General features: G+C 62.9%; 115 protein-coding genes (2 of these 115 cut by a window edge). 80 read left to right on the forward strand and 35 right to left on the reverse strand.

What is annotated here, in order from left to right; all coding sequences use genetic code 11:
* The 8 genes from ACP92_RS08175 to ACP92_RS08210 form a co-directional block, all read left to right on the forward strand.
* A protein-coding gene (locus ACP92_RS08175) for an ATP-binding cassette domain-containing protein (RefSeq protein WP_041310463.1) crosses the window boundary here: on the forward strand, positions 1–204 show its 3' end. 630 nt of this gene lie to the left of the window's left edge; the window shows 204 of its 834 coding nt (coding positions 631–834); its start codon lies off the left edge, out of view; the stop codon is at positions 202–204.
* 63 nt (positions 205–267) lie between these two features.
* Positions 268–483 carry a TOBE domain-containing protein gene (locus tag ACP92_RS08180; protein WP_006464491.1) on the forward strand — a complete coding sequence of 72 codons (216 nt, stop codon included), beginning with the start codon at positions 268–270 and terminating at the stop codon, positions 481–483.
* A 61-nt stretch (positions 484–544) separates the two neighbouring features.
* The gene (locus ACP92_RS08185) at positions 545–1,372 is read left to right on the forward strand and encodes an EAL domain-containing protein (RefSeq protein WP_013233666.1); all 828 of its coding nucleotides are present in this window, start codon (positions 545–547) and stop codon (positions 1,370–1,372) included.
* A gap of 39 nt (positions 1,373–1,411) precedes the next feature.
* Entirely contained in the window at positions 1,412–1,990 is a 579-nt protein-coding gene (locus ACP92_RS08190; protein ID WP_013233667.1) for an RBBP9/YdeN family alpha/beta hydrolase, read from the forward strand.
* Between the two features lie 163 nt (positions 1,991–2,153).
* Positions 2,154–3,044: a sulfate ABC transporter permease subunit CysT gene (gene cysT, locus ACP92_RS08195; protein ID WP_013233668.1), complete on the forward strand. Its 891-nt coding sequence runs from the start codon at positions 2,154–2,156 to the stop codon at positions 3,042–3,044.
* A 1-nt stretch (position 3,045) separates the two neighbouring features.
* Positions 3,046–3,945, forward strand: a complete 900-nt coding sequence (gene cysW, locus ACP92_RS08200; RefSeq protein WP_013233669.1) for a sulfate ABC transporter permease subunit CysW — start codon at positions 3,046–3,048, stop codon at positions 3,943–3,945.
* A gap of 9 nt (positions 3,946–3,954) precedes the next feature.
* Entirely contained in the window at positions 3,955–5,034 is a 1,080-nt protein-coding gene (locus tag ACP92_RS08205; RefSeq protein WP_013233670.1) for a sulfate/molybdate ABC transporter ATP-binding protein, read from the forward strand.
* Positions 5,031–5,966 carry a CysB family HTH-type transcriptional regulator gene (locus tag ACP92_RS08210; protein WP_013233671.1) on the forward strand — a complete coding sequence of 312 codons (936 nt, stop codon included), beginning with the start codon at positions 5,031–5,033 and terminating at the stop codon, positions 5,964–5,966. The genes ACP92_RS08205 and ACP92_RS08210 overlap by 4 nt, the downstream gene beginning before the upstream one ends.
* A 77-nt stretch (positions 5,967–6,043) precedes the next feature.
* Here the strand turns inward: ACP92_RS08210 and ACP92_RS08215 are convergent, their stop codons facing one another.
* A complete protein-coding gene (locus tag ACP92_RS08215; protein WP_041310465.1) occupies positions 6,044–6,226 on the reverse strand; it encodes a hypothetical protein in 183 nt (60 codons plus the stop codon).
* A gap of 407 nt (positions 6,227–6,633) precedes the next feature.
* Positions 6,634–7,476 (reverse strand): M15 family metallopeptidase, encoded by an 843-nt coding sequence (locus tag ACP92_RS08220; RefSeq protein WP_013233672.1) that lies wholly within the window; start codon positions 7,474–7,476, stop codon positions 6,634–6,636.
* Between the two features lie 198 nt (positions 7,477–7,674).
* Here ACP92_RS08220 and ACP92_RS08225 point away from each other — a divergent pair, with 198 nt between their 5' ends.
* A complete protein-coding gene (locus tag ACP92_RS08225) occupies positions 7,675–7,947 on the forward strand; it encodes a hypothetical protein (RefSeq protein WP_041310467.1) in 273 nt (90 codons plus the stop codon).
* Positions 7,948–8,257: 310 nt separating this feature from the next.
* On the opposite strand, the gene ACP92_RS08230 is transcribed toward ACP92_RS08225, so the two are convergent.
* Entirely contained in the window at positions 8,258–9,082 is an 825-nt protein-coding gene (locus tag ACP92_RS08230) for a phosphodiester glycosidase family protein (protein ID WP_013233674.1), read from the reverse strand.
* A 403-nt stretch (positions 9,083–9,485) separates the two neighbouring features.
* Here ACP92_RS08230 and ACP92_RS08235 point away from each other — a divergent pair, with 403 nt between their 5' ends.
* The 13 genes from ACP92_RS08235 (at position 9,486) to ACP92_RS08290 (ending at position 24,092) form a co-directional block, all read left to right on the forward strand.
* On the forward strand, positions 9,486–10,607 hold the full coding sequence (locus ACP92_RS08235; protein ID WP_013233675.1) for a branched-chain amino acid ABC transporter substrate-binding protein: 1,122 nt from the start codon (positions 9,486–9,488) through the stop codon (positions 10,605–10,607).
* A gap of 98 nt (positions 10,608–10,705) precedes the next feature.
* Positions 10,706–11,632, forward strand: a complete 927-nt coding sequence (livH, locus tag ACP92_RS08240; protein ID WP_013233676.1) for a high-affinity branched-chain amino acid ABC transporter permease LivH — start codon at positions 10,706–10,708, stop codon at positions 11,630–11,632.
* 52 nt (positions 11,633–11,684) lie between these two features.
* Positions 11,685–12,911: a high-affinity branched-chain amino acid ABC transporter permease LivM gene (locus tag ACP92_RS08245; RefSeq protein WP_013233677.1), complete on the forward strand. Its 1,227-nt coding sequence runs from the start codon at positions 11,685–11,687 to the stop codon at positions 12,909–12,911.
* Positions 12,908–13,684 carry a high-affinity branched-chain amino acid ABC transporter ATP-binding protein LivG gene (gene livG / locus ACP92_RS08250; protein ID WP_013233678.1) on the forward strand — a complete coding sequence of 259 codons (777 nt, stop codon included), beginning with the start codon at positions 12,908–12,910 and terminating at the stop codon, positions 13,682–13,684. The genes ACP92_RS08245 and livG overlap by 4 nt, the downstream gene beginning before the upstream one ends.
* On the forward strand, positions 13,684–14,388 hold the full coding sequence (locus ACP92_RS08255; protein ID WP_041310469.1) for an ABC transporter ATP-binding protein: 705 nt from the start codon (positions 13,684–13,686) through the stop codon (positions 14,386–14,388). Before livG ends, ACP92_RS08255 begins: the two co-directional genes overlap by 1 nt.
* Positions 14,389–14,615: 227 nt before the next feature.
* Positions 14,616–16,763 (forward strand): T6SS effector phospholipase Tle3 domain-containing protein, encoded by a 2,148-nt coding sequence (locus ACP92_RS08260; RefSeq protein ID WP_013233680.1) that lies wholly within the window; start codon positions 14,616–14,618, stop codon positions 16,761–16,763.
* Positions 16,760–18,253 carry a hypothetical protein gene (locus tag ACP92_RS08265; RefSeq protein WP_013233681.1) on the forward strand — a complete coding sequence of 498 codons (1,494 nt, stop codon included), beginning with the start codon at positions 16,760–16,762 and terminating at the stop codon, positions 18,251–18,253. The genes ACP92_RS08260 and ACP92_RS08265 overlap by 4 nt, the downstream gene beginning before the upstream one ends.
* Positions 18,254–18,275: 22 nt before the next feature.
* Positions 18,276–18,458 carry a hypothetical protein gene (locus tag ACP92_RS24235; protein ID WP_414091946.1) on the forward strand — a complete coding sequence of 61 codons (183 nt, stop codon included), beginning with the start codon at positions 18,276–18,278 and terminating at the stop codon, positions 18,456–18,458.
* A gap of 221 nt (positions 18,459–18,679) precedes the next feature.
* Positions 18,680–19,183, forward strand: a complete 504-nt coding sequence (locus ACP92_RS08270; protein WP_013233683.1) for a sorbitol dehydrogenase family protein — start codon at positions 18,680–18,682, stop codon at positions 19,181–19,183.
* Between the two features lie 18 nt (positions 19,184–19,201).
* Entirely contained in the window at positions 19,202–20,806 is a 1,605-nt protein-coding gene (locus ACP92_RS08275) for a GMC family oxidoreductase (protein WP_013233684.1), read from the forward strand.
* Positions 20,799–22,160: a cytochrome c gene (locus ACP92_RS08280; RefSeq protein ID WP_013233685.1), complete on the forward strand. Its 1,362-nt coding sequence runs from the start codon at positions 20,799–20,801 to the stop codon at positions 22,158–22,160. The genes ACP92_RS08275 and ACP92_RS08280 overlap by 8 nt, the downstream gene beginning before the upstream one ends.
* A 168-nt stretch (positions 22,161–22,328) precedes the next feature.
* Complete coding sequence (locus ACP92_RS08285; protein WP_013233686.1) at positions 22,329–23,168, forward strand: ABC transporter substrate-binding protein; 840 nt, start codon at positions 22,329–22,331, stop codon at positions 23,166–23,168.
* A 144-nt stretch (positions 23,169–23,312) separates the two neighbouring features.
* Complete coding sequence (locus ACP92_RS08290; protein ID WP_013233687.1) at positions 23,313–24,092, forward strand: hypothetical protein; 780 nt, start codon at positions 23,313–23,315, stop codon at positions 24,090–24,092.
* A gap of 166 nt (positions 24,093–24,258) precedes the next feature.
* Here the strand turns inward: ACP92_RS08290 and ACP92_RS08295 are convergent, their stop codons facing one another.
* Positions 24,259–24,603 (reverse strand): FlxA-like family protein, encoded by a 345-nt coding sequence (locus ACP92_RS08295; RefSeq protein ID WP_013233688.1) that lies wholly within the window; start codon positions 24,601–24,603, stop codon positions 24,259–24,261.
* A gap of 148 nt (positions 24,604–24,751) precedes the next feature.
* Positions 24,752–25,846, reverse strand: a complete 1,095-nt coding sequence (hppD, locus tag ACP92_RS08300) for a 4-hydroxyphenylpyruvate dioxygenase (protein WP_013233689.1) — start codon at positions 25,844–25,846, stop codon at positions 24,752–24,754.
* A 147-nt stretch (positions 25,847–25,993) separates the two neighbouring features.
* Here hppD and ACP92_RS08305 point away from each other — a divergent pair, with 147 nt between their 5' ends.
* The 4 genes from ACP92_RS08305 (at position 25,994) to alkB (ending at position 29,325) form a co-directional block, all read left to right on the forward strand.
* The gene (locus ACP92_RS08305; RefSeq protein WP_013233690.1) at positions 25,994–26,512 is read left to right on the forward strand and encodes an Lrp/AsnC family transcriptional regulator; all 519 of its coding nucleotides are present in this window, start codon (positions 25,994–25,996) and stop codon (positions 26,510–26,512) included.
* Positions 26,513–26,603: 91 nt separating this feature from the next.
* Positions 26,604–27,713: a bifunctional DNA-binding transcriptional regulator/O6-methylguanine-DNA methyltransferase Ada gene (gene ada, locus ACP92_RS08310; protein WP_013233691.1), complete on the forward strand. Its 1,110-nt coding sequence runs from the start codon at positions 26,604–26,606 to the stop codon at positions 27,711–27,713.
* A gap of 53 nt (positions 27,714–27,766) precedes the next feature.
* Positions 27,767–28,675, forward strand: a complete 909-nt coding sequence (locus ACP92_RS08315; RefSeq protein ID WP_013233692.1) for an alpha/beta hydrolase — start codon at positions 27,767–27,769, stop codon at positions 28,673–28,675.
* Positions 28,672–29,325: a DNA oxidative demethylase AlkB gene (gene alkB, locus ACP92_RS08320; protein WP_013233693.1), complete on the forward strand. Its 654-nt coding sequence runs from the start codon at positions 28,672–28,674 to the stop codon at positions 29,323–29,325. The genes ACP92_RS08315 and alkB overlap by 4 nt, the downstream gene beginning before the upstream one ends.
* Here alkB and ACP92_RS08325 read toward each other — a convergent pair.
* Positions 29,279–30,214 carry a DMT family transporter gene (locus ACP92_RS08325; RefSeq protein WP_156181762.1) on the reverse strand — a complete coding sequence of 312 codons (936 nt, stop codon included), beginning with the start codon at positions 30,212–30,214 and terminating at the stop codon, positions 29,279–29,281. The two genes, alkB and ACP92_RS08325, sit on opposite strands and share 47 nt — an antisense overlap.
* A gap of 114 nt (positions 30,215–30,328) precedes the next feature.
* Here ACP92_RS08325 and ACP92_RS08330 point away from each other — a divergent pair, with 114 nt between their 5' ends.
* Positions 30,329–31,150 carry an AraC family transcriptional regulator gene (locus ACP92_RS08330; protein ID WP_013233695.1) on the forward strand — a complete coding sequence of 274 codons (822 nt, stop codon included), beginning with the start codon at positions 30,329–30,331 and terminating at the stop codon, positions 31,148–31,150.
* Between the two features lie 153 nt (positions 31,151–31,303).
* The gene (locus tag ACP92_RS08335; RefSeq protein WP_013233696.1) at positions 31,304–32,956 is read left to right on the forward strand and encodes a methyl-accepting chemotaxis protein; all 1,653 of its coding nucleotides are present in this window, start codon (positions 31,304–31,306) and stop codon (positions 32,954–32,956) included.
* Positions 32,957–33,038: 82 nt separating this feature from the next.
* Here the strand turns inward: ACP92_RS08335 and ACP92_RS08340 are convergent, their stop codons facing one another.
* The gene (locus ACP92_RS08340) at positions 33,039–34,340 is read right to left on the reverse strand and encodes a D-amino acid dehydrogenase (RefSeq protein ID WP_013233697.1); all 1,302 of its coding nucleotides are present in this window, start codon (positions 34,338–34,340) and stop codon (positions 33,039–33,041) included.
* A gap of 181 nt (positions 34,341–34,521) precedes the next feature.
* On the opposite strand from ACP92_RS08340, the gene ACP92_RS08345 reads away from it, so the two are divergent.
* From ACP92_RS08345 to ACP92_RS08355, 3 genes are all read left to right on the forward strand, one after another.
* Positions 34,522–35,010, forward strand: coding sequence for an Lrp/AsnC ligand binding domain-containing protein (locus ACP92_RS08345; protein ID WP_006464533.1), 489 nt, complete (start codon positions 34,522–34,524; stop codon positions 35,008–35,010).
* Positions 35,011–35,187: 177 nt separating this feature from the next.
* Positions 35,188–37,515, forward strand: a complete 2,328-nt coding sequence (locus ACP92_RS08350; RefSeq protein WP_013233698.1) for an FdhF/YdeP family oxidoreductase — start codon at positions 35,188–35,190, stop codon at positions 37,513–37,515.
* 12 nt (positions 37,516–37,527) lie between these two features.
* Positions 37,528–37,812 carry a helix-turn-helix domain-containing protein gene (locus tag ACP92_RS08355; RefSeq protein WP_039790014.1) on the forward strand — a complete coding sequence of 95 codons (285 nt, stop codon included), beginning with the start codon at positions 37,528–37,530 and terminating at the stop codon, positions 37,810–37,812.
* 168 nt (positions 37,813–37,980) lie between these two features.
* On the opposite strand, the gene ACP92_RS08360 is transcribed toward ACP92_RS08355, so the two are convergent.
* Positions 37,981–39,423, reverse strand: coding sequence for an aminotransferase-like domain-containing protein (locus ACP92_RS08360; RefSeq protein WP_013233699.1), 1,443 nt, complete (start codon positions 39,421–39,423; stop codon positions 37,981–37,983).
* 58 nt (positions 39,424–39,481) lie between these two features.
* On the opposite strand from ACP92_RS08360, the gene ACP92_RS08365 reads away from it, so the two are divergent.
* The 3 genes from ACP92_RS08365 to ACP92_RS24240 all read left to right on the forward strand — a co-directional run bounded on the left by ACP92_RS08365 (position 39,482) and on the right by ACP92_RS24240 (position 42,751).
* Positions 39,482–40,153, forward strand: coding sequence for a glutathione S-transferase family protein (locus ACP92_RS08365; RefSeq protein ID WP_013233700.1), 672 nt, complete (start codon positions 39,482–39,484; stop codon positions 40,151–40,153).
* Between the two features lie 125 nt (positions 40,154–40,278).
* On the forward strand, positions 40,279–41,607 hold the full coding sequence (gene paeA, locus ACP92_RS08370) for a polyamine export protein PaeA (RefSeq protein WP_048348520.1): 1,329 nt from the start codon (positions 40,279–40,281) through the stop codon (positions 41,605–41,607).
* Between the two features lie 700 nt (positions 41,608–42,307).
* Positions 42,308–42,751, forward strand: coding sequence for a GAF domain-containing protein (locus tag ACP92_RS24240; protein WP_081441892.1), 444 nt, complete (start codon positions 42,308–42,310; stop codon positions 42,749–42,751).
* Between the two features lie 59 nt (positions 42,752–42,810).
* On the opposite strand, the gene ACP92_RS24050 is transcribed toward ACP92_RS24240, so the two are convergent.
* A complete protein-coding gene (locus ACP92_RS24050; RefSeq protein ID WP_049788054.1) occupies positions 42,811–43,056 on the reverse strand; it encodes a hypothetical protein in 246 nt (81 codons plus the stop codon).
* 69 nt (positions 43,057–43,125) lie between these two features.
* Between ACP92_RS24050 and ACP92_RS08380 the strand changes: the two genes are divergently transcribed.
* The 4 genes from ACP92_RS08380 to ACP92_RS08390 all read left to right on the forward strand — a co-directional run bounded on the left by ACP92_RS08380 (position 43,126) and on the right by ACP92_RS08390 (position 45,234).
* Positions 43,126–44,148, forward strand: a complete 1,023-nt coding sequence (locus ACP92_RS08380) for an aminotransferase class I/II-fold pyridoxal phosphate-dependent enzyme (RefSeq protein WP_049788055.1) — start codon at positions 43,126–43,128, stop codon at positions 44,146–44,148.
* Between the two features lie 73 nt (positions 44,149–44,221).
* Positions 44,222–44,356, forward strand: a complete 135-nt coding sequence (locus ACP92_RS25180) for a hypothetical protein (protein ID WP_276325959.1) — start codon at positions 44,222–44,224, stop codon at positions 44,354–44,356.
* 103 nt (positions 44,357–44,459) lie between these two features.
* Positions 44,460–44,864 carry a hypothetical protein gene (locus ACP92_RS08385; RefSeq protein ID WP_156181764.1) on the forward strand — a complete coding sequence of 135 codons (405 nt, stop codon included), beginning with the start codon at positions 44,460–44,462 and terminating at the stop codon, positions 44,862–44,864.
* Between the two features lie 115 nt (positions 44,865–44,979).
* Positions 44,980–45,234, forward strand: coding sequence for a hypothetical protein (locus tag ACP92_RS08390; RefSeq protein ID WP_041310479.1), 255 nt, complete (start codon positions 44,980–44,982; stop codon positions 45,232–45,234).
* Positions 45,235–45,267: 33 nt separating this feature from the next.
* On the opposite strand, the gene ACP92_RS08395 is transcribed toward ACP92_RS08390, so the two are convergent.
* The gene (locus ACP92_RS08395) at positions 45,268–45,978 is read right to left on the reverse strand and encodes a GAF domain-containing protein (protein ID WP_013233706.1); all 711 of its coding nucleotides are present in this window, start codon (positions 45,976–45,978) and stop codon (positions 45,268–45,270) included.
* Between the two features lie 122 nt (positions 45,979–46,100).
* On the opposite strand from ACP92_RS08395, the gene ACP92_RS24545 reads away from it, so the two are divergent.
* Positions 46,101–46,424 carry a hypothetical protein gene (locus ACP92_RS24545; protein ID WP_156181766.1) on the forward strand — a complete coding sequence of 108 codons (324 nt, stop codon included), beginning with the start codon at positions 46,101–46,103 and terminating at the stop codon, positions 46,422–46,424.
* A 151-nt stretch (positions 46,425–46,575) separates the two neighbouring features.
* On the opposite strand, the gene ACP92_RS08400 is transcribed toward ACP92_RS24545, so the two are convergent.
* From ACP92_RS08400 to ACP92_RS08410, 3 genes are all read right to left on the reverse strand, one after another.
* Positions 46,576–46,887 (reverse strand): hypothetical protein, encoded by a 312-nt coding sequence (locus ACP92_RS08400; protein WP_139970564.1) that lies wholly within the window; start codon positions 46,885–46,887, stop codon positions 46,576–46,578.
* 44 nt (positions 46,888–46,931) lie between these two features.
* Positions 46,932–47,294 (reverse strand): hypothetical protein, encoded by a 363-nt coding sequence (locus tag ACP92_RS24055; protein WP_013233708.1) that lies wholly within the window; start codon positions 47,292–47,294, stop codon positions 46,932–46,934.
* Positions 47,295–47,554: 260 nt separating this feature from the next.
* A complete protein-coding gene (locus tag ACP92_RS08410) occupies positions 47,555–47,959 on the reverse strand; it encodes a response regulator (protein ID WP_013233709.1) in 405 nt (134 codons plus the stop codon).
* 496 nt (positions 47,960–48,455) lie between these two features.
* Here ACP92_RS08410 and ACP92_RS08415 point away from each other — a divergent pair, with 496 nt between their 5' ends.
* The 13 genes from ACP92_RS08415 to ACP92_RS08475 all read left to right on the forward strand — a co-directional run bounded on the left by ACP92_RS08415 (position 48,456) and on the right by ACP92_RS08475 (position 65,423).
* Positions 48,456–50,387 carry a methyl-accepting chemotaxis protein gene (locus ACP92_RS08415; protein WP_013233710.1) on the forward strand — a complete coding sequence of 644 codons (1,932 nt, stop codon included), beginning with the start codon at positions 48,456–48,458 and terminating at the stop codon, positions 50,385–50,387.
* Positions 50,388–50,396: 9 nt separating this feature from the next.
* Positions 50,397–51,947, forward strand: a complete 1,551-nt coding sequence (locus ACP92_RS08420; protein ID WP_013233711.1) for a chemotaxis protein CheW — start codon at positions 50,397–50,399, stop codon at positions 51,945–51,947.
* Positions 51,948–51,972: 25 nt separating this feature from the next.
* A complete protein-coding gene (cheB, locus tag ACP92_RS08425; protein WP_013233712.1) occupies positions 51,973–53,034 on the forward strand; it encodes a chemotaxis-specific protein-glutamate methyltransferase CheB in 1,062 nt (353 codons plus the stop codon).
* An 11-nt stretch (positions 53,035–53,045) separates the two neighbouring features.
* Positions 53,046–53,663: a HEAT repeat domain-containing protein gene (locus ACP92_RS08430; RefSeq protein WP_013233713.1), complete on the forward strand. Its 618-nt coding sequence runs from the start codon at positions 53,046–53,048 to the stop codon at positions 53,661–53,663.
* Between the two features lie 7 nt (positions 53,664–53,670).
* A complete protein-coding gene (locus ACP92_RS08435; protein ID WP_013233714.1) occupies positions 53,671–54,513 on the forward strand; it encodes a CheR family methyltransferase in 843 nt (280 codons plus the stop codon).
* Positions 54,510–54,881, forward strand: coding sequence for a response regulator transcription factor (locus ACP92_RS08440; protein ID WP_013233715.1), 372 nt, complete (start codon positions 54,510–54,512; stop codon positions 54,879–54,881). The genes ACP92_RS08435 and ACP92_RS08440 overlap by 4 nt, the downstream gene beginning before the upstream one ends.
* Positions 54,882–54,946: 65 nt before the next feature.
* Positions 54,947–57,391 (forward strand): chemotaxis protein CheA, encoded by a 2,445-nt coding sequence (locus tag ACP92_RS08445; protein ID WP_338044161.1) that lies wholly within the window; start codon positions 54,947–54,949, stop codon positions 57,389–57,391.
* On the forward strand, positions 57,391–57,636 hold the full coding sequence (locus tag ACP92_RS08450; protein ID WP_041310484.1) for a hypothetical protein: 246 nt from the start codon (positions 57,391–57,393) through the stop codon (positions 57,634–57,636). The genes ACP92_RS08445 and ACP92_RS08450 overlap by 1 nt, the downstream gene beginning before the upstream one ends.
* A 131-nt stretch (positions 57,637–57,767) precedes the next feature.
* Positions 57,768–58,148, forward strand: a complete 381-nt coding sequence (locus ACP92_RS08455; RefSeq protein WP_013233717.1) for a response regulator — start codon at positions 57,768–57,770, stop codon at positions 58,146–58,148.
* Between the two features lie 87 nt (positions 58,149–58,235).
* Positions 58,236–59,372: a methyl-accepting chemotaxis protein gene (locus ACP92_RS25185; RefSeq protein ID WP_049788056.1), complete on the forward strand. Its 1,137-nt coding sequence runs from the start codon at positions 58,236–58,238 to the stop codon at positions 59,370–59,372.
* Between the two features lie 121 nt (positions 59,373–59,493).
* The gene (locus ACP92_RS08465; protein ID WP_013233719.1) at positions 59,494–61,746 is read left to right on the forward strand and encodes a putative bifunctional diguanylate cyclase/phosphodiesterase; all 2,253 of its coding nucleotides are present in this window, start codon (positions 59,494–59,496) and stop codon (positions 61,744–61,746) included.
* A 307-nt stretch (positions 61,747–62,053) separates the two neighbouring features.
* Positions 62,054–63,622: a methyl-accepting chemotaxis protein gene (locus ACP92_RS08470; RefSeq protein WP_013233720.1), complete on the forward strand. Its 1,569-nt coding sequence runs from the start codon at positions 62,054–62,056 to the stop codon at positions 63,620–63,622.
* A gap of 4 nt (positions 63,623–63,626) precedes the next feature.
* Entirely contained in the window at positions 63,627–65,423 is a 1,797-nt protein-coding gene (locus tag ACP92_RS08475) for a sensor domain-containing phosphodiesterase (RefSeq protein WP_013233721.1), read from the forward strand.
* Between the two features lie 23 nt (positions 65,424–65,446).
* Here ACP92_RS08475 and ACP92_RS08480 read toward each other — a convergent pair whose 3' ends face one another.
* Positions 65,447–66,016 (reverse strand): GAF domain-containing protein, encoded by a 570-nt coding sequence (locus ACP92_RS08480; RefSeq protein WP_231944463.1) that lies wholly within the window; start codon positions 66,014–66,016, stop codon positions 65,447–65,449.
* A gap of 648 nt (positions 66,017–66,664) precedes the next feature.
* On the opposite strand from ACP92_RS08480, the gene ACP92_RS24245 reads away from it, so the two are divergent.
* The 7 genes from ACP92_RS24245 (at position 66,665) to ACP92_RS08510 (ending at position 73,189) form a co-directional block, all read left to right on the forward strand.
* Complete coding sequence (locus ACP92_RS24245; protein ID WP_069373652.1) at positions 66,665–66,841, forward strand: DUF1289 domain-containing protein; 177 nt, start codon at positions 66,665–66,667, stop codon at positions 66,839–66,841.
* Between the two features lie 116 nt (positions 66,842–66,957).
* A complete protein-coding gene (locus ACP92_RS08485; protein ID WP_276507971.1) occupies positions 66,958–68,349 on the forward strand; it encodes an MFS transporter in 1,392 nt (463 codons plus the stop codon).
* Positions 68,350–68,408: 59 nt separating this feature from the next.
* On the forward strand, positions 68,409–69,107 hold the full coding sequence (locus tag ACP92_RS08490; RefSeq protein WP_013233724.1) for a DUF4197 domain-containing protein: 699 nt from the start codon (positions 68,409–68,411) through the stop codon (positions 69,105–69,107).
* 581 nt (positions 69,108–69,688) lie between these two features.
* Positions 69,689–70,402 carry an ABC transporter permease gene (locus ACP92_RS08495; RefSeq protein ID WP_013233725.1) on the forward strand — a complete coding sequence of 238 codons (714 nt, stop codon included), beginning with the start codon at positions 69,689–69,691 and terminating at the stop codon, positions 70,400–70,402.
* Positions 70,403–70,478: 76 nt separating this feature from the next.
* The gene (locus ACP92_RS08500) at positions 70,479–71,399 is read left to right on the forward strand and encodes a glycine betaine ABC transporter substrate-binding protein (protein WP_013233726.1); all 921 of its coding nucleotides are present in this window, start codon (positions 70,479–70,481) and stop codon (positions 71,397–71,399) included.
* Between the two features lie 9 nt (positions 71,400–71,408).
* Complete coding sequence (locus ACP92_RS08505; RefSeq protein WP_013233727.1) at positions 71,409–72,059, forward strand: ABC transporter permease; 651 nt, start codon at positions 71,409–71,411, stop codon at positions 72,057–72,059.
* On the forward strand, positions 72,056–73,189 hold the full coding sequence (locus ACP92_RS08510; RefSeq protein WP_013233728.1) for an ABC transporter ATP-binding protein: 1,134 nt from the start codon (positions 72,056–72,058) through the stop codon (positions 73,187–73,189). Before ACP92_RS08505 ends, ACP92_RS08510 begins: the two co-directional genes overlap by 4 nt.
* A 70-nt stretch (positions 73,190–73,259) precedes the next feature.
* Here the strand turns inward: ACP92_RS08510 and ACP92_RS08515 are convergent, their stop codons facing one another.
* On the reverse strand, positions 73,260–74,153 hold the full coding sequence (locus ACP92_RS08515; protein WP_013233729.1) for a LysR family transcriptional regulator: 894 nt from the start codon (positions 74,151–74,153) through the stop codon (positions 73,260–73,262).
* Between the two features lie 137 nt (positions 74,154–74,290).
* On the opposite strand from ACP92_RS08515, the gene speB reads away from it, so the two are divergent.
* On the forward strand, positions 74,291–75,244 hold the full coding sequence (gene speB, locus ACP92_RS08520) for an agmatinase (protein WP_013233730.1): 954 nt from the start codon (positions 74,291–74,293) through the stop codon (positions 75,242–75,244).
* A gap of 77 nt (positions 75,245–75,321) precedes the next feature.
* On the opposite strand, the gene ACP92_RS08525 is transcribed toward speB, so the two are convergent.
* From ACP92_RS08525 to ACP92_RS08545, 5 genes are all read right to left on the reverse strand, one after another.
* Complete coding sequence (locus tag ACP92_RS08525) at positions 75,322–75,807, reverse strand: GNAT family N-acetyltransferase (RefSeq protein ID WP_013233731.1); 486 nt, start codon at positions 75,805–75,807, stop codon at positions 75,322–75,324.
* Positions 75,808–75,837: 30 nt separating this feature from the next.
* On the reverse strand, positions 75,838–77,400 hold the full coding sequence (locus ACP92_RS08530; RefSeq protein ID WP_013233732.1) for a DEAD/DEAH box helicase: 1,563 nt from the start codon (positions 77,398–77,400) through the stop codon (positions 75,838–75,840).
* Between the two features lie 167 nt (positions 77,401–77,567).
* Entirely contained in the window at positions 77,568–78,323 is a 756-nt protein-coding gene (locus ACP92_RS08535) for an alpha/beta fold hydrolase (RefSeq protein ID WP_013233733.1), read from the reverse strand.
* A gap of 8 nt (positions 78,324–78,331) precedes the next feature.
* Positions 78,332–78,871, reverse strand: coding sequence for a VOC family protein (locus ACP92_RS08540; protein ID WP_013233734.1), 540 nt, complete (start codon positions 78,869–78,871; stop codon positions 78,332–78,334).
* Between the two features lie 99 nt (positions 78,872–78,970).
* Positions 78,971–79,768 (reverse strand): inositol monophosphatase family protein, encoded by a 798-nt coding sequence (locus tag ACP92_RS08545; protein WP_013233735.1) that lies wholly within the window; start codon positions 79,766–79,768, stop codon positions 78,971–78,973.
* 312 nt (positions 79,769–80,080) lie between these two features.
* On the opposite strand from ACP92_RS08545, the gene ACP92_RS08550 reads away from it, so the two are divergent.
* On the forward strand, positions 80,081–80,908 hold the full coding sequence (locus tag ACP92_RS08550) for an RNA methyltransferase (protein WP_013233736.1): 828 nt from the start codon (positions 80,081–80,083) through the stop codon (positions 80,906–80,908).
* A gap of 1 nt (position 80,909) precedes the next feature.
* Positions 80,910–81,632 (forward strand): pseudouridine synthase, encoded by a 723-nt coding sequence (locus ACP92_RS08555; protein WP_013233737.1) that lies wholly within the window; start codon positions 80,910–80,912, stop codon positions 81,630–81,632.
* 120 nt (positions 81,633–81,752) lie between these two features.
* Here the strand turns inward: ACP92_RS08555 and ACP92_RS25055 are convergent, their stop codons facing one another.
* From ACP92_RS25055 to ACP92_RS08575, 4 genes are all read right to left on the reverse strand, one after another.
* Positions 81,753–81,947 carry a type II toxin-antitoxin system RelE/ParE family toxin gene (locus tag ACP92_RS25055; protein WP_232284916.1) on the reverse strand — a complete coding sequence of 65 codons (195 nt, stop codon included), beginning with the start codon at positions 81,945–81,947 and terminating at the stop codon, positions 81,753–81,755.
* Between the two features lie 9 nt (positions 81,948–81,956).
* The gene (locus ACP92_RS08565; RefSeq protein ID WP_041310486.1) at positions 81,957–82,157 is read right to left on the reverse strand and encodes a hypothetical protein; all 201 of its coding nucleotides are present in this window, start codon (positions 82,155–82,157) and stop codon (positions 81,957–81,959) included.
* Between the two features lie 105 nt (positions 82,158–82,262).
* The gene (gene hslO / locus ACP92_RS08570; protein ID WP_013233738.1) at positions 82,263–83,192 is read right to left on the reverse strand and encodes an Hsp33 family molecular chaperone HslO; all 930 of its coding nucleotides are present in this window, start codon (positions 83,190–83,192) and stop codon (positions 82,263–82,265) included.
* Between the two features lie 20 nt (positions 83,193–83,212).
* Positions 83,213–83,737, reverse strand: coding sequence for a gamma carbonic anhydrase family protein (locus tag ACP92_RS08575; RefSeq protein WP_013233739.1), 525 nt, complete (start codon positions 83,735–83,737; stop codon positions 83,213–83,215).
* A 136-nt stretch (positions 83,738–83,873) separates the two neighbouring features.
* On the opposite strand from ACP92_RS08575, the gene ACP92_RS08580 reads away from it, so the two are divergent.
* Together ACP92_RS08580 and ACP92_RS08585 are read left to right on the forward strand one after the other, a co-directional pair.
* Entirely contained in the window at positions 83,874–84,719 is an 846-nt protein-coding gene (locus tag ACP92_RS08580) for a ferritin-like domain-containing protein (RefSeq protein ID WP_013233740.1), read from the forward strand.
* A gap of 118 nt (positions 84,720–84,837) precedes the next feature.
* A complete protein-coding gene (locus ACP92_RS08585; protein WP_013233741.1) occupies positions 84,838–85,185 on the forward strand; it encodes a hypothetical protein in 348 nt (115 codons plus the stop codon).
* A 114-nt stretch (positions 85,186–85,299) separates the two neighbouring features.
* Here the strand turns inward: ACP92_RS08585 and ACP92_RS08590 are convergent, their stop codons facing one another.
* From ACP92_RS08590 to ACP92_RS08610, 5 genes are all read right to left on the reverse strand, one after another.
* Positions 85,300–86,229, reverse strand: a complete 930-nt coding sequence (locus ACP92_RS08590) for an alpha/beta fold hydrolase (protein WP_041310488.1) — start codon at positions 86,227–86,229, stop codon at positions 85,300–85,302.
* A 95-nt stretch (positions 86,230–86,324) separates the two neighbouring features.
* The gene (locus ACP92_RS08595) at positions 86,325–86,831 is read right to left on the reverse strand and encodes an RDD family protein (RefSeq protein WP_013233743.1); all 507 of its coding nucleotides are present in this window, start codon (positions 86,829–86,831) and stop codon (positions 86,325–86,327) included.
* A gap of 241 nt (positions 86,832–87,072) precedes the next feature.
* Entirely contained in the window at positions 87,073–87,951 is an 879-nt protein-coding gene (locus ACP92_RS08600) for a DUF3106 domain-containing protein (RefSeq protein WP_048348523.1), read from the reverse strand.
* 4 nt (positions 87,952–87,955) lie between these two features.
* Positions 87,956–88,366, reverse strand: a complete 411-nt coding sequence (locus ACP92_RS08605; protein WP_013233745.1) for a DUF3619 family protein — start codon at positions 88,364–88,366, stop codon at positions 87,956–87,958.
* Positions 88,363–88,941 carry an RNA polymerase sigma factor gene (locus tag ACP92_RS08610; protein ID WP_013233746.1) on the reverse strand — a complete coding sequence of 193 codons (579 nt, stop codon included), beginning with the start codon at positions 88,939–88,941 and terminating at the stop codon, positions 88,363–88,365. Before ACP92_RS08610 ends, ACP92_RS08605 begins: the two co-directional genes overlap by 4 nt.
* Positions 88,942–89,487: 546 nt before the next feature.
* Between ACP92_RS08610 and ACP92_RS08615 the strand changes: the two genes are divergently transcribed.
* From ACP92_RS08615 to ACP92_RS08650, 8 genes are all read left to right on the forward strand, one after another.
* The gene (locus ACP92_RS08615) at positions 89,488–91,206 is read left to right on the forward strand and encodes an acetolactate synthase 3 catalytic subunit (RefSeq protein ID WP_013233747.1); all 1,719 of its coding nucleotides are present in this window, start codon (positions 89,488–89,490) and stop codon (positions 91,204–91,206) included.
* 1 nt (position 91,207) lies between these two features.
* A complete protein-coding gene (ilvN, locus tag ACP92_RS08620) occupies positions 91,208–91,699 on the forward strand; it encodes an acetolactate synthase small subunit (protein ID WP_008327594.1) in 492 nt (163 codons plus the stop codon).
* Positions 91,700–91,775: 76 nt separating this feature from the next.
* On the forward strand, positions 91,776–92,792 hold the full coding sequence (gene ilvC, locus ACP92_RS08625; protein ID WP_013233748.1) for a ketol-acid reductoisomerase: 1,017 nt from the start codon (positions 91,776–91,778) through the stop codon (positions 92,790–92,792).
* 224 nt (positions 92,793–93,016) lie between these two features.
* The gene (locus ACP92_RS08630) at positions 93,017–93,805 is read left to right on the forward strand and encodes an SIMPL domain-containing protein (protein ID WP_013233749.1); all 789 of its coding nucleotides are present in this window, start codon (positions 93,017–93,019) and stop codon (positions 93,803–93,805) included.
* A 121-nt stretch (positions 93,806–93,926) separates the two neighbouring features.
* On the forward strand, positions 93,927–94,457 hold the full coding sequence (locus tag ACP92_RS08635; protein WP_013233750.1) for a hypothetical protein: 531 nt from the start codon (positions 93,927–93,929) through the stop codon (positions 94,455–94,457).
* Between the two features lie 177 nt (positions 94,458–94,634).
* Positions 94,635–95,279 carry a phosphatidylserine decarboxylase gene (locus ACP92_RS08640; protein ID WP_013233751.1) on the forward strand — a complete coding sequence of 215 codons (645 nt, stop codon included), beginning with the start codon at positions 94,635–94,637 and terminating at the stop codon, positions 95,277–95,279.
* Positions 95,280–95,362: 83 nt separating this feature from the next.
* Positions 95,363–96,223, forward strand: a complete 861-nt coding sequence (pssA, locus tag ACP92_RS08645; protein WP_013233752.1) for a CDP-diacylglycerol--serine O-phosphatidyltransferase — start codon at positions 95,363–95,365, stop codon at positions 96,221–96,223.
* A gap of 167 nt (positions 96,224–96,390) precedes the next feature.
* On the forward strand, positions 96,391–96,882 hold the full coding sequence (locus ACP92_RS08650) for a hypothetical protein (RefSeq protein WP_232284917.1): 492 nt from the start codon (positions 96,391–96,393) through the stop codon (positions 96,880–96,882).
* Positions 96,883–96,936: 54 nt separating this feature from the next.
* Here ACP92_RS08650 and ACP92_RS08655 read toward each other — a convergent pair whose 3' ends face one another.
* From ACP92_RS08655 to ACP92_RS08665, 3 genes are all read right to left on the reverse strand, one after another.
* Positions 96,937–97,653, reverse strand: coding sequence for an alpha/beta fold hydrolase (locus ACP92_RS08655; protein ID WP_013233754.1), 717 nt, complete (start codon positions 97,651–97,653; stop codon positions 96,937–96,939).
* The gene (locus tag ACP92_RS08660; protein WP_013233755.1) at positions 97,653–99,161 is read right to left on the reverse strand and encodes a sensor domain-containing diguanylate cyclase; all 1,509 of its coding nucleotides are present in this window, start codon (positions 99,159–99,161) and stop codon (positions 97,653–97,655) included. Before ACP92_RS08660 ends, ACP92_RS08655 begins: the two co-directional genes overlap by 1 nt.
* A gap of 169 nt (positions 99,162–99,330) precedes the next feature.
* On the reverse strand, positions 99,331–99,699 hold the full coding sequence (locus tag ACP92_RS08665) for a hypothetical protein (RefSeq protein WP_048348524.1): 369 nt from the start codon (positions 99,697–99,699) through the stop codon (positions 99,331–99,333).
* 174 nt (positions 99,700–99,873) lie between these two features.
* On the opposite strand from ACP92_RS08665, the gene ACP92_RS08670 reads away from it, so the two are divergent.
* Together ACP92_RS08670 and ACP92_RS08675 are read left to right on the forward strand one after the other, a co-directional pair.
* A complete protein-coding gene (locus ACP92_RS08670) occupies positions 99,874–101,412 on the forward strand; it encodes an aminotransferase-like domain-containing protein (protein WP_041310490.1) in 1,539 nt (512 codons plus the stop codon).
* 202 nt (positions 101,413–101,614) lie between these two features.
* Complete coding sequence (locus ACP92_RS08675; protein WP_013233757.1) at positions 101,615–102,961, forward strand: tetratricopeptide repeat protein; 1,347 nt, start codon at positions 101,615–101,617, stop codon at positions 102,959–102,961.
* Positions 102,962–102,963: 2 nt separating this feature from the next.
* On the opposite strand, the gene ACP92_RS08680 is transcribed toward ACP92_RS08675, so the two are convergent.
* Both ACP92_RS08680 and ACP92_RS08685 read right to left on the reverse strand, forming a co-directional pair.
* Positions 102,964–103,890, reverse strand: coding sequence for a sugar kinase (locus ACP92_RS08680; RefSeq protein ID WP_013233758.1), 927 nt, complete (start codon positions 103,888–103,890; stop codon positions 102,964–102,966).
* A gap of 19 nt (positions 103,891–103,909) precedes the next feature.
* Complete coding sequence (locus ACP92_RS08685; RefSeq protein ID WP_013233759.1) at positions 103,910–105,202, reverse strand: amino acid deaminase; 1,293 nt, start codon at positions 105,200–105,202, stop codon at positions 103,910–103,912.
* 168 nt (positions 105,203–105,370) lie between these two features.
* Between ACP92_RS08685 and ACP92_RS08690 the strand changes: the two genes are divergently transcribed.
* The 4 genes from ACP92_RS08690 (at position 105,371) to ACP92_RS08705 (ending at position 109,736) form a co-directional block, all read left to right on the forward strand.
* Positions 105,371–106,255: a MurR/RpiR family transcriptional regulator gene (locus ACP92_RS08690; RefSeq protein WP_013233760.1), complete on the forward strand. Its 885-nt coding sequence runs from the start codon at positions 105,371–105,373 to the stop codon at positions 106,253–106,255.
* Position 106,256: 1 nt separating this feature from the next.
* A complete protein-coding gene (locus ACP92_RS08695) occupies positions 106,257–107,747 on the forward strand; it encodes an N-acyl-D-amino-acid deacylase family protein (RefSeq protein ID WP_013233761.1) in 1,491 nt (496 codons plus the stop codon).
* An 87-nt stretch (positions 107,748–107,834) separates the two neighbouring features.
* On the forward strand, positions 107,835–108,218 hold the full coding sequence (locus ACP92_RS08700; protein WP_006712914.1) for a RidA family protein: 384 nt from the start codon (positions 107,835–107,837) through the stop codon (positions 108,216–108,218).
* A gap of 165 nt (positions 108,219–108,383) precedes the next feature.
* Positions 108,384–109,736 carry a GntP family permease gene (locus ACP92_RS08705; RefSeq protein ID WP_013233762.1) on the forward strand — a complete coding sequence of 451 codons (1,353 nt, stop codon included), beginning with the start codon at positions 108,384–108,386 and terminating at the stop codon, positions 109,734–109,736.
* Positions 109,737–109,820: 84 nt separating this feature from the next.
* Here the strand turns inward: ACP92_RS08705 and ACP92_RS08710 are convergent, their stop codons facing one another.
* Positions 109,821–110,354: a hypothetical protein gene (locus tag ACP92_RS08710; RefSeq protein WP_013233763.1), complete on the reverse strand. Its 534-nt coding sequence runs from the start codon at positions 110,352–110,354 to the stop codon at positions 109,821–109,823.
* A 209-nt stretch (positions 110,355–110,563) separates the two neighbouring features.
* Between ACP92_RS08710 and rpsO the strand changes: the two genes are divergently transcribed.
* Together rpsO and pnp are read left to right on the forward strand one after the other, a co-directional pair.
* Positions 110,564–110,833 (forward strand): 30S ribosomal protein S15, encoded by a 270-nt coding sequence (rpsO, locus tag ACP92_RS08715; RefSeq protein WP_006712917.1) that lies wholly within the window; start codon positions 110,564–110,566, stop codon positions 110,831–110,833.
* A gap of 323 nt (positions 110,834–111,156) precedes the next feature.
* Positions 111,157–111,409 carry the start of a polyribonucleotide nucleotidyltransferase gene (gene pnp / locus ACP92_RS08720; protein WP_013233764.1) on the forward strand. It continues 1,886 nt past the right edge of the window, so the window shows 253 of its 2,139 coding nt (coding positions 1–253); its start codon is at positions 111,157–111,159; its stop codon lies off the right edge, out of view.

The raw sequence follows: 111,409 nt of genomic DNA on the forward strand, positions 1-111,409 counted from the left end.
CTGCTGATCGAAGACGGCCGCGTGGCCCTGGACCAGCGCATCGACCTGGCCCGCCCGCGCTCGCGCGGCCAGGCGCAGTTTGCGGCGCTGGAAGAAGCGATCCTGGCGCGGGTGCTAAGGCATCCGGGTAGCGAATCCGCCATCGAGGAACTGGAACCTGCGTTTGCGCCGCGTGGCGTGCAGCAGGTGCAGTGGGCCATCTGAACAACATTGATTTCAACCCCTACGGCGCGGCAAGTGCCACACCGTTTCATCAAGGAGCAGAGCATGACCATTCAAGCAATCAACGTACGCAACCAGTTCAAGGGCAAGGTCAAGGCCATCATCGAAGGTTCGGTGGTGTCCGAGGTGGATGTGGAGACCCCGGCGGGCATCGTGACCTCGGTCATCACCACCCGTTCGGTCAAGGACCTGGGCCTGACCATTGGCAGTGAAGTGGTGGCGCTGGTCAAGGCCACCGAAGTATCGATCGCCAAGCTGTGATCGCGTGGCCGTTCCGGGCGGCCAGCCTGCCCGGGCGGTATTTTTTTCAGGAGCAGGCCCGATGGCATATCAGGCACTGAACGCTTATCTGGCGCGCCTTTCCAAGGGCGCCACCACGGCCTCCCCGGTCTGGCTGGATGAGCAGGGGCGCGCCGCAGGGCGTTTCTTCAATACCTCGCTGACATCGGCCTTCCAGCCGGTGCGCAGCTTCGACGACGGCCAGGTGATCGCCTGCGAAGCCTTCGCCCGCAGCCATTCGGCCGTCGACGATGGCCTGCATCTGTGGAAGCTGCTCGACCAGGCCGCCAGTGACGACGAATCGGTAGAACTGGACCGCCTGTGCCGCATGCTGCACGCCATCAACTATTACCGCCAGGTCGGCGAGGATGCGCCCGAGCTGCACCTGTCGGTGCATGCGCGGCTGCTGGCGGCGGTCAACAATAATCACGGTGTGGCCTATCGCCGCATCCTGGCCGCGCTGGAACTGCCGCATGAGCGCATTGTGCTGCAACTGCCGGTGGTCACGCCCAACCAGCGCTGGCTGCTCAACTATGTGCTGGACAATTACCGCCGCAACGGTTTCCGCCTGGGCGTGTCAGCCAATAGTCCGCTGGAAGCGCTGGGCCTGCTGGACAAGGTCAGGCCCGATCTGATCAAGGTCGATGCGCGCGAACTGGCCGACCCTGACAGCGTGGCCTTGCTGCTGTTGCGGGCGGCGGAGCAGGGCGTGCGCATCTTCTTCAAGCGCGTCGAGAGCCGGGAGGTCTTCGGGCGGCTGCAGCAGTACGGGCAGGCGCTGGCCCAGCCTATCCATGCCCAGGGTTACCTGTGGGACGTGCCGGCGGCGCATCTGCCGGAGACTTTCCTGGCGCTCAGGGACGCGGCCTGAGGCATACTCCGTGGTTCTATCTCCAGCAGTGAGGCGCGTATGAGTCTGTCTTCCCAAACGTCTTCGGCCCCGGCGCGGCTGGCCGACTTCCGGGTACTGGTGGCGCCCGGCCTGTCCGATAGCGGCGCCGAACATTGGCAGTCGCGCTGGCAGCGCCTGTATCCGGGTTTCGAGCGGGTCCGGCAGGATGACTGGGAAAGCCCCGACCTGCCGCGCTGGTCGCAGCGTCTGGGCGAGGTGCTGGCACAGGATGGCCGGCCCACGGTGATCGTGGCGCACAGCTTCGGCTGCCTGGCCACCGTCCATCGCGCCGCCGCCTTGCAAGCCGAGGGCGGCTCGGCCTATCCCATCGTGGCCGCCTTGCTGGTGGCCCCGGCGGATCCGGTCAAGTTCGGCGTCAGCGCGGCAGTCAGGCACAAGCTGCCCTTTGCGGCCAGGGTGATCGGCAGCGACAACGATCCCTGGATGAGCGCCGAGCGCGCCCGCCACTGGGCCGAGGCCTGGGGCGCGGATTTCCGCTCGGTGGGCGCGCATGGCCATATCAATGCGGAGTCCGGTCTGGGCGACTGGACCCAGGGCCAGCAATGGCTGTTGGAGCTGCTGGACCAGATCGCCTGAATCTCGTCCGGTTGCTCCTCCTCAAGCGCAGGAAGAGCGGCATTTAGCTGGGTCTTTATGCGCTTTTCTTCTAAGGGCATGCAAAAAACTTCGTTCTCTTTATAACTATCGGGTGCGAATATCGCTCACCTATAGTCGCATTTGTAATAAAAAGAGAACGACAATGTCCGCATCCCCTGTTTCCCTTGCCGCCCCTCGGGCCGCGCCGGCAGCCGCTTCTGGCGGCAGTGGCCGGCGTGTCCTGCCAGGTTTCCGGCTGTCGCTGGGCTTCACCCTCTTCTATCTGGCGCTGATCGTCCTGATCCCGCTGTCGGCGCTGTTCCTGAAGACCTTCACATTGACCTGGGAGGGCTTCATCGAGGCCGTGACCTCGCCCCGGGTGATGGCGTCCTATCGCTTGAGTTTCGGGGCTTCCCTCATCGGCGCTTTCCTGAACGTGATCTTCGGCGGCATCGTGGCCTGGGTGCTGGTGCGCTATCGCTTTCCCGGCAAGCGCATCATTGACGCCCTGGTGGACCTGCCGTTTGCCTTGCCTACCGCCGTGGCCGGCATCGCCCTGACCACCCTCTATTCACAGAATGGCTGGCTGGGCAAGCTGCTCGCTCCGCTGGGCATCAAGGTCGCCTTTACGCCGCTAGGGGTGCTGGTGGCGCTGACCTTCATCGGCCTGCCTTTCGTGGTGCGCACCGTGCAGCCGGTGCTGGAAGAGGCCGAGCGCGAGCTCGAAGAAGCCGCTGCCAGCCTGGGCGCAAGCCGCTGGCAGACCTTCACCCGGGTGATCTTCCCCACGGTCCTGCCGGCCTTGCTGACCGGGTTTGCACTGGCGTTTGCACGCGCTTCCGGCGAATACGGCTCGGTCGTCTTCATCGCCGGCAACATGCCGATGGTGTCCGAGATCACGCCGCTGTTCATCGTGACCAAACTGGAACAGTACGACTATGCCGGCGCCACGGCCATTGCGATGGTGATGCTGCTGGTGTCCTTCGTGCTGCTGTTGACCATCAACCTGTTGCAAGCCTGGACCCGCAAGCGCGGCCAGTCGGAAAGGATCTGAGATGAGTGCTGCGCCCATTTCCGCGGCCCACCAGGCGATCGCCCGTGGCGAGCCGCCGCTGACCCCGGCGGCCACGGCCGAACCCTTCTGGGTGCGCGCGCTGCTGATCGGCATCGCGCTGGCGTTCCTGACGCTGTTCCTGTTCGTGCCGCTGGTGGCGGTGTTCTATGAAGCGCTGCGCAAGGGCTGGGATGTCTATGTGGCCTCCATCACCGAGGCCGATGCCTGGTCGGCCATCAAGCTGACCCTCATCACCGCCGCCATCGCCGTGCCGCTGAACCTGGTCTTTGGCGTAGCCGCCGCCTGGGCCATCGCCAAGTTCGAGTTCCGCGGCAAGAACCTGCTGCTGACCCTGATCGACCTGCCATTCTCGGTCTCGCCGGTGATCTCGGGGCTGATCTATGTGCTGTTGTTCGGGCTGCAGGGCTATCTCGGTCCCTGGCTGCGCGAGCATGACATCAAGATCCTGTTCGCCGTGCCGGGCATTGTGCTGGCCACCATCTTCGTGACCTTCCCCTTCGTGGCGCGCGAGCTGATCCCGCTGATGCAGTCGCAGGGCAGCGAGGAAGAAGAGGCCGCCCTGGTGCTGGGCGCGTCCGGTTGGCGTACCTTCTGGCATGTCACGCTGCCCAATATCAAGTGGGGGCTGCTGTATGGCGTGATCCTGTGCAATGCCCGCGCCATGGGCGAGTTCGGGGCGGTGTCGGTGGTCTCCGGCCACATTCGCGGCGAGACCAACACCATTCCCCTGCAGGTCGAAATCCTCTACAACGAATTCAACATCACCGGCGCCTTTGCCGTGGCCTCGCTGCTGGCCTTCCTGGCCCTGGTCACACTGGCCATCAAGAGTGTCATCGAGTGGCGGCTGCATCAGCAGCACAGCGCCAGCGAGCAAGTCTAAGGAGTCATCATGAGCATCGAAGTCCATCATATCCAGAAACGCTTTGGCAGCTTCACCGCGCTCAACGACGTGTCGCTGAATTTCCCGGCGGGCGAACTGACGGCCTTGCTGGGGCCGTCCGGCTGTGGCAAGACGACGCTCTTGCGCATCATCGCCGGTCTGGAGTCTCCCGACTCCGGCCAGGTGCTGCTCGATGGCGAGGACGCTTCGGCGCGCCATGTGCGCGAGCGCCAGGTCGGTTTCGTGTTTCAGCACTATGCCTTGTTCAAGCACATGACCGTGTTCGAGAACATCGCCTTTGGCCTGCGCGTGAAGCCGCGCAGCCAGCGTCCGTCGGAAGCGGTGATCCGCGAGAAGGTCAAGCGCCTGCTGGAGCTGGTGCAACTGGACTGGCTGGCCGACCGCTATCCGCCGCAGCTCTCGGGCGGGCAGCGCCAGCGTATCGCGCTGGCCCGTGCGCTGGCCGTGGAGCCGCGCGTGCTGCTGCTGGACGAACCCTTCGGCGCGCTCGACGCCAAGGTGCGCAAGGAACTGCGCCGCTGGCTGCGGCGCCTGCACGATGAACTGCACGTCACCAGCATCTTCGTCACCCACGACCAGGAAGAAGCCCTCGAAGTGGCCGACCAGGTGGTGTTGATGAACAAGGGCCAGGTCGAGCAGATCGGCACACCCGAGGCGGTCTACAACCATCCGGCTTCGCCCTTCGTCTACGGCTTCCTGGGCAATGTGAACCTGTTTCATGGCCGTCTGCATGAAGGGGTGCTCGACGCCGGTGGCGCGCGCTTTGAGGCGCCCGGCCACGACAATATCCGCGATGCCGCCGGGGTCGGTTTCGTGCGCCCGCATGATCTGGACGTGGAGCGCTATTCGCCGGGTGCCGAGGGCATCGTGGTGCAATTGCGCCGCGCCCACGCCATCGGTCCGCTGGCGCAACTGGAACTGGAGCGCGATGACAATGCCGAGCTGATCGAGGCGGTCATCCCCAATGAACGTTTCGCCCAATTGGGCTTGAAGAATGGCGAGACCCTGGTGGTGCGTCCGCGCCGCCTGCAGGTCTTTGCGCAACAGGAAGGAGGGCCGGCACGATGAATTTCCAGCAGCTGCGTTCCATCCGCGAGGCCGCGCGCTGCGGCTTCAACCTGACCGAAGTGGCCAATGTGCTGTTCACCTCGCAACCCGGCGTGAGCCGCCAGATCCGCGAACTGGAAGAAGAGCTGGGCGTGGAAATCTTCGAGCGCAACGGCAAGCGCCTGACCGGCCTGACCGAGCCCGGCAAGGGCATCCTGGGCATCGTCGAGCGGCTTTTGCTGGAAGCCGAGAACCTGCGTCGCGCCAGCAAGGAATACGCCGGCGAGCAGAGCGGCACGCTCTCCATTGCCACCACCCACACCCAGGCGCGCTACGTGCTGCCGCGCGTGGTGCAGGCCTTCCGCGACGCTTTCCCGCAGGTACGCATCGCCCTGCAGCAGAGCGCGCCGGAACACATCGCCGAATGGGTCATCTCGGGCAAGGCCGATATCGGTATCGCCACCGAAGGCCTGTCGCAATTCAAGGAACTGGTGTCCTTCCCCTGCTATACCTGGAGCCACGTCATCGTGGTGCCCAAAGGCCATCCTCTGCTGGGGCTGGAACAGGTCTCGCTGGAAGACCTGGGCACCTGGCCGCTGATCACCTATGACGTCGGCTTTACCGGCCGAGGCCATATCGATGAAGCCTTCCGCCAGGCCGGCATCGAACCCGACATCGTGCTCACCGCCATGGATTCGGACGTGATCCAGCAATACGTCTCGCTGGGCATGGGCGTGGGGCTGGTGGCCTCGATGGCGGTGGACCAGGGCAAGCACCAGGAGATGGTGGCCATCAATGCCTCGCACCTGTTCAAGGCCAACATCGCCCGGTTGGCGGTGCGGCGCGGCGCTTACCTGCGTGGCTATGCCTTCGATTTCATCCAGCAGTTCGCACCTGAACTCAAGCGCGCTGATATCGTCAATGCGCTCAATGAGGCCAATGCCCCGCAATAAACGCAGGAAATCGCACGCATGAAAAAGCCCGGCCACGCAACAACGTGACCGGGCTTTCTTGCCTCTGCGCCGCTCGCTCAGGCGCGGGTGGTGTTCTGGCTGGCCGGCACACCATAGTTGACGACGCCATTGCTGCCCAGGGCAGGCTGGCCAGCGGAGTTGAGCACGTCGGTGAAGCTGACCGCAGGCTTCTTGGCCGGCGTGGGCAGGTTGGTGTAGGCGTTGCTGTGATAGGTGGAAGTGACGTTGTTGATGGACATGACCATCTCCTCGGTAAAGTGTGGGCCCCCCGGGCCGGTGGCCCAGACTTGTGACTGCCAGGGGAGTATAGGTGGGAGCCTTGCCGCTGCCGCCGCCCTTAACCCGGACTTGCCTATCTTTACCAGTGTGGGATGCTAGAACCCATTTCATCAATAGGCGTGAGATGCGTTCTGCCCAGAAAGGGCGCTGGCAAGGCGCGCGACGCGTCGTGTGGCGGTGCCACACGCAAGGAGCGCAACGCGGCCAGCGCCCTTTCTGGGCAGAACCCGGAGGGAGCGGCCCGTTTGGGCGAATTGCTGCGTTACGAGTGGGTCAAGACGCCCAGTCTTGACCCAAATTCGCGCCTTGCACTTCATCCCAAACGGGACTCGCTCGCACTCACGCCTATTGATGAAATGGGTTCTAGCTACTTCTTCAGCCTGGCGGCGCATTGGTCGCGCAGGGTGGTGTCTTCGGGGGTGTCTTCGTCCTCATCACCGCCTGTTGCGCTCGCTCCACTGTGGGCGCATTGCCGGTAGGCCGTGACATAGCGCCCGAACTCGGCGCGCGCCTGGGGACGCGGCAGGCTGGCCAGGCGCTGGATGAAGGCGCGGCTGCCGATCTCGAAGTGCTGGTAGTCGATAGGTTGCTTCCAGTGGCCGCCCCAGACCAGGAAACCATGGTCATGGAACACGCTGATCACGTCCTCGGCCATGCCGCTCCTGACCGGACTGCGCTCGAGATAGGCGCTCCCCGCCGGCGGCAGGACTTCCTGGGTGGGACTGCCCGCCTGGCTGACGTAGGGATTCTGTAGCGGGTTGATGTCGATGGCTGCGCCATAGGCGTGTTTGGACCAGCCGCCGCCCCCGGTCATGGGCCGACCGTTGAAGGCCGAGGTGTTGTTGGCGGCCATGGAGCGCTGGTCATCGCCCTCGAAGGCTTCCATCGGCTGGGCGCCAGCCAGCGGGAAGGAGCGCAGCAGCAATTCCCCGAACAGCGCCTCCACCTCCGGGGCGATGGCGTCCAGCACCACCACCGCGCCGCGCCGGACGGCGCCCTCGCTGTCGTTGTAGTCGAAGCTCACCGTGGCCAGCCGCTGGCAGGGAACCGGATTGCCGGCAGTGATGACCTTGCTGCTCTTCATGCGCGCGCATTGCGCTGCTGAAACAGGGGTGATGTCGGCATGGGCCGCCTGCGCCAGGGCCAGGCTGGTCAGCAGGCCGCACAGCAGGCGGGGAAAGAGAGAAGGAAGGGCGGGGAGGGTCATCATAGCTGGCGATGATACGGGTTTTTGCGGCTGAAATCCTTGTCTTTTGTGTCAGATTGCCTGCGATGGCTGACATCAAGATGCGCCATTTTCTGACAGTGCGGGACCAGCAAAGCGGGAATAATCCGATTTGAGCAGTGTCGAATTTCGGCAACCCCATGATTTTCGGCAAATCCGATCAACAACCTTTGGAGGCAAAATATGCAGATTCGCCACACCCTCTTGGCTGCCGCCGTATTCACCGCCGTCCTCGCCGGCTGCAACAAGCGCGACGAGGCTCCTGCCACGCCTGCGGCCAACCCGCCGGCCAGCGCGCCGGCTGACTCGGCGACCACGCCGGCAGCACCGGCAAGCCCTGCCGCACCGGCTACTCCGGCGCCGGCTGATTCGGGTTCGACCGCCACCCCGGCCACCCCGACGCCGACCACTCCGGCACCGGCCAGCGGGGACACCGCCGGCGGCGAGAAGAAGTAAGCGTCCCGTCACCACAAGAACGGCAATAGCCGACCCTATCACCCGCAGTGGGAACAGCACTGCATGCGCCGCGACAGCTCCCTGTCGCGGCGTTTTCTTTTGGTGGGAAGGCGTCGCCGAATGGCGACAAGCTCTAGCGTGGCGAGCGTGAAAACGCAGGGGAAAAAGCATGCAAAAACTTTACGAACTTTTTTTGCGGGGCTTTACTCCTACAGGTGGTTGAACTGTTCCTTCAACCTCCCTCTTGATAGGGAACTTGCCCGCAGTTCTTTGCTGCGGGCTTTTTTTCGTTCATCGCGCGCGACCGGTCCTACTTGGCGCCGTGCGTCCTGACCACGGCGATCATGGCGCCAAAGGCCGGCCCCATGTTGGCTTCCAAAGTGGGATACATGCGCGAGATGCTGCCGTCCAGGTAGAGCGCATCACTGCACTTGAGCTCGTCGCGCAAGAAGGTGGCGAAGTCGAAGAAACTGATGGGGTTGCGCGCAATGGCCAGCGTGACCACGCCGGCGTGATCCAGGCACACCGCATTGCGCACCACCATGTTGACCGAGTCCGGATCGAAGCGGTGGTTGATCTTGCCCTCCACCAGCATCAGCGGACCTGACTGGGTGGCAAAGCGCGCCACCGTATTCCAGAGGCTGCCCTCGGCAGCATAGTCCGAGGTTTCCACGATGTAGGCCTGGCGGTCCCCCAGCACGAACACACCATTGGGTTGCAGATAGAAATTGCCGTAGGCGTTCTGGCGGGTGTTGAGCTTGCGCAGCTGCACGCCATTCTCGACATACAGCCCCAGCGGCTGCAATTGCTTGTCGTAGATGCCGGCATTGGTGGCGCAGACCATGTCCTGGCCCTGGCTGCGCAGATGGGCGTCGAGCCGCAGGAAATTGGCCAGCGGCACGCCGTTGGCATCCTTCCAGTACATGCGGATGGTGTCGGTGCGCGGATCGGCGCGGCAGGTACTGATGAAGACCTGGTGATACTGGTACTGTTTGACCTCGGCGGCGCGGGCCGGCAGCGGGGCGGCCAGGCACAGCGCCAGGGCGGCCGCGGCCAGGGCGGCGGGCAGGAGCGAGCGGAGAGCGGTGAGCGGGAACAAAGGCATGAAGCAGGTCTCGTGTTGCAGGAGCGCCATCGCCCCTCGGGGCAGGACGATGACAGGCGGCTATTGTAAATGGGGGCAGGCCAGGCTTGCCACCGGAACCGGCTGATCCGGCGCAAAGCCAGGCCGGCAGCGGGATTGCGGGGATTTCGCTGGGACCTGTCATGTTGCAGTGCGAAGTCAGGGGGATTTTTCAAAAATCGAGAAAACCGGCATGAAATGTGCGGGAAATCGAATTTGACAGTGCAAAAATGACGTGGCAGGTGGAATTCTCAAAAAAAAGTTGTCCTCTATGACGGTGGTGTTACACTCTGCCCCCATGTCCCGGCCGGGCCCGAAAAAAATCGGGGTCAGAGAACCGGGACCCAACGCGCGCCGGCCCTCTCCGTCGGGTTGCGGCGCTCCTTGAATCGAATACAGCCTGGAGGAAAACACGATGAAATTCGCAAGCCGTCTGACCAAGATCGCCCTGGCCGCCGCCACCTTCGCCGCCTTTGCTGGCGTGGCGCATGCCGAGACCGTCAAGATCGCGATCGCTGGCCCGATGACCGGCGCCGTCGCCCAGTACGGCGACATGGTCAAGGCCGGCGCCCTGACCGCCATCGAACAGATCAACGCTGCTGGCGGCGCCAACGGCAACAAGTTCGAAGCCGTGATGATGGACGACGCCTGCGAACCCAAGCAAGCCGTGGCCGTGGCCAACAAGATCGTCAGCCAGGGCATCAAGTACGTGATCGGTCACGTCTGCTCCGGCTCGACCATCCCGGCCTCCGACATCTATGAAAACGAAGGCGTGGTGATGATCACCCCCTCGGCCACCGCTCCGCAACTGACCGAAGCCAAGCCGCACAAGTTCATCTTCCGCACCATCGGCCGTGATGACCAGCAAGGTCCGGCCGCGGCCCGCTACGTCATCGAGAAGCTCAAGCCCAAGAAGGTGGCCGTGCTGCACGACAAGCAGTCCTACGGCCAGGGCGTGGCCAGCTCCGTGAAGGCGGCGCTGGATGCAGCCAAGGTGCCGGTGGTGGTGTTCGAAGGCATCAATGCCGGCGACAGCGACTACTCGGCCATTGTCACCAAGTTGAAGTCGCAGGGCGTGGACTTCGTCTACTTCGGCGGCTACCACCCGGAAATGGGCCTGATCATGCGCCAGGCGCGTGAGCAAGGCATCAAGGCCGTGTTCATGGGTCCGGAAGGCGTGGGCAACAAGGACATTACCGCCATCGCCGGCCCGGCCTCCGAAGGCATGCTGGTGACCCTGCCGGCCGACTTCGCCGCCGATCCGGCCAACGCTGCGCTGGTCAAGGCCTTCGCTGCCGCCAAGCGCGATCCCAACGGTCCGTTCCAGATGCCGGCCTACTCGGGCGTGAAGATCATCGCCGACGCCATCGCTGGCGCCAAGTCCACCGATCCGGAAAAGGTGGCGGCCTACATCCACGCCAACAGCTTCAAGACCCCGATCGGCAACGTCGAATACGACAAGAAGGGCGACCTGAAGTCGTTCAAGTTCGTCGTCTTCACCTGGCACAAGGACGCCAGCAAGACCGAGGCCAAGTGATTCGCACCGAATCGTTGGCATGACCGTCTGACCTGACGTCAACCACGAAATGCCCCATTGCAGTCCGGATGGGGCATTTCCACATCTGGTACCCCCTCATGAATGAATTGCTCCCTCAACTGACCCAGCAGCTCGTCAACGGGCTCTCGCTGGGCGCGATCTATGCCTTGATCGCCATCGGCTACACCATGGTCTACGGCATCATCGGCATGATCAACTTCGCCCATGGCGAGATCTACATGATCGCCTCCTACGTCGGCCTGGTGACCCTGACGGCCATCGGCGTGCAGTCGGGCTATCCCTTGCCGCTGCTGCTGGGCGGCGCGCTGATTGTCTCGGTGCTGGTCACGGGCCTGTACGGCTGGACCGTCGAGCGTGTGGCCTACCGCCCGCTGCGCGGCGGTCCGCGCCTGGTGCCGCTGATCTCGGCCATCGGCATGTCCATCTTCCTGCAGAACTATGTGCAGATCGGCCAGGGCGCACGCGACATGTCGGTGCCGGTGCTGATCTCGGGCGCGCTGGAATTCCAGATGGGCAGCGACTTCACCGTCACCATTCCCTACTCGCGCATGGTCATCGTGGGCGTGACGCTGGTGCTGATGGTGGCCTTGACGCTGTTCATCGCGCGCTCGCGCATGGGCCGCGCCTGCCGCGCCTGCGCCGAAGACATGGGCATGGCCAACCTCCTGGGCATCGATACCAACAAGGTGATTTCCTTCACCTTCGTCTTGGGCGCGATGCTGGCCGCTGTTGGCGGCGTGCTCATCGCCCTGACCATCGGCAAGCTCAATCCCTATATCGGCTTCATCGCTGGCATCAAGGCCTTTACGGCAGCGGTGCTGGGCGGGATCGGCAGCATTCCCGGCGCCATGCTGGGCGGTGTGCTGCTGGGCCTGGCCGAGACCTTCGCCGCAGGCTACCTGCCCTCGGAGTACAAGGACGTGGTGTCCTTTGGCCTCCTGGTGCTGATCCTGCTGTTCCGTCCCACGGGCTTGCTGGGCAAGCCGGACGTGGAAAAGGTCTGAGCGTGGCGGCACTGCGACGCAAGACGGACAACGAATTATTCAAGGAGGCGTGATGCCTGAGACTTTCAAGAATGCCGTGACGGCGGCCCTGGTGACTGCCGTATTGACCATCCCGCTGCTGGGCATGCAGTTGCAGCTGGAAGGTTACCGAGTGGTCCTCAATACCCACTGGACGCCGGTGCTGGTGGCGGTGCTGGCCGTGTTCCTGTTCCAGCTGGCCAAGCCGGTGCTGTCGCGTTCGAGCGCTGGCATCAAGCTGCCTGCTCTGCCGCGCATGCAGCCGCGCCAGCAGCGCGCCGCCGTGATGATCCTGTTGATGGCCGCGCTGGTGTGGCCCTTCTTCGGTTCGCGCGGCTATGTGGACGTGATGACCCTGGCGCTGATCTACGTGGTGCTGGGCCTGGGGCTGAACATCGTGGTGGGCTTTGCCGGCCTGCTGGACCTGGGCTATGTGGGCTTCTACGCCGTGGGCGCCTATACCTATGCACTGTGCAACCAGTATTTCGGCCTGACGTTCTGGGAATGCGTGCCCCTGGCTGCGGCGGCCTCGGCGCTGTTCGGCTTCCTGCTGGGTTTCCCGGTGCTGCGCCTGCGCGGCGACTACCTGGCCATCGTCACGCTGGGCTTCGGTGAAATCATCCGCCTGCTGCTCAACAACATGACCAGCATCACCGGCGGTCCCGATGGTGTGTCCGGCATTCCCAAGCCGACCGTGTTCGGGCTGGTGATGGCGCGTAATCCCGTGACCGAGGGCGGCACTACCTTCCACCAGTTGTTCGGCCTGTCCTACCAGGGCGGGCACATGGTGATCTTCCTGTACTTCCTGGCCTTGCTGATGGTGCTGTTCACCTACTTCGTCACCAGCCGCCTGCTGCGCATGCCCATGGGCCGCGCCTGGGAAGCGCTGCGCGAAGACGAGATCGCCTGCCGCTCGCTGGGCATCAACCCGACCAAGGTCAAGCTCTCCGCCTTTACGCTGGGCGCCGCCTTCGCCGGCCTGGCCGGTTCCTTCTTCGCCGCCCGCCAGGGTCTGGTGACGCCGGAATCCTTTACCTTCATCGAGTCCGCCCTGATCCTGGCCATCGTCGTGCTCGGCGGCATGGGCTCGCAGCTGGGCGTGATCCTGGCCGCCATCCTCCTGACCGTGCTGCCGGAACTGGCGCGCAGCTTTGCCGAGTACCGCATGCTCATCTTCGGTCTGGTGATGGTGCTGATGATGATGTGGCGTCCGCAAGGACTGCTCCCCGCAACCCGTCCGCACGTGGAGCTGCCGCAATGAATGCATCCGTGAAAACCATGCTGGAAGTGTCCAACCTGTCGATGCGCTTTGGCGGCCTCTTGGCCGTGGATGGCGTTTCCCTGGCCGTGCAGGAGCGCGAAGTCTTCGCCATCATCGGCCCCAACGGCGCCGGCAAGACCACCGTCTTCAACTGCATCAGCGGCTTCTACCGGCCGACCTCGGGCGAGATCATGCTCGATGGCGCCTCCATTGCCCGCCAGCCCAGCCACCAGGTGGCGCAGCAGGGCCTGGTGCGCACCTTCCAGAACATCCGCCTGTTCAAGTCCATGACCGTGGTGGAAAACCTGCTGGTGGCGCAACACCAGCAAGTCAACACCAACCTGCTGTCGGGTCTGCTGAAGACGCCGGCCTATCGCAAGTCCGAGCAAGAAGCGCTGCAGCGCGCCGCCTACTGGCTGGACCAGCTGGGCCTGACGGCGCTGGCCAACCGTGAGGCTGGCACCTTGTCGTATGGCCTGCAACGGCGCGTGGAAATCGCTCGCTGCATGATCACCAAGCCGCGCCTGTTGCTGCTGGATGAACCGGCGGCCGGCCTGAACCCGCAGGAAAAGCAGGAGCTGTCGCAACTGATCGACCGCCTGCGCCGCGAACACGGCGTGGCCGTGCTGCTGATCGAACACGACATGAGCCTCATCATGGGCATCTCCGACCGTATCCTGGTCATGGAGCATGGCAAGCCCATCGTCACCGGCACACCGGAACAGGTGCGCAGTGACGAGCGTGTGATCAAGGCCTACCTGGGAGAAGAATGATGCTGCAGTTTGACAAGGTGCATACCCACTATGGCGCCATCGAGGCGCTGCACGGCGTATCGCTGAATGTGGAGAAGGGCGAGATCGTCACGCTCATCGGCGCGAATGGCGCGGGCAAGACCACGCTGCTGATGACGCTGTGCGGCCGTCCGCGAGCCTCCAGTGGCCGGGTGATCTTCGAGGGCCAGGATATTACCCAGTTGCAGACCCACGAGATCATGCGCCGCGGCCTGGCGATTTCGCCGGAAGGCCGGCGCGTCTTTCCCAGCCTGACCGTGCTGGAAAACCTCAAGATGGGCGCCTTCTTTGCCAGCAATGAGGCCATCGAGCAGGGCATCGAGTATGTCTTCGGCCTGTTCCCGCGCCTGAAGGAACGGGCGGCCCAGCGCGCCGGCACCATGTCCGGCGGCGAGCAGCAGATGCTGGCCATCGGTCGCGCCCTGATGAGCAAGCCGCGCCTGCTGCTGCTCGATGAGCCCACCCTGGGCCTGGCTCCGCTGGTGATTGCGCAGATCTTCGACATCATCCGCACCATCCGCGAGAGCGGCGTGACGGTGTTCCTGGTCGAGCAGAACGCCAACAAGGCGCTGGGTGTGGCCGACCGTGGCTATGTGCTGGAAAACGGACATGTGGTCATGTCCGATACGGGCGCCAACCTGCTGGCTAACAGCGACGTGCGCAAGGCTTACCTCGGCCACGGCTGAGGCTGGAAATGCGAAGCTGACAGGACTCGGTAGGTAGGAGATGTAATGCCGTTCAGCTAACGCTGAACGGCATTTTTGTTTCACCGTGTGTCGTTCAAAAAGTCGAAAAACGGCGCAAGTGAGCTAGTCGCAAAGATGCAAATTGCTCCGTCTTTCTCGAAAGTCTGCTAAATCAGCGCGTCGGTTCATTGGATAGGATGTTTGGTTTTACAGCATCGCTTTTTTCCATGTCCAATCCCGCATCGATTTCTGCGACCAAGAAACCCGACCGTGTCGTCGGCGGCGGTGGTTTCACCTTGCTACCCGATCACAGCGAGGCGCGTTTCTATAAGACCTTGCCACTGCCAGGCGTGATCATCCTGGTGCATGGCGTCAATTCCGACGGCGAGTGGTACGACAGCACCGAAGAGGGGCTGTGCGAAGGACTCAACGACAGGCTGGCCAGACAGCCGGAACAGATGGCCTTCAGCGGCCCGACCTCCGGTCGCTTGATGGCGGCAAAGTACACGCCGGAATTGACCAGTGAAGGCTTCCTGGCCCCCATGCGTAGTGCTAGCAATTTCCTCGCACCGCAGCCCCATTGGTCGCCGGTGATCCGCTTCCGCTGGGGCTACAAGGCCAGTAAGAAAGACCTGCGGCTCTATGGTCCCAATGTCTGGCTCAACGAACAGGATTACTGGGGCGGCGGCCCCTTTGCCAACGGGTGTTCCGCCGTCGCCGATCTCTGGAGCGAGGGGCTCAACGATCGCCTGTTCCTCTGGCTCACGGCCCAGCATCTCAACCCGGTACCGGGACGCGACGTCTACACCTGCCCGCACCGGGCCTACTATGTCCACGCCGCCTTGCGCCTGGCGCGCCTGATCAAGTCGATTCGCGAGCGCCAGCAGGATTGCCCGGTCACCGTGATGTGCCACAGCCAGGGCAACATGGTGGGCCTGGCCGCAGCATTCCTGGCAGATCGGCTGGGTGTTCAGGCCGATAGCTACCTGCTGTGCAATCCTCCCCTGAGCCTGGTCCCGGACAACATGATGGAAAGCTGGGTCCAGCGCGGCAGCCGCGACGCCCGCGGTGCGGCAGGACGGCAGAGCAGCGCCGCACGCACCGAAACCCTCAAGAATTTTTTCACCCTGCTGCGCCAGCGTGCCGCCGCCGCCCATCCCGATGACCGTATCGACAAGGAGATGGCCAACGCCGCACCGCGTCAGGGGCAGCCTTTCACCTCTGCCGATGACCGCCAGCGCCATGGACTCAATGGCAATACCTTCGGTCGGGTGACGTTGTATTGCAATCCGCACGATCAGGTGATTTCCGCCAGTACGGTGCAAGGCATAGGCTGGCGCGGGATGAGTCAGGAGGAGATCCAGGCCACTCAGGGGGAGGGTGTGTTTGCGCAGCGGGTGTTTGCGCATGGGTATGCAGTAGGGCAGGCGCCGGGCCAATCCTATCGCTACTGGGAAGACCGCTGGAACAAGGACGCCGGCGCCGGCAAGGATGGCTTCTGGCATCCTCCGTCGCCCACCGCCCGCTATTCGATCCGCCAGGGCTTGACTTCCAATCAGGGCATCATCGGCAAGATCGCGACCGCATTAAGCACTCCGTTTCTGGCCCCGGTCGCCTTGCTCAAGGTATCAGTCAATGCCGACGCGCCCAAGCACTGGAGCATTCCTGTCAACGCTCCGGCGTTGCCAAATCCGTTCCTGCCCCGGGCCTATCGTTATGGGCAGCAAATGGACGGATTCGACGAAGGGCTCGACCCGTCCGGTAATGCCCGCGATGTCGCCAAGCGCGAGGAGCAAAAGCGGCCGGACGATCCCTATGACCAGCACTCCACGCGCACCAGCCAAGATGGCTCGGCCACTGATGCTCCCATGGGCGATGCTTCATCCGAAGCGCAATTGCGCTATGAGGACCGGGCCAGACTGCGCATGCAGGCCAGACGCACCGGGCTGGCTGACGCCGACGGCCAGGTGATCGGGGAGGACAAGCCGGATGAGGCCAGTGACAGCTACCGGCAGTGGCGCAATCAGCAGATCAGCCGGTTTCTCGTTGACGGAGTGGACCAGAACGCCACTGATCACTCCACGATCGTGACCAATCCGGAGCATGCGCGCAGGGCCGCTGCGTACGATGTGGCGGTGGGGGTATGCACGTTGAGTGAAGACGATCTCCATGAGTTGCGGGTGGAGGCTGATTGGAGGTATGTAGAGGAATCGGAGATCAACTCTTCAAATCAATATCTGGCCGAGTATTTCAAAACGGGCAGGATGAATGGCCAGCCCCTACATGAATGGATTGGAGCTGGAGAGGCCGCCAAGCCGGATACTGTGATTGATCAACGCGACTGGGCGGCGCCCGCTGTAGGGGGGGAGCCATGAAGTTCCTCGTTGCAACCCGAAGCCGTCGCGTTGCACTCTCCTTCTTCGCTGCGGCTATCGCTATGTTTCTAAACCTATTCTGGATGTATCACCTGGACCAAATTCATCCCCGCTTTTGGTCAACGGAGGAACTGATGTCAAGACTGTTGGGAATGCCCGCACTGCTCATGATCGCGGTACTGTCGCTAACTACTGCATGCTCGTGGTCCCCACTTCAGGGTGCGTCCGGCAAGAGCATGACGGGCCAGCCTGACGAGCCTGCCCGTCCCTTCAAGGCGCAAGTAGTGGGAGTGCAATGGCTCAATCCGTTGATGCGCCGAGACTATACGACGGAATGGCAATTGCTTTGGGTACTCGGGCTGGCCAAACCGAACAAGAACGATGATGAACTGAAGCGAGATCCCAAGGTGTTTTCTACAGTCCAACCGATCTCACCCATCAAGATAAATTGGAAAAGGACTGTGATGTATCCAGATGGCACGAGCGCTTTTCCCTACTATCTCGAACGCTATATGGAAAAGATCTTGCAGCCGATCGGTCGCCGCTACGCCATGCACGGAGGCTACTTCTACACGATTCAACCGCGAGACCGGAAGCGATGGCGCGAACTACACGGCATTCATATTGAATTTGCCATTCCCGAGACGCCGGTACTGCCGCCTGAACTAGCTGCCGAGATCATTCGCAAGACCATGAATGCCGAATTCGAGTTCTACGACGCAGAACTTTCCACCGGCAACATTCCCGCCGATGTAAGTATCACCACAGGCGGCGCCAGTGCCGGCTTCACGTCCCTGTCCGCCGCGCTGGACTACCTGCAGGCCAATCCGGAGAAGTCCGTCTGGGTCATGAACTGGGACTCCCCCCAGTTTCCGGATTATGGCCTGATGACGGAGAACTGCACCTTGCTGGTCCTGGCTGGTCCGCATTTCGACACGCAGCGGGAACCCCTGGCCTGGATCGCTCGTCCTGCAGTACGCCAGTTGGCCGATGGTGAAGTTCCCGAGGGGATGTCCCGCCGAGGCCATGCCTGGAATGCCGCCATCCGTTCCGCTGCCGACCAGGCCGAAGTCAAGCCCGCCGACATCGGCTACGTCATCCACGACGCCGGCCACGGCAATGACACCAGCGGCAAACGCATCGGCACGCTAGGTGAGGCGTTGACCTTGACCATGCCCGAGCTGGACTTCGTGCAGCAGACCTTCAACACGCCCAAGCTACTGGGTGACATGCGTGCGGGCACGGCGGTGACCAACCTGGCCCTGGCGATTGCCTGGAGCCACCAGAAAGGCAAGCCCGTGCTGGTGGCAGGCACTACAGAAGAAGACAAAGCGACAGCCGTAGTGGTGACGCCGCCTTCGCGTGCGCGGGTCTTCAACCCGGACAAGGACTGGTTCCGGGCGCGCGGTGAGGGTAACGCCTATCTGCCTTGGTGGGGATTGCGCAGGAAGGTGGATTGGGCAACGGTGTGGCAGGGGTTCTCGGATTAAGGTTGGAATGGGATTGTCGGCTGTGCGGTTCAGGCCCATCGGTCTTGCCCTGTGGAGCAAGCCGCGTCTACCGCCGGATGAACCAACGCTGGGTGTGGTCGACCGTGGCTATGTACTGGAAAACGGACATGTGGTCATATCCGATACGGGCGCCAACCTGCTGGCTAACAGCGACGTGCGCAAGGCTTACCTCGGCCACGGCTGAGCACAGAGGAATCTTCGGGACGCAAGTCCTGCGCCACGGCCTGGTCATGCAAGTGACCGGGCCGTGTTGTTTTCAGATGGGCTTCCAGGAAGCGCAAGCGCGGCCGCACAAGCTCTGCTGCAGATCAATGCGAAAGTGCGTAGAATGTGCGCCCATCCTGGCCCCGGCGCGACGGCGCGGTACGCTCTGCGTACCTGCGGGCCATTTTCCTGGAAGACATAATGACGCACACCTCACGCCGCCGGGTACTCAAAGTGGTGGGCCTGATGACGGGGGCAAGTGCCGCCGGCCTGTTCGGGGCCCTGCCAAGACTGGTCACCGCGCAAAACAATGCGACGACGGCCCCGCTGGATGATTTCATTCAGGTTTCCCAACAACTGACTGAACGCAAGGATCTGAGCCCCAGGCTGGGCGCGGCCTTGCTGCTGGCCCTGGGCAAGACCGAGAAAGACCTGGCCAGTCGCCTGCCAGCCCTCAAAGGGCTGCTGCAAGCCCAGCCGGCGCTGCTGCAGGCTGAGCGCCTGGCCTTTCCCGCCGAGCATGGCGACAGCGAAAAGCTGGCCCGGGTGATCCTGGGCGCCTGGTACGAGGGCGTGGTGGGCAAGGGCAAGCAAGCCCAGTATGTCACCTACCTCAATACGCTCTCCAACACCCTGGTGAGCGGCAAGCTGGTGCCGCCCAGTTTTTCCTATGGCCCCTGTGGCAGCTGGTCGCGCCAGCCCTGATTTGCGAGAGCGACATCCATGAGTAATCTCAATTCCGCCGATGTGGTGGTGATCGGCGCCGGCGTGACCGGCGCCTTGCTGGCCACGCGCCTGGCCAAGACCGGCAAGTCGGTGCTGTTGCTGGAATCCGGTCCCCGCATGGGCCGTGACCAACTGGTAGAGCGCTTCCGCAGTTCGGCCTTCAAGTCCGACTTCATGGCGCCGTATCCGTATTCGCCGCTGGCGCCGCATCCGCGCTATACCCCCGAGCCCAATGGCTACCTGCAGCAGAAGGGGCCGCACGCCTTCAATGCCCAGTACATCCGCATGTTCGGCGGCACCAGCTGGCACTGGGCGGCGCAATTGTGGCGCTACGTGCCCAATGACTTCCGCCAGCACAGCCTCTATGGCGTGGGCAAGGATTGGCCCATCAGCTATGACGACCTGGAAGATTACTACTACCAGGCCGAGGTCATCGCCGGCGTCGGCGGTTCGCCCGAGAGTGGTTCGCCGCGCAAGCATCCCTTCCCCATGGAGCGGGTGCCGGCCTCCTGGCTGCAGCAACGCGTCACGGCTCGCCTGGCGCCGGAGTTCACGGTGCTGGACGACAGCACCGGTCGCAACAGCCGCAACTATGATGGCCGCCCGGCTTGCTGCGGCAACAACAATTGCATGCCGCTGTGTCCCATCGATGCGCAATACCATGGCGGACTGGCGGCCCAGCAGGCCGAAGACAGCGGCGTGAAGGTCATCACCGAGGCCGTGGTCTATCGCCTCGAGCATGATGAGAAGGGCCGCATCGCTGCCGCCCACTACTATGACTGGAACAAGGTCAGCCATCGCATCACGGCGCAGACCTTCGTGCTGGCGGCCAACGCCATCGAAACCCCCAAGCTGCTGCTCATGTCGATCAGCGACAGGTTCCCGCAGGGCATTGCCAATGCGCGCGACAACGTCGGCCGCAACCTGTGCGACCACCCGGCCATCGGCGTGAGCTTCGATGTGGATGAAGAAATCTGGCCGGGCCGTGGCCCGGTCAGTCCCTGTTCCATCGGCCAGTTCCGCGATGGCGACTTCCGCGCCGAGCACGCGCCATTCCGCATCGATATCTCCAATGCCTCCCAGGTCGCTGCGGTGACCAAGGAAGTGGTGGCCGAGGGCTATTTCGGCAAGCGCCTGGAAGAGCAGATCCTGTTCCGCGCGGCGCGTCGCCTGAGCATCAAGAATGCGCTGGAACAACTGCCGGACCGTAACAACCGCGTCACCCTGGGCGACAAGAAGGATGAACTCGGCCTGCCCGTGCCGGCCCTGTACTGGAACGTGGACGACTACGTCATCAAGGGAACCGAGCAGACCCGCGCCTGCTACGACGCCATCGCCGCCAAGCTGGGCGCGACCAATATCAAGCACAGCAAGAGCGGGGCCTTCTCCAATCGCCAGCACATCACCGGTACGCTCTCCATGGGCCTGGACCCGGCCACCAGCGTCACCGACGCCTGGGGCCGCGCGCATGACCACGAGAACCTCTTCATGGTCGGCACTGGCGTCATGCCCACCGTGGGCACCTGCAACGTCACCCTGACGGCGATGGCGCTGGCCTTGCGCACGGCCGACAAGATCATCGAGGAGAGCCGTCATGCGTAAGCCGTTCAAGCGCCTGCTGGCCCTGGTTGCCCTGCTGGGCGCGGCGGGCATGTCCCATCTGGCTCACGCAGCCGATGAGGGACAACTGATCAAGCGCGGCGAGTACCTGGCCATTGCCGGTGACTGCGCCGCCTGCCACAGCCAGAAAGGGCGTGCGCCTTTCAGCGGCGGCCATCCGATCAGCAGTCCCTTGGGGACGATCTACAGCACCAACATCACGCCCTCCAAGACCGCAGGCATCGGCAGCTACACCCGCGACCAGTTCGCCGCCGCCCTGCGCCAGGGCGTACGCGCCGATGGCAGCCAGCTCTATCCGGCCATGCCCTATACGGCCTATGCGCGCTTGAATGACGAGGATGTCACGGCGCTCTACACCTACTTCATGCAGGGCGTGGCCGCCGTGGACCAGGCGGCGCCGGCGACGGACTTGCCGTTCCCGTTCAACATCCGTCTGTCGATGAAGGCGTGGAACTGGCTGTTCCTGGACAAGAAACCGTTTGAGCCCGATCCCTCGCAATCGGCGCAGTGGAATCGCGGTGCGTATCTGGTGCAGGGCCTGGCCCATTGCAGCACCTGCCACACGCCGCGCAACTTCCTGATGGCCGAGCAACTGGAGCGCCGTCTGCAAGGCGGCTCGCTGGGTACCTGGTATGCGCCCGACATCACGCCCGCCGCCTTGCAGGCCAAGCCGGCATGGACGCGCGAGATGCTGGCCGACTACCTGGCCAGCGGCCACGCCGCCAACGGTGCGACGGCGGCCGGCCCGATGCTGGAAGCCATCGAGATGAGTTTCTCGCGCCTGCGCCGCGAAGACCTGGAGGCGATGGCCAGCTACCTGTTGCCACCGACGGCAGCGACCGCAGCACCGGCTGTCAACAAGCCGCCCGCCGGCCTGACGCCGGTGCAGGGGGACGACACGCCGCAGGCGCTGGCCGCGCTGAGCCCGGGAGCGCGCGTCTACATGAACAATTGCGCGTCCTGCCACAACACCGCCGGCCAGGGCCTGAACGGCCTGCCGCCACTGCAGTCGCACCCGGTGTTGCGCCAGCCCAATGGTGACAATGTGGTCATGGCCATCCTGGAAGGGGTATTGCCCGAGCATGGACAGGGCATGATCGGCTTTGCCCATACGCTCAACGACGAGCAGGTGGCTGCGGTCACCAACTACCTGTTGCAGGATATCGGCGGCAGCAAGGTCAGCGTGACCACCCAGCGGGTGGCGACGCTGCGCGCTGGCGGCGCGGCCTCGCCGCTGTTGTGGCTGGCCCGCGCAGGGATGGCGCTGGCGGGCCTGCTGGTGGCGCTGCTGGCGTGGGTCTTGTGGCGTCGGCGGCGCGCGCGCAGGGTGGCCTGATGGGGTCGCCTGGCCGTCACTGAGGGAATCTTGTTGGAGAAGCCGCCCGGTGCAAACCGGGCGGTTTTTTTCTGGCTGCTGATTTGTTGTTCACCTTGGCCATTCGTGACAGTAAGGATTGTTTCGGGCTATCCTCGCCACTCGACGAGGAAAAGCATGAAAAAGCGCATGAAAAAGATTTCGCAGTACATCAAACGCATGGGCAAGGGCAGCCTCCTGGTGGCCTGTGCCGCGCTTTTCCCTGGCCTGGCCCAAGCCGATCGCCTGGCCGAGATCCAGGCACGCGGCACCCTGGTCTGCGCGACGCTGGCCAATAACGAGCCGCTCGGTTTTCCTGATCCGCAGAGTCGCCAGGTGGTCGGTTTCGACGTGGACATGTGCGCCGCCGTGGCGCGCAGGCTGGGCGTGCAGATGGAGCAGAAGAGCGTGACAGTGGAAGGACGCTTGCCGGCCCTCATCGAGGGCCAGGCCGACCTGGTCTCGGCAGCGCTGGGCTATACCCGCGAGCGTGCGCGCCAGATCGACTTCACCGCCTCGCATTACCAGAATCCGATCAAGCTGATCGTGCAATCCGACTCCGGCCTGAACCTGATCTCAGACCTGGCTGACAAGCGCATCAGCGCCAATCGCAGCTCGACCCCGGAACAGGCAGTGCGCCGTGTGCTGCCCAAGGCCATGCTGCAGACCTTTGCCGATACGCCGCAGGCTTTCCTGGCGCTGGCCCAGGGCCGCGCCGACGGCCTGGCCATTTCCATGCCTTCGGGCATCCGTTTCGTCAATGAATCGGCTGGGCGCTTCAAGTTCGTCGAGGGGGCGCTGTCATGGGAGCCGACCGCGCTGGGCGTGAAGAAGGGCGAGCGCCGGCTGCGCGACGCCGTCAATGCGGCGCTGGCCGCGCTGGAAAAGGACGGGGAAATCGACGCCCTGTGGACCAAGTGGTTTGGTCCCAAGACCAAGTTCAATATTCCCCGCGACAAGAAGCTGACGCCGATTTCGGCGTTTCGCTAGGTGCTCTGGCGGGGGGCGATCATTCCGTGACCAAGGGGCGGGAATACCGTGCGCTTCCTTTGCAGAAATAAATTCGTTCTGTTCTTTTTCTTCCTGGCGTCATTGTCTGGTTGCCGGGATCGCCTGCCAGGAAGCGCAAAGGAAATGACCGCACCTGTTGAAATCCGCGTCAATCAATCGGGCGTGGACCTGGTAAAGAAGTACCCTGATCAGTTCGAAATAACGAAGTATCCGCAAGGGATCCAATTCTATGCCGCTGACTGGGGATCCGTCCCCAATGGAAGCGTAGTGCTTGCCACCAGCGCGCATAATGTCACGCTGCCCTATATCTTGAGTGCGACAGGCAATGACGATCCCAATTTTGCCTCCGAGAACATTATCAACTGGAACATCAATGCCGGCATCACAGAAGCGGACGTGATTGCGCATGACGATGCCAGGAAAAGATTCTTTGGCCTGTTGCAATCACTGCGTAATGCCGGTTGGGTGCGCGCGATCCGCTTGAGCGAACCTCGACTCAAAGGCAAGCAGGCCCTGGACTATCGCCAGAAAGAAAATCCCATCTATAGCCTCGATCCCGACTATGTCTTGTCGCTAGAGCAATGGATGACGCTCGATACCAGGGCTACATGGAGCCTGTACTCCGATCATGCCTACCTGGATGTCAGTATCACCCGTGATCCCAGCAAGACCGACGTGACCAAGCCGGGCGCCTACTTTGTCGAATACGCATTGAAATCGGACAATGAAAAATGGCGTTCCGTGGTTGGCCCCACCAAACGCTTGCACTGGAAGACCGAGTTGCCTGCCGTGCTGCCGCAACTTGCGAAGTCGCGCCAGGCCGCAGAGGAGACGCTGAAGAAAGAGAACATCACGATCGATGAGACCTACCGTGATCCTCCGCTTCCTGATCTCAGTCTTTGATGCGCAGGGCTCGGGACCGAGGTCCCGATGATGCAAAAAGCCTTGGCAGTGAACCGTCCCCCAACAGTTGGATGCCGATTCCAACGTTGGGGTGTTTTTCGTGGGGGGCAGGGCGAGCGGAGCTTGTTGATGCGCCCCAAGCAGGCTTAAGCCAGCGCAGACCGGTTCAAACCGACGGCGCCAGCGCCACGCCATGAGCGTGATGGTGCGCGGCGTGGGCGGCCATCGATAACGCCATGCTGAGATAGTTGTCGCTGCGCCTGCGCTGCTGCGCCTGCTGCTGTTCCAGGACGAACAATTGCTGGTAGAGATTGCGGATCTGCTGCTGCAGCAACTGACGCTGCTGCTTGCCATCCTTGTTGGCGGGGAAGCGCGCCAGCGACTGCGCCTGCTGTTGCAGGATCAGGATGCGATGGCTCAGTTGCGCGATCAGTTCGGCCGGATCGGGATCCAGTGTGTCGGTGCCTGCGGCTGCCGGGACAGCGTCTTGCCTTGCCTGAGCGACGTACATGCGGACTCCAGCCCCTGACGAGGCGCTAGTGAGATGGGATTGCCTGCATGTTTTACGGCAGCCTGGGGCAAAGCTTGAGCCGCAAAAGAAAAAAGGCGGAGCCGCCTTGATGCGGGCTCCGCCTCGCCGTCCAGGTGGGCAGCGGGATTCAGATCACGCCGCGGCGCATCTGGTCCAGTTCGATGGATTCGAAGAGCGCCTTGAAATTGCCTTCGCCGAAGCCGTCATTGCCCTTGCGCTGGATGATCTCGTAGAACACCGGGCCGATCAGGTTCTGGGTAAAGATCTGCAGCAGCAGGCCCTGGCCGGCCGTGGGCGCGCCATCGATCAGGATCTTCAGTTCGCGCAGGGCGTCCAGGTCTTCGCCATGGCCGGGGATGCGGCGTTCGACCAGGTCGTAGTAGGTGGAGATGGTGTCCTGCAGCGGCACGCCACGCTCGCGCAGGGCGCGCACGGTCTGGTAGATGTCGTCAGTGCCCAGGGCGATGTGCTGGATGCCTTCACCGTTGTATTGCTTGATGAATTCTTCGATCTGCGACTTGTCGTCGGCGCTCTCGTTGATGGGAATGCGGATCTTGCCGCACGGGCTGGTCATGGCGCGCGAGCGCAGGCCGGTGACCTTGCCTTCGATGTCGAAATACTTGATCTCGCGGAAATTGAACAGGCGGGTGTAGAACGACGACCAGGTATCCATCGCGCCGCGCATGACGTTGTGGGTCAGGTGATCGATATAGGTCAGGCCCACGCCCTTGGGGTTGCGCTCCACACCGGGGAAGAACTGGAAGTCGACGTCATAGATGGAGCCATTCTCGCCATAGCGGTCCACCAGGTACAGCAGCGAACCGCCGATGCCGCGAATGGCGGGAATATTCAGTTCCATCGGCCCCAGCTTGGCCTCGACGCCTTCCGCGCCCAGTTCCAGCGCACGCTTGTAGACCTGGGCGGCATCCTTGACCCGGAAGGCCATGGCGTTCACCGAGGCGCCATGCACCTGGGCGAAGGCGGCGGCATTGCTGCCGGGTTCGCCGTTGAGGATGAAGTTGACTTGGCCTTGGCGGTACAGGGTGACGTTCTTGGAGCGGTGCCGCGCCACCGCGGTAAAGCCCATCAGTTCCAGCACGCGGGCGATGGCGGCAGGGTCGGCAGCGGTGTATTCGACGAATTCGAATCCGTCGGTGCCCATGGGATTGTCGAACAGGTCGCCGCTGGCGGCGGGGGCGAAATTGGTCTCGGTGTGGCCCATCTGTGTCTCCTCGTATCGGGTGCGGCCGGCAAGCGCGGCCTATGCGAGGAGTTTATTGCGTAAAAAGCGCAATATGTGATTGTTTTTTGCGCGATAAACTAGGTAATATGCACAAATAATTCTTAAATAAGCAAATTGGAGAGATAAATGAGCATCATCAACGTGGACCGCTATGACCTCGCGCTGCTGACCGAGCTGCAGCGCGACGGCCATATCACCAATAGCGCCCTGGGCCAGAAGGTCCACTTGTCGACCTCGCAGATCAGCCGCCGCGTGCAGCGCCTGGAAGAAGCCCACGTCATCGAACGCTACACCGCCGTGCTGGACCCGGCCGTGGTCGGCTTGGGCGTGACGGCCTTCACCACCGTGACGCTGGATCGCCAGGGCGAGACCCGCGGCGAGCTCTTCGAGAAGGCCGTCGAGACCATGCCCGAGGTGACCGAGTGCTTTTCGGTCACGGGAGAGGGCGATTATATCCTGCGCATCGTCGCCCCCGACCTGGCGGCGTTTTCCGAATTCATGATGACGCGCCTGCTGCGTCTGCCGGGCGTGACCAATGTCAAATCCAACATCACCCTCAAGAAGGTCAAGCAGTCGCATGAACTGCCGCTGGAACACGTGATGCAGCCGGTCAAGTCGCGCCAGCGCATCCGCTTCTCACAGTAGGCCGGCGCAGCGGATTCGAAAGCAAGCGGCGGAGTGCGTCCGCTTGCTGTGCGACCTAGAATCCGGACATTGCCATCGCCTTGAGCGCATCATGCCGACCTTGCCCGAGCTTCCCAACGATCCCGCCGCATCCAGCGAGCCCATCGACTCCACCGATCTTGCCCGCTGGCGCGCCGTGCAGCAGCGCGACCAGGCCGCTGACGGGCAGTTCTGGTATTCGGTGAAGACCACCGGCGTCTATTGCAGGCCTTCCTGTGGGGCGCGCACGCCCTTGCGCAAGAACGTCGCCTTCCACGCCAGCTGCGCCGCGGCCGAGGCGGCCGGATTTCGTCCCTGCCAGCGCTGCCGGCCCGACCTGCCGCCGCTGGCGCAGCGCCAGGCCGAGGCCGTGGCGCAGGCCTGCCGCCTGATCGAAGCCGCCGAGACCGCACCGGACACCGCCGCCCTGGCCGAGGCGGTGGGCCTGAGCCGCTATCACTTCCATCGGATCTTCAAGGCCCATACCGGCGTCACCCCCAAGGCCTACGCCGATGCCCATCGCGGCCAGCGCCTGCGCGCCCAGCTTGGCCAGGGCAGCAGCGTGACCGAGGCGCTCTACGAAGCCGGCTTCAATTCCAGCGGGCGCTTCTACGCCCACAGCGACGCCCAACTGGGTATGAAACCGACCGCCTACCGGCGCGGCGGCAGCGGCGAGCGCATCCGCTTCGCAGTGGCGCAGTGCTGGCTGGGAGCCTTGCTGGTGGCCGCGACCGGGCAGGGCATCTGCGCCGTCACGCTGGGCGAAGACGCCGATGTGTTGGTACGTCAGTTGCAGGACCGTTTTCCGCAGGCCGACCTGGCGCCCGGCGACGCCGACTTCGAACGCACGCTGGCGCAGGTGCTGGCGGCGCTGGAAGACCCTCGGCAAGGGGCGGCGCTGCCGCTGGACGTGCGGGGTACGGCGTTCCAGCAGCGGGTCTGGCAAGCCTTGCGCAGCATTCCGCCGGGCGTCACCTTGACCTATTCCGAACTGGCCGCGCGGCTGGGACAACCGGCGGCCGTGCGGGCCGTGGCCAATGCCTGCGCCAACAACGAGATCGCCGTGCTCATTCCCTGTCACCGCATCGTGCGCCTGGATGGCTCGCCCTCCGGCTACCGCTGGGGCATACAGCGCAAGGCCGCGCTGCTGGCGCGCGAAGCGGCAAACCGGGAGGGCGCCTGAAGCGGCGCGCAGGCGCGGCTACAATAGCTGTTCCCTCATTACCGGAGCCGCGCATGCCTGTTCCTGGCAAGGCCGCACTCGTCCTGGCTGGCGCTACCGCACTGCTGGGCAGCCTCATCGCCTGTTCGCCGCTGACGGCCATCAATGCCGTTACGCCCGCCTCGACCTACCTCAAGACCGAAGGCGTGGCCTATGCCGGCAGCGACAATGCACGCCAGCAGCTGGATATCTATCGCCCCGCCGACACGGCCAGCGCGCCGCCGCAGGGGCGGCCGGTGGTGGTGTTCTTCTATGGCGGCAGTTGGAACCAGGGCAGCCGCAAGGACTATGCCTTCGTCGGTGAAGCCTTGGCCTCCCGCGGGGTCATCGCCGTGCTGCCGGACTACCGCCTCTATCCTGAAGTCAGCTACCCCGATTTCCTCCAGGACAGCGCCCAGGCCGTGGCCTGGACCCTGCGCTCGCTGCAGGCGCTGGGCGGAGATCCGCAGCGGGTCTTCGTCATGGGACACAGCGCCGGCGCCTACAATGCCGCCATGATGGCGCTGGATGCGCGCTGGCTGGACGCCGCTGGCGCGACACCGGCGCAACTGCGCGGCTGGATAGGGCTGGCCGGCCCTTATGACTTCCTGCCCATCGAAAACCCGGATGTGAAACCGGTATTCCATTTCCCCGACTCGCCCCCCGATTCGCAGCCGGTGCGCCACGTCCAGGCCAGCGCGCCGCCAGCACTGCTGATCGCCTCGCACCAGGACAAGCTGGTCTCGGCCACCCGCAACACCGGTGGCCTGGCCGCCTTGCTGCGCCAGCACGGGGTGCCGGTGGTGGAGACCTATTTCGACAATACCTCCCACGCCTCGCTGGTGGGCAGCCTGGCGCGTCCGCTGCGGTTCATCGCCCCCACGCTGGACGAGGTCAGCCGCTTCATCGATGCGCCGCCGCCGCGCACGGCGGGGCGGTCGTGACTGGCGATCTGTTCGCCGGCCTGGAACGCACGCCCGCGGTGGAACGCATCACCGAGGGCGCGCTCTTGCTGCGCGCCTTTGTCGATGCCAGCGAGGCCGCGCAACTGATGCGGGATATCGCCACCGTGCTGGCCCAGTCGCCCCTGCGGCACATGCAGACGCCGGGCGGTTTTCGCATGTCGGTGGCCATGAGCAATTGCGGGCAGTACGGTTGGGTGACGGACCGGCGTGGCTATCGCTACCAGTCGCTGGACCCCTTGAGCGAGCGCGACTGGCCGCCCATGCCCGCGTCTTTCCTGGCCTTGGCCGGACGCGCCGCAGAGGCGGCCGGTTTTGCGGCGTTCGTGCCGGACGCCTGCCTGGTCAACCGCTATGAACCCGGCGCCAAGATGTCGCTGCACCAGGACCGCAATGAAATCGACATGACCCAGCCCATTGTCTCGGTGTCGCTGGGTTTGCCGGCCACCTTCCTGTTTGGCGGCATGGAGCGCAGCGACAAGGCGCAACGCATGCGCCTGGACAGTGGTGACGTGGTGGTCTGGGGCGGACCGGCGCGGTTGGCTTTCCATGGTGTCGATACGGTGCGGCAGGCAGAGCATCCGCTCACTGGAGCCTGCCGCTACAACCTGACTTTTCGTCGCGCGCGCTGAGCACCGCAGCGGGGCTGCCGCTGGGCCGGCGCAGCGACAGCGCCAGGCCCGCCATGATGGCGGCCGCGCCAGCCAGCATGGACGGCGGCAGCGGCTCCCGCAGCGCCCAGGCCGAAGCCAGCACGCCGAACAGCGGCGAGAGCGCATTGAGCATCATGGCCTTCACGCCCAGGCGCGCCACCACCCAGTTGAACAGCGCCACGCTGACAATGCTGACCAGCACGCCGTGATAGAGCGACTGCAGCGCCAACGCTGCCCAGGGCTTGGCAAAGGTCTCCGGGCCTTGCCATGGAAGCACCGCCAGCACCCAGCCCAGCGAGAGCACCTGGGTCATCGCCACCGCATCCAGCGGCGGCAGGCCCCAGGTCTTGTTGAGCACCAGATACCAGGCCCACATGAAGGCTGACAGCACGAACAGCAGGTCGCCGCGCCAGGCGCCCTCCGGCGCGAGCGAGCCGCCGGCCATCACGCCATGCAATCCCACCACCAGCAGGCCGCCCACCAGCAGCACTGTCCCCCACAGGGAAAAGCGCTCATCGCGGCGGAACACGAAACGACTGATCGCCATCCCGAACAGCGGCGTGAGCGCCGGATGGATCAGCGCGCCGTGCGAGGCCGGCGCGTAGTTCACCCCGCCCACCAGCACCAGGCTGAACAAGGGGCCCGAGAGCAGGAACAGCACCAGCGCGCGCGGCCAGCGCAGGCCGCAGGCCTTGGCCAGTCCGCGCCGCCAGACATAGGGCAGCATCAACAGGCCGCTGGTGAGATAGCGCACCAGGGTGGCGTCCTGGGGCGTGAGGCCGTGCTGGAAGCCGTAACGGGAAATGACGGGCTGGATGCCCCAGATCAGGGCCACGAGGATGCCGGCAAGAAGGGGAGGAGGAGGCATGGAGGTCAGGAGGGCGCAATGGAAAGACAGAACAGTAGTCCAGGTCGGGTTTGACTGACTTTCGATGCCGGGACAATAATATTCGAATTTCCGCCATCTCTTGCACCGCAGCCGATGATCACGCCTGCCGCTCATCCCGCCCGCCCTGCCGTCCTGCCCATCGATCAGGTGGATGGCATTGCGCGCCCGGTGGTCGCGGCCGGTGCGCAGTACCGACACGGCGCAGTGCAGCCCTGGCACAGCCATCGACGCGCGCAGCTGCTGTATGGCCTGAGCGGACTGATGCAGGTGATCACTGCCGATGGCGCCTGGGTAGTGCCGCCCCAGCATGCGGTGTGGATTCCCTCTGGGCGTGAGCACCAGAGCCGCATGCTGCAAGCCGTCACCACCTGCAGCGCCTTCATCGAGCCTGAACATGCGCCGCGCGTGGCGTCTTCCTGCCAGGTGCTGGCGGTGCGCCCGCTGCTGCGCGAGCTTCTCATCGAGGCCACCCGCATGGACCCCCATTACGTCCTCCACAGCCGGGAAGAAAACCTGATCCGCCTGCTGCTCGATGAAATCGGCCGCGCCGAGGAAATCCCGGCCCATGTCCCATTGCCGCCGGAGCCTCGGTTGGGCGAGCTGTGCCACCGTTTCCTGGCCGCGCCGTCGATCCGTTCGGGACCGGCCCAGTGGGCGCTCCAGCTGCATATCAGCGAACGGACCTTCAGCCGCCGCTTCCTGGCCCAGACCGGCATGGGCTTCCAGCAGTGGCGTCTGCGCGCCTGTGTCATGTACGCCATCTCGCGCCTGGCGCTGGGCCAGCCTGTTACCACCATTGCCTATGACCTGGGCTATGAGCGGCCCGCTGCCTTTTCGACGATGTTTCGCAAGATGACCGGCCACATGCCATCGGCCCATCCGGCGGCGCAGGCTGCACCAGCGCGTGCCGATTGATGGGGCAGAGTAGGAGGAGTGGCCAGAGTGGCGGCAGGATGCCAACTGGAAGCGGAAATTTTTTCCGATAGGCAATCCACTTGGTGTAAATTGGTCGGTCATCGGACAACATCTACAACGACAACGACTAGCCAAAGATTGGGGAGAAAATTCATGTCATTTCTGCAAAAACTGCGCGTCTCGGCACGTCTTGCGCTGCTTTCCGCGCTGTTCCTGGCCGCCATGCTGGCCATGGTGAGCTGGAACATCGTCAGTCTGCGCAGCATCAGCGCGCAAGAGCGGCAGATGTATCACGACCGCATCGAGCCCATGCAGAAGCTCAATACCGCCGCCTTGGCCATGGCCATCCACTTCCGGCGCGGTTATTCCTACATCTATCCCAATGCCGGCGACCCCAAGTCGCGCATCGGTACGCGCGCCCTGAACCAGAAGGCCGAGGCCCAGATCCAGGAAGCCTTCGACTACCTGCAAGGCGCCGAGAAGACCGCGCAGCTGGCCCCGCTGGTGTCCGCATTGAACCAGGCCTGGCCGGCCTACAAGGAGTCGTTCCAGCGGCTCATGGACAAGGCTGACCAGGACGACCAGGCCGGCGCCCTGGCCGAGTTGCAGAAGACCACCGATCCGGCCCACGTCAAGCTGCGTGACGTGTTCCTGCAGGTGGTCAAGCTCTACGACCAGTCGGTGCAGGACCACATGAACGTCTCCGCCGAAGGTGTGGATAGCACCGCCTGGCGGCTGGTGGCGCTGCTGGCCCTGACGGTGGCGCTGGGGGTGGCCTTCAGCGTGGTGATCCAGCGCTCCATCACGCGCCAGCTGGGTGGCGAGCCGGATTATGCGGTCGATATCGCCCAGGCCATTGCCGATGGCGACCTGGCCACGCAAGTGCGCCTGCGTGCCGGCGACCAGGGCAGTGTGCTGGCCGCCATGGAAACCATGCGCGCGCGCCTGGCCCATCTGGTGCAGGAGGTCTACAAGAGTTGCCACGCCATCGATACCGGCGCCTCCGAAATCGCCGACGGCAATCTCAATCTCAGTCAGCGTACCGAGGAGCAGGCCTCCAACCTGGAAGAGACGGCCGCCTCCATGGAAGAACTGACCAGCACCGTCAAGCACAATGCCCAGACCGTTGCCGAAGCGGTCAAGCTGGCCGGCGACGCCAGCCAAGCGGCCGGCCATGGCGGGCAGGCGGTCTCGGGCGTGGTGGACCTGATGGGAGACATTGCATCGAGCTCGGCGCGCATCAAGGAAATCATCGTGGTCATCGACGCCATCGCCTTCCAGACCAACATCCTGGCCTTGAACGCGGCGGTGGAAGCAGCCCGTGCCGGCGAACAGGGGCGTGGCTTTGCGGTGGTGGCATCGGAAGTGCGCACGCTGGCCCATCGTTCGGCCCAGGCCGCGCGCGAGATCAAGACGCTCATCGAAGACAGTGTCTCCAAGGTCGATGCCGGGTATAGCAAGGTGCAGGAAGCCGCTGACGCCATCGGCGAGGTCGTCACCCAGGTGCGCCATGTGTCGGGGCTGGTCAATGAGATCGGCGTGTCCACCCAGGAGCAGACCCAGGGTATCTCGCAGGTGGGCACAGCCGTGCAGCAGCTCGATGATGTGACCCAGCAGAATGCCGCGCTGGTGGAACAGTCGGCAGCGGCGGCCGAGAGCCTGAGCGCGCAAGCCAGCAAGCTGCTGGACTTGATGGGGGCCTTCAAGCTGGCCGGCCGTGAGGAGCAGGCACTACACGCGGCGCCAGCAGTTGCACCAGCACCGCTGCGGGTGCTGGCAGCCGCCCCGGCGATTGCGTTGCGCTGATCCTGGCAGTCATAAAAAAAGGCCGGAGAACTGGACTCCGGCCAAGCATTCTGCGAGGGATGCAGAAGAAACTATTTCATCCTCATGCGCCCGCCAGGCGCGGCGTCTGCGCGCGACCGCCGGAGGAGAGGTAGCGCTCCACCGACAGGTCTTCGTGGGCAATGGCCGGACGACGACCCGAGATCAGGTCGGCCAGCAACTGCCCCGAGCCGCAGGACATGGTCCAGCCCAGGGTGCCATGGCCGGTGTTGATGTAGAGATTGGAGACCGGCGTGGCGCCGACCACTGGGGTGCCGTCCGGGGTCATCGGGCGCAGGCCGGTCCAGAAGCTGGCCTGGGCGGTGTCGCCGGCGCCCGGGAAGAGGTCGTTGACCACCAGCTCCAGCGTGGCGCGGCGCTTGGCCTTCAAGGCGGTGTCGTAACCGACGATCTCGGCCATGCCGCCCACGCGGATGCGGTCATCGAAGCGGGTCACGGCGATCTTGTAGGTTTCGTCCAGGATGGTCGAGACCGGGGCCGCCGAGGCGTCGGTGATGGGGACGGTGATGGAGTAGCCCTTGAGCGGATAGACCGGGATGGCCGGCAGGCCCGGCACCTCGCCCAGCAGCTGCGGCGAATACGATCCCAGCGCCACCACATAGCTGTCCGCCTGCACCAGTTCCTTGCCACACACCACGCCAGCGATCTTGCCGCCGGCCATGGCCAGCGCATCGATGTCCACGCCGTAGCGGAACTTCACGCCGATCTGTTCTGCCATCGTCGCCAGCCGGGTGGTGAAGAGCTGGCAATCGCCAGTCTCGTCATTGGGCAGGCGCAGGCCGCCGGTGAGCTTGTCGCGCACCTTGGCCAGCGCCGGTTCGGCATTGCCCAACTGGTCCGGGGTCAGCAGTTCGAAGGGAACGCCGGCTTCCTTGAGCACGGCGATATCCTTGGCCGCGCCTTCCAACTGCTCCTGGCTGCGGAACAGTTGCAGGGTGCCTTGCTGGCGGCCTTCATAGGGAATGCCGACGTCGGCACGCAGGTCGCGCAGGCAGTCGCGGCTGTATTCGGCCAGGCGCACCATGCGTTCCTTGTTGACGGCGTAACGCTCGGCATTGCAGTTGCGCAGCATCTGCCACATCCAGCGCAGCTGGTTGAAGCTGCCGTCGAGGCGGATGGCCAGCGGGGCGTGCTCCTGGAACATCCACTTGATGGCCTTCAACGGAATGCCCGGGGCGGCCCAGGGCGATGCATAACCCGGGGAGATCTGGCCGGCGTTGCCGAACGAGGTTTCCAGCGCCGGGCCGGGCTGGCGGTCCAGCACGGTGACGTCGTGGCCGGCGCGGGCCAGATACCAGGCGCTGGTGACGCCGATGACACCGCTTCCAAGAATGACCACACGCATGCTGACTCCCCGTTTTGAAATGTTGACGCTGCCAAGTGCTGTTGAAACAGATGAAATAGATGAATTGGTCGATTGGCAGAAGATTCAGCTATGATAGGAGCGAATATGTAGTGTTTGTTCACGTATTTATCCGGTGTTTTATGAAGTTTTCTTGTAAAGCGCCCCGAAACAGGAAAATCTCATGAGAACTCAGCAACAGTCCGTCCGTACCCTGGACAAGCTCGATCACCGCATCCTGGCCGTGCTGCAAAAGGATGGCCGCATCTCCATGAAGGAGCTGGGCGAGCAGGTCGGGTTGTCGGTGACGCCCTGTATCGAGCGGGTCCGGCGCATGGAGCGCGATGGCGTCATCACCGGCTATTACGCCCGCGTCAATCCGGAGTCGCTGGGCGCGACGCTGCTGGTGTTCGTGGAGATCACGCTGAACCACAAGTCCGGCAACATGTTCGAGCAGTTCCGGCGCGAAGTGCTGCGCATCCCCGAGGTGCAGGAATGCCACCTGGTCTCGGGCGATTTCGACTACCTGATCAAGGCCCGTATCCGGGGCATGGCCGAATACCGCAAGCTGCTGGGGGACATCCTCTTGCAGTTGCCGGGGGCGGCGCAGTCCAAGAGCTATGTGGTGATGGAAGAGATCAAGGAAACCCTGGCGCTGCCGCTGGATGATTGAGCGCCAAGACTGAGCGCAAAAGCGGTGCGGATAAAGCGGGGCCGGCGCGAGGGACGTTTGCGCGGGCAGGTTGACAAGCACTGTACTTGAATCGGCCGGATGCTCCTGTGCATTCCGGAGCCTGCCGGTGTGTCCTAGACTTCACCTACACTGGACTCCACTCCGACCCGAGACATCATGCCTTCCAAACCAAGAATCGAGCAATACAATCAACCTGCCGGCGGCTGGGGCGCGCTCAAGTACGTCGCGCTGAACCTGGTCAAGGAACACGTGGCCGATGGCCGTGGCTTGCGCACCCTGTTGTCGCAGAACCAGCCTGATGGCTTTGATTGTCCCGGTTGCGCATGGCCGGATCGCGAACATACCTCCACCTTCGAATTCTGCGAAAACGGCGTCAAGGCCGTGGCCGCCGAGGCGACCAAGAAGCGCGTGACCCCCGAGTTCTTCGCGCAGCACACCGTCACCGAGCTGATGCAGCAGTCTGACTTCGAACTGGAAGAGCATGGCCGCCTGACCCATCCCATGGTCTACGACGCCGCCACCGACAAGTACAAGAAGATCGAATGGGCCGACGCCTTCGCGCTGATGGCCAAGCATCTCAATGCCTTGCCCGATCCGGACATGGCCGACTTCTATGTCTCCGGGCGCGCCAGCAATGAGGCGGCCTTCCTGTTCCAGTTGTTCGTGCGTCAATACGGCACCAACAATTTCCCCGATTGCTCCAACATGTGCCACGAGCCCACCAGCGTGGGCCTGCCGGGCACGGTCGGCATCGGCAAGGGCACGGTGCTGCTGGAAGACTTCGACCATTGCGACACGCTGCTGCTGTTCGGCCAGAACCCGGCCACCAACCACCCGCGCATGATGGGCGAGCTGCGCCACGCCTCCAAGCGCGGCGCCACCATCGTGGCCATCAACCCCTTGAAGGAACGTGGCCTGGAGCGCTTTGCCGATCCCCAGAGCAAGGTCGAGATGCTGACCATGGGCAGCACCCGCATCAGTTCCATGTTCATCCACCCCACGCTGGGGGGCGATCTGGCGCTGATCAAGGGCGTCATCAAGCGCACCATCGAACTGGATGACGCCGCCCGGGCCGCTGGCGCCGAGCGCGTCATCGACGTGAAATTCATCGAGGAACACACTGCGGGCTTCGAGGAATTCGCCGCCCAGGCGCGGGCCGAAAGCTGGGACGACATCGTTGCCGAGTCCGGCGTCTCGCGTGAGGACATCGAGAAGCTGGCCCAGGTCTACGTCAAGGGCAAGGCAGTGATTGCCACCTGGGGCATGGGCCTGACCCAGCACAAGCATGCGGTCGCCACCATCCAGCTGCTGTCGAACATGATGATGCTGCGCGGGAACATCGGCCGCCAGGGCGCGGGCCTGTGCCCGGTGCGCGGCCACTCCAACGTGCAGGGCGACCGCACCGTGGGCATCGATGAAAAACCGACCCCGGCCTTCCTGGATCGCCTGGAGCAGGTGTTCGGCTTCAAGGCCCCGCGCCATCACGGCAATGACACCGTGGGTTCGGTCATGGCCATGCTGGAAGGCCGTACCAAGGTCTTCATCGGCCTGGGCGGCAACTTCGCCATGGCTACGCCCGATACGCCGCGCACCTTCGAGGCCATGCGTTCCTGCAACCTGACTGTGCATATCACCACCAAGCTCAATCGCAGCCACCTGGTGCATGGCAAGGATGCGTTGATCCTGCCGACCATGGGCCGCACCGAGATCGATATGCAGAAGTCCGGTCCGCAGGGCGTGACGGTGGAAGATTCGATGAGCATGGTGCACGTCTCCTACGGCATCAACAAGCCGGCTTCCGAGCACCTGATGTCGGAAACGGCCATCGTGGCGCACCTGGCTGAAGCCACCATGAAGTCGCGCAACAACGGCCCCAAGATCGACTGGCTGTGGTACGCCGAGGACTACTCGCGCATCCGCGACGCCATCGAGCAGGTCTATGACGCCTTCAAGGGCTACAACGAGCGCATCGCCAATCCGGGCGGCTTCCACCTGGGTGTGGCCTCGCGCGACCGGGTCTGGAAGACCGCCAGCGGCAAGGCCAACTTCATCGTCCACGACATTCCCAAGGACACGCCCATCCATCGCGCCCGCGCGATCCATGGCGAGAAGCTGCTGACCCTCATGACCACCCGCTCGCACGACCAGTACAACACCACCATCTATGGCATGGATGACCGTTATCGCGGCGTGTTCGGCCAGCGCCGGGTGGTCTTCATCAACCCGGCGGACTTGCAGATGCTGGGGTTGAAGGATGGTGAATGGGTCGACATCACCAGCGTCTGGGATGATGGCGTGGAGCGTCGCGCCGAGGGCTTCCTGCTGGTGGAGTACGAGATTCCGCGTGGTTGCATTGGCAGCTACTACCCCGAGACCAATCCGCTGGTGCCGCTGGAAAGCTTTGCCGACAAGGCGCGTACGCCTACTTCCAAGTCCATTCCGGTGCTGTTGTCGCGTTCGGCGGTGCAGCGTTCGGCGGCCTGAAGGGAGGGCAGCATGAGTGTGATTGACATGCCGGCCCAGCAAGATGCTGACCTGCAGGCGCGTGCACAGCAGATGGGCGTGCCGCCCGAGGTGCTGCTGATCGTCGAAACCCTGCAGGCCGATGCCGAGGAGAAGGAGGGCGGGGCGCTGTCGCTGGCGCGCCTGTCCAAGCGTACGCAATTGCGTATGAGCACCTTGCGGCGGTTTTTGTCGGCGCTGGAAGAGGCCGGCGTGGTGAAGGTCGAGATGAATGAGGATGGGACTGGCAGCGTTAGTTTGCTGGTGTCTCCTCAGTAAGTAAGTGCGGCGTGGGGCGCGTCTTCGATACGGCGCGCTGCGCCTACTCAGTCCGAACGGTTTTTTCTGTGCGTCGGTTCCACCAAAAACCGTTCGGACTGAGTAGGCGCGACAGCGCCGTATCGAAGCCTGTCCTGAGCTCGCCGAAGGGGCGCTCCGCACGCAAATTCACCCCGCCAGTTCCTCCACCAGTTTCCCTACCAGTTTCAAGGCCTGCTCGGTCTCCTTGGACCAGGCATAGCTGTAGTTGAGTCGGATGAAATGACTGTAGCGGTTGGTCGCCGCAAAGATGCGTCCCGGCGCCACCGTGATCCCCAGCGCCAGGCTGCGGCGATACAACTCCATCGCATCGACCCCCTGCGGCAACTCCACCCACAACACGTAACCACCTTGCGGTTCGGACACCTGCGTGCCAGCCGGGAAGAAGCGCAGCACGAAGTGCCGCATCATGTCGCGCTGCTGGGCAAAGGCGCGGCGCACCCGCCGCAGGTGGCGTTCGTAGCCGCCCTGGGTGAGGTATTCGGCAATGGCCCGTTGCGGGGCCGTCGGCGTGGCCAGGGTGTTGAGGAACTTGAGCTTTTCCACCTGCGCCCGGTAGCGGCCTGGCATGGCCCAGCCGATGCGATAGGCCGAGGTCAGGCTCTTGGAAAACGACGAGCAGTGCAGCACCAGGCCGTCGCGGTCGTAGTTCTTCAGCGAAGAGGGGTGGGCATTGCCGTAATACAGCTCGCTGTAGACAGCGTTTTCGATGACCGGCATCTGGTGCTGCTCGGCCAGGCGCACCAGCCTTTCCTTTTCGCTGTCCGGCATCTGGAAGCCCAGCGGATTCTGGAAGTTGGGCATCACCATGCAGGCAGCGATGGCTTGCGTCTTCATCCGTTCTTCCAGCGCGCCCACGTCGATGCCGCGTTGCGGATCGGTCGGGATTTCCAGCGCCCGCATGCCCAGCCGCTCGATGGCGTGCAGCATGGCGTAGAAGGTCGGGGTCTCCACGGCAATGGTGTCGCCGGGGCGGGCCACGGCCTGCAGGCACAGATTGATGGCCTCGGTCGCACCGACGGTGATGACGATTTCCTCGGGGTCCACCTTCAGGCCGTTTTCCAGGTAACGCCGGGCGATCTGGCGCAGCAGTTCGGGGTGGCCCGGCGGCAGGTCGTCGAACACGCTGGACTGGCTGGCATGGCGGGCGATGCGCCCTGCATACTGGGCCAGCCGGTGCGAGGGAAACAGCGCCGGGTTAGGGTAGGGCGAACCCAGCGGCACGGTGCCGTCCTGCTGGATGGTCTTGAGCGTGGCCAGCACCAGCCGGCTCACATCGACCTCGGTCGATTCCTGCCAGGCCGGATGGTCTTCGCGCGAGGTGGTGCGCAGCGCCGGCTTGGGCGGCGCTTCGGGCTGTTCGCGCACGAAGTAGCCGGACTGCGGCTGGCTCTCGATGATGCCGCGGCTTTCCAGTAGTTCGTAGGCGCGCACCACGGTGGTGACGCTGACCTTGTGCTGCTGGCTGGCGATGCGTACCGAAGCGATGCGCTCGCCCGGGCGCAGCACGCCGTCGCGGATGGAGGCCGCGAGCTGGTCGGCAAATTGTTTGTAAAGAGGCGTGACGGCCATGGGGCGGGTTTCTTGATGGTGTTAGAGTTGTTGCCTCGCATTTTACAAGGACCGCGCCATGATCACCGTGCATCACCTGAACAACTCCCGCTCCCAGCGCGTGCTGTGGCTGCTGGAAGAGCTGGGGCTGGACTACGAGATCAAGTTCTACCAGCGCGACCCCAAGACCATGCTGGCCCCGCCGGAGCTGCTGAAGGTGCATCCGCTGGGCAAGTCGCCGGTCATCACCGATGGCGAGCTGACGGTGGCCGAGTCCGGCAACATCATCGAATACCTGCTGGAACGCTACGGCGCCCACAGCGGCCTCCTGCCCGCGTCCGGGACGCCAGAGCGCCTGCGTTACCGCTACTGGCTGCACTTCGCCGAGGGATCGGCGATGCCTTGGCTGGTGATGCAACTGATCTTCGCCAAGATGCCCAAGGCGGTGCCGACGCTGATCCGCCCGATCGCCAGGATGCTGGCCGAAGGCATGCGCAGCCGCGTGGTGGCGCCGCAGCAAGAGCGCCAGTTACGCTTCATGGAGGACGAGCTGGGCCAGCAGGGCTGGTTTGCCGGGGCGCAGTTCAGCGGGGCCGACATCCAGATGAGTTTCCCGGTGGAAGCCCTGCGCGCCCGTGGCGGCCTGGATGGACGTTATCCCAACCTGCTCAAGTACCTCGAGGCCATCCATGCCCGTCCCGCCTACCAGCGGGCGCTGGAAAAGGGCGGTCCCTACGAATTGCTGCGCTGAGGACGTCCGGGCCGGCGCGCCTGATACCGGGCCAGGGGACAAGGATGCGCCGGGTTTGACGCGATTTGCCTTTTCTCCCTGTTGCAGGAGAGAATGTCACGTCAAATCATTGAGATAAGAACAACATGAGCATATTCACCAGTCTGCTGCTGATCCTGCTCCTGGTCGTGGTCAGCGCCTTTCTTTCCTGCGCCGAGATTTCCATTGCCGCCTCGCGCAAGATCCGCCTGGAAATGATGTCCAAGGAAGGCGTACACAATGCCGACCGCGTCCTGTCCCTGCAGGCGCAACCGGGCAATTTCTTCACCGTCGTCCAGATCGGCCTGAACGCCGTCGCCATCCTCGGCGGTGTGGTGGGCGAACCCGCCCTCACGCCCCACATGCGCGAGATCATCAGCAGCTTCTATATCGGTCCCTGGCTGGAAAACGCCAGCTTCGCCATGTCTTTCCTGGTGGTGACGGCCTTCTTCATCCTCTTTGCCGACCTCATGCCCAAGCGCCTGGCCATGGTGGCGCCGGAGCGCGCAGCGGTGGCGCTGGTCAAGCCCATGTTGCTGCTGGAGACGCTGTTCAAGCCCCTGGTGTGGTTCTTCAACAGCCTGTCGAAATGGATCTTCACCCTGTTCGGCCTGCCGCAGGTGCGCCAGGAAGTGATCACGCCCAACGAGATCCACGCCATGGTCGATGCCGGCGCCCAGGCCGGCGTGCTGCTCACGCAGGAGCATCACCTGATCGAAAACGTGTTCGAGCTGGAAAGCCGTTACGTACCCTCGGCCATGACGCCGCGCGACAGCATCGTCTACTTCCTGCTCACCGATAGCGAGGCGACGATACGCCAGAAGATCATCGACCATCCGCACTCGCGCTTCCTGGTCTGCGATGGTCACATCGATGCCGTGCTGGGCTATATCGACAGCAAGGATGTGCTCAAGCGCCTGCTCAAGGGCGAACAGTTCTCGCTGGCCGACAAAGGCCTGGTGCATCCTCCGCTGTCTATTCCCGACAGCCTGAACTTGTGGGAAGTGCTGGAGCGGATGAAGGCCATGGATGAAGACCTGGCCATCGTCGTCAACGAATATGCGCTGGTGGTGGGCATCATCAGCATCACCGATGTCACCGGCGTGCTCATGGGCAATCTGCTGGCCATCACCGAAGAAGAGCAGCAGATCGTGCGGCGCGACGAGAATTCCTGGCTCATGGATGGCTTGACGCCCTTGAACGACGTCATGAGCGAGCTCGACATCGATGAATATCCCAACCCGGTGGGCTATGAGACCTTGTCGGGCTTCATCATGTACATGCTGCGCAAGATTCCCAAGAAGACCGATTTCGTGCTCTTTGCCGAATTCAAGTTCGAGGTGGTCGATATCGAAGGCAATCGCATCAACCAGTTGCTGGTGACCCGTTTCAAGCAGGACAAGAGCGAGAAGGACGCAGCGCCGCTTCGGGATTGATGTTTTTCAGAGTTTTCTTATTTTCACTCCTCGCTGCTTAAAAGATACTTCGATCGGTCGTCTGCTCGTGATACTGGTACGCGGGGAAAGCAGGCGACCAATGTCGTAAAGGTAGCAAGTGAGTAAGTAGTAACGTAGCAGAGGTAGTCGTGGGTAAAGCCCGCATCCGAAAGGATGCGGGCTTTTTTGTTGCGCCTTCACTTCAGGCCATGGCTGCCTGCGGGCAACCTTGCAGCCGTGCTGCCTTGCTGCCATGGTGCCTTGGCGCCGACCATGGGGCGTTGCTTTTCTTATTCTCCTTTTGGTATTTGTATATTCTGTATTTATTGGTGATATCTGTGATTATTTGTCACAATATCACTAGAAATCTCAAAATATAGCAGATTTTAGTTGTATTTTTGATTCCAAAAAGTATTAAAAGTAAAAAATATTAAAGTTTTTCCGCAATCAGTCTATAATTTTTCCAACAGCTTATCGGTGTTGTTGCCACGCAGGATCACGACGCCTTGGGGTCACGGACAAAGGCGTTGCGAGAGGAGGCTGTGCCAAGCGCGGGATCTTGGACGTTGGGTGCAGGGCGCCGGCGGTCGAACGATGCGCTTGAGCGGCGTCCTCGTCGAGGCAGGGACCGGTTATCCACCGGTCCGGCTTTGATTGAAGTGAGCGTTGGCAAATGGGGAACGCGCTTACATAAATAAAAATGAATGACATGCAATCTGAAGAGCGATTCCGGCGGCTGAACTGGCTAGCTAGCGAATTGCTCGATGTACCGATGTCGTTGATTGGACTTGTTGCTTCCGAGACCGTGATTTGGCACGGCCCGGTCGGCCTGCATGTCGAAGAAACCACTCGGCCCTGTGCTTTTGTCGAGCACACGCTGCTGCACGAGGGTGTTTTTCTCGTGCCGGATGCGAGCAAGGATCCACGTTTCAGCGACCACAGTCTGGTCACGGGAGCGCCGTTCGTGCGCTGCTTTGCCGGCATGCGCTTGCGCTTGAATAACGGTGTCGTCTTCGGCGCGCTGTGCGTGATGGATACCGAGCCGCGCATTTTCCGCGCCCGTGAAATACGGACTTTCGAGGGCTTGGCGCAGATCGCCGAGGATATTTATCGCCTGTTTCTGTTTGAACGCCAATCCCATTAGCCAGCACGCCAGCCTGTCCTTGACCATCATTGCTCGCTCCAGAAGATCACACGTACACATCATTGACCATGCTCCCGGATATCTCGCCATCGCGGCTTGCCGCCGTACCATTTGACGCCAGGGCCGCGCGCCCGGGTGTCAAGGATGGTTTCGGCAATTTGTTGGACGAAGAAACCGGATATGCCAGAGGCAGGATCCTCCGTTCCCATGTGGAGGAAATGCGCAGATTCAATTACGGGCAGCGTCTCGCCGCAGAGAGATTGCGGCTGTTCGGCGAGACCTCCATCGGCGTATTTGGCGGCCATGCCGGGGACTTTTCCCTGAGTCAGGGAGATACACGGACCTGGTGCGAGGAGTGGCTCGGCCCCAGCCGCATGGAGCGGCAGTTCCAGAATGCCGCCAGGATCCATCTGGGGGGCGATGACCAAGCCCGGGCAGCGCTGTTCAATCGCACCTCGGCAGGGATCATCACCGCCATCGCCGCCCTGGCCGGCCATGGGATCGTGATGTCATTGCTGCCGCCAGAGGGCCGTTCGCACGCCTCGGTACGTCGTGGCGCGGCTCTGGCCAATGCCCGCTTGCATGAGCACACGGCGCAACAGAACTGGCAGCAGTCCATCGAGCGCGTCAGGCCGGACCTGGTGGTCATCACGCCGGTCACGAGCGATCTGGACATCCTGCGCGATGACGGCATGCTCAACATGATCCAGATCGCCCATGCGGTCGGGGCCGTGGTGCTGGTTGATGACGCCTATGGCGCGCGCCTGCGTCCGGCCTTGTGCGATGGCGTCTCCGCGCTCTCGCTGGGGGCAGACCTGGTCATCACCAGTTGCGACAAGGCAGGCCTGCATGGTCCGCGCGCCGGATTGATGGGCGGCGATGCCGCCGCGATCACCACCCTGCAGGCGCGTTCGCGTGAGTGGGGTACGGATGCGCGTGCGCCGACCATGGCCGGTGTGCTGCGGGCATTGCAGGCCTACACCTCGCTGCAGTTGATCAGCGAGGCTGCCTGCGGAAAGCGCTTGGCCGAGGCGGTCAGCCATGAACTCGGCGCCTGGGTCAGGCATAGCCCGCTCGGCGTCATGTTGGACGCGGAAGACTTGTTGCGCTACCTGCTGATGCAGCGGGATATGGACGCCGGCTTCAGCGCGGCGGTCCCCTGCGAAGCCAGTGCGGCGGTCGGGATGATCCTGTTGCGTGAGTTTGGCATCCTCACTGCGCATTCCCATGGCGATCCCGGCGGCAGCGCTGCCTTGCATCTCAAGCCCACCAGCAAGTCGCTGGCCCGTACCGGCGGCATTGTATCGGTGGTGCAGGCATTGCGCGAATCGCTGAAGGCGGTGGCGGCGGTGATTGATCAGGAGGATCGCTTGCGGGAACTGATCCTCGGTGAATAAGAGGGGACCAGCGCACGCGCTATCCGTCAATGGCGGTCCTGCAGAGGCGAGTCATATCGTCAACATGATCAATATGATCAACATGATCAATGTGATCAATGTGATCAATGTGATCAACATGGTCGACGTAGAAGGCCGGCTGCGAGGCTGTCTGGCCGCCGACCTGCTCACCGACGATGGTGCATTTCCGATTAATCGTGAGTCGTGAATCTTTCTATAACCCAACTGACAGAACCCTATCAGAGCCTATGAACAATCCCGGTGTAAACATGCCCGCGTTAGCGGCGCTGGACGCGGACGAGCTCCGGGTCATGATCACTTCGGTCAACAAGCTCACCAACCAGATGGCTGTGCTCACGGACTATTTCGAGCGTGCCGGTTCCCGTCTGCACCAACAGCAAACGGAGGACCTGGACAAGGCGGTGGAACGGATACTGCGCGAAGGCTACGGTCCGGAAGAGACGGGCAGCATCGAACTGGAATTGGCCATGCCAGTGCTGCGCGCAGTGGGCGCCGAGGTCTTCGTCAAGAAGCTCTTATGGGGCGAAGAGGAAGATGACCTCACGCTGGCGTGCGCGATGGCCAAGGTGATTCCTCAATTCGAATGCCTGGTGCAGGAGCATCCCTTCCTGCTGTTGAGCCAGGCAGCCGATTGCCTGGACGCGATCAGGAACTTCAGGCTGCCAGGCACACCCAATGATGGCCTGACCGCTTGAGGGGCAGCGCCGCAGCGTGGGCAGGTCTTCTTTCCTGATTGCAAGGTGGGGCTCAGTGCGCGGCTCGATGCGCCGCTCAACCCGGAATGGATTCGCTCTTGATGAAATGAACTCTATGGAACTGGCCAGCAAATACGCCTTACAGATCCGCGATCTTGCCCTGCAAGCCGATGCCGGCGAGGACATGATCGAGGCGCTCAACTTCACCCTCTCTCACGCCAAGCGTGATCTTGGCAGCGTCGCTTCTGCGCCCGCGGTGGCGTGCCAGCAGCAATTGTTTTCCTTCATGCGCGACATCTCCGAGGGCGCGTCGGCGGTGATGTATAACGCCGTGCTGAACTGGGCCATCCGCGACCTGGAGCAGTCATAACAGAAACGCGCAGACGTGCGCGGCGGAAACAGTCTATCTGGACTCCAGGATGTGCAGCCGGAGGATATCCGAGGCCAGCATCGCCAGTTCTTCCAGCGCTTGCTGTTCATGGGAGCGCAGAATACGTGGTTCGGTATCGATGACGCACAGGGAGCCGAACGCCTTGCCCTCGTACATCAGGCGCACCCCCGCGTAGAAGCGGAAAAAGGGGGTGGACGTCACCAGCGGATTGTTCATGAAGCGCATGTCTGTCTGCGTGTCGCTGACGGCAAACACGCCTTCATGCGCGATCGTATAGTTGCAAAAGGCCCAGGCGCGCGGCGTCTCATTGAGGCTCAGGCCGTGCGCCGACTTGAAGATCTGGAGTTCCGATGTCAGGAAGGTGATCAGCGAAATGGGTGCATCGAGCAACTCGCTGGCCAGCCAGGTCAGGCGATCGAAGCGGGTATCCGGTGCCGAGCGCTCGATGATGCGTTCCACGAATGCGGCCCGGTCGCCTTCTTCTGCACCGGCAGGGTAGGCCAGGGCTTCCAGCTCTTCAGGCCCGTCCTCCTCTCCCACTGCCGGTACTTCCTGATGTCCGATGAGCGACATCACCGAACTCCGGCGCGTGCGGCGATGGCCGCCGGGCGTTTTCCAGGAAGCCAGCATTCCGCTTTCCATCCAGATCTGCGCAGTCGTAATGGACACGCCCAGCATCCGTGCGGCCTCACGGGAGGTCATCACCGGGTCGACGATCGACATATCCCTGACTTCAGGCGGTGTGGCGCGGCCCATCAGTGACGCCCTCCCAGAGGAGAGATAGGGAAAACAACATCATCTGATTTCATATTTCGTTTTTTTGCAAAAAGATTGTGAAGATATCAATGCGTGGCGTTATTGCGGATGACGGACGATCAAAACGTTTTCATGCGCTGATCCTGTTGGCCTCCATTGCGAGGAGGCAGCTTATTGCTCAGCTTTGTTCAGCTTTCCAGGTGTCTCATGGCCCGCGCAAGGCTGCGCCGGGGTGGGCTTCTTCGGTCTTGAGCCTGCATCCAAAATCTTTGAATTGTAACCGCGACTATATTTCAGTGTTTGCCGGCGTGTCGTGGTTTGTCAGTAAGCTGACTTGCGTCATGGAGTCACAAGTTTTTTGTGGCTCAATGGCACGGCAAGCCGCAGCGCGGCTGCTGCCGTTGGCCCTGTGACCTGGACGTGGTCCGGAAGTAGGAGGAGGGGAGTGGACGGCGGGCCTCTGCCCGCGCGATGGGTGCGACCGCAGCCAGGGCCCAAGGGTTGGTGGCCCGGCTGATCGCTGCTAGCGCGATGGTCTGGAGCGAATGCGCCTGCTGGCCATCGCTATTTTTTCTCAGCGGTCATCGGCGCATATTTCCACTGATCAGGCAGGAAGGTGTTGACGTTATCGATATAGGTCTGGATGAATTTGTTATCGACATCCGTATGGATGTGCATGTTCAGGCGTGACGTATGGATCTCCGATAGCAGTCGACGAAAGTCCGGATCGTTCCTGGCGATGGCGGTGAGCGTATGCAGGATGGAAGTGTGCGCTTCGCGGATGGCGATGTCGGTCTCCAGCAGCTTGGCCATCTGCGCCAGCATCAGATGCTGTTGTTCAACGACTCGGCACAGCGTATGAAAGTCAGTTTCCATGGTTTAGGTCAGTAGGTTGGATGATCGGAACGACGGGCAGGTCTTCAGGACGACGTCACCGGAGCAGGCGCCGCCGCCTCCGGATACGGTTCTGCCGGTGCGCTGTGCGCATGTCCGGGGCCGGCATATTCTTCGCAGAGCGCCACCAGCGCCGGCATCGCAGGGATGTCCGCACGGCTGCGCAGGATCTCCAGCACCTCGCCGATCTGCTTGCGGCTGGGCACGATCTCGATGGCGCTTTTATGGATCCATTTGCGGATGAGCTGATACAGCTCGTCCAGCGGGAGCGTGGCCACTTCCGCGCGGGTGGGGACTTTCACATTCAGCGGATGTGGCCTGCCGGACTGGTGGGCGACCGCTGCCTCGATGTTCTCCAACGGGATATTGAAATGGTCTTGGGACTGCATCGCGTGACTAGCTCCTTGGTGTGGTCGGGAAAGGCGACATTGGCGGGAAGCCAGTGCTCAGGCCTTCCTCTTCAAAAATGGACAGCATGCGCGTGCGCTATCGACTCGAGGTTCTGCGCCGCGCCGCTCTGCGCAGCGCCACCTGCGCTTGCCACTGCGCTTCATGGATATCCTCCGCAGTCGAAGCGCAGCACTATGGGTCCTGTACATGGCGGCAGATCGCACTGAGGTATCGAGGCCTCGCCTGCGCGGCCCCAGCCTTATTGCAGCCCCATGCTGCTGCGACGCTGCAGGATCTTGCTGATCTTGTCGTCCAGCGTTGCGGCATTGAAGGGCTTGACGATGTAGCCATCTGCCCCGGTTTCTGCCGCCAGCACGATGTTCTCCTTCTTTGCCTCGGCGCTGACCATGAGTACCGGCAGTCGCTTGAGTCGCGGTGTCTCGCGGATCTTCTTCAGCAGGCCCAGCCCGTCCATGCCCGGCATGTTCCAGTCAGTGATCACGAAACTGATGGGAAGCGCGCCGGACTCCAGAATCTTCCATGCCGATGTGCCATCGTCGGCATCGGTGACCTTCAGGTACTCCAGCTCCTTGAGCAGCCCGATGATGATGCGCCGCATCGTCGAAAAATCATCAACCACCAGAAAGTGTTGGTCCGTGCTCACTACGGCTCCTTTCAGCCTGACGAACGCTTGTCGAGTCGCGTTCTGATTGGGTTTCCAGCGCCGCGCCGCGGGCGTGGCCCTTGGCGATTCCCCCTTGTTTTTGTCGGCGGTGGAGGTGAAATATCAAATTTGTTTACGAATAAAATACCAAATCTACAAAATATGCTCTCACAATTGCATCAAAGATGCAAAATATGTAAAATATGTAACACCTTCAGGCAGAAGGGCTTAGGGGTAAGCCCGCCATGGGAGGTGCTGGTGCTGGATCTGCGCGCGTAAGCAATTACGCAATTAACTACGTAACTTGTTCGTGACTGCGGATCGTGCCAAAGGGGGGCGGCGTGTGCTGCCGACGTCATAGCAATCACCAATAACGAAAGCATCGGTAGCTGAAGTGGGCGGTTCCTGCGAATGTCGGCGCGAGGGCGATGTCCTTGTTTCCGCATGACCAAGGCGTGCCTCGATCCCGGCTGCCAGTTCACTGAAAGGAATCCTCGTGGCCCTGGTCAAAAAAAACATTCCGAGTCTGTCGGCAGCCTCCTTCCACGATAACGACGCCAATCGCAAAGGCGGCGTTTCGGTGCGCGAGGCGGAGGCGCAGCGCAAGCGTGCACGCACGTTGGCCAAGCAGCAGCAGGCGGCCGAGCGTATCGCTGCCGCCACGGGTGAGTTGTCCTCGGGCATCAATGAGGCTGCCTCAGCGGCAGAACAGCTGCGGCGGGCGGCCAACCAGATTTCGGCAGGGGCGGAGGAAGCTTCCGGGGCGGCGCAAGAATCCACCAGTGCATTCCACCTGGTCACCGAATCGATCGGGATTCAGTTGCAGAGCGCTGAGGTGAGCGAGTCCAAGGTCAATGCCTGTCAGTTGGTCATCACCAGCACCTCCAGCGACGTCGCCAATCTCATCGCCAATGTGACCGTGGCCGGCCAGCGCCAGCAAGGTTCGGTGGCCATGGTGAGCGAACTGGAGGCGCAGGCCTCCAACATCGGCGATATCGTCAAGGCGGTCGCCCGCATTGCCGACCAGACCAATCTGCTGGCGCTCAATGCAGCCATCGAAGCAGCGCGCGCCGGCAAGCACGGCAAGGGCTTTGCGGTGGTGGCCGATGAAGTGCGGACCCTGGCGGAAACCTCCGAACGCAGCGCCAAGCAGATCCAGGACCTGGTCGGCCAGATTCAGCAAGACGTCAAGTCCATTGCCGAGGGCATCAACAATTCCGCCCGGGTCCTGGGCGCCGAAGTGGAAAACGGCAAGGTCATCACGGCGCAGCTGGAACGCATCGGCGTGGACTTCCGCGAAATCGCCCGTGGAGTGGTGGAGATCAGTGCGGGCGCGAAGCAATCCGACACGGCGGCGCAACAGGCGATGAAGGGCTCGCAGGATATTGCGGCGGCTGCATTGCAGCAGGCGGCAGCGGCGGAAGAAACGGCCAAGACCGTCAGCGAGCAGTCGCAAGCCCTGGCTGAGGCTGAACAGGCCGCACAGGCGCTGGCGGAGGTGGCCGAAGAGCTGAAGAACTCCACCGATGTGGCCAAGAGTGCCGAGGTGGTGGCTTCCAGCGCTGAACAGCTGTCGTCGGCGGTGGAAGAGATCAACCGCGCCAGCGCGCAGATCATGGGCGCGCTGGAGGAAATCAGCAAGGGCGCGCAGGTGGCCGCAGCCGCCAGCGAGGAATCGTCCACGGCCATCGGCCAGATCGAAAAGGGCGTGGAAGTCGCGCAGCAGCGGGCCACCGTGAGCGGGGAAAAAGTCAAAGGCATCCAGTCCTTGCTCATTACCAACAAGGAAGCGGTGGGCAGTCTCATCGACGGCATCGCCACCTCGGTGAAGGCCACGCAGGACAGCATCAAGCAGGTCCGCGACCTGGACCAGGTCTCGCGCCGCATCGACAAGATCGTCGAAGCGATCACCACAGTCTCGATCCAGACCAACATGCTGGCCGTCAATGGTTCGGTCGAAGCCGCCCGGGCCGGTGAATTCGGCAAGGGCTTCGTGGTGGTCTCGACCGATATCCGCAACCTGGCGCGCGACTCCGCAGAGAATGCCGATCGCATCAAGGATCTGGTCAAGGCCGTGCAGGACCAGATCGCCCTGGTCAGCGCGGACCTGGAAGACATCGTCAAGGCCGCCCTCAGCGAGGCAGAGAAGGCCAAGACCACGACGGCCAATCTGGCGCAGATCGAGGCAGACGTCGCTGAGGTCGAACGCGGGGCGGCAGCGATCCTGGCCGCCTCGGGGGAAATCTCCACTGCCATCGGGCAGGCCAAGAAAGGTGTGGACCAGATTGCCAGCGCCGCGCAGGAAGCGGAAAAGGCTGCCGGCGAAGCGGCTGGCGCGGCCGAGCAGCAATCCAAGGGCGCGCGCGAACTCGCTGCCGCCATCGAAGAAATCTCCTCGCTGGCCGATGAACTGCAAAGCGTAGCCTAAGGGGCGGCGATGACAACTGATATCGTCACCCTCACCGAAACGTCGGATCCTGACCGACCGTCATCCCAGGAGCGCATTGCCACGCGCCAGTTCGTGACCTTCGTCGCTGGCGATGAAGTGTTTGCCGTGGAGATGGCGCCGGTGCAGGAAATCATCCGCTCTCCCGATGTCGTCCGGGTGCCATTGGCGCCGCCGACCCTGGATGGGCTGGCGAACCTGCGCGGCAAGATCCTTCCCATCGTATCGCTGCGTCGCATCTTCGGCTTTCCCGAGCGCGACAAGGACGACGCCACCCGGGCCGTGGTCATCAACGTAGGCCAGCCACTGGGATTCGTGGTGGACCGGGTGGCCAGCGTGCTCGATGTCGAGGCCGACAAGATCGAGGCGCCGGAGGGATTGCAGAGCACCATCGATACCGAACTGCTGGCTGGCTTGCTCAAGAATGTGGGCGGCTATCCGGTGATCATGGTGCTGGATTTCGAGAAGCTGGTGAGCCGCGAATTTTCCCAGATCGCGGCCTCGGCCAGGAACGATGTGCGCCTGCATGCTGGCCTTGAGGTACACAACGACGGCGCCGAGGCCACCCGCAACGACGAACTCCAGCTGGTCAGTTTCAGGCTGTCCGGCCAGGAGTATGCGATCGATATCGCCGACGTCCAGGAAATCGTGCAGGTCCCCTCGGGCATTGTCCGCCTGCCCCATTCTGCCGAGCATGTCATCGGGGTGATGGCGCTGCGCAGCCGGCTGCTGATGCTGGTGGATCTGCGCCGCATGTTCGGCCTGCCTGCGCAAGAACTCGACGACAAATGCCGCATCGTCGTCCTGGCGCATGGCGCCAGTTCCATCGGACTGGCAGTGGACAGCGTGAGCGAAGTGCTGAGGGTGCCCAAAGGGCTGGTCGATCCGCTGCCCGTGGCGCTGGCCAAGAGCGACGACGCCCCGGAGATTGCCTGCGTATGCCGGCTCGACGAGGGACGGCGCCTGGTCTCGGTCATCACCAGCAAGAACCTCCTCGATCACTCGGCCCTGAAAGATGCATTCAATATCATGAGCGAAGACCATTCCGACCACGCCCAGCCAGGCGAGGAAATCGACACGGCCATCGATGATGATGAGCAGATGGTGATCTTCCGGCTGGACAAGGAAGAGTTCGGCGTCCCCATTCATAGCGTGCAGGAGATCGTGCGGGTGCCGGACGAGCTGGTGCATGTCCCGGGCGCGCCGGCCTTTGTGGAGGGCGTCATCAATCTGCGCGGCAGCGTGCTGCCGGTCATCGATCTGCGCGCGCGGCTGGGGTTGCCGGCCATCGAACGCAGCGATGGCCAGCGCATCATGGTCTTCGTCATTGCCGATGTGCGCACCGGTTTCATCGTGGACCAGGTCGCCGAAGTGCTGCGCATCGCCAAGGACGCCATCGAGCCCGCGCCCAGGTTCTCCACGCAGCAGTCTGCGCTCTTGGCGCGCATGGCCAATATGGAAAAGCAGGGACGCATGGTGCAGCTGCTGGAACCCGCGCAATTGATCAATGCCGACGAAATGACGGGTCTCGCATCGCTTTAGGAATCCACGCTTTACGAATTGCCCCATGATTAAGCTTTTGATCATCGATGATTCCGCGTTGATGCGGCGTCAGCTCATGCAGGTGTTCGAGCAGGCGGGAGGTTTCGATATCTGCCTCGGGCGCAATGGACGGGAGGCTGTCGAACTCAATCGCAGCTTTGCGCCGGATGTGGTCACGCTCGATATCAACATGCCGGAAATGGATGGCCTCTCGGCATTGTCGCTGATGATGCTGGACCGGCCTGTTCCGGTGGTGATGGTGTCGTCGCTGACCGAGCAGGGCGCCCTGGCGACCTTTGAGGCCATGAACCTGGGAGCGGTCGATTACGTCGCCAAGCCCAGCGGCACCATTTCGCTGTCGCTCCATGAGATCGAGCAGGACTTGCTGGCCAAGGTCCGCGTGGCCGCCAAGGCCAGGATCAGGAGCCGTGCGCCTGCGCCTGAGCTGGCGCGCGCCAGGGAGCCTCTGGCTGCGCCCGTCGCAGAGGCGGCCAGACGCGGACGACCGGCCTCGGATGGCCTGGTCCTGATTGGCGTCTCCACCGGCGGGCCGAGCACGCTGGAGGAGATCCTGCCGGCATTGCCGGCCTCGTTTCCCTGGCCGATCCTGGTCGCCCAGCATATGCCAGCGGCCTTCACGCGCTCGTTCGCGGAGCGGATGGACAAGCTGTGCGCGCTCAACGTGCTGGAGGTGGCCGCGCCCACGGTAGTGCAAGGCGGCCATGTCTATATCGCCCGCGGCGGAGCGGACATGCTGGTCGCCAAGCGCGGCAGCCATCTGTCGGTCCTGCCCAAGCCGGAATCGCCTACGCATCTGTGGCATCCCTCGGTCGAGCTGCTGGCGCGGTCTGCCCTGCAGAGCATGGCGGCCAGGCAACTGATCGGCGTCATGCTCACCGGCATGGGCAACGATGGCGCCGCCGCCTTTGCCGAGATATGCGGCGACGGCGGACGCACCATCGCAGAGTCGGAGTCTTCGTGTGTGGTCTTTGGCATGCCGAAGGACCTGATTGACCGGGGCGGGGCCAGCGTGGTCCTGCCGGCATCAAAAATCGCCACCCAGCTGCGTGTCTGGCTGGAACAGTAAAGGAGCCAAACATGGCATTGATCAAGGTGACTCATTCCCGACTCTCTGCGGAGCCTGCCGCCGACCGTGAATGCAACGTCCTGATGCAGGAGCTGTACAGCGAAGAGGCCGCCGTGCGCCGCGCGGCCGCGCGCGATCTGGTCGCTTGTCCGCAGGCCTCCGAGGCATTGCTGGCGCGCCTGAAGATCGAAACGCTGTTGTCGGTGCGCGAGACCATCATCACCACGCTCATACGGCTGGGCGATGCGGCCGCCGCCGCCGGCCTGATCGAATGCCTGCGCAGCGACGACGCCGCCTTGCGCAACGAAGCCATCGAGGCCATGAAGCAGCTCCCCGAGGAAGTCGCGCCGCTGATGGAACAACTGCTGGACGATGTCGACGCCGACGTCAGGATCTTTGCCGTCAATGTGCTCGAGTCCATGCGCCATCCCAGGGTGGAAGAGTGGCTCATCGAGGTGATCCGGTCGGACCCGCACGTCAACGTCTGTTCGGCAGCGCTGGATGTGCTCAGCGAGGTGGGAACGATGCGGGCCCTTGAGGCAATAGAGCGCGTGCAGGCGCGTTTTGCCGATGACCCGTATATCCAGTTCGCCGCCAATCTCACGCTGGCGCGTCTGCGCCAGGAATAAGCCCAACATGAATGAGACTGTCATCAGCGAAGCGGACTTCCTGAAGTTCAGGGAGTACTTCTACCGCAAGACCGGCATCAGCTTCGAGGCGACCAAGCGCTATTTCGTCGACAAGCGCCTGATCGAGCGCATCGAGGCGACCGGCAGCGGCAGTTTTCGCCATTATTTTTCCCTGCTGCGTTTCGAGGCCGACGGCAAGGAACTGCAGTTGCTGACCAATCTGATGACCGTCAATGAAACCTATTTCCTGCGCGAAGAATACCAGTTCCAATGCCTGGTCAATTCCATGCTTCCCGAGATCACCCGCAACAGGCGCAGCACGGCGCCGATACGGATCTGGTGCATTCCCTGCTCGTCGGGAGAGGAAGCCTACACCCTGGCGATGTACCTGATGGAGCGCTGGCCGGGCATCGATCAATGGGATGTGGAAATCATTTCCTCCGATATCGATACCGGGGTGTTGCGCAAGGCCCAGCTCGGGCGCTATTCGGCGCGCTCGGTGCAGCATGTGCCCGCTGACTGGATGAGCAAGTATTTCCTCCGCCAGGGCGATGAATACCAGATCTGCGATGCGCTGCGCGGCGCGGTCGAATTTACCCGCGTCAATCTGGCCAAGTCGCAGGATACCAAGGCCTACCGGAATTTCGATGTGATCTTCTGCCGCAACCTGCTGATCTATTTTGACGATGTGTCGCGCAAGGAAGCGGCCGAGACCTTCTATGAAGCACTGAACCTGAACGGCTTTATCTGCCTGGGTCATTCGGAGTCGATGAGCCGGATTTCCTCCTTGTACCGGGTCAGGAAATTTCCCGAAGCCATTGTTTATCAAAAAACCGCGGAGGCCCAATGAAGCGCATCCTGCTTGTCGATGATGCGGCGACGGTGCGCATGTACCATCGCAACATCCTTGAAGCTGCTCACTACCTGGTCGAAGAAGCGGTCAACGGCATCGAGGGCCTGGAAAAAGCGCTGCACCAGCCCTACGATCTCTACATCGTGGATATCAACATGCCCAAGCTGGACGGCTACGGCTTCCTGCGCCAGTTGCGCGGCGAGCCGCTGGTGCATGCACCAGCGATCATGATTTCCACCGAGTCCCAAGCCAATGACCGTGTCCTGGCCTATCGCGCCGGCGCCAACGACTATCTCGTCAAGCCGGTGACGCCTGCGCAATTGCTCATGCATGTGCGGCTGCTGGTGGGAGAGGGTGGCCAATGACTCTTCTGCGCGATCAATTCATTCTCGAGACCAGGGATCTACTGCAGGGCATCAGCGAAAAACTGATGCAGCTGGAAGACGCGCCCGAGCATGTCGAGCTGCTGGAATCCTTGTTCCGCATGGTCCATACGCTCAAGGGAAACAGCGGACTGTTCGACGTTCCTGAAATGACCCGGGTATTGCACGCCTGCGAGGATCTGATGGATGCGGTCAGGCGGCGGCAGGTCGCCTATTCGGAGGTGCTGGCTGATCGTCTGCTGGACGCCATGGATTTCGTGGCCATGCTCTGCGATGGGCTGGAAATGGAGGCAGAGCAGGCCGACCCGCATGCCCAGGAGGCCGTGCAGATCGCCAGCTCGCTGCGCCAGCTCATCGGCGAGCACGCGGGCGTGGAGAGCGCAGTGGGCGATCTCGCCAGGATCGGCGATGCGCAGGACCGTGGCGCGGCCATCGTTGCCGCCCCTGCCGCTGGGCAGGCGCTGCCTTTGCGGGCGATACCGGAGCCATTGCGCAGGCAAGCGTTTGCCCAGGCCCAGGCCGGCGGCGAGTTGCATTGGATCGCGTATCGCCCCAGCCGCGAATGCTTCTTCCAGGGCGACGACCCCTTCCACCGGGCCAGGGAAGTGCCCGGCTTCATCTGGGGGCGCATCGAGGCGCCTGCCGCCTGGCCGCCCCTGGCCGAGCTCAATGCCTATGACTGCGTGCTGCACTTCCAGATAGTGGCGGCGGCGTCGCAGGCAGAACTGATGGAGTATTTCCGCTATGTTCCCGATCAGGTGGAGCTGACCCAGCTTGCTGCGCAATGGCTGGCGCCGGCGCCTGAGTCTGCCGAGCGCGCAAGTGCGGGGGCGCACGCCGAGCCCGCCCAGGATCCCATTGACGCTGTGATGGCGGAGATATTTGCCATCCAGCGCCAGATCCTGCAATCCGAAGCGAACATGGGATGGCAGGATGGCCGCACCCAGGCGGTCGCCTCCACGCTGATGAACTGTTGTCGTTCCATCGGCAATCTCGAACTGATCGGCGAACTGGAAATCGCGCGCCAGCAGTCGCTGCAATTGCGCAGCTGCGATCCCTTGCTGGCCTGGCTCAACGCAAATCCGCTGCCGCTGCAACGTGGGCCAGTGGCATCAGTGGCATCCGTTGCATCTGCGGAGGCGGGGGCGGAGGCGGCGGAGGCCGTCGCCGTGGAGGTGCGACAGGAATCGTTGCCCCAGCCGGAAGCTCTGAGCCGGCAGGAGCCGCCGCAGGTGCAGCCGCCCGCGCCACCGCTGCGGGAGAGCCTGCCGGAAGAGTCCGGCAGAGCGGGGCGGCGAGCCGAGGAGAGCCTCTCCGGCAACAAGAGTGTCAAGGTCGAACAGGTCAAGATCGACCGGCTCATGAATCTCATCGGTGAGATGGTGGTCTCCAAGAATGCGCTGCCCTATCTGGCGCAGCGGGCCGAGGACCAATTCGGCGTGCGCGAACTGGCGCGTGAAATCAAGGCGCAGTACGCCGTGATCAATCGCATCGCAGAGGAGATGCAGGACGCCATCATGCAGGTGAGGATGATGCCGGTCTCGGTGGTGTTCCAGCGCTTTCCGCGCCTGGTCAGGGATATCTCGCGCAAGCTCGGCAAAGAGGTGCAGCTCGTTCTCGTCGGTGAAGAGACGGAAGCCGACAAGAACATCATCGAGGCCCTGGCCGATCCGCTCATCCATATCGTGCGCAACAGCCTGGACCATGGACTGGAAGGCCCCGAGCAGCGCCGCGCCAGCGGCAAGCCGGCGCTGGGCTCGCTGACGATCAGCGCCGCCCATGAGGGCGACCAGGTGGTCATCGTCATCGAGGATGACGGCAAGGGGATCGATCCGGCGCTGATCAAGCGCAAGGCCTACGAGAAAGGGCTCATCGACGAAGCGCAGCTGGAGCGCATCAGCGATCAGGACGCTGTGAACCTGGTGTTTTCCTCGGGATTCTCTACCGCCGAAGTGGTCTCCGATCTGTCCGGCCGCGGGGTCGGCATGGACGTGGTCCGCAACGCCGTGGAAAAGGTCAATGGCAGCCTCGCCTTGCATAGCGTGTCGGGCAAGGGCACGCGCCTGCAGATCTCGCTGCCGCTGTCGATGGCGGTCACCAAGGTGATGATCATCGAATCGGATGGACAGCTCTTTGGCGTGCCGATGGAGCATGTGATGGAGACGGTCCGGGTTCCGCGCAGTTCTCTCCATTTCGCCAACAGCAGCGCCAAGATGGTATTGCGCGGTCATATCCTCGGGCTCAAGGGCATCAACCAGATCCTGGGCATTGCCGCCGAACAGAAGACCAATGCCGATGGGGAAGTGGCGGTGCTGGTGTTGCGGGTGGGCGGGCAGTCCGTGGGGCTGGTCATCGATGATTTCCGCGAGACCGTGGATGTGATCCAGAAGCCGTTGCTGGGCATTCTCGGCGGCCTCTCGCTGTATTCCGGCTCGGCCCTGATGGGCGATGGCTCGGTGCTGATGGTCTTGAACACAAGGGAAATGTTCTGATGCCGATTGATTATGACGATGCGCTGCTGGTGTGCCGGGACCTGGTCTCCGGTGACGACGCCGAGGAACTGCTCGGCTGGCTGCAAGGGCGGCCGATAGCGAAGGTGGATCTGCGCGACTGCAGCCATCTCCACCCCGCCACGCTGCAGGTGCTGCTGGCTGCAGCGGTGCAGATTCAGGCGTGGCCGCAGGAGCCCTCCTTGCGCAGCTGGCTGGAACCGCTATGGCCGGCGTCGCCAACATGAGCGGATGACCGATCCGGAGCGGGGCCGGGGGCGCGCTCATGCGCGCTCATGCGCGGTCATGCGTATCGATGAAATGAAGCAGCTCTATTTTCAGACTCAGAACCAGAATCAGAATCACAAGGGGAAATGCAATGGCCACATCCAAATCTATCTTCCTGGTCGATGACTCGGCCACCATGCTCATGAGCGTGCGCAGTCATCTGGAGATGGCGGGCTTCGCCGTCGATACCGCCGAAGACGGCGTCAAGGCGCTCAAGAAGATGCAGGCCGGATACAAGCCCGACCTGCTCATCACCGACATCAACATGCCCAACATGGATGGCCTGGAGCTCATTCGCAATGTGCGCGCCTTGCCAGGCTTTCGTTTCATTCCCATCCTCACGCTGACTACCGAAAGCCAGTCGGGCAAGCGCGACGAAGGCAAGAAAGCCGGCGCTACCGGTTGGCTGGTCAAGCCTGTGGGTGGGGCTGATCTGTTGAAGATCGTGCGCCAGGTCCTTCCCGGTGTGTAAGCCCAGCTGGTATGTCGTACCTCGATCGAGATTGCAAAGCCCATGAACGTTAAAGAAAGATCCGGCAGTTGGCGCCGCATTGTCCAGATGCTGCCACGCAGTGAAAGTCGTTGCCTGGTCGCGACGATGGCGTTGGCGTTGCTGGTGCTGCTGTTGCATTTTGCGGTGGATTCCGAGAGCGGGATCGTGGCGCTGCTGGTGGCCGCCTCTGTCGTGGTGGGCAGCAACCTGGGGCTGTACTGGTGGCTGCGGCGCTTGTCGGCGGGCAAGGACGTTGCCTTCGGCAAGGTGGTGGACCAGCATCTGGTGCTGGAGCAGGAGATGGGTGCGCGCCTGGCCGAGGCCGTGGGCGATACCGAGTTTGCGGCCATCGCGCTGGTCAAGCAGGTCAGGGAGATCCACGAGGCGGCTGCCGCGCTGGTGCGGTATCTGGATCAGTCCAGCTTGCAGTCGGCCGCATTGGAGCGGGAAATCGACGGCGGCATGGAGAAGATTTCTTCCATCAGCACCTTCATCCGCGAGCTGCCTGATCGCATCAGGCAAGACATGGACGCCATCCATGAGGCTTCCAGGGAAATACAGGAGCTGGGCAAGCTGGTGTCGATGATCAAGCAGATCGGTCGGCAGACCGAACTGCTGGCCCTGAATGCCGCCATCGAGGCTGCCCGTGCAGGCGATGCGGGGCGCGGCTTCGCTGTCGTGGCGGCCGAGGTGCGCAATCTCGCCATCAGTGCGACGCAGGCGGCCAACGTCATCGATGAGGGCTTGAAGAAGGCGCAGCAGAAGGTGGATACGGGACTGCAATTCAGGTTTCTCGACGAATCGGCCCAGCAACTGAGCGAGGCCGCCATGCTGGCCGAGTCGACCCAGCTGCTGCGCCAGCGCTATGAAGAGGTGCGGCAGTTCTACAAGAGCGCCTTTTCCGTGGTGTCGTCCCACGATGCCCAGCTGGCCAGCGATCTGGGTGAGATCCTGGGCGAGATACAGTTCCAGGACATCGTGCGCCAGAGGATAGAGCGGCTGCGGGAGGCGGGCGAACAGCGCGATACGCTGTTCAGGGAGATGGCGCAAGAGAGGGATGCTCCCGACATGGGAGCGCTGGCCGTGGCCGAAAAGCTCCGTCAGGTGATCCAGGATTATCTGGTCAAGGAATCTGGCCATTCCAGGATGACGCCGCAGGAAGGCGAGGGCGGCAGTGATCTTCCCAAGTTCGAGTTTTTCTGAATGCGCGCCATGGCGCGGGTAGCCCGGCGGACAGGCCGGCAGGGCTGCACCAGTTTGCCCCACGGTCGCAGCTGTTGCCATGGATGCTTTGTTAGCGGATGAATCTTCAGGAGAGGAAGCCATGAATCAGGATGTGCTTCGAGACATTTCGGAAAAATACTGCGGCTTGTTGCGCGCATTTCTCCTCTCCCCCGAGGGCAACGCCGCAAGCGAGCAACTTCAGCTCGCCCATCATCTGGGTGGCAGCCTGGTGATGGGCAGGATCGCTCCTGCCGAACTGCTCGGCATTCATCAGGCGGCCGTGGAGAGCCTGGCCAACTGCTGTCCCGCTCTGCAGCTCGCGCAGATCGGCGCTCGACTCAATATGCCGCTGGTGACGATGTACCAGGCCTATGAGAGCGCGTTCCGGGAGCGGATCGCCGTGCGCTATCAGGATCTTGCGGCGTCGTTCTTCTGCGCCTCCGGTGAGCAGGAGCTGATCGCCCGCCAGATCGGCGACGTCTTCAATGACTTCAATACCCACCTGGGCAGCATCATCGGTTTTGCCGAGATGGTGGAGGACGAGCTTTCCCGCAAATCTTCCGGCCAGCAGAGCCTGCATCTGCTGATGCAGAACCTGACGGCCTTGCTCAAGGCCGAGCACGCCATCCAGCAACGCATCCGCAGCAGCGAACGGCAGTTCCGTACCTTGGTCGACAACTCGCCCGACGTGATCCTGCGCTACGACATGGAGGGGCGGTGCGTGTTCGCCAATCCAGCCTTCACCCGCGAGACCGGGCTGATGGCCGACCAGGACATCAATACCATCCTCGATCGTTCGGCCAACCGCAGATGGGATGATGAGTCGTGCAGCTTCGGTGAGCGGGTCAGGCAAGTCGCCGCCACCGGCGTTGCCGATGTGGTGGTGCTGGAATGGCGCCATCCGCAGGGGCACCTGGTCTCCCACGAGATGCATATCGTTCCTGAATATGACGCCGATGAACAGATCTTCGGCACCTTGGCCATCGGGCGGGACGTCACGCGGCGCAAGGAAGTCGAATTCAAGTTGCGCCACCAGGCCAACTATGACCCGCTCTCGGGACTGCCCAACCGGCGCCTGCTCGGCGACATGCTGCAGCGGGAGGTCGCCAGCGCCAAGAAGCATGCTTACCCGTTGGCAGTGGTGTTCATCGATCTGGACCGCTTCAAGGACGTCAACGACAGCCTGGGACATTCGGTGGGCGATCAACTGCTGGTGGTGGCCGCCCAACGCGTGCGCGCCAGTGTGCGCGAGCACGACCTGGTGGCGCGCCTGGCCGGCGACGAATTCGTCGCTGTGCTGCCCAGGCTGGAAGCCTCGGCGGCGCTCACGCGTATCGGCGACGATATCGTGGCCGCGCTGGCCGAACCCTTCCAGTTGGGGGAACACAGGGTGCGTATTTCGGCCAGTGTCGGCATCGCCATCTATCCACACGATGCAGACACCGTCACCACGCTCATTGGCTGCGCCGACCAGGCGATGTTCGCCGCCAAAGGGGGCGGTCGCAACGGCCTGGCCTTCTTTACCGAAGACATGCGGGAGAAAAGCTTCGAGCGTCGACGCTTGCTCAACGACTTGTATGACGCGCTTCAGGAAGGGCAATTCGAATTGCATTTCCAGCCAGCGCTGGAACTGCAATCCGGGGTCATCCACAAGGCCGAGGCGCTGGTGCGATGGCGGCATCCCGCCTTCGGCATGATCTCCCCGGATCGCTTCATTCCGCTGGCCGAAGAGAGCGGGCTGATCTTCGATCTGGGGCGCTGGATACTGCAGGAGGCGGCGCGGGTGTCGGTGCGCTGGAACGCCCAGGGGACATCGCCTTTTCGCAAGCAGATCAGCGTCAATCTGTCACCGGTCCAGTTCCTCAATGGCCATTACGACGCCATCGTGATGGACCAACTCTCCCTGCAGGGATGCCAGCCCGGCCTCATTGCCATCGAGATTACCGAAGGGCTGCTGTTAGACGACAGCGAGGCGGTCCGCTCCCAGCTCAACAACCTGCGGGCGGCCGGCATCCAGGTGGCGCTGGATGATTTCGGCACCGGCTATTCGGCCATGTCCTACCTCAAGAAATTCAGCATGGACTACCTCAAGATCGATCGCTCCTTCGTGCAGGACATGGTCGATGCCGATAGCAACAAGGCCATCGTCGAAGCCATTATCGTCATGGCCCATCGGCTGGGCATGAAGGTCATTGCGGAGGGCGTGGAGACCATGGTGCAAGCCCAGTTGCTCAGGGACGCCGGATGCGAGTACGTGCAAGGCTATCTGTACTCGCGGCCCTTGCCGGAGGATGACTTCCTCAACTTCGCCGCCTCCGCTCATAGCCCCGCCGACGCGGCTGCGGCGCGTTGACGTAGCGCGTTGATGCAGCGCGTTCGTCGCTGCCTTCCGTTTCCTTTCCAGCGTCCTCTCGGCCTGCTTTTCCATCAGGAAAGCCAGGGCGGATCGGCCATACGTGGTCAGATCAATGGGCAAATGAAAATGAGAACCATCACACCGTGATGCAAAAGAGACAAGGGACGAATATCTCTTGGCTGGTAAGACCATTATGTGAGTAAATAATCTAAATATGCAAAAAATCCAAATTCAAAAATCACAAATTATTAATAATGTTTTATTTGTAGTGGTTTTTGTGCTCGCATCGATCCACGGAGGGTAAATGAAGGTCTTGTCGGAAATGAAAATAGGGGTGAAGTTGAGCCTGGGCTTTGCCAGTCAGCTGTTGCTGCTGCTGGCGCTGGTCGCGGCCGCCATGCTGGGGATCAACTCCTTGCGCGAGACCATCGTCTACGCCAACAAGCTCAAGAACGAACAGCTCGAGCCGCTTTATCTCGCCCGCGAAGCGCTGGACCAGACCGGGATCGCCGCGCGCAATGCCTACGTCTTCGTCAGTGATGCCGATGCAAAAAACGAGCTGAACATTGTCGACGAGCAGAAGGCCATCTATCTGCAGCAACTGCAATTGCTGGAGCCGCGCCTGGCTGATCGGGCCGGTTTTGCCGCCGTCCGCGAGGGGCTGCTGCAAATGGCTGAGGAACTCAAGCGTCCACGCAGGTATCGCGACAGCGGCGCCATGGAAGCCTATCGCGATTTCCTCGTCAACGAATGCAGCCCCTTGCGCCGCAAGATCGTGGCCAACATCAACCAGCTGATCGATCAGATCTCGGCCGAAAGCACCACCGCGGGCGATACTGCCGAGAATGCGGCAAAGCAGGCGCTGTTGTTCATTTCCCTGCTGGCGGGGCTGGCCCTCCTGATTGCGGTGGTCATCGCCTTCTTCATCACCCGCAGCCTGCTGCGCCAGCTGGGCGGCGAGCCCGCCTATGCCATGGGCATCGCCCAGCGCATCGCCCATGGGGACCTGGCCGTGGATGTGGTGACCCGCAGCCATGACCAGAGCAGTCTTTTGTATGCGATCAAGATGATGCGCGACAGCCTGTCCCGCATCGTCGCCCAGGTGCGGCAGGGGACCGACTCGATTGAACGGGCCTGTTCCGAAATCTCCAGCGGCAATGCCGATCTTTCTGGCCGTACCGAGCGGCAGGCCAGTTCGCTGGAAGAGACTGCCAGCGCCATGGAACAGATCACCTCGGCGGTGCGCCAGAGCGCCGATAACGCCATCCAGGCCAACCAGCTGGCTGGATCGGCGTCCAGCATTGCGCTCAAGGGGGGACAGATGATGGGCGATGTGGTGGCGACGATGGAAGACATCCATCACTCTTCGGTGAAGATCGTCGACATCATCAGCGTGATCGACGGGATCGCTTTCCAGACCAATATCCTTGCGCTCAATGCGGCCGTGGAAGCGGCGCGCGCTGGCGAGGGCGGACGTGGTTTCGCGGTGGTGGCCTCGGAGGTGCGCACGCTGGCGCAGCGCAGCGCCGCCGCCGCCAAGGAGATCAAGGAGCTCATCAGCGCCTCTGTGGCCAAGGTCGAGAGTGGCAGCGGCCTAGTGAAGGGGGCGGGCGAAACGATGGGGGAACTGGTGGGCAGCGTCCAGAATGTCTCCAAGGTCATCGCCGAGATCACCGCCTCCAGTCGCGAGCAGAGCACCGGGATCGAGCAGGTCAATGACGCCATCTCGCACATGGACGAAGTCACCCAGCAGAATTCGGCCTTGGTCGAACAGTCCGCCGCGGCGGCCGAGGCGCTCACGGCGCAGGCGCAATCGCTGGCGCGGCTGGTCTCGACGTTCAAGGTCGCGCCCGACGCGCTGGCATTGAGGTAGTGACGTGTTGCTGGAGAAAGAGGACAACACGGAGGTGGAAGCCGCCGTACGGCAGGAAAGCCAGCGGCTGGCGCAACTGCACGGCTATTGCGCGCTCGATACGCCGCCGGACAAGTTATGTGATCAGGTGACGCAACTGGCGTGCTCGATGTTCGATGTGGAGATCGCCCTGGTAGCGCTGGTCGATGAGCACAGGCAGTGGTTCAAATCCCGGGTTGGGCTGGAGGTGAGCGAGACCCCACGCGCGGATTCGTTCTGCAATCATGCCATCCAGACCCGTCATGGCATGGTGGTGACCGATGCCCTGCAGGATGCGCGTTTTTCCCGCCATGCGCTGGTGACTGGCGCACCTTTCATTCGCTTCTATGCTGGGGCGCCGCTGGTGACGCCGCAGGGGCTGTCGCTGGGCACCCTGTGCATCATCGATTCGCGACCACGTCCGGATTTCGGTGCGAGCCAGTTCGCGCAGCTCAATCAATTGGCTGCCATTGTCATGGAGCGTCTGGAACAGCTGCGCAACCGCGGTTACATCGATCACGTGACCGCGTTGCCCAACCGCGCCCGCCTCATGGAGGTGCTGCGTGTGCGCGGACATGCGCGCCCCGGCGCCAGCGGGGCGGATGCAGCGGTCGCCGTGGACATCTGCCCGCGCGAATATCTCTTCGACATGGTCAAGGCCCTGGGGTGGGACTATGCCGAAGGTTTCCTGATGGAGGTCAGTCGCACGCTGCGGCGGGTGCTGGGCACGCTGCCGCTCTATCGGGTGACCACCACCACCTTTGTCTATCTGGACGAAACTGCCCCTGCGCAGCGCCGGCGGCGTATTGCCGACATCGAGCAGCGCTTCACGCCGGCGCTGGAATTCCAGGGCATTCCGCACCTGCTGGATATCGCCATTGGCGTGCTGCCGATGGAGGAGGACGTCAGCGGCGGCGATGTGGTGCGCTCGTTGCTCACGGTCATCGATGTCAGTCGGGAAGAGGGCGTCTCGCCGCGCCTCTTCGAATCGGTGCACGCGGAAAAGCAGCGCTACGCCTTCTGGCTGCTGGCGGCCTTGCCGATGGCGCTCACTACGCCCGATGAGCTGGTCCTGCATTTCCAGCCCAAGGTACGGCTGCGCGATGGCGCCTGCGTGGGCGTGGAGGCGCTGATCCGCTGGCATCATCCTATCCACGGCAACATCCCGCCGGATGTCTTCATTCCGCTGGCCGAGAAGACGGGGCAGATCCGCCAGGTGACCGCCTGGGTGTTGCGCCAGGTAGTGGCGCAAGTGGCGCGGTGGTTGAAGTCTGGGAGGGCGCTGCCCGTGGCGTTCAATGCCTCGGCCCGGGATTTCGATTCGGATGAACTGCGCGAACTGCTTGCCCAGCAGTTGAAGCTGCACAAGGTGCCACCGGCATTGATCGAGATCGAGTTCACCGAGCATGCCATGGCCAATCATCCCCAGCAGGTGCGTCAGCGCGTGCAGGCTCTGCGCGAACTGGGCGTGAAGGTGGCCATCGACGATTTCGGCGCCGGGTTCAGCAATCTCTCCTACCTCAAGAACATTCCGGCCGACACCATGAAGATCGACCGTTCTTTCATCCATCGCCTGCTCGATGATGAGGCGGACCAGTTGATCGTGCCGTCCATCCTGCACCTGGCGCACAACCTTGGCTTCAGTGTCGTCGCCGAAGGCCTGGAGAGCGAACGGACCGCTACGCTCCTGCGCCACCTGGGATGTGATTATGGGCAAGGCTATGCCATTGCCCGACCGATGCCGTTGGCGGAACTGGAGGCCTGGCTGGAGAGGCGTGGATGAGTCCACGGGGCGTGGACGGGGTGCTAGTGCTGCTGCAGTTCCATGAGCTGCAGCGCCATCATGTCCGTGGCCAGGGCCGCCAGCTCTTGCAAGGCGCGTCTTTCCTGGGAGCGCAGCAGGCGGGCTTCGGTATCGATGATGCACAGCGAGCCGAAGGCCTTGCCCTGGTACATCAGCGGCACCGCGGCATAGAAGCGGATGAAGGGCGCCGAGGTGACCATGGGATTATTGGCAAAGCGCGCATCCTTGCTGGCGTCGGCCACGGTGAACACATCCTCATCCATGTCGGCGTAGTTGCAGAACGCCCACGAGCGCGGCGTAGCGGCGATGTTCAGTCCATGGGCGGCGTGGAAGATCTGCAGCTCGGCAGTCTGGAAGGTGACCAGGGCAATGGGCACTTCCAGCAATTCGCTGGCGAGCCAGGTCAGCCGATGAAAGCGTGCTTCGGCCTGCGTGCCGGTCTTGGCTTGCGCCATCAGGGGCGCCTGCCGGGCCTCGTCCGTGCTGGCGGCCTCGGGCGTCTGCGCCACGGCAGCCGGCTGGACCGCAGCCGGTCCGGATTGTTTTGCGCCGTTGTGGCCAAGCAAGCTCATGACCGAGCTCAGCCGCGTCCGCCGGTGACCGCCGGGTGTCTTCCATGAGGCCAACATGCCAGTTTCCATCCACATCTGGGCGGTCGTGATCGACACCCCCAGCATTCTGGCGGCCTCCCGGGAAGTCATTGCGGGGTCGCTGGGCGGTGCGTCGCTTTCGTGAGATCTGGCGGCGCGTCCCATTTGATTGATCCTATAAAAGTATGGCTGTAGGTGAGGTCGGTCGTGTATTTCTCATATTTAACATCTTAGGGCGCAGTCAAGGGCAAATAAAGCAATTTGCTTGATATATTTCATTTTTCGCTCATATTGATATGCGGAAAATATGAAATAGCGCTAGCGCTAGGCGCGCCGAAACGCTGAGTCTCCTGCGTCCGATGCGGGCAAATCATTTCTAATCGGAAATTTTTTGCCATATCTGGCCGCCCGTTCGTGCTAAGGTGGCATTGTAGTCTTCAATCCCGGGTGCTGTCTTACCTATGCCCCTTTTCTATTTTGGCATTAATTTGCATTAAATTGTGCCGTAGGGTGGGAATTTAATATCGTCCGGCGAGACATTTTCTGCCGGGACGCGGGATGTGAACTTGCTGGCGTGGTCCGGCGACGACATTTTCCCCGCGATCCAATGCAAATCAATAAGGAAGTGAAGTGCCGAAAGAGGTCAAGAGTCCGTGCATTTCCGAGTGCAAGCTCAAGCACGAGGTCTGTACCGGTTGCGGGCGCACCCGGGACGAAATCAAGGAATGGAAGGGCATGAAGCGGCGCGACCGGCTCGAAACGGTGCAACTGGCTGCCAGGCGGCTCAAGGCGCTGAAGAAGAAGTGAGCGCGGGCAGGGTGGGGCGGGGCTTGCCCGCAAGAAAAGTCCAACTGGTATAAACTGTGAAGCCCCAGGAGGTCGCAGAACCTCCTTCTCCTTCATTTCCTTCATTGCGCCATCTGTTGCCTACCGTGCGACCTTCGCTGCTCATTCCGCTCATCGTCGGCTGTGCGCTGTTCATGGAAAACATGGACGCCACCGTGCTGGCCACTTCGCTGCCCGCGCTGGCACGCGACCTCCATCAAGATCCGATCACCCTCAAGCTGGCCATGACCGCCTATGTGGCGGCGCTGGGCGTGTTCATCCCGATCTCGGGATGGATGGCCGACAAGCTGGGCGCGCGCAAGGTCTTCAGTGCGGCCATGATCGTCTTCATGACCGGCTCCATCCTCTGCGCAGTCTCGGGTTCGCTGGTGACCTTCGTGGCGGCGCGCTTCCTGCAGGGCATCGGTGGGGCCATGATGGTGCCGGTGGGGCGGGTCATCATTGCCCGCTCGGTGGACAAGTCCGAACTGGTGAAGGCGGTCAGCTACCTGACCTTGCCGGCCTTGCTGGGGCCGGTGGTGGGGCCGCTGCTGGGCGGTTTCATCACTACCTATTTTCACTGGCGCTGGGTGTTCCTGATCAATATTCCGTTCTGCTTCCTGGGCCTGTACCTGGCGCGCCGCTTCATCCAGAACTTCAAGGAAGACAATCCCGCCCCGCTGGATGTGAAGGGTTTTGTCCTCACCTCGGTGGGCGCGGCCATGATCATGCTGGGCCTGTCGCTCTTTGGCAGCCATCTGGTGGATGGCGCCACGCCGGTGGCCATGTGCTCCATCGGCGCCATTGCGTTGGTGATGTACTACCGCCACTCCACCCAGATCGAGTTCCCGCTGCTGGACTTCCGTCTCTTGCGCATCCCCACGCTGCACGCCAGCGTGGTGGGCGGTTCGCTCTTTCGCATCGGCCTGGGCGCGGTGCCGTTCCTGCTGCCGCTGGCCCTGCAGGAAGGCCTGGGGATGACGGCGTTCCAGGCCGGCAGCATCACCTGCGCCTCGGCCTTCGGTTCGCTCTTCATCCGTCTGTTGGCCGGCCGGGTGCTGCGCCGCTATGGCTTTCGCACGGTGCTCATGGTCAATGCGGTCTTCGCCGGCATCGCGCTGGCGGCCTACGGGATCTTCAGTATCCATACGCCTTATCTGCTGATCGTGTCCATCGTGCTCATGGGCGGGGTCTTCCCGGCGCTGCAGTTCACCTGCCTGAATTCGATCGCCTATGCCGATATCGACAGCCGCGACGCCGGCCGCGTCACCAGCCTGGCCAGCGTGATCCAGCAGCTGTCGCTGGGCCTGGGCGTGACGGTGGCCGGGATCGTGCTGCAACTGTCGAATCACCTGCAGGGCCATGCCACCATCGTCGAAGCCGATTTCTGGCCAGCCTTCCTGGTCATCGGGCTGTTCTCGGTGGCGTCGGTACCCATCAGCGGCAAGCTGCCGCATAACGCCGGGCTGGAGCTCTCGCGCGGCAAATGAGGCCGTGTGGCTGAGCCGGGCTGTTATCATCCCGGCATCCTGCAACGATGGAGTCCGTGATGTCCTTTCCTGTTTCTTCCCTGCGCCGCATGGTGGCGGCCAGCTTCTTGCTGGCTTCCTGCGGCGCGTTGGCCTTTTCCCTGTCCGACCTGAGCAACCAGGACGCTACCGCCGGCTTGAAGGCCGCGCTGGAGAAGGGCGCCAGCAGTGCCGTGGCCAACCTGGGCCGGCAGAATGGCTTCCTCAACAACGACAAGGTCAAGATCCACCTGCCCGGCGCGCTGGAGCAGGCCATGCCCATCCTGCGCATGACCGGCATGGGCAGCCAGGTCGATGGCCTGGTGGCCGACATGAACCACGCCGCCGAGGCCGCCGTGCCGCTGGCCAAGCCGCTGCTGGTCAACGCGGTCAAATCGATGTCGGTGACCGATGCCAAGAACATCCTGGCTGGGGGCGACACCTCGGTGACCGATTTCTTCCGCCAGAAGACCTCGGCGGAGCTGGCCGTGAAGTTCCTGCCCATCGTCAGGCAGATCACCGACAAGAACGGCCTGTCGGCCCGCTATAACGCCGTGATGGGGCAGGCCAGCAAGACCGGCCTGGTCAGCAGCGAGCAGAGCACCGTCGAAGGCTATGTGACCCAGCGCGCCCTGGATGGCCTCTTCCTCATGATCGGCGAAGAGGAAAAGGCGATCCGCAAGGACCCGGTGGGCAGCGGCAGCGCCATCATCGGCAAGGTCTTTGGCGCCATGCGCTGACAGCTGATCCGTTCTGGCGCACTCCGCCTTCTGAAAAAATCGTCGGTCCAGGCATGGACCGGCGATTTTTTTTTGCCCTGTTGCTCGACGGTAAAGCTCGGCCGGAGCCGCATGGGGTAAGGGATAGCGCCGCGCTGGCGGTTTTCACAATGAACGCTTTTAGCTACACTTTGAGCCCCGTTGGGAACTTTTAAAAGTGCTTCAGATCTGTAAGTTATCGATTTAGATTGCTACATTGCTGGACAGTATTAAGCGATTGCATTAAACTATCGTTTGTCTTCGCGACATTACTTGTTCAACAACGACTCTCAGCAGTGTCCGATCCGCGCTTGTGCGGGTTGTCCAAATTTCCGGCTGGCAGCGTGAACGCCCTCCCGTTCTCCACGGTGACCCGTTCCCATCCCTGTCCGGTATGCACTATGCCGAAGCTGGCTTCATCGCTTCGGTTTCATCGCTGCCCTTGCAGCTTTCGGTTCGCATCCAAACGATACGCCCAGGTGGGCAGCGAACCCTTAAAACTTGATCCCAGAAACCCGTCGTCGCGGCGTCATGTCGTGCCGGCTATACCAACAGGGGGTAACATGACACGTGTTCGTCACGTCTTCGCCGGCGCGCTCGGTTTTGCGCTGGTCCTTGCAGGCCTGGTCTGGTGGATCGGTCCGGATGTCATCCAGAAGTATCGCGGTGACCTGATCTACTACACCGGCAAGCATCTGGAGCTGGTCTTCACTTCCATGCTGCTGGCGCTGGCCACCGGCATTCCGGCCGGTATTGCGCTGTCCCGTCCGGGCGCGCAGCGCAGTGCAGAAAAATTCATCCAGATCTTCAACATCGGCAACACCATCCCTTCCATCGCCGTGCTGGCGCTGGCGCTGGCCTTCTTCGGCATCGGCAATGGCCCCACCATCCTGGCGCTGTGGCTGGCTTCGCTGCTGCCCATCGTGCGCAATACCTACGAGGGTCTGAAGAACGTGCCGGCGGCGATGAAAGAGGCGGCCCGCGGCATCGGCATGAAGCCGCACCAGATCCTGCTGCGGGTGGAATTGCCCAATGCGCTGCCCATCATCGTCGGTGGCGTGCGTACGGCGCTGGCAATCAATGTGGGGACGGCGCCGCTGTCGATGCTCATCGGCGGCGAGAGCCTGGGGGGATTGATCTTCCCCGGCATCTACCTGAACAACCACGGCCAGCTGCTGCTGGGCGCGGCGGCCACGGCGCTGCTGGCGCTGGTGCTGGACGCACTGGTGACGGCGCTGTCGGGTTTCTACCTGGCCCGTCGCGGGCTGCGTACCTGATTCCGCAGATTCCATTTCCATCACAAGAACGACCGCACGCCGACTTCATCCACGGCATAGCGGTAGAGAGGAAAGCATGACAAAGAAGACCATCGCAACCTATGCTCTGTGCGCCCTGGCGCTGGGCCTTGCCCTGTTGGGCGCGGCCCCGGCTCGCGCTCAGGCGCAGCACCTGGTCATCGGCGGCAAGAACTTCACTGAGCAATTGCTGCTCTCGGACATGACCGCCCAGTACCTGCGCGCCAAGGGCTATGACACCGAACTGAAGAACGGCCTGGGCACCACCCTGATGCGCTCGGCGCTCGAAAGCGGGCAGCTCGACATCGTCTGGGACTACACCGGTACCGCCCTGATCGTCTACAACCACATCGAGGACAAGCTCGACCCCGACCAGATCTACCAGAAGGTCAAGGAGCTGGACGCGCCGCGCGGCCTGACCTGGCTGAACCAGTCCGAGCTGAACAACACCTATGCCTTCGCCATGCCACGCGCACTGGCCGACAAGTACAACATCCACTCGCTGCAAGACCTGGCCAAGCGCATCAACGAAGATGACAAGGAAGGCGGCCAACCGCACCTCATGGGCGTGGACTACGAGTTCGCCTCGCGCCCTGACGGCCTGGGACCGATGCAGCAACTGTATGGCTTCAAGCTCGATCGCAGCGAGGTCAAGCAGATGGACCCGGGACTGGTCTACACGGCGCTGAAGAATGAACAATTGTTCGTCGGCCTGACCTACGCTTCGGATGGCCGCATCAAGGGCTTCGACCTGCAACTGCTGGAGGACGACAAGGGCTACTTCGCCGCCTACAAGGCCACCCCGGTGGTGCGCCAGGAGATCCTGGCCAAGCATCCCAAGCTGGCCGAACAACTCAACGAGCTGGCCGCCAAGATCGACACCGCCACCATGACGGAGTTGAACAAGCGCGTCGACATTGATCAGGAGCCGGTCGCCAAGGTGGCCGCCGACTTCCTCAAGCAAGCCGGCCTGATCTGAGGAGGGACCATGAACATCTTCCAATACCTGCAATCGGACTGGCCCAACATCCTTGAACTGACGCTGCAGCACCTGAAGCTGGTGGGCATCGCGGTGAGCCTGGCCATCGCCATCGGTGTGCCGCTGGGCATCCTGATCGTGCGCGTGCGCTGGCTGGCCGGCCCGCTCATGGGGCTGGCCACCATCGTGCTGACGCTGCCCTCGATTGCCCTGTTCGGCCTGATGATCCCGCTGTTCTCGAAATTCGGCGCGGGCATCGGCCCCTTGCCCGCCATTACCGCCGTGTTCCTGTATTCGCTGTTGCCGATCATGCGCAACACCTATCTGGCGCTGGAAAACATCGAAGCCGGCATCAAGGAAGCCGGCATCGGCATCGGCATGACCTTCTGGCAGCGCCTGCGCATGGTGGACCTGCCGCTGGCCGTGCCGGTGATCCTGGGCGGGGTGCGTACGGCCGTGGTGATGAACATCGGCGTGATGGCCATTGCGGCCATCATCGGCGCTGGCGGCCTGGGCGTGCTGATCCTGCACGCCATCAGCCAGAGCAATATGCAAAAACTCGTGGTGGGCGCGGTGATGATCAGCGTGCTGGCCATCATCGCGGACACCCTGCTGCAACGTCTGCAGAAAATCCTGACACCGAAAGGAGTACAAAAATGATAGCACTGGACCAACTGAGCAAGACCTACACCCAAAAGGACGGCACTCAGGTCAAGGCGGTGGACGCCGTCAGCCTGAAGGTGGCCGAAGGCGAGATCTGCGTCTTCCTCGGCCCCTCCGGATGCGGCAAGACCACCACCCTGAAGATGATCAATCGTCTGATCAACCCGACCTCCGGTCGCGTGCTGTTGAACGGTCAGGACACCTCGGGCATCGATGAAGTGGAACTGCGCCGCCATATCGGCTACGTGATCCAGCAGATCGGTCTGTTCCCCAACATGACCATCGAAGAAAACATCACCATCGTCCCGCGCCTGTTGGGCTGGGACAAGAAGCGCTGCCAGGAGCGCGCCACCGAGCTCATGGCCATGGTGGCGCTGGACCCGAAGAAGTTCTTGAAGCGCTATCCGCGTGAACTGTCCGGCGGCCAGCAACAGCGTATCGGGGTCATCCGCGCGCTCGCTGCAGATGCGCCGGTGCTGCTGATGGACGAACCCTTCGGCGCGGTCGATCCGATCAATCGCGAATCGATCCAGAACGAGTTCTTCCAGATGCAGCGCCAGCTGAACAAGACCGTCATCATGGTCAGCCACGACATCGACGAAGCCATCAAGCTGGGCGACAAGGTAGCCGTCTTCCGTGCCGGCAAGCTGGTGCAGTTCGACAATCCGGATACCTTGCTAGCCCGTCCCAAGGATGATTTCGTCAGCGCCTTCGTGGGCCAGGATCACACCTTGAAGCGTCTGCTGCTGGTGCGCGCTGGCGAAGCCGCGACCACGCCGCCTACGGCCCATCCGGATGTCTCCTGTGACCAGGCCCTGGCGCTGATGGATGACCAGGATTCGCGCTATCTCACCATCATCGATGCCGACAACCGCGCGCTGGGTTATCTCACCCGCCGCGATGTGCGCGGCAGTACCGGGGTGGCCGAGGACAAGGTGCGTCCGTTCACCATGAATGCCGATCCGGATGAGAACCTGCGCGTGGTGCTCTCCAAGATGTACAAGCACAGCACCAGCTGGATGCCGGTCATCGCCAACGACGGCAGTTACGTGGGTGAAGTCACGCAGGATTCCATCGCCAGCTATCTCAGCTCGGGCAAGTCGCGCGGGATGGCGATGGCGGCTTGATCATCGGCCATCGGCCATCGGCAAGCCGATGGGAAGCACAGCAAGGGCAATGCATAGGCATTGCCCTTTTTCATTGTGCGTGCTTGAGGTCGTCCAGGAAGGCCGCCACGATGGGCTCCCTGGCGCGGCTGCGATGGGTCACCACGCTGATGCCCACGTCATAGGCCAGCTTGGCCCGGTTCAGCGCCCGCATCTGGCCGCGCGCCTCGTACTGGCGGCCCATTTCCTCGGGCAGATAGCCCAGGTGCTGGCCGGAGAGGATGAGGATGGACATGGCTTCCATGTTGCCGGTCACGGCCATGATGTTGCGCTGTTGCAGCGGCAGGTGTTCGGGTGGCACCGGATAGTCGCGCCAGGCCCAGGCGTAGTCTGCGGCCTGCTCCGGCTCGATCTCGCCGGGCTGGTCGAATAGCGGATGGGGTGGGGCGCAATAGGCTAGCTGGCGCTCCAGCATCAGGGGGGTGTAGTGCAAGGCTGTGACGCGCCGCCAGAAGTAACCGAGGGCGACCTGGATGGCGCCATTGAGGAGCATCTCTTCCAGTTCGCCGGGCGTGCGCACCAGCAGCTCCAGGCGCACCGCCTCGTCGCGCTGGCGGAAGCGGCGGATCACCTCGGCCAGGCGGTGGTTATGCTGCGCCGGAGTATGGCCCATCAGGCCGATGGCGAGGGTGCCGACCAGGCGCTTGTCGAGGTTGCGCGCCTGCATGCCGAATTCGTCGAGCGCATCCATCATGCGCCTTGCCGCGTCGGCAAACTTTTCTCCCTTGGCCGTCAGCCTGAAGCCGGCCCGGCCACGCTCGCAGAGGCGATATCCGAGTCGGGTCTCCAGCGAATTCAACTGTGTACTGATGGTGGACTGGCCCACGTTGAGCCGGGCCTGGGCAGCCGAGACGCCGTGCGAATCGACCACGGCCAGGAAGACGCGGATCAGGCGCAGGTCCAGATCAAAGATGTTGGTGAGCATGATGGAGAGGGGATGGGCGTTCCTGTGATTTTACATCGATAAAAATCGATGTAAGTGACGCAACATCGCTATATTTCACTGCTGCAAGCCTCGCTAGAATCGATCCCATCTCAGCCGAACTGCAAGGATGAATATCGATGGAACACGCACTTTACCAACCTCTCGGGGGCAACGTGATGCCCCGTTTTGGCGGCATCGCCACCATGATGCGATTGCCGCATGTGGAAGATCCGGCCGGGCTGGATGTGGGTTTTGTCGGCGTGCCGCTGGACATCGGCACCTCCAACCGTTCCGGTACGCGCTTCGGGCCACGCCAGATCCGCACGGAATCCGTGCTGCTGCGCCCCTACAACATGGCCACCCGCGCCGCGCCTTTCGATTCGCTGAAGGTGGCTGACCTGGGCGACGTGGCCTTGAATCCGTACAGCCTGCTGGATTCGGTGCGCATGATCGAAGAGGCCTATGACCGCATCTACGCCACCGGCTGCAAGACCATCAGCCTGGGCGGCGACCACACCCTGACACTCCCCATCCTGCGCGCCCTGGCGCGCTATCGCGGCCCGGTAGGGCTGATCCATGTGGATGCCCATGCCGACGTCAACGACACCATGAACGGCGAGAAGATCGCCCACGGCACACCGTTCCGCCGCGCCTTCGAGGAGGGCTTGCTGGACCCGCAGCGGGTGGTGCAGATCGGTTTGCGCGGCACCGGCTATCATGCCGATGACTTCGACTGGTGCCGCGCCCAGGGTTTTCGCGTGGTGCAGGCCGAAGAATGCTGGCATCGTTCGCTGGCGCCGTTGATGGAAGAGGTGCGCGCGCAGATGGGCGATGGCCCGGTCTACCTGACCTTTGATATCGACGGCTTGGACCCCGCCTTTGCACCCGGCACCGGCACGCCGGAAATTGGCGGGCTGACGGTGCAGCAGGGACTGGAGATCATCCGTGGCTGCAAGGGACTCGATATCGTTTCGGCCGATGTGGTCGAGGTTTCGCCTCCCTATGACCAGGCCGGAACCACCGCGCTGGTGGCGGCTAACCTGGCCTATGAGATGTTGTGCATCCTGCCGGGCGTGACATACCGGACCTGAAGGAGCAGGTCGTAAAACGAAAAACGCCCGCATCAACCGATGCGGGCGTTTTCTTTCAGGCAGGCAGTCTGGTCTTTTCAGGCCAATGGCTTGTGCATGAACATGGCCTTGCCGGTCTCGGCCTTCAACTCATAGCCTTCGAAGCCGCAGGCGCGATACAGCGAGCGCGCTACGGTATTGCCTTCCAATACCTCCAGCGTAAGCTTGCAGCAACCCAGCTTGCGCGCCTCTTCCTCGACCGCAGCCAGGAGCTGCTTGGCCAGGCCCTGGCCGCGATAGGCTGGCATCACGGCCAGGTCATGCACGTTCAGCAGGGGGTGGCAGGCGAAGGTGGAAAAACCTTCGATGCAGGTGGCCAGGCCGGCCGGCGTATCGCCATCGAAGGCCAGGAAGACATGGGCAGTGGGACGTTTCTTCAGCTCGGCTGCCAGGTTCTCGCGCACGTAGTCGGAGAGCTGCTTGCCGCCGCCCATGGCGTCGGAAGCGTAGGCATTGAGGGTCTCGAACAATGCTGCCGCGTGGGCGGCGTTGCCGAGGTCGGCCTTGATGACGGAAACACCCATGTCGTCCCTTTGCTGATGAAGATGAGCGCCTTACTTGCCCGCTGCGCGCTGGCCGCCATGGGTCAGCGCCGAGGGGCGCGGACCGCCCTGGCGAGGCTGGCCGGAATTGCGCGGCTGGCTGTTGCCATGAGCCGGCTTGGGGGCGCGGTTGGCGTTGTTGCCACCGTTGCCACCGTTGCCATTGCCGCCTGCGTTGCCACTGCGTGCGCCCTGGCCATGACCCTGACCGCGTCCGCCATTGCCATTGCCATTGCCATTGGCCGCTGGGCGCGGCTTGGCAGGCTGGCCGCCATTGCCACCGTTGGCAGGCTTGGCCGGCTTGGCCGCCGCGGCATTGCCGTTGCCATTGGCGGCAGGTTTGCGCGGGGCGCTGCGCTGGCCACCACGTCCGCCACCGTTCTGGTGACGGCCCTGGCCGCTGCGCAGCTGGATGGGCTGGGGCTTGGCGGTCGGGTCGGGTTCGAAACCGGCGATCACTTCCACCGGGATCTCGCGCTTGATGAAGCGCTCGATGTCGTGCAACAGGTCGCGCTCGTCGATGCAGACCAGCGAGACCGCTTCGCCGGTAGCGCCGGCACGACCGGTGCGGCCGATGCGGTGGACGTAGTCTTCCGGCACGTTGGGGAGGTCATAGTTGACCACGTGCGGCAACTGGTCGATGTCGATGCCGCGGGCGGCGATGTCGGTGGCGATCAGGGCGGTCAGCTTGCCGTCCTTGAATTCAGCCAAGGCCTTGGTGCGGGCCGACTGGCTCTTGTTGCCGTGGATGGCCATGGCGGTGATGCCATCGCGTCCCAGCTGCTCGACCAGCTTGTTGGCGCCGTGCTTGGTGCGGGTGAAGACCAGTACCTGCTTCCACTGGTGGGTCTTGATCAGGTGCGCCAGCATGGGGTGCTTCTTGTCGCGGTCGACCGGGTGGATCTTCTGGGCGATCACTTCCACGGTGGAGTTGCGGCGCGCCACTTCGATCAGGGCCGGGTTGTTCAGGAGGCTGTCGGCCAGCTTCTTGATCTCGTCAGCGAAGGTGGCCGAGAACAGCAGGTTCTGGCGCTTGGGCGGCAGTGCTGCCAGCACCTTGCGGATGTCGCGGATGAAGCCCATGTCCAGCATGCGGTCGGCTTCGTCCAGCACCAGGATCTGGATGTGCTGCAGGTTCACGGTGCCTTGCTGCATGTGGTCCAGCAGGCGGCCCGGAGTGGCCACCAGGATGTCCACGCCGCGCTTCAACAGCGTGATCTGCGGGTTGATGCCAACACCGCCGAAGATGCAGGCCGAGGTCAGCGGCAGGTACTTGCCGTACTGGCGCACGCTTTCTTCGACCTGGGCCGCCAGCTCGCGGGTGGGGGCCAGGATCAGGGCACGGATGGGCACATGGCCGTTGATCTTCTGGCGCGGCATGGCCGAGAGGCGTTGCAGCAGCGGCAGGGTGAAGCCAGCGGTCTTGCCGGTGCCGGTCTGGGCGCCGGCCAGCAGGTCGCCGCCGGAGAGCACTGCGGGGACGGCCTGGGCCTGGATCGGAGTAGGGGAGGTATAGCCTTGTTCGGAAACGGCACGAACGATTTCGTCGGACAAGCCGAGCGCGGAAAATGACATGAGACTCTGAAAATGGGTTTGGCCTGTGGCCCCGTACGGGCGCCAGTCGCAGGCAAACGGGTTGGAACTTGAGGAGGGCGCGGACTTGACTGGCTATACGCCGCGCAGGCCGCAGTATAACAGCGCCGCCTGTGGCAGACGTGATTTATTTTCCATTTTTGCCAAGCTCATCCAGGCAGGCGGCCCAGGAAGTCCAGCACCGGCGGCAACACCAGCGCACTCTGCATGAGGCCGCCAAAGTGCGTCACCCCGGGCAGGCTGACGAATTCGGCGCGCGCCAGCCGGGCGGCGGTGCGCGCTACCGCAGTGTGGCGGGCGTCGGCGTCGCCGCAGAAGAAGAGGCAAGGCAGGTCCATCCTGGCCAGCAGCTCTTCCTGCGAGGGGCGCGCCTGCTGTGCGGCGGCGGCCAGGGCCACCAGGTCGTTGCCACGGATGAGCATCTTCACCTGGGGCGAAATGGCTTCATCCAGCAAGTCTTCGAAGGCGGCGATGAAGGCTTCCGGATCAGTGCCGTCGATGCCGCGGAACACTTCCCAACTGCGGTCTTCATAGGGATGCGCCGCGCCCAGGATGAGGCTGCGCAGGCGTTCCGGCGCCTGCCGCACCAGGCCATAGCCGACCCAGCCACCCAGCGAGTAGCCGAAGAAGTGGGTGCGCTCGACCTGCGCCGCGTCCAGCACGGCCAGGGCGTCGCGGCAGCGCTGGTGCTGGCTGTAGGCCGCGCTGTCGTGCGGCTTGTCACTCTGGCCATGGCCCAGGGCATCGAAGCTGATGACCCGGTAGTGCTGGCGCAGCACGTCGGTGAAGCCGAAGAAGCGCCAGGCTTCCAGGCTGCTGGTGAAGCCGTGGTGCAGCAGTAGCGGCGGGCCTTCGCCCTCGACCTGGTAGTGGATCTTGCGCTGGTCGCTGATGGCAAAGGGCATGGCTATCCTCAGGGAGTGTCGGACTGCTTCTTGCAGCGGCGCGCCAGCAATTCGCGGGAGCGGGCGCAGATTTCCTCGGTGCTGAGGTCTTCGATGTGGGTGGCGATGGACCAGACGTGGCCGAAAGGGTCGCGCAGGGTGCCTGAGCGGTCGCCATAGAACTGGTGTTGCACCGGGCGCAGCTGGACGGCGCCGGCGGCCAGCGCCTGGTTGAAGACGGCATCGACATCGGCGACGTAGATCAGCAGGCTCACGCCCGCTCCGCCCAGCGTCTGGGGGCTGAAAAAGCCGAGTTCGGGATGTTCGTCAGCCAGCATGATGCGGGCGTCGCCGATCTGGAGTTCGGCATGCCAGATCTTGCCATGGGGGCCATCGAGACGCATGATCTCGACCGCATCGAAGGCGCGCTGGTAGAACGCAATGGCCTCGGCCGAGGCATGGACGATCAGGTAGGGGGTGACGCTATGGTAGCCGGCCGGCAGGGCGCAGGCGGTCGCCGACGCATTGGGCTGGGGCAGCGGCGTAGCCGCGTTGGGCGGGATGGGCATGTCGTCTCCTCGGTCATCGCCGGTAGCGGCACTATAGCAGCAATGCCAGTGCCACCGCAGGGTGGATGACCGGGAGAGTTGCCGGTCAGCAGGGCCGGATCAGGCGAATTCGGAGAGCAGGTTGACCTGTTGCGCGAAGATCTTGGGGCTGGCGGCGATGACGTCACCCTTGTAGAGGTAGTCGGAGTCGCCCTTGAAGGTGCCCACGATACCGCCCGCTTCGGTCACCAGCAGGGAGCCGGCGGCGATGTCCCAGGGCTTCAAGCCCTTCTCGAAGAAGCCGTCCAGGCGGCCAGCGGCCACGTAGGCCAGGTCCAGGGCGGCAGCGCCCGGGCGGCGCAGGCCGGCGCTGTGCTCGGTCATGACCTTGAACATCTTGACGTATTCGTTCAGGCCGTCCAGGTCGCGGAAGGGGAAACCGGTGCCGATCAGGGCGTCGGCGATCTTGTCGCGCTTGCCTACGCGGATGCGCTTTTCGTTCAGGTAGGCGCCGGCACCCTTGGAGGCGGTGAACAGGTCGTTGCGGGTGGGGTCGTAGACCACGGCCTGCGTGATGATGCCGCGCTGTTGCAGGGCGATCGAGACGCAGTATTGCGGGAAGCCATGGATGAAGTTGGTGGTGCCGTCCAGCGGATCGATGATCCAGACGTTCTCGTTTTCATCGTGCAGGTTGTCGGAAGCGCCCGATTCCTCGGCCAGGATGGCGTGGTCGGGGTAGGCGTTCTTGAGCACGTCGATGATCGCATCCTCGGCTGCCTTGTCCACCTCGGTGACGAAGTCGTTGTGCGACTTCTTCGACACTTTCAGCAGCGACACGTCGAAGGACGCGCGGTTGATGATGGTAGCGGCGCGGCGGGCTGCCTTGATCGCCGTATTGAGCATGGGTGGGATGATCATTCCGATGGTTCCGTTAAAATTGCGGCCATCGAAGACGATGGCTGCGTTGCTCATCGTCGCCATGGCCGACCAGCCGGCCTTCCGCGACAAGCATGCGAAACGGCTGGCCAGGCGAAACCCGGCAGTCAAACCAGTGCGACGATGAAATTAATGAGCGTTGCGCCACCCGCGGCTGTTATGCTTGCGGGTTTGCCAGGCAGTCCAGGGGCAGGGCAACGGTCATGCACAACGGTCGACCTGGGTTGACCTCGCTGCTGCAATATTGACGTTTTGCCAATATCTGATCCTGGGGCGCGAATCCCGCTATTTTAAATGAACAAGCAAGTGTCAGGACAATCTCTTTTCAGCCGTTTGCGTTTCGTGCTGGTCAATACCAGCAGTCCCGGCAACATCGGCTCGGCCGCACGGGCCATCAAGACCATGGGCTTTTCGGAGCTGGTGCTGGTCAATCCGCGCTTTCCGGACGCGGTCAAGGAAGATGAAGCCGTGGCCTTCGCCAGCGGCGCGCTGGATGTGTTGCAAAATGCACGCATCGTCGGCAGCGTGGAGGAAGCGTTGCAGGGATGCAACTTCGCCGCCGCGGTCAGCGCCCGCCTGCGTGAATTCTCGCCGCCGGTGGTCTCGCCGCGCGAGCTGGCCGGGCAACTGTCGCGCGATACTGGGCTCAACGCCGCGCTGCTGTTCGGCAATGAGCGCTTCGGCCTGCCCAATGAGGTGGTGCAGAAGTGCAATGCCTTGTTGAACATTCCGGCCAATCCTGAGTATTCCTCGCTGAACCTGTCGCAGGCGGTGCAGGTGCTGGCCTATGAATGCCGCATGACCGAGCTGGAAGTGCAGGGCGGCCCCATGCAGACCAGCGGGGACGCCCGGTCGCCGGGCGAGGTGGGCTTCCACGGGCAGAGCGCCAGCGTGGCCGAGATCGAAGGCATGTTCGCACACCTGGAGCAGGCGCTGGTGGCCATCGATTTCCTCAATCCCGACAATCCCAAGAAACTGATGCCGCGTCTGAAGCGCATGTTTTCACGCGCCCAGCTGGAGACCGAAGAGGTCAACATCCTGCGCGGCATCGCCCGCCAGATCCTGGAACCGAAGCAGGCCAAGGCCGGCAGGCGAGAACAAAACGAACAAGGAGAAGGCTGACATGGCCAAGCTGACCCTGGACCGCATCCTGCAATCGCAGGGTTTCGGTTCGCGCAAATATTGCCGCGAGTTGATCGAGGATGGCGAAGTCGTCATCAACGGTGAGGTGGTGGACGATTACCGCGCCACGCCCGACACGAAGGACCTGGTACTGACCATCTTCGAGGAAGAGTGGGAATACCGCGAGCACGTCTACATCGCCATCAACAAGCCGCCCAACATCGAATGCTCGCGCAAGCCCAGCCATCATCCGGGCGTGTTGACGCTGCTGCCCGAACAGTTCACCTGGCGCGATGTGCAGCCGGTGGGTCGGCTGGATCATGACACGACCGGCTTGCTGCTCATGTCCGATGATGGCGCCTTCATCCATGCGCAATCCTCGCCCAAGCGCCACGTGCCCAAGGTGTACGCGGCCACCACCGCCGAGCCGGTGACCGAGGCCCTGATCGCGCAACTGAAGGCGGGCGTGCAATTGCACGACGAACCGGCGCCGCTGGCCGCGACCCGTTGCCGCCAGCTTGGCGAGAACCTGCTGGAAATCGTGCTGGAGCAGGGCAAGTACCATCAGGTCAAGCGCATGCTGGCGGCGGCCGGCAATCATTGCAGCGCCTTGCAGCGCACTGCCATCGGTGGTTTGCAACTTGAGGCACTGGCGCTGGAAGAGGGCGAGTGGACCTATCTGGATGCCGAGCAGATGGCGTTGCTGGTGCCGGATGCGGAGTAGCCCAGGCTCAGTGTTTGAGAGCATTCGCTGACAGGGCGCGGCGTTCGTGCAGCACGCGTAGCAGGCTCAGCGTTTCCGCCTGCGTGCGTTAGAAAGAAGGTAGGGAAAGTGATCCAACTGCTACATCCGCAGCGAGCGGTCTAGCAGCAAGTGGGCATAGCGCCGTGAGCCCATGGCGGGTTGCAGGGCCAGCCCTTGCAAGGTGCTGGTAAGTTCTTCAGCGAAGCGCTCCGCCAGGGCAGGCGAAAATTCGACGTAGTAATCGGTGATATCAAGGATGTCGCGCTGCGCTACCGGGGATAGCGTGATGCGCATGCGCGACGGTCATGCTCTGTTGCGGATGCGCTCGCGCAGCTGACTGGCGAGGTCGTCAATGGCGATGTCGATCGACGGCCCCGCTTGCAAGCCCTCCTCGATCAGCGCCTGAAGGCCTTGCTCTTCTTCAGTCTGCGGGCCGATGGCAGACGGGCTGGCTTCGCGGGCCAGAGGGTATTTGTCGGCGAGGGGGAAGGTGCAGGAAGTCATTCGGCGATTATAGACCTGGGTTTTGCCCTATTCCCTCCGAGTGTTGCCGGAACATTTTAATTTCCGTTTTTCCCGAAATCCTTCCGCTGGTCCCCTTGTCCTGCCTCAATGCCGCGCGTCTCCGGCCTCATTCGCACCACCCACATCGGCCACGAACAACTGCGCGCAATCCACCGCATCGAACTCATAGTGCTGTCCGCAGAAATCGCAGTCGATGGCCAGCTTTTCCATCTGTGACAAGGCTTCGGCCACTTCTTCCTGGCCCAGCATCTTCAACATGTTGCCGACCTTCTCACGCGAGCAGGAGCAGTGGAATTGCGGATGCACCGGGTCGAAGACGCGGATGGTCTGTTCCCAGAACAGGCGATGCATCAGCGTGGCGATGTCGGTAGAGAGCAATTCTTCGCGCTTCAGGGTATCGCCCAGCATGACCATGTGGTTCCAGTCTTCCAGTTCGCCTTCCGGCTTGGCGGTCGGGGCGGCCGTGCCGCCGATGGAGGGCAACTTCTGCAGCAGCAGGCCGCGCGAGACGTTTTCGTCTGCCGCCAGCCATAGCTTGGTATCGAGCTGCTCGGAACGCAGCATGTAGTTCTCGATCACGGTGGCCACGCTTTCGCCATCGAGCGGCACCACGCCCTGGTAGGCTTGCTGGCCGGGCAGCTTGTCCTTGGGATCGAGGGTGATGACGAAACGGCCATGGCCGTTGGCGTTGACCAGGTCGGTCAGCGTGGCGTCGTCAGCGATCTCGGCGCCGTCGGCCAGCTTGGCGGTGGCGCGCAGTTGCAGCTCGGAGTCGCATTCGACCACCAGCAGCTTGACCGGACCATCGCCATGGATCTGCATGACGATCATGCCGTTGAACTTCAGATTGGCCGACAGCAGGGCCGAGGCGGCCAGCATCTCGCCCAGCAGCGTGCGTACCGCGACCGGATAGTCGCGGCGCGCTTGCACCTGGCGCCAGGTGTCGGAAATCTCGACCAGCTCGCCCCGTACGGGCGCGTTGTCGACCAGGAATTTTTGCAGCGTGTCTTTCATTGTTTCCTTTGCTTGGCGGCTCAAGCGATGCGCTTGAGCTTGGCCTTGAACTGTTGCGCGCGCTGGACATAGCTGTCGGTGCCGGCCCGCATACGCGCGATATCTTCTTCACTCAACTGGCGAACTGCCTTGGCGGGGGCGCCGATGATCAGGGAGTTGTCGGGAAACTCCTTGCCCTCGGTTACCAGCGCGCCGGCGCCGACCAGGCAGTTCTTGCCGATCTTGGCGCCATTGAGCACGACCGCCTGGATGCCGATCAGGGCGCCCTCGCCGATGGTGCAGCCATGCAGCATGGCCTGGTGTCCCACGGTGACGTTCTTGCCGATCACCATCGGATAGCCCACGTCGGTATGCAGCACAGCGCCTTCTTGCACATTGCTGTTCTCACCGATGGTGATGAGTTCATTGTCGCCACGGATGGCCACGTTGAACCAGACGCTGGAGTGCGCTTCCATCTTCACCTTGCCCACCACCGTGGACGACTCGGCCACGAAGGCGGTGTCGTGGATCTCGGGGATGTCTTGCTCCAATTGGTAGATCGCCATAATAAAATTGTCTCCTCGTTGCCTGCTGGTCGGTAGCTGATGCCTTGCCGCCTTGTCTTTGCGGAGCTTTGTCATCATATGGAGACAAAGCCGGCGTCCTCAACCGCGTATTTTACCTTCCCTGAAAGTCAGTTCCTTGGATCACGTCTCGTCCCCAGATGAAGTCTTTTCATTCACCGGCCTGCGTAGCGGCGCATTGTCTTGCCTGAAAGAAACGCGCCCCGCCGCCAAGTGCAGCGCCGTGCGCGCCCTGCGCGCCGCCTGGCAGCAGGGGCGTTTGCCGCTGGAAACGGAGGATCTGGCGGTCACCGAACCGGGCAGCGGCATTCCCGGTCGGCCAGAGCGGCCGGAACTGGTGTCGCCGTTGCAGGTGAAGCATCGTTCCATGGGCACGCCTGAGGGCAGGGCCGCGCTGATCCATGCGCTGGCGCATATCGAATTCAATGCCATCAACCTGGCGCTGGATGCGGTCTGGCGCTTTGCCGGCATGCCGCGCGACTTCTATGTCGACTGGTTGCAGGTGGCCGACGAGGAAGCCTATCACTTCAGGTTGCTGGCCGATCACCTGAGCACGCTGGGCCATGCCTATGGCGATTTCACCGCCCATAACGCGCTCTGGGACATGGCCGAATCGACCAAGGGCGACGTGCTGGCGCGCATCGCGCTGGTGCCGCGCACGCTGGAAGCGCGCGGCCTGGATGCAGCCCCGCCGGTGCGCGCCAAGCTGGCTCAGGCGGGTGACCTGGCCGCGGCCGAGATCCTGGACATCATCATGCGCGACGAGGTCGGTCACGTGCTGATCGGCAATCGCTGGTTCAATTGGCTGTGCGAGCAGCGCCAGCTGGACCCGGTGGCGACCTTCGCGCAATTGTGCCAGCGCCACAAGGCCCCGCCTTTGCGCGGCCCCTTTAATCTTGAGGCACGCCGGGCTGCCGGCTTTTCCGATGAGGAAATGCTGATGTTCACCGATATTTCCCGCTAGTGGCCAGCTTTGCAACTTGTGTAACCAATTTTCTTGCTTGCGAGGCGGGGCCGACTGCTGTGCTATCTTCACCTCGAATTCCGATGCCCGGAATCGCTTTTATGGAAAGGATGACAACATGAACAAGATGTCCAAACTGCTGGCGGGTGTAGTGATGAGCGTGGCCGCCATTTCCTTGTTGGCGGCTTGCCAGAAGAAGGAAGAGCCGGGTCCGGCGGAAGCGCTGGGCAAGAAGATCGATGGCGCCGTCCAGGATGCGGGCAAGAAGCTCGACGAGGTGACCGGACAGGCCAAGGACCAGAGCGAGCAATCCGGCTCCAAGCTGGACAATGCGCTGGACAAGGCCAAGGCCGACGCCAAGGAAGCCTACGAAAAGACCAAGGAAGGCGCCAAGGACCTGGCCCAGAAGACCGGCGAGAAGATGGAAGAGGCTGGTCAGAAGATCCAGGACGCCTCCAAGAAGTAATTCCGGCGCAGCTCCGTGCTGCACCGGTGGCCTGCCGCAATGCCGTCCCGCGCCCGCCGGACGGCATTGTGCATTCTGGCCCCTGGGCCTGCTGGCGTGCTGCTCCTGGTGTCCTTATTCCCGGGCGTTGTGGATCAGGTCGATCACCAGCTTCTGGATCGCCGGTTCCAGCGCCAGCGCTACATGGCCGATGCCAATGACCGGGATGTTCCAGGCGCCGGCAAGATGGGATGAGCTTTGCGGCGAGACGATGTTGTCGTGATGCGAATAGATCGAGACGATGTGCGACAAGGCGTCCGCCTCTTCGGTGGCGGCCAGCTTCTGCAGCCATTCGCTGCTGCGGCCCTCCTCGTAGCGGCCCAGCCAGTTCATTTCTCCGCAATTGATGCCGATGCCGAAGTTGGCGATGGCCGTGCCGTGGTGGGGCGAGCCCAGCGTGATCACGCGGGCCACCCGATCGCAGCCATGGTCGCGCAGGTAGGCCCGGGCGGCCAGCCCGCCCATGCTGTGGGCGACGATGACGATCTTCTTCTGCCCGGTCTCGGCCAGCACGCGCTGTACGGCGGCGTGGACCAGCGGTGCGTATTCATCGATGCTGCCGAAGACTGGCTCCATATCCAGCGCGTAGTGGGTGATATGGGCTTCCCGCAGTTCCAGGCTCATCCAGCGCCAGTAGCCGCTGTTGCAGCCGTAGCCGTGGATCAGCAGGACCGGCAGCGAGGTAGTGTCGGGGTAGGTGAACTGGTCGAAGCGCAGGAAGGGCATGGCCCAGGATGAGCACAGCATGGTGGCGCGGAATTCGCGCACGAACAGGGTGGCGATCTGCAGCCAGCTGATCTCGACGGGATTGGAGGTGCGACCGCGATAGGGCCAGGTCAGGAAGAAGCTGTTGGCGGTGATCTGTGCGCGCAGCAGCAGCACGATGAGGATGCCGCCCAGCGCCGCGGCCAGCATGGGCCAGTCGAAATGCCGCAGCAGGAAGTAGAACAGGATCGCAATGCCGAACTGGATCAGGAGCAGGGTTCTGGAGATGCGTGAAATCATGCGGGATGAGGGCCGGGCGAGCAGTGGGTCGGACATGCCGCAGCATGCGTTCGCCCGAGAGCATAGCAGAGCCTCGCGCCGGGCTCATGTCCGCTTCATGACTTCGAGGTGGCAGCCATGGCGGTGACGTCGACCAGGCGGGTGCCGGCCAGGCGGTCATGGAGGAATTGGCCGTCCTTGTCCAGCCTTGCGGTCAATGCCCAGAGCACGATATTGCCGGCCGGGATCAGCACCAGCGTCCATTGCTGGCCATGCACGGCCGCCGCCAGCGCCAGGCCCGGCAAGACCCAGAGCCAGGCCAGCAGGAAGCGCCAGGCGGCACGCCACAGGCCCAGCGCCGCGCCGTGCTGGTCCACCACGCGGAAACGCCAGGTCTTCATGGCCAGGGTCTGGCCGCCATGGGTCCAGAACCAGATGAAATACAAGGCCAGTACCAGGAACAGCCACATTTCCAGTCCATGGCGCAGATACAGGGCATGGCGTTGCTGCAGCAGCGTCGAGAATAGCCAGCCCGAGATAAACAGGACGCCAAACAGCAGCATCGATTCGTAGAGCATGCTGCTGAGGCGGCGGCGCAGCGAGGGCGTGGTCAGGTCCGGCATGGTGGTGTCAAAGGCAACAGAGGGTAGAGGGTAGTCGCGGTGGTCCGCTCAGGCGGCGCGACGTCCGCCTGAGCGGGCCCGCAGATGGTAAAGCAATCAGCAGGGATTGCCTATGGCGTCCGTTGAGCCAGCGCAATACGGTGGGCAATGGCGGATGGAGAAGGGGGGGCGGCAGGGACTGCTGCTCAGGAGTGGACTGCGCTGGCGATTGGCTTGCGCGTTGGAGTGAGAGTTGCGGAGCTTACTTGCTTTCGGCCACCGTTGCCGCCACAGGAGTGGCTGCAGGTGCGGTCGATGAGGCGGTCAAGGCGGCGGTCGTGGCCAGCGGCGCCAGGGCAGGTTGGGGCGCAGCTTGCGAGCCGGGCACCAGTGCCGGTGCTACGGGCGCAATGGCCGGCGTCGGCGCCGGCACGACCGGTAACGGGCGGTCCAGTGCTTCAGCAGGCAACTGGATGGTGGGTGCGGCGGCGGAAGGCGAGGTGGGCAGCTTGGCCACGCGCTTGGGCAGCTTGGCTTCGGAGAGTTTCTTCTTCTGCTCTTCGGAGAGTTGCTGGTACTTGGCCCATTGCTCGTGCTTTTCTTCCGCGTCCAGCTTCTTGGCGCGGGCGTAGTTGGTGCGGGCGGCGCTACGCTCGGCCGGAGTCAGCTTGACCCAGTCGCGCATGCGCTCATGCAGGCGCTGCTGTTCTTCCGGCTTCATGCGGGCGTAGCGCTTGCCGATCTCCAGCCACTTTTCTTTCTGCAGCTCGCTCATGCGCGGCCATTCCGTGGTCAGCGGTTCCAGCGCCTGGCGCTGGGCGGCGGACAGGTTGGTCCAGGCCAACTGGTTGTCGGATTTGCGCGCAGTGCTCTTGACGCCGGACTTGGCGGGCGGATGCGCGGTTGCCGCAGCGGGAGGCGTGACGGGAGCGGCGGGGGTGGCTGACGTAGCCGGTGCAGGGGCCAGGGCAGGGGCWGCARCCDGGGTGGCGGCCGCAGCCGTCGGGGCTGCCGGTTCCGCCGGAGCGTTCTGCGCCACTGTCCATGCGCAGCTCAAGCCACCGGCCAGCACTGCGAGCGCCAGCGCGATGCGCGAGAGGCGGGCAGGGGCTTTCACGGAAGTGCCGGTGGTCTTGCGCATCGTCTTATTGTTCCTTTTCAGCCAGATAGGCATTGAAGCCGTGGTCCAGGTAGGCCGACAGCGGCAGTTCGTCAGAGAGCACGGCCGCGTCGATGTCGGCCAGGTAGGAGACGCGCTTGGCGTTCTCGTGCTGGTAGAGACCGGCGAAGAGGATGATGCCCGCCAGCAGCGGCGCGGCCACACCCAGGCGGCCCAGCCAGGAGGCCTTCGGCGAGAGCATGCCGCCGGCGCTGCCGAAGGCGCCGGCCAGCACCGGTTGCTCCACGCGCACGGTCATGGGCGTCTGCTTCTTGCGCGCCAGCGCCACCCGGCGGGCGGCGGCCAGGCTTTGCAGGGTGTCGTCGGACAAGTTGTCGAGGTTGGCGTCCAGCGCCAACTTCACCTTGTAGGCGAATTGCATTTCCTTGTTGTTCATAATGAGATTCCTTTGGCTCTTAGAGCTTGAGCCAGCGCGTGAGTTGCGCGGGAGCAATGGGTTTTTACGCTGCCTTCGGAGCAACCCATGGCGGCGGCTGTTTCCGCCACGTCCATGTCCTGCCAATAACGCATCAAGAATGCTTCCCGTTGACGTGTGGGCAGCTTTTGTATCTCGGCATCGATGAGGTTCAGGGTCTGCTGGCGCTCGACCTTGTCGGCGCTGGATTCGGCGGCCTCCGAGCCGTCTTCCGATTCGAGGCTTTCGAGCAGGTCGAAGTCCTCGCCGCCCTCGCCATCTCCGCCATTGCCGCCGAAGCTGGAGAACAGGCTCACCCAGGTGTTGCGCACCTTTTCGCGGCGGAAGAAATCGTGGATGGTGTTTTGCAGGATGCGCTGGAACAGCATCGGCAACTCATCCACCGGTTTGTCGCCGTATTTCTCGGCCAGCTTGATCATCGCATCCTGGACGATGTCCAACGCGGCCTCATCCTTGCGTACGGCATACACCGCCTGTTTGAAGGCGCGGCGTTCGACACTTTCAAGAAAATCGGAGAGTTCTTTGTCAGTTGCCATGCAATACGGTGTGCCGGATGGGTCGCTGGCCAAGAACGGGCAAAATCGCTCAGTCTGGCCGGTAGGGATGCGGAAAATGCAACAAAACGTCAAAAAGCAGACCGAATCCTAGCAAAAATGGCCCTCTTTGTCGTGCAGTTTATCCCTTCACCTTCGTACAAACGCGAGTGATGTACGGTGTTTGGCCTGATTTCGCTTGACCAAAATGATGCAACGCATTACTGTCCTGTTTCCCGCCTCCCACATCTGGGGCGTTTTTGTTCCTTGCCGGTGCTTCACATAAGGTCGTGCCGGTTCGAGGAAACGCTTTATAGGTTTAAAGCTTGTTTGTTCTAACCCGTGCCACAAGCGCGAGGAATCAGTAGCAGTCGATCTTGTACCAAGGCTGAACGAGTCGCGTTGAGCGGCGTTTCGAACTCCACTACGGTTGGGGCGCAGAAACGGCGTGACCGCACAATAAAGGGATGCTGCCGGCAAGACGATCGATACGGTTCCGTCAGGAGAGAACATCCGATCAATTTCCAATGGACCTTGAAAGGAAGCAGCATGAGTGCTGAGCAACTCACCGGCGCGGATATACTCGTCCGTTGCCTGGCTGAAGAGGGTGTTGAACACGTCTTCGGCTATCCTGGTGGCGCCGTCCTCTACATCTACGACGCAATCTTCAAGCAAGACAAATTCCAGCACATCCTGGTTCGTCACGAACAGGCCGCCGTGCATGCCGCAGACGCGTATTCGCGCAGCTCGCAGAAGGTCGGCGTGGCCATCGTCACCTCCGGCCCCGGCGTGACCAATGCGGTCACCGGCCTGGCCACGGCCTACATGGACTCGATTCCCATGGTGGTGATCTCCGGCCAGGTGCCGTCGACCGCCATCGGCCAGGACGCGTTCCAGGAGTGCGACACCGTCGGTATCACCCGCCCCTGCGTAAAGCACAACTTCCTCGTGAAGGATGTGAAAGACCTGGCGGAAACCGTCAAGAAGGCCTTCTATATCGCCACCACCGGCCGTCCCGGCCCGGTCCTGGTCGATATCCCGAAGGACATCACCATGCATACCTGCGCCTACGCGTATCCGAAGGCGGTGGAAATGCGTTCCTACAAGCCGGTCGACAAGGGTCACTCGGGCCAGATCCGCAAGGCGCTGCAGCTGCTGCTGTCGGCCGAGCGTCCGATGATCTATACCGGCGGCGGCATCATCCTGGCCAACGCCGCGCCCGAGCTCAACAAGCTGGTCGATCGCCTGGGCTATCCCTGTACCAACACCCTGATGGGCCTGGGCGCCTATCGTTCGTCCAGCGACAAGTTCGTGGGCATGCCCGGCATGCACGGCACCTACGAAGCCAACATGGCCATGCAGCACTGCGACGTGCTGATCGCCATCGGCGCGCGCTTCGATGACCGCGTGATCGGCAACCCGAAGCACTTCGCTTCGCATGCCCGCAAGATCATCCACATCGATATCGATCCCTCGTCGATTTCCAAGCGCGTCAAGGTCGACATCCCCATCGTGGGCAACGTCAAGGACGTGCTGCAGGAACTGCTCTCGCAGCTGGATGCGGCCGAGACTCGCCAGAACGGCGCGGCGCTGGACGCCTGGTGGAAGCAGATCAACGAATGGCGCAAGCGTGACTGCCTCAAGTTCGCCACTTCGGAAGAATTCATCAAGCCGCAATCGGTGGTGCAGAAGGTGTGGGAAGTGACCAAGGGCGATGCCTTCATCACCTCCGACGTCGGCCAGCACCAGATGTGGGCCGCGCAATACTACGGTTTCGACAAGCCGCGCCGCTGGATCAACTCCGGCGGCCTGGGCACCATGGGCGTGGGCCTGCCGTACGCCATGGGCGTGCAGATGGCCAACCCCGATGCGACGGTGGCCTGCATCACCGGCGAAGCCTCGATCCAGATGTGCATCCAGGAACTGGCGACCTGCAAGCAGTATCACCTGACGCCTAAGATCATCCTCCTGAACAACCGCTTCCTGGGCATGGTGCGCCAGTGGCAGCAGATCGACTACGGTTCGCGCTATTCCGAGTCCTACATGGATTCGCTGCCGGACTTCAACAAGCTGGCGGAGTCCTACGGCCACGTCGGCATGAAAATCGAGAAACCGGGCGATGTCGATGGCGCGCTGCGCGAAGCCTTCGCCATGAAGGACAGGCTGGTCTTCATGAACTTCATCACGGATCAAACCGAGAACGTCTGGCCCATGGTCAAGGCGGGGAAGGGTTTGACTGAAATGTTGCTGGGTTCGGAGGATCTCTAACATGCGCCATATCATTTCTGTGCTGCTGGAAAACGAAGCCGGCGCATTGTCCCGTGTCGTCGGTCTGTTCTCCGCACGCGGCTACAACATCGAAACGCTCACCGTTGCACCCACCGAAGATTCGACCCTGTCGCGCATGACCATCGTGACCTCGGGTTCGGATGATGTGATCGAACAGATCACCAAACACCTGAACCGCCTGATCGAGGTGGTGAAGGTCGTCGATCTGACCGAAGGCGCGCACATCGAGCGCGAACTGATGCTGATCAAGGTGCGCGCAGTGGGCAAGGAACGGGAAGAGATGAAGCGTACTGCGGATATCTTCCGCGGCCGCATCATCGACGTCACCGAGAAGACCTACACGATCGAGCTGACCGGCGCCAAGAGCAAGCTGGACGCCTTCATCGACGCCCTGGATCGCACTGCGATCCTGGAAACGGTCCGTACCGGCGGCTCCGGCATCGGCCGCGGCGAACGGATCCTGAAGATCTGATCGACCGCGCCAGGCAGTACGCATCACACACATACACATATTCAAATTCGAGTTACTCGGAACATAGGAAAAAATCATGAAAGTTTTCTACGACAAAGACGCAGACCTGTCCCTGATCAAGAACAAGAACGTGACCATCATCGGTTACGGTTCGCAAGGCCACGCCCACGCCCTGAACCTGAAGGATTCCGGCGTGAAGGTCACCGTTGGCCTGCGCAAGGGCGGCGCATCGTGGAACAAGGCTGAACAAGCCGGCCTGAAGGTCGCTGAAGTCAACGAAGCGGTCAAGGACGCCGACGTCATCATGATCCTGCTGCCCGACGAAAACATCGGCCAGGTCTATGCCGAAAACGTTGCCCCGTTCGCCAAGCAAGGCGCCACCGTCGCTTTCGCCCACGGCTTCAACATCCACTATGGCCAAGTCGTGCCGCGCGCCGACCTGGACATCATCATGATCGCCCCCAAGGCCCCCGGCCACACCGTGCGTTCGACCTACAGCCAGGGTGGCGGCGTGCCGCACCTGATCGCCGTGCACCAGGACAAGTCCGGCAGCGCCCGTGACCTGGCCCTGTCGTACGCGACCGCCAACGGCGGCGGCCGTGCCGGCATCATCGAAACCAACTTCCGCGAAGAAACCGAAACTGACCTCTTCGGCGAACAAGCCGTGCTGTGCGGCGGTACCGTGGAACTGATCAAGGCCGGTTTCGAAACCCTGGTCGAAGCTGGCTACGCGCCGGAAATGGCCTACTTCGAGTGCCTGCACGAACTCAAGCTGATCGTCGACCTGATCTATGAAGGCGGCATCGCCAACATGAACTACTCGATCTCCAACAACGCCGAATACGGCGAGTACGTGACCGGCCCGCGCGTGATCAACGCCGAGAGCAAGGCTGCGATGAAGAAGGTGCTGGAAGACATCCAGACCGGCGAATACGCCAAGAGCTTCATCCTGGAAAACAAGGCCGGTGCACCGACCCTGATGTCGCGTCGTCGTATCAACGCCGAACACCAGATCGAAATCGTGGGCGAGAAGCTGCGCGCCATGATGCCCTGGATCAAGGCCAACAAGCTGGTCGATCAAAGCAAGAACTGATCTGCCGCGTCAAGCAAGCAGTCCAGGAAAACGCCACGGTTCGCCGTGGCGTTTTTTTTCCGTCTGTGGACCAGGTGAGGTCGTTGGCATTGTCATTGAGTTACGCCTTGTTGCATTTGGCCAAGAACCAATTCTTGAGGTATGTCGTCGAAGTGCCGGGTAGATGCTTCAGATATGAAGCTATCATCACCCCCGTCACCGACCAAGAATAAAGAGGATCCCCTATGACACCTTCCCGCAAACTGATGCTGGGCGCCGTTCTGGCCACCGCATGTATTGCCGCTCAGGCGCAGACGGCCATGACCGCGCCGGCGCCGGTCCCGACCAGCGGCACCATGGTCGTGGTGCCGGCCAATGGTGAGATCAGCGTGCCGAACGACCAGGCACGCGTCACCCTGCAAGTCGAAGAGCAGGACAAGGACAAGGCCGCTGCCGCCTCCCGTGTGAACCAGAAGATGAAGCAGGGCATCGAGCTGCTCAAGCGCCAGGACCCGCAAGCCGCCCTGAAGAGCTACGGGTATTACACCTACGCGGTCTATGCTGAACCGCCGCAAGTCACGCCGCAACAGCCGCGCCAGCCGGCCAAGGCGCGCCAGGTGGTCGGATGGCGCGTCGGCCAGTATCTGGAGATGACCACCGAGAACCTGGCGGCGCTGCCCAAGACCGTCTCCTCGGCCCAGGCCCTGATGAGCCTGAACGGCCTGCAATTCGGCCTGAGCCCGGCGGCCGCCAAGAAGCTGGACGCCACCCTGGTCAATGCCACCTACCGCAATCTGGAAGAGCGCATCGGCTTCATCGCCAATGCCATGCATCGTGCTCCGTCGGATGCCGTGATCGAGACCGTGGACTTTGAAGGTTCCGGCAACTACGCTGCGCCGGCTCCCGCTCCGATGATGGCCAAGGCCATGCGTGCCGACATGGTCCAGGAAAGCACGACGGTGGCCGAGCCCAGCTTCGAGCCGGGTGAATCCACTGTGAATATGCGCCTGGTGGGCAAGGTGCGCTTCAAGTAAGTGAGCACACCGGACTGTTCGCGCCTGACAGTTCATATCAAGAATCGTCAACCCGCTCGGGTTGGCAGGGGAGGGAGGCTATAATCGGCCCCCCTTTCCGTTTCAAGTAGATCATCTCATCATGCGGACCTTCACCAAGCTGCTCCTGCCGCTCTTCACCGCACTGGTGGCAAGCACGGCGCATGCCGACATCTGCGCCGACCTGCGCGCCATCCACCAGCAGTCGCAATCCCGCTTCGACGGCTGGAAGAAAGACGGTCCCGATTCCGTCATGAAGGACGACAAGCGCGGCCCGATCTATCTCTCCAACTTCATGCTGGATGGCGCCGAGAGCTGCGCCATCGCTGACAATTCCTCGGTCTACACCTGCATCTGGCGCTATCCCACACCGACCGACATGGGTCGCGCCTACCAGCGCCTGGTCAGCGATGTGAAGTCTTGTGCACCGCTGGCCAAGGAGCCGCCGGGCATCATCGCCGACGAGCCGCAGGAGCGCCGTCAGGGCGACCTGCGCCAGATCACCGAAGTCACTGGCCTGGACTATGCCGATGCGGAAGTGACGGTCCTGATCGGGCAGATGCAGCTGACCGGTCCGCGGGGCCTGGCGCGCAACGAACTGAAGCTGAGCTTCTCCCGCCAGCGACCACGCTGAGCCGGCGCCGGGCCATGCCTTGGCCCGATGCTCGAAAAATTGTCCTCAATGACCCGGGATGCACCGCCACCGGCCGGATGGCGGCGCATTTCATTGCATTTAACGGGCGCTGGACTAAAATGGGCACGCTTTTACTTTTGAACTTTCCGCGAGCACTGCGCGATCATTGGAGCAACATTGAACAATAACCACTATCCCCACCCCATTATCGCCCGCGAAGGCTGGCCCTTCCTGACCATCGCCGTGGTCGTGGCAGCGCTGGCAACCTATTTCTGCGGCGCCTGGTCCTTCCCGCTGTGGATCATCGCGCTGTTCGTGCTGCAGTTCTTCCGTGATCCGCCGCGCGTGATCCCGCAAGCCGCCAATGCCGTGCTGTCCCCGGCCGATGGCCGCATCGTCGTGGTGGCCCGCGCCCATGATCCCTATACCGACCGCGAAGCCCTGAAGATCAGCGTCTTCATGAACGTCTTCAACGTCCACTCCAACCGTGCCCCGGTGGATGGCAAGATCGAGAAGGTGCAGTACTTCCCCGGCAAGTTCGTCAATGCCGACCTCGACAAGGCCTCGCTGGAAAACGAGCGCAACGCCCTGGCCATCACCACCACCAGCGGCCATAGCGTGACCTGCGTGCAGGTGGCCGGCCTGATCGCCCGCCGCATCCTGTGCTACGTCAAGGCCGGCGATACGCTGGCGCGCGGCCAGCGCTACGGTTTCATCCGCTTCGGTTCGCGCGTGGACGTGTACCTGCCGCTGACGGCCACCCCCAAGGTCACCGTGGGCGAAAAGGTCTCGGCGACCGAAACCATTCTGGCCGAACTCTGATCACATCCTGACAGCCTCCTCCGGGTAGTACGCCACGGATGAGGCTGGCACAGGGTTTCCTGCACAACCATTACTGGATATCGATGCCAACACTCAGAAGACGCAAGGCCAAGACCGGCATTCCCTTCCCCAAATCCCTGCGCAAGCCCAAGGCGGCGCAACTGGACGAGAGCGGGCAAGTGGTGGTGCGGCGCCGGTCGCGCGGCATCTACCTGTTGCCCAACGCCTTTACCACCGCAGCCCTGTTCTGCGGTTTCTACGCCATCGTGATGGCGATGAACCTCAAGTTCGACTATGCCTCCATCGCCATCTTCGTGGCCATGGTGCTGGACAGCCTGGACGGCCGCGTGGCCCGCATGACCAACACCCAGAGCGAATTCGGCGCGCAGTACGACAGCCTGTCGGACATGGTTTCCTTCGGCGCCGCACCTGCGCTGGTGGTGTATGAATGGTCGCTGCGCGGCATGGGCAAGCTGGGCTGGCTGGCCGCTTTTGTCTATTGCGCCGGCGGTGCGCTGCGCCTGGCGCGCTTCAACACCAATATCGCCGTGGTCGACAAGCGCTACTTCCAGGGCTTGCCCAGCCCGGCCGCCGCTGCCCTGGTGGCGGGCTTCGTCTGGCTGATGGATGACCTGCGCTTTGCCGGCACCGACCTGAGCTGGTACGCCTGGGTCATCACCCTCTACGCTGGCGTTACCATGGTCACCAACGTGCCGTTCTACAGCTTCAAGGATGTCAACTTCCGCAAGCCGGTGCCCTTCATTGCGGCGCTGCTGGTGGTGGTGGCGCTGGTGCTCATTTCCAGCGATCCGTCCAAGGTGCTGTTCGGGCTGTTCGTGCTGTATGGGCTGTCCGGCTATGGCGTCTATCTCTGGCGCCGCCTCAAGGGCAAGCCGGTCAGTATCGTGCAGACCAAGGACGAGCATGGCGAGGAGCCGCACTGAGTCTGGCGCGCTGGCGCCTGGCTGATCCCCGCACCCGGCCGCGCGCCGGGTGTTGTCATTTTGGCGGGGCAGAGAGGCAGGCGTGGCTTGCCGATCCGGCGGGAGTTGCCTAGAATCCTTGTTGAACTGAATGTTTTTCCTGCATCTTGCGCATGGACGGCATGAACATGGCCATTGACACCTCCTCGATTCCGCTGGGCAACCTCGACCCCTATGGCCTGCCTGGCAACAGCGCCAGCGCGGGCAACAGTGCGGTCAAGGCGGTCAACGATCCGGCCGCCGTCGCGCAGGCGGTGGAACTGGCCGCGCAGGCCTCGGTGGTGGTCAGCCTGGGCGGTGCTTCGTCCGGCAACGGGGCGCTGACCTACAACGCGGCTGGATTGTTCGATGCCATTGTCGGCGCCGGTTCGGCCGATGGCGCTTCCCCCGACCTGACCCAGAACCAGGCCACCCAGTCGTATTACCAGGGCATCCTCGGCAGCATCGTCATCCCGTCCTCCAACGATGGCGTCTATGACGGTTCGGGGCAGTTCAGCGGCCAGGCCCTGTCCTCGCAGCTCTCGCTGCTGCTCAAGTCCAATCCCGATCTGACCGGCGCCATCGTCGAAGATATCGTCAACCAGGGTATCGTCGGCGGTCTCATCTCCACCACCGCCTGAGCCTGTATCCGGACGTCCGAAGCGCCTGCTTCAGGCCCTTGCGCGGTCCAGCGATTACTGCTCCAGGATCAGATCGGCCAGCCGCTCGCGCAGGAGGGCGTCATGCTGGCTGCGTTCGCTGACCCGATGATCCACGCCCGGTAGATCGACGATGCGGCAGGCGCTGGCCGCCACGGCATGCGCACGGATGAGTTCGGCGACTTCAGCGGGAATGACCGCATCCTCGCTGGCGCGGATGAGGGTGAGGCGGCCCGGGTAGCGGCGGATCAGGGCCAATACCGTGGCGTCGCGCCAACTGCCAGGGCGGCGCAAGGCTGCGCTGAAGGCTGGGCCGAAGGGCAACTCGAAGGCTGCGCCGTCATAGAGCGCACCCACCAGCGTGACCACATGGGCGATCCGGTTTTCGGGGCGGCAAGCCAGGCGCAGCGCAATCTCGCCGCTCATGCTCACGCCTACCACCGTGCGCGGCGCAACGGTCAAGGCATCCAGGGCGGCCTGGGCTTCTGCCAGGCGTTTGGCCAGGGAATTCGGCTGGCGGGCGCTGCTTTGTCCGTGTCCGGAAAAGTCGATGGCGGCGCTGGCGCATCCGCGCAGCGCCAGCGCCTGGCGCAAAGGCCACTGGCGCTGGCGGTCACCCTGCCCGGCGCCATGCAGCACGAGCGTCTGCACCGTCGCACTGGCCGGGCCGTGAAGCAGATCGGCGGCCAGCGTTTCAGCGCCCACCGCGAGTGCGCGTGGCTGGGCCCTCCAGCCGTCGGGCAGGGCGCTCATCAATCGGGCAGGTGACGCCGTTCCAGCGTGGGTGAGGTCGCGTAATACTGGCGCTTGGCTTCGTACATCAGGCTGTCGGCGCGTTGCACCACCTGTTCCAGGCGCTCGCCCGGCAGCGCCGTGGCCGCGCCCATGGACAGGCTCAGCGGCACGCCGGAGTAATACTGGTTGTTGACCTCCAGCAGCTTCTGCACCTGCTCCATGAGCAGCACGCAGCCGCGCTCATCGGTGGCCGGCAGCAGGATGGCGAATTCGTCGCCACCGGTGCGCGCCACGCTGCAGGGGCGCTCCACCGCCTTGTCCAGCACTTCGCCCACGCGGCGCAACAAGGCGTCGCCGGCCGCATGGCCGAGTTCGTCATTGACTTGTTTCAGGCCGTTGAGATCGGCCACGATCACGCTGACCGGGAAGGGACCCTTGCGCTCCAGGCGGTTGAGCTCGTCGACCATGTAGGCGCGATTGTGCAGCTTGGTCAGTTCATCGTGCTTGCCGAGGAATTCCAGATAGGCTTCGGCCTTCTTGCGCGCGGTGATGTCGGTCAGCGCCACCAGCACCAGGTCCCAGTGCTCCTCATGGCCGGGGAAGACCGAGAATTGCAGATGCACGTGCAGCGTCTCGCCATTGAGCGCGTAGTTGACCACTTCGCGCTGGTGCAGCAGGTTGCCGTTCCACAGTTCGATCAACTGTTCATTGAAGTGCTGGCGCATGTCGTCGCGGAACACATCAGACAGGCGCGAGAGCAGCGTGGCCTTGTCTGGAGCGCAGAACATGGACAGCGTCTGGAGATTCACATCGATGACACGGATCTCCTGCATGCAGCGCTCCACGAACTCCGGATGCACGTCGGTGAAGGTGCGGAAATCCGTGATGCCAATGCGGTGCAGGTCATTGAAGAGGCGCTTGACCTGGCTGAAGTCTTCCACCCACAGCGAGATGGGGGAGTATTCGAACAGGCCCCGGGCGTAGTTCTCGCTGCGGGAGAGCTTCTTGCGCGCGGTTTCGCGTTCGGTGACGTTCTCGATGGCCAGCAGCACGTATTCCCAGCTCTCTTCGCTGCCCGGCATGATGCGGCCCGACAGCTGGATGTCCAGGCGCTTGCCGCCCAGCGTGTAGTTCACCGTATAGCTGGAGAAATGGCTGCGACCCTCCCACAGTTGCGCCATCTCGTCGATGAAGGTTTCCAGCATGTCATCCCGGAACACCTTGTCCAGGTTGGCCACCAGATGCTCCAGGTCGCGCGCCTCATACCATTCCAGCGTGCGGCGATTGACGTCGACCACGCGGATCTGCATCGCGCAGGCATGGGCGCGTGCATGATCCTGTCGCAGATAGCTGCGCAGATCAGTCACGCCTGCGGCGCGCCACTGGTCGAACAGGCGCTTGAGGCCGCTGTAATCCTCTTTCCAAAGGGAAACAGGGGTCAGATCGAAGGTTTCCTGTTCGGACAGGGCGTGTTTGCCGGAAAAGGAAGCTGGACCGGCGCTTGCGAGGGGGTGATCGTTCTGCATAACACTTCGTCTTTTGCTGATAACCAAGTGTAATGGTTTTACGTCAAGCTCGGCAGAAGTTGCCGGCCCGTTTTGATCGTTTTGCCAAAAATGATTGATCAAAGACAGGTCATGCAGGCTCTTGCTTGATTTAAGGTTAACTCCCATCTCGCCCTGGGCCTGCTCTTCTTCAGCGCTGCAGGCTCTTTGCCACCTTGGGCCGCTGCGCCGCCAGCCAGCGCCACAACGCCAGCAAGGGGTGATGCCAGGGCCGCTGCACCGGCGTGAAGCAAAGCAGCTCGCCACCCTCGCTCGCATGGATTTCGATCCAGCCATCGTGGGCCAGCACCAGCCACTCGCCATCGGCCAGCTGGCTGCGCCGGCTGACCAGTCGCTCCATCTGCCATTGCGCCGATTCGGTCACGCGCATGGCGTTGGCCTGGCTGATCAGCTGGCTGCCGGCAGCCAGCCAGACTTGCAGGGTCTGGCCGCGCGCCAGGCGCAGGTGGCGCGGGCTGGCCTGCAGTTCGGGAAGAGGGGTGTGCCAGGGGGTATGCATGTGCTTTCTCCGTCAGTGGGTACGCTTGCAGTCTAGGCAGGCTGGCGGGATGGCAACAGGCACAGGAAAATTCATGGTGCAGCGTAACAGGAGGTGATTTTCCGTTCTGTTACCTCTGCTTTTCGAATACTCTGTATCTGTTCCGGTCGTTTGCCGGAGAACATGATTGCTGTTATGGATACCAGCCTGCTTATTGCCGATGCGTCCGGTGCGGCCGCCACGCCCACCGCTCCCACCACGCCCGCGTCCCTGCTTCCCAGCGCGCCCGAGTCTGGCCGCCAGCCCTTGTATCGCCGCCTGGCCGATCACTACCAGAGCGCCATCCAGGCCGGCACCCTGGTGGCGGGGGATCGCATGCCCTCGGTGCGCGATCTGATGCGTCAGCACCAGGTGAGCCTGTCGACTGCGCTGCAGACCTTGCGGCACATGGAAGAGGGCGGCTGGCTGGAGGCGCGCCCGCGCTCCGGCTATTTCGTGCGGCAGCCGCGCCGTTCCGCCATCCGGCCGGTGCAAGAGCCCAAGAGCCTCTTGGCCATCGATGCCGGGCAGTTCGTCGGCATCCATGAGCGCGTCTCCAAGTACATCGCCTTGCGCCAGGCGGGCGCACCGCACATCGATCTGTCGGGGATGACCTGTGCGCCCCAGCTGTATGCGGTCGAAACCCTCAAGCAGGCCGCCATGCGCGCCCTGCGCGAGCGCCCTGAGCTGCTCACCAGCGCCATGCCGCACAATGGCAACGCCACCTTCCGCCAGGCCGTGGCGCGCCGCGCGCTCAATGCCGGCATGCGCATCGATACCGAGGAAGTGGTGGTCACCCATGGCTGTATCGAAGCGCTGAATCTGGCGATGCGCGCCGTGGCCGGTCCGGGGGATACCATCGCCGTGGAGTCGCCCACCTACTTCGGCCTCTTGCAGGCGCTGGAAAACCTGGGCATGAAGGCGCTGGAAATTCCCACCAGCCCGCATACCGGGATCTCGGTGGAAGCGCTGGAGCTGGCCGTGCGCACCTACGGCAACATCAAGGCGGTGGTGGTGGTGCCCAACCTGCAGAACCCGCTGGGCTGCATCATGCCCGAGGACCACAAGGACCAGCTGGTGCGCCTGTGCGACCAGTTGAAGCTGCCCCTCATCGAGGACGACGCCTACACCGAGCTGGCCGATGGCAGCGTGACGCCCTCCAGCCTCAAGAGCCGTGACCGCAACGGCAATGTCATCTACTGCGCCTCGCTCAACAAGGTGCTGGCCCCTGGCATGCGCCTGGGCTGGATGAATGGCGGACGCTGGCACGAGCGCGTCAAGATGCTCAAGTTCACCCACACCCGCGCCAATGAAGAGTGGACCCAGGTCACCGCCGCCGACTTCATCGCCAGCCCGGCCTATGACCGCCACCTGCGCCGTCTGCGCCAGATGCTCAAGCAGCAGCGCGAGCGCATGGCCGAGTCCATCGCCGCGTATTTCCCCGAAGGCACGCGCCTGAACCTGCCCAACGGCGGGGTCGGGCTATGGGTGGAACTGCCGGTGCAGGTCTGTTCCCAGCAATTGTTCGAGCGCGCACTGGCCGAGGGCGTGGGCGTCTCGCCGGGAGCGATCTTTTCGAACTCCAGCCGCTACGGCCATTTCGTGCGCATCTGTTGCGGTCATCCCTTCAACCGCGAACTGGACCAGGCGCTGCGCCGCCTGGGAGGACTGGTGCACCACCTGGCCGACGCTTGATGCGCTCGGACCGTGTTCAAGGGTCGCCTGCGGGCGACCTTTTTCTTGGGTGATCAGACATTGTGGCAAGAGAATCAGGCATTGCCTGAAATCCCCATCTCCTTCACACTTGTAAAGACCAAGTAAAGAGGCGGCGCGCCTGCGGCGACGCGGCCCGGATTTCGCCTTCCTGACACATCCATCTGTCCCTGGAGACCCGGCCATGTCCTTGCCATCGCCGCCTACGCAAGACCCCGCGCGTGCCGGCGCCCATTACGAGGCCCTGCTGCGCCAGGCCATCGACGCCCACATGGCCGGGCGTCTCGACCAGGCCTGCGCCATCTATGAAGCGGTGCTGGAAGCTGATCCCATTCATCCGCTGGCCCTGCATTACTACGGTATCTGGCTGCACCAGGACGGACAGCATGACGAGGCGCTGGACAAGCTGGAGCTGGCCAGCGCCCTGGAACCGGACAACGCCGACTGGCACAACGATCGCGGCAATGTGCTGTTCGCCCTGCAGCAGCCGGCCCTGGCCGAGCAGGCCTACGCCGATGCGCTGGCGCTGCGGCCGGACGACCACACGATCTGGAACAACCTGGGGGCGGTGCTGCTGCAGCAGGACAAGCGCCCGGACGCCATCAGCGCCTTCGAACGGGCCTTGCAGATCGATCCTGATTTCCTGCCCTCGCTGCTGCACCTGGGCGGCATCCATGAAGCCGCCGGCGACAAGATGCAGGCGTCGCACTATCAATGCCGGGCTTACGTGCTGCCGCCGCTGGAAGGGAAGTCGTGGGAGATGCTGGGCATTTCCTTCTACTTCCTCGGCCGCCTGCCCGAGGCCGCCGAGGCCTATCGCGCCTGGCTGCGGGAAGAGCCGGACAATCCCATCGCCGCCCACATGCTGGCGGCCTGTTCGCAGGCCGACGTGCCGCCGCGTGCCTCGGACCGCTACATCGAATCGCACTTCGATCGCTATGCCGAGACCTTCGAAGCCAATCTGCTGCAGAGCCTGGGCTATCGCGGCCCGCGCCTCATCGCCGAAGGACTGGCGCTGATCGCGCCGCCGGCGCACCAGTTCGCCGCCATCGATATCGGCTGCGGCACCGGACTGTGCGGGGGGCAGGTCGCCCCTTATTCGCATCATCTGGTGGGCGTGGACCTGGCCGGCAAGATGCTGGAGAAGGCCGCCGCGACGGGCCACTATGCCCGCCTGGAAAAGGCCGAGATCGGCCACTACCTCGCGACCCATCCGCAGTCTTGCGACCTGGTCACGGCGGCCGACACCATGATCTACTTCGGCGATCTGGCGCCGGTCATGCAGGCGGTGGCGCTAGCCTTGCGCAGCGGCGGTCATTTCGTCTTCACGGTGGAGGCGCTCACCGGGGCCGATGTCGCCCCTCAAGGCCACGCCCTGCACGCCAGTGGCCGTTATCGTCATGGGCGCGACTATGTGCGCGGCTTGCTGCAGGCGCATGGATTCACGCTGCTGCATGACAGCGACCAGATCCTGCGCGAAGAAGTGCGTCAGCCGGTGGCGGGCATGCTGTTCGTGGCCCGCCGCGCCTGAGTTCATCCGCTCGTCTTCGCCAGTACAGCCTCGACCTGGGCGCGCCTGGGGATGGGCTCTACCGCGCCATAGCCGGTGGTCGACAAGGCTGCGGCCACATTGGCATAGCGCGCCGCCGCGAAAGCATCGCGGCCGGCCATCAGCTCGGCCATGAAGGCGCCGCCGAAGCAATCGCCCGCACCGGTGGCGTCCAGGGAGTCGACGGGGTAGGGCGCCACCATGCGGCGCTGGTCGGAAGTGGCGACATAGCAGCCTTCCTTGCCCAGCTTGAAGGCCACCAGCTTCACGCCATACGACAGCAAGCGATCGACGATGGCGTCCCGGTCTTCCAGCCCCGTCAGCAGCGAGACGTCTTCCCAGCTCGGCAGGCAGATGTCGCACAGCCGGAACGCCTCTTCCATCCGGGCGCGGGCGCGTTCCAGCGGCCACAGGCGCAGTCGCAGGTTGGTATCGAGCGACGTGGTCACGCCACTGGCGCGGGCGTGCGCCATGGCGGCCAGCCCTGCCTCGCAGGCCGATTCGCTGATGGCCAGGCTGATCCCCGAGAGGTGCAACGCGCCAGCGGCGGCGATGGCCTCCAGCGGCAGCGCCTTGGCCTGGTAAGCGCTGGCGGCCGAGCCGGCGCGGCGGTAGTGGAAGTGGTGGCCGGCGGCATCGTGGGTGACGAAGTAGATGCCGGTGCTGCCGCCGGGAGCGATGGCGACATGGCGCACGTCCACCTCTTCACGCTGCCATAGCGCCAGCAGGTCTTGCCCGAAGTGGTCGTCGCCGACCGCACTGAGGTAGGCCGAGGCCGCCCCCTGGCGGGCCGCTGCGATGGCGAAGTTGGACGTGTCGCCGCCATAGCCCTGCAGGAACTGGCGCGGCGCATCGATGCGCTGGTTGAATTCCACCATGGCTTCGCCATAGGCGAGGATGGTTTTGCTCATGTTCGTTGCCCATCCCCGCTCAGAAGAAGGTCTGCACGATGTCGGTCACATCGAAGCGTCCATCGACCACCACCAGGTGACGCCACTTGTCGAAGGTCAGGCAGGGATGGGAGATGTCGAAGGCGATCATGTCGCCCACCTCGATATCGTCACCCGCGGCGATCTTCAGGTAGGCGTGCTGGTCCATCATGCCGGTCACTTCCCAGTGCGCCGGCGTGGCCTGCGGGCCGGTATCGCGGCCGGGGCGGAAGCGTGAGACCGGCATCGGCAGGCCGGCATCGAAGGCAGCGTCGCGCTTGCCCAGGGCAATGATGGCCTTGTCGGACTCGGGAATGGACTGCACATAGGCCCATAGTTGCAGCGCCGGCTGCAACTGGCTGCGCATGCTGTGCGCCACCGGATTGCGCACCTGGATCTGCGCCTGCGCAGCGCGATAGATGCCCACGTCATGGGTCAGGTAGCAACCCGGACGCAGCACCACATCCAACGCCGCGCCGATATCGGCCTGGCCGAACTCCTCGGCCACCACGTCGTACCAGGCCGAGCCGGCGCCGGTGAGCACCGCCGGTCCGCGCGCCAGCCGGCGCGCCAGCTGGCCTTGCGCGGCCAGGTCTTGCAGGCAGGCCACGGCGCGCTGCAGGAAGCGGCGGATATCGACCTCTTCCTTGAGCACGCCTTCATAGACTTCCACGCCAGCCAGGGCGATGCTGTCCCAGCGCGAGATCGCCTCCAGCACGGCCTGCTGTTGGGCTTCATCGCGCACGCCGGTGCGTCCGCCGGTCGGACCCAGTTCCAGCAGCACGTTCAGGGTCTGCTTGCGTTCGGCAAAGAAACGGCCAAGCTGATCGACCAGCGCGGCCGAATCGACCAGGCAGAAGAACTCGAAGGAGGGATCGGCCAGCAGCTCGGAAATGATGGCCATGTTGCGCTTGCCCACCAGCTGGTTGGCCATGATCACGCGACGCACGCCATGGTGGTAGCCGGCCAGCGTCTGGTGGGCGGTAGCCAGGGTGATGCCCCAGGCGCCAGTGTCGAGCTGGCGCGCAAACAGCTTGGGCGCCATGGTGGTCTTGCCGTGCGGGGCCAGCTTCAGCTGGTATTGGCCGACGAATTCCTGCATCCACTTCAGGTTGTGCGCGATCTTTTCTTCATACAGAACCGCCGCCGGCAAACTGATGTCTTCGTTGAGCAGGTTCCAGCGCACGGTGCCGGCCTGACCCGGCGGCAGCGCTTGCGGCAAGGGACCCAGCCCCTTGTTGAGTGGATCGATGATGCCCGCCTCGTAAGCGCCTTGGTAGTTTGTATCATTCATCGCATTGATTCCTGTTGAATTAGGATTGACGTAACAATAGCCTTGAATTTACTATGTTTACGTCGTGTTAGTAAATAACATAAATTGTTTCGCAGTTCCTGGTGGACTGCGCAGCTCGGCCTTTCCTGCCTGGCCTTTCTTGCCTCCTTGCAGAGAGTTCATCTTCCCATGGCGCAGACATTGGACATCATTTCCCGCATTACCGAGCGCAGCAGCACCTTGCGCCTGGCCGAACAGAAGGTGGCAGAAGCCATCCTGGGCGACCTGCACGCCGCCGCCAGCGCCAGCATCGGCGAGCTGGCCGACAAGGCGGGCGTGTCGGTGGCCAGCGTGACGCGCTTTGCCAAGGCCATGGGTTGCCGCGACGTGCGTGAATTCAAGTTCCTGCTGGCGCAGGCGGTGGCAGTGGGGCAGCGCTTCTTCGACGGAGCAAAGACCGTGCCGTCGGAACAGCCGCCGGAACTGGCCGATGTGGTCTATCGCGACATCCACGCGGTGCTGGAGCTCAACCGCGCCATGCTCAATGCCGACATGCTGATGCAGGCCGCGCACCTGCTGCTGGGTGCGCGCATGATCTACTGCTTCGGCATGGGCGGTGGTTCGACCATGATGTCCGACGAGGCGCGCTACCGCCTGGTGCGGCTGGGCCGTCCGGTGGCCAGCTACCACGATGCCGTGCTGCAGAAGATGGTGGCCGCCACCCTGGACAAGGACGACGTCCTGCTGGTCTTTTCCACCACCGGCAGCGTGCCTGAGCTGCTGGCCAGTTGCGAAGTGGCGCGCGAGTACGGCGTCAAGCTCATCGCCATCACTGCGCTGGGCTCGCCGCTGGCGAAGCTGGCCGACGTGCTGCTGCCCATCAAGACGCTGGAAACCGACCTGATTTTCAAACCGTCCTCGTCGCGCTACGCCATGATGGCGACGCTGGACATGCTGGTGCTGGAACTGGCCCTGCTGCACAAGGAAAGCAGCCAGGAACGCCTGCGTCGCCTCAAGTATGTGCTCGACGCGCATCGGGGCGGTGGCGACCTGCACCAGCCGCTGGGAGACTGACATGCTATCCACCACCCATGCCGCAGACGGCGAACGCCGCTGCGATATCCTGATCCGCCATGCCCTGGTCATCGATGGTTCCGGGGCCGAGCCCGTGGCGGCCGATGTGGCCGTACACAAAGGACGCGTCGCCGCCATCGGCAAGCTCGACGACTGGCAGGCCGCGCAAGAGATCGATGCCAGTGGTCGCGTGCTCTCGCCGGGTTTCATCGACGTCCATACGCACGATGACACCAACGTCATCCGCACCCCCGAGATGTTTCCCAAGCTCTCGCAGGGCGTGACCACGGTGGTGGTCGGCAACTGCGGCATCAGCGCTGCGCCGGTCACGCTCAAGGGCGAGCCACCGGACCCGATGAACCTGCTGGGCAAGCGCGAGGCCTTCCACTATCCGAGCTTCGCCAGCTATGTCGAGGCCGTCAATGCGGCGCGACCCGCCATCAACGTGGCGGCCCTGGTCGGCCACACGGCCCTGCGCAACAATCACATGGACCGTCTGGATCGCGCCGCCACCGAGAGCGAAATCGCCGGTATGCGCGCGCAATTGCGCGAGGCGCTCGAGCATGGCGCGCTGGGCCTGTCCACCGGGCTGGCCTATGGCAATGCCATCAACGCGCCCACCGAGGAAGTGCTGGCCCTGGCCGAGCCGCTGGCCGAGTTCGGCGGCCTGTATGCCACCCACCTGCGCAGCGAATTTGCCGACATCCTCGATGCAATGGAAGAATCCTTCCGCATCGGCAAGCATGCCCGTGTGCCGGTGGTGATCTCGCACCTGAAGTGCGCGGGCGTGGAGAACTGGGGGCGCAGCAGCGAAGTCTTGCATGCGCTGGAGAGGGCGGCGCGCCATCAGCATGTAGGCTGCGACTGCTATCCCTATACCGCCAGCTCCTCCACCTTGGACTTGAAGCAGGTCACGGGCGACTACGACATCCAGGTCACCTGGTCCGAGCCGCATCCTGAACAGGGCGGCAAGATGCTCAAACAGATCGCCGCCGAATGGGATGTCGACCTGCACGCCGCCGCCGCGCGCCTGATGCCGGCCGGGGCGGTGTATCACTGCATGTCCGATGACGACGTCAATCGCATCCTCTCGCATCCCGCCACCGTGGTGGGCTCCGATGGCCTGCCCAACGATCCCTTGCCGCATCCGCGCCTGTGGGGCGCTTTCCCGCGCGTGCTGGGTTACTACAGCCGCGAGCAGAAGCTGTTCTCGCTGGCCACCGCGGTCCACAAGATGACGGGCCTGTCGGCCCAGCGTTTCGGGCTGGATCTGCGCGGTTTCGTGCGGGTGGGCTATCACGCCGACCTGGTGCTGTTCGATGCCGAGACCGTGCGTGATGCGGCCAGCTTTACCGATCCCATGCAGCCAGCGCATGGCATCGAGGCGGTGTGGGTCAATGGCGAACTGGCCTATCGCGGTCAGGACAAGAAGGCGACCGCCGCGCGCGCAGGACGCTTCCTGGCGCGCACGGTGCAGAAAACGTCAGCCTGAGTTTTTTGGTCTTTCCGGATTTCCCTATCTCCGGATTTTCAGATTTCCAGGTTTTCAGGAAGCTTCAACAAACAACAAGGAGTAGCAATGAGCATTCAACGATTTGGTGTGGAAGGCGGCAGCGGCACGGGTGGCCAGCATCTGCCATTTGCCCGTGCAGTGGCCGCGGATGGCTGGCTGTATGTCTCGGGCCAGGTGGCGATGGAAAACGGTGAGGTGATCGACGGCGGCATCGTGGCGCAATCGCACAAGGCCATCCAGAACGTGCTGGCCATCCTGAAGGAAGCCGGCTACGGCCCCGAGCACGTGGTCCGTTGCGGCGTCTGGCTCGATGATGCGCGCGACTTCCAGTCCTTCAACAAGGTGTTCAAGGAATACTTCGGCGCCAATCCGCCGGCGCGTGCCTGCGTGGTCTCGAGCATGGTGGTGGACTGCAAGGTCGAAGTCGACTGCGTGGCGTTCAAGCGCTGAGCGTCCGAAAAAAAAGCGATGGCGGCGTTGGATGCGTCGCCATTTTTTCAAGGGATCGCCAAGTATCCCGCATGCAATGCGTAAATGATTTAGAGAATTAATTGTTTGCTGGCAGGGGTGTCGTGCGCCAGCAGGTGTCTTTGATCATCGGAAGAGGAGAAGCAGATGGAGGCAGTACAAGGAAGTGCGCTACTGGTGTACGCGCTGGTAGCGGTGATCGCACTGATCGTGCTGATCGCCAAGTTCAAGATGAATCCATTCATCGTATTGATCGTGGTGTCGCTGGTGCTGGGCCTGGCCGTGGGCATGCCGATGGGCAACATCGTCAAGGCCTTCGAGACCGGTGTGGGCAACGCCCTGGGGCATATCGCGCTGGTGGTGGGTCTGGGCACCATGCTGGGCAAGATGATGGCCGAGTCCGGCGGGGCAGAGCGCATCGCCAACACCATGATCAAGGCCTTCGGCGAGAAGAACGTGCATTGGGCCATGATGACGGTGGCCTTCATTGTCGGCCTGCCGGTGTTCTTCGAAGTCGGTTTCGTGCTGCTGGTGCCGATTGCCTTCAACGTCGCCAAGCGTACCGGGACCAATATGGTGCTGGTGGGCATTCCCATGGTGGCGGGCCTGTCGGTGGTGCACGGTCTGATTCCGCCGCACCCGGCGGCGCTGCTGGCGGTGACCGCATATAGCGCCGATATCGGTCGCACCATCCTGTATGCGTTGATCGTCGGTATTCCCACGGCCATCATCGCCGGCCCCATCTTCGGCAAGCTGATCTCCAAGGTGGTCATCCCCAATCCGGACAATCCGCTGATTTCGCAGTTCGTCGATGAGGGCAAGAAGGATCGTGAACTGCCGGGCTTCGGCATCACGCTCTTCACCATCCTGCTGCCGGTGGCGCTGATGCTGATCGGTAGCTGGGCCGACCTGTTCTTCGCACCCAAGACCTTCGCCAATGACTTCCTGCGCCTGATCGGCAATTCGGTGATCGCGCTGTTGATCGCCACCCTGGTGAGCTTCTGGACCTTTGGCCGCGCCCGTGGCTTTGGTGCTGACCAGATTCTCAAATTCACCAACGAATGCCTGGCCCCGATTGCCAGCATCACGCTGGTGGTGGGCGCCGGCGCCGGCTTTGGTCGCATCCTGATGGATGGCGGCGTCTCCAAGGCCATCGTGGGCATCGCCACAGACGCCCATCTGTCGCCGCTGATCCTGGGCTGGTTCGTGGCCGCCCTGATCCGCGTGGCGACCGGTTCGGCCACGGTGGCCATGACCACCGCCTGCGGCATCGTCGCTCCCATCGTCTCCACCGTTGGCGGCGTGCGTCCGGAGCTGATGGTGCTGGCCACTGGCGCGGGTTCGCTGATCCTGTCGCACGTCAATGACGGCGGCTTCTGGCTGGTCAAGGAATACTTCAACATGACCGTGCCGCAGACCTTCAAGACCTGGACCGTGATGGAAACCCTGGTCTCGGTACTGGCGCTGCTGTTCACGCTGGCGCTGGCGACGGTGGTCTGATGCACTGAGCGCGCTTGACGCAAGAAAGGCCAAGGGCCGCCCGGATTGCTCCGGGCGGCCCTTTTCCATTTGCTGCTGCGGTGCTCAGAAGCGGAAGCGCGAATCGTCGTAGCGCGGATCGGGACCGTTCTCGACTTTTTCGACAATGCCCTGGTCGGTGAAATAGACCGTCATCTGCGAATTCCAGACCCCGCTTTCCTTGTAGCCGTAGTTCCAGGCTTCGAAGGGGATGCGGGCGTAGCGCGTCACTTCGGTGGGGCGGCCGACCCGGCGCAACACGTCGAGCTTGGTGTCCTGCTTGGGGCGGATGGCGCGGAAATTCTCGATGGTCCAGACTTGCTCATAGGAAATGAGGCGATGGTCGGGGCCGATGCGGGCCATGTACTGATACTGGCTGAAGGGCCCGGCGCCGTATTCGAAGACCCGCACGTTGCCATCAGGATACACATTGGTCGGCGGCCCCAGACGGGCCACGACCTGGTCTTCGGGCTCGCCCGGCTGCACCGGCGGCTGCAGCAGCGAGGCGCAGCCCGACAGTGCACAGAGTGCAGAGAGGGCCAGCAGCGCGGCCGCCAGGCGCGGGCGGGTGCTTTGCAAGAGGGGGACGAAAGAGGGCATGGGAGACTCCTGATCAGATTGTCACTTCATTATCACCGGACTGCGACGTGGCCTGGCGGCACGCGGGCGTCGGTCAATGTTGGTGAGAATGACTTTTTGCTATATAATTTCGCGTCCGGTCGGTTTGACCGGATTCTCATTTTTTGTTCACGGTATGCAGGGCAGGGATTTTCCGACGCTCCGCACACCGCTTGTGAAAGGTAAAAGCAATGTCCATCGAAAAAGCAGCCAAGGCTGCCATTATCTCCGAAAACGCCCGCGGCACGAACGACACCGGTTCTCCGGAAGTGCAAGTCGCTCTGCTGACCGCACGCATCAACGACCTGAACGGCCACTTCAAGGCCCACGTCAAGGATCACCACTCCCGTCGTGGCCTGATCAAGATGGTCAACCGTCGCAAGAGCCTGCTGTCCTACCTGAAGAACAAGGACGCTGACCGTTACCGCGCCCTGATCGAGAAACTCGGTCTGCGTAAGTAATTTGACTCCGCGTCTGGGTCCCGGGGTGTCTGCCCCGGACCACCACGAAATGCCTGCGTCACTCGTTGATGCGGGCATTTTGTTTTTTGCGATTCCGCAAGCTCAGGCGTAAGTCTGGCTGAGGCAAGCGCAAAGCGCCCGCCGGGCAAGAATGCATCATTGTTTCATCGCGGCAGGCAGCACATTGCCGCGTTCGTCGTGAGTGGCCGGTCTCGCCGGTCACTGTGGTGAGGTGAACGACAGCGCCTGAAAATCTGTCGGCAAAAGGAAGTCGTGCACCGCGGACACAGTCGGGGCCGGCTCCATAAAAGAAAGGAAATACCGTGTTCAATAAAGTAACCAAGACCTTCCAGTACGGTCAGCATCAAGTGACCCTGGAAACCGGCGAAATCGCTCGCCAGGCTTCTGGCGCCGTGGTGGTGTCGGTGGAAGACACCGTCATCCTGGCTACCGTGGTGGCCCGCAAGGAAGCCAAGCCCGGCCAGGACTTCTTCCCGCTGACCGTCGACTACATCGAGAAGACCTATGCAGCCGGCCGTATCCCCGGTGGTTTCTTCAAGCGTGAAGGCAAGCCTT

The organism is Herbaspirillum seropedicae, assembly GCF_001040945.1.
GTDB classification, from domain to species: Bacteria; Pseudomonadota; Gammaproteobacteria; order Burkholderiales; family Burkholderiaceae_D; genus Herbaspirillum; species Herbaspirillum seropedicae.

Bases quoted from the DNA above. Each gene is read 5' to 3' on its own strand.
- ACP92_RS08525 (WP_013233731.1), bottom strand. From the start codon at position 75,807: ATGGGTGTTTCCGTCATCAAGGCCGACCTCGGCAACGCCGCCCACGCG.
- ACP92_RS08205 (WP_013233670.1), top strand. From the start codon at position 3,955: ATGAGCATCGAAGTCCATCATATCCAGAAACGCTTTGGCAGCTTCACC.
- ACP92_RS08635 (WP_013233750.1), top strand. From the start codon at position 93,927: ATGCGGACCTTCACCAAGCTGCTCCTGCCGCTCTTCACCGCACTGGTG.
- pssA (WP_013233752.1), top strand. From the start codon at position 95,363: ATGCCAACACTCAGAAGACGCAAGGCCAAGACCGGCATTCCCTTCCCC.
- ACP92_RS08210 (WP_013233671.1), top strand. From the start codon at position 5,031: ATGAATTTCCAGCAGCTGCGTTCCATCCGCGAGGCCGCGCGCTGCGGC.
- ACP92_RS24050 (WP_049788054.1), bottom strand. From the start codon at position 43,056: ATGGCCGCCAAATACGCCGATGGAGGTCTCGCCGAACAGCCGCAATCT.
- cheB (WP_013233712.1), top strand. From the start codon at position 51,973: ATGATTAAGCTTTTGATCATCGATGATTCCGCGTTGATGCGGCGTCAG.
- livH (WP_013233676.1), top strand. From the start codon at position 10,706: ATGAATGAATTGCTCCCTCAACTGACCCAGCAGCTCGTCAACGGGCTC.
- livG (WP_013233678.1), top strand. From the start codon at position 12,908: ATGAATGCATCCGTGAAAACCATGCTGGAAGTGTCCAACCTGTCGATG.
- ACP92_RS08275 (WP_013233684.1), top strand. From the start codon at position 19,202: ATGAGTAATCTCAATTCCGCCGATGTGGTGGTGATCGGCGCCGGCGTG.
- ACP92_RS08705 (WP_013233762.1), top strand. From the start codon at position 108,384: ATGGAGGCAGTACAAGGAAGTGCGCTACTGGTGTACGCGCTGGTAGCG.
- ACP92_RS08700 (WP_006712914.1), top strand. From the start codon at position 107,835: ATGAGCATTCAACGATTTGGTGTGGAAGGCGGCAGCGGCACGGGTGGC.
- ACP92_RS08420 (WP_013233711.1), top strand. From the start codon at position 50,397: ATGACAACTGATATCGTCACCCTCACCGAAACGTCGGATCCTGACCGA.
- ACP92_RS08220 (WP_013233672.1), bottom strand. From the start codon at position 7,476: ATGATGACCCTCCCCGCCCTTCCTTCTCTCTTTCCCCGCCTGCTGTGC.
- ACP92_RS08495 (WP_013233725.1), top strand. From the start codon at position 69,689: ATGACACGTGTTCGTCACGTCTTCGCCGGCGCGCTCGGTTTTGCGCTG.
- cysW (WP_013233669.1), top strand. From the start codon at position 3,046: ATGAGTGCTGCGCCCATTTCCGCGGCCCACCAGGCGATCGCCCGTGGC.
- ACP92_RS08660 (WP_013233755.1), bottom strand. From the start codon at position 99,161: ATGCAGAACGATCACCCCCTCGCAAGCGCCGGTCCAGCTTCCTTTTCC.
- ACP92_RS08330 (WP_013233695.1), top strand. From the start codon at position 30,329: ATGATCACGCCTGCCGCTCATCCCGCCCGCCCTGCCGTCCTGCCCATC.
- ACP92_RS08670 (WP_041310490.1), top strand. From the start codon at position 99,874: ATGGATACCAGCCTGCTTATTGCCGATGCGTCCGGTGCGGCCGCCACG.
- ACP92_RS08590 (WP_041310488.1), bottom strand. From the start codon at position 86,229: ATGATTTCACGCATCTCCAGAACCCTGCTCCTGATCCAGTTCGGCATT.
- ACP92_RS08510 (WP_013233728.1), top strand. From the start codon at position 72,056: ATGATAGCACTGGACCAACTGAGCAAGACCTACACCCAAAAGGACGGC.
- ACP92_RS08605 (WP_013233745.1), bottom strand. From the start codon at position 88,366: ATGAACAACAAGGAAATGCAATTCGCCTACAAGGTGAAGTTGGCGCTG.
- ACP92_RS08235 (WP_013233675.1), top strand. From the start codon at position 9,486: ATGAAATTCGCAAGCCGTCTGACCAAGATCGCCCTGGCCGCCGCCACC.
- ACP92_RS08280 (WP_013233685.1), top strand. From the start codon at position 20,799: ATGCGTAAGCCGTTCAAGCGCCTGCTGGCCCTGGTTGCCCTGCTGGGC.
- ACP92_RS08545 (WP_013233735.1), bottom strand. From the start codon at position 79,768: ATGATCATCCCACCCATGCTCAATACGGCGATCAAGGCAGCCCGCCGC.
- ACP92_RS08555 (WP_013233737.1), top strand. From the start codon at position 80,910: ATGGCCAAGCTGACCCTGGACCGCATCCTGCAATCGCAGGGTTTCGGT.
- ACP92_RS08630 (WP_013233749.1), top strand. From the start codon at position 93,017: ATGACACCTTCCCGCAAACTGATGCTGGGCGCCGTTCTGGCCACCGCA.
- rpsO (WP_006712917.1), top strand. From the start codon at position 110,564: ATGTCCATCGAAAAAGCAGCCAAGGCTGCCATTATCTCCGAAAACGCC.
- ACP92_RS08390 (WP_041310479.1), top strand. From the start codon at position 44,980: ATGGAACTGGCCAGCAAATACGCCTTACAGATCCGCGATCTTGCCCTG.
- hslO (WP_013233738.1), bottom strand. From the start codon at position 83,192: ATGAAAGACACGCTGCAAAAATTCCTGGTCGACAACGCGCCCGTACGG.
- ilvN (WP_008327594.1), top strand. From the start codon at position 91,208: ATGCGCCATATCATTTCTGTGCTGCTGGAAAACGAAGCCGGCGCATTG.
- ACP92_RS08335 (WP_013233696.1), top strand. From the start codon at position 31,304: ATGTCATTTCTGCAAAAACTGCGCGTCTCGGCACGTCTTGCGCTGCTT.
- ACP92_RS08445 (WP_338044161.1), top strand. From the start codon at position 54,947: ATGCAGCTGGAAGACGCGCCCGAGCATGTCGAGCTGCTGGAATCCTTG.
- ada (WP_013233691.1), top strand. From the start codon at position 26,604: ATGCCGACCTTGCCCGAGCTTCCCAACGATCCCGCCGCATCCAGCGAG.
- ACP92_RS08540 (WP_013233734.1), bottom strand. From the start codon at position 78,871: ATGCCCATCCCGCCCAACGCGGCTACGCCGCTGCCCCAGCCCAATGCG.
- ACP92_RS08575 (WP_013233739.1), bottom strand. From the start codon at position 83,737: ATGGCGATCTACCAATTGGAGCAAGACATCCCCGAGATCCACGACACC.
- ACP92_RS08595 (WP_013233743.1), bottom strand. From the start codon at position 86,831: ATGCCGGACCTGACCACGCCCTCGCTGCGCCGCCGCCTCAGCAGCATG.
- ACP92_RS08355 (WP_039790014.1), top strand. From the start codon at position 37,528: ATGAGTGTGATTGACATGCCGGCCCAGCAAGATGCTGACCTGCAGGCG.
- ACP92_RS08435 (WP_013233714.1), top strand. From the start codon at position 53,671: ATGAATGAGACTGTCATCAGCGAAGCGGACTTCCTGAAGTTCAGGGAG.
- ACP92_RS08365 (WP_013233700.1), top strand. From the start codon at position 39,482: ATGATCACCGTGCATCACCTGAACAACTCCCGCTCCCAGCGCGTGCTG.
- ACP92_RS08675 (WP_013233757.1), top strand. From the start codon at position 101,615: ATGTCCTTGCCATCGCCGCCTACGCAAGACCCCGCGCGTGCCGGCGCC.
- paeA (WP_048348520.1), top strand. From the start codon at position 40,279: ATGAGCATATTCACCAGTCTGCTGCTGATCCTGCTCCTGGTCGTGGTC.
- ACP92_RS08360 (WP_013233699.1), bottom strand. From the start codon at position 39,423: ATGGCCGTCACGCCTCTTTACAAACAATTTGCCGACCAGCTCGCGGCC.
- ACP92_RS08665 (WP_048348524.1), bottom strand. From the start codon at position 99,699: ATGCATACCCCCTGGCACACCCCTCTTCCCGAACTGCAGGCCAGCCCG.
- ACP92_RS25185 (WP_049788056.1), top strand. From the start codon at position 58,236: ATGCTGCCACGCAGTGAAAGTCGTTGCCTGGTCGCGACGATGGCGTTG.
- ACP92_RS08615 (WP_013233747.1), top strand. From the start codon at position 89,488: ATGAGTGCTGAGCAACTCACCGGCGCGGATATACTCGTCCGTTGCCTG.
- ACP92_RS25055 (WP_232284916.1), bottom strand. From the start codon at position 81,947: ATGCGCATCACGCTATCCCCGGTAGCGCAGCGCGACATCCTTGATATC.
- ACP92_RS08290 (WP_013233687.1), top strand. From the start codon at position 23,313: ATGACCGCACCTGTTGAAATCCGCGTCAATCAATCGGGCGTGGACCTG.
- ACP92_RS08490 (WP_013233724.1), top strand. From the start codon at position 68,409: ATGTCCTTTCCTGTTTCTTCCCTGCGCCGCATGGTGGCGGCCAGCTTC.
- ACP92_RS08470 (WP_013233720.1), top strand. From the start codon at position 62,054: ATGAAGGTCTTGTCGGAAATGAAAATAGGGGTGAAGTTGAGCCTGGGC.
- ACP92_RS08450 (WP_041310484.1), top strand. From the start codon at position 57,391: ATGCCGATTGATTATGACGATGCGCTGCTGGTGTGCCGGGACCTGGTC.
- hppD (WP_013233689.1), bottom strand. From the start codon at position 25,846: ATGGGCCACACCGAGACCAATTTCGCCCCCGCCGCCAGCGGCGACCTG.
- ACP92_RS08225 (WP_041310467.1), top strand. From the start codon at position 7,675: ATGCAGATTCGCCACACCCTCTTGGCTGCCGCCGTATTCACCGCCGTC.
- ACP92_RS08350 (WP_013233698.1), top strand. From the start codon at position 35,188: ATGCCTTCCAAACCAAGAATCGAGCAATACAATCAACCTGCCGGCGGC.
- ACP92_RS08180 (WP_006464491.1), top strand. From the start codon at position 268: ATGACCATTCAAGCAATCAACGTACGCAACCAGTTCAAGGGCAAGGTC.
- ACP92_RS08255 (WP_041310469.1), top strand. From the start codon at position 13,684: ATGCTGCAGTTTGACAAGGTGCATACCCACTATGGCGCCATCGAGGCG.
- ACP92_RS08455 (WP_013233717.1), top strand. From the start codon at position 57,768: ATGGCCACATCCAAATCTATCTTCCTGGTCGATGACTCGGCCACCATG.
- ACP92_RS08285 (WP_013233686.1), top strand. From the start codon at position 22,329: ATGAAAAAGATTTCGCAGTACATCAAACGCATGGGCAAGGGCAGCCTC.
- ACP92_RS08690 (WP_013233760.1), top strand. From the start codon at position 105,371: ATGGCGCAGACATTGGACATCATTTCCCGCATTACCGAGCGCAGCAGC.
- ACP92_RS08260 (WP_013233680.1), top strand. From the start codon at position 14,616: ATGTCCAATCCCGCATCGATTTCTGCGACCAAGAAACCCGACCGTGTC.
- ACP92_RS08650 (WP_232284917.1), top strand. From the start codon at position 96,391: ATGGCCATTGACACCTCCTCGATTCCGCTGGGCAACCTCGACCCCTAT.
- ilvC (WP_013233748.1), top strand. From the start codon at position 91,776: ATGAAAGTTTTCTACGACAAAGACGCAGACCTGTCCCTGATCAAGAAC.
- ACP92_RS24055 (WP_013233708.1), bottom strand. From the start codon at position 47,294: ATGCAGTCCCAAGACCATTTCAATATCCCGTTGGAGAACATCGAGGCA.
- ACP92_RS08380 (WP_049788055.1), top strand. From the start codon at position 43,126: ATGGAGCGGCAGTTCCAGAATGCCGCCAGGATCCATCTGGGGGGCGAT.
- ACP92_RS08530 (WP_013233732.1), bottom strand. From the start codon at position 77,400: ATGTCATTTTCCGCGCTCGGCTTGTCCGACGAAATCGTTCGTGCCGTT.
- cysT (WP_013233668.1), top strand. From the start codon at position 2,154: ATGTCCGCATCCCCTGTTTCCCTTGCCGCCCCTCGGGCCGCGCCGGCA.
- ACP92_RS08190 (WP_013233667.1), top strand. From the start codon at position 1,412: ATGAGTCTGTCTTCCCAAACGTCTTCGGCCCCGGCGCGGCTGGCCGAC.
- ACP92_RS08685 (WP_013233759.1), bottom strand. From the start codon at position 105,202: ATGAATGATACAAACTACCAAGGCGCTTACGAGGCGGGCATCATCGAT.
- ACP92_RS08395 (WP_013233706.1), bottom strand. From the start codon at position 45,978: ATGTCGATCGTCGACCCGGTGATGACCTCCCGTGAGGCCGCACGGATG.
- ACP92_RS08610 (WP_013233746.1), bottom strand. From the start codon at position 88,941: ATGGCAACTGACAAAGAACTCTCCGATTTTCTTGAAAGTGTCGAACGC.
- ACP92_RS08535 (WP_013233733.1), bottom strand. From the start codon at position 78,323: ATGCCCTTTGCCATCAGCGACCAGCGCAAGATCCACTACCAGGTCGAG.
- ACP92_RS08305 (WP_013233690.1), top strand. From the start codon at position 25,994: ATGAGCATCATCAACGTGGACCGCTATGACCTCGCGCTGCTGACCGAG.
- ACP92_RS08695 (WP_013233761.1), top strand. From the start codon at position 106,257: ATGCTATCCACCACCCATGCCGCAGACGGCGAACGCCGCTGCGATATC.
- ACP92_RS08430 (WP_013233713.1), top strand. From the start codon at position 53,046: ATGGCATTGATCAAGGTGACTCATTCCCGACTCTCTGCGGAGCCTGCC.
- ACP92_RS08400 (WP_139970564.1), bottom strand. From the start codon at position 46,887: ATGGAAACTGACTTTCATACGCTGTGCCGAGTCGTTGAACAACAGCAT.
- ACP92_RS08680 (WP_013233758.1), bottom strand. From the start codon at position 103,890: ATGAGCAAAACCATCCTCGCCTATGGCGAAGCCATGGTGGAATTCAAC.
- ACP92_RS08465 (WP_013233719.1), top strand. From the start codon at position 59,494: ATGAATCAGGATGTGCTTCGAGACATTTCGGAAAAATACTGCGGCTTG.
- ACP92_RS08505 (WP_013233727.1), top strand. From the start codon at position 71,409: ATGAACATCTTCCAATACCTGCAATCGGACTGGCCCAACATCCTTGAA.
- ACP92_RS08185 (WP_013233666.1), top strand. From the start codon at position 545: ATGGCATATCAGGCACTGAACGCTTATCTGGCGCGCCTTTCCAAGGGC.
- ACP92_RS08265 (WP_013233681.1), top strand. From the start codon at position 16,760: ATGAAGTTCCTCGTTGCAACCCGAAGCCGTCGCGTTGCACTCTCCTTC.
- ACP92_RS08550 (WP_013233736.1), top strand. From the start codon at position 80,081: ATGAACAAGCAAGTGTCAGGACAATCTCTTTTCAGCCGTTTGCGTTTC.
- ACP92_RS08230 (WP_013233674.1), bottom strand. From the start codon at position 9,082: ATGGCGCTCCTGCAACACGAGACCTGCTTCATGCCTTTGTTCCCGCTC.
- ACP92_RS08325 (WP_156181762.1), bottom strand. From the start codon at position 30,214: ATGCCTCCTCCTCCCCTTCTTGCCGGCATCCTCGTGGCCCTGATCTGG.
- ACP92_RS08585 (WP_013233741.1), top strand. From the start codon at position 84,838: ATGAACAAGATGTCCAAACTGCTGGCGGGTGTAGTGATGAGCGTGGCC.
- ACP92_RS08480 (WP_231944463.1), bottom strand. From the start codon at position 66,016: ATGAGCTTGCTTGGCCACAACGGCGCAAAACAATCCGGACCGGCTGCG.
- ACP92_RS25180 (WP_276325959.1), top strand. From the start codon at position 44,222: ATGATCAACATGATCAATGTGATCAATGTGATCAATGTGATCAACATG.
- ACP92_RS08655 (WP_013233754.1), bottom strand. From the start codon at position 97,653: ATGAGCGCCCTGCCCGACGGCTGGAGGGCCCAGCCACGCGCACTCGCG.
- ACP92_RS08345 (WP_006464533.1), top strand. From the start codon at position 34,522: ATGAGAACTCAGCAACAGTCCGTCCGTACCCTGGACAAGCTCGATCAC.
- ACP92_RS08270 (WP_013233683.1), top strand. From the start codon at position 18,680: ATGACGCACACCTCACGCCGCCGGGTACTCAAAGTGGTGGGCCTGATG.
- ACP92_RS08500 (WP_013233726.1), top strand. From the start codon at position 70,479: ATGACAAAGAAGACCATCGCAACCTATGCTCTGTGCGCCCTGGCGCTG.
- ACP92_RS08295 (WP_013233688.1), bottom strand. From the start codon at position 24,603: ATGTACGTCGCTCAGGCAAGGCAAGACGCTGTCCCGGCAGCCGCAGGC.
- ACP92_RS08245 (WP_013233677.1), top strand. From the start codon at position 11,685: ATGCCTGAGACTTTCAAGAATGCCGTGACGGCGGCCCTGGTGACTGCC.
- ACP92_RS24545 (WP_156181766.1), top strand. From the start codon at position 46,101: ATGCGTGGCGTTATTGCGGATGACGGACGATCAAAACGTTTTCATGCG.
- ACP92_RS08565 (WP_041310486.1), bottom strand. From the start codon at position 82,157: ATGACTTCCTGCACCTTCCCCCTCGCCGACAAATACCCTCTGGCCCGC.
- ACP92_RS08710 (WP_013233763.1), bottom strand. From the start codon at position 110,354: ATGCCCTCTTTCGTCCCCCTCTTGCAAAGCACCCGCCCGCGCCTGGCG.
- speB (WP_013233730.1), top strand. From the start codon at position 74,291: ATGGAACACGCACTTTACCAACCTCTCGGGGGCAACGTGATGCCCCGT.
- ACP92_RS08215 (WP_041310465.1), bottom strand. From the start codon at position 6,226: ATGTCCATCAACAACGTCACTTCCACCTATCACAGCAACGCCTACACC.
- ACP92_RS08385 (WP_156181764.1), top strand. From the start codon at position 44,460: ATGATCACTTCGGTCAACAAGCTCACCAACCAGATGGCTGTGCTCACG.
- ACP92_RS08440 (WP_013233715.1), top strand. From the start codon at position 54,510: ATGAAGCGCATCCTGCTTGTCGATGATGCGGCGACGGTGCGCATGTAC.
- ACP92_RS08315 (WP_013233692.1), top strand. From the start codon at position 27,767: ATGCCTGTTCCTGGCAAGGCCGCACTCGTCCTGGCTGGCGCTACCGCA.
- ACP92_RS08515 (WP_013233729.1), bottom strand. From the start codon at position 74,153: ATGCTCACCAACATCTTTGATCTGGACCTGCGCCTGATCCGCGTCTTC.
- ACP92_RS24240 (WP_081441892.1), top strand. From the start codon at position 42,308: ATGAATGACATGCAATCTGAAGAGCGATTCCGGCGGCTGAACTGGCTA.
- ACP92_RS08340 (WP_013233697.1), bottom strand. From the start codon at position 34,340: ATGCGTGTGGTCATTCTTGGAAGCGGTGTCATCGGCGTCACCAGCGCC.